94 protein-coding genes (1 of these 94 only partly in view) are annotated in these 112,967 nt (G+C 63.7%); 40 read left to right on the top strand and 54 right to left on the bottom strand.

The annotated features are described in order from the left end of the window. Positions 1-104 precede the first annotated feature (104 nt). The 10 genes from HNQ39_RS23305 to HNQ39_RS23260 all read right to left on the bottom strand — a co-directional run bounded on the left by HNQ39_RS23305 (position 105) and on the right by HNQ39_RS23260 (position 14,320). Positions 105-1,007, bottom strand: a complete 903-nt coding sequence (locus tag HNQ39_RS23305) for a carbohydrate kinase family protein (protein ID WP_184202603.1) — start codon at positions 1,005-1,007, stop codon at positions 105-107. A 27-nt stretch (positions 1,008-1,034) separates the two neighbouring features. Next, complete coding sequence (locus tag HNQ39_RS23300; RefSeq protein WP_184202601.1) at positions 1,035-1,406, bottom strand: endonuclease domain-containing protein; 372 nt, start codon at positions 1,404-1,406, stop codon at positions 1,035-1,037. A 264-nt stretch (positions 1,407-1,670) separates the two neighbouring features. Then, a complete protein-coding gene (locus HNQ39_RS23295; protein ID WP_184202599.1) occupies positions 1,671-2,282 on the bottom strand; it encodes a response regulator in 612 nt (203 codons plus the stop codon). Between the two features lie 20 nt (positions 2,283-2,302). Further along, positions 2,303-4,132: a sensor histidine kinase gene (locus HNQ39_RS23290; RefSeq protein ID WP_184202597.1), complete on the bottom strand. Its 1,830-nt coding sequence runs from the start codon at positions 4,130-4,132 to the stop codon at positions 2,303-2,305. A 3-nt stretch (positions 4,133-4,135) separates the two neighbouring features. After that, positions 4,136-5,023 (bottom strand): hypothetical protein, encoded by an 888-nt coding sequence (locus HNQ39_RS23285; protein ID WP_184202595.1) that lies wholly within the window; start codon positions 5,021-5,023, stop codon positions 4,136-4,138. A gap of 69 nt (positions 5,024-5,092) precedes the next feature. After that, the gene (gene recJ, locus HNQ39_RS23280; protein WP_184202593.1) at positions 5,093-6,826 is read right to left on the bottom strand and encodes a single-stranded-DNA-specific exonuclease RecJ; all 1,734 of its coding nucleotides are present in this window, start codon (positions 6,824-6,826) and stop codon (positions 5,093-5,095) included. 156 nt (positions 6,827-6,982) lie between these two features. Beyond that, on the bottom strand, positions 6,983-9,619 hold the full coding sequence (gene secD, locus HNQ39_RS23275; RefSeq protein WP_184202591.1) for a protein translocase subunit SecD: 2,637 nt from the start codon (positions 9,617-9,619) through the stop codon (positions 6,983-6,985). Positions 9,620-9,750: 131 nt separating this feature from the next. Further along, positions 9,751-10,188: a hypothetical protein gene (locus tag HNQ39_RS23270; RefSeq protein ID WP_184202589.1), complete on the bottom strand. Its 438-nt coding sequence runs from the start codon at positions 10,186-10,188 to the stop codon at positions 9,751-9,753. Between the two features lie 46 nt (positions 10,189-10,234). Then, a complete protein-coding gene (locus tag HNQ39_RS23265; RefSeq protein WP_184202587.1) occupies positions 10,235-11,404 on the bottom strand; it encodes a glycosyltransferase family 2 protein in 1,170 nt (389 codons plus the stop codon). A gap of 504 nt (positions 11,405-11,908) precedes the next feature. After that, positions 11,909-14,320 carry a GH116 family glycosyl-hydrolase gene (locus tag HNQ39_RS23260; protein ID WP_184202585.1) on the bottom strand — a complete coding sequence of 804 codons (2,412 nt, stop codon included), beginning with the start codon at positions 14,318-14,320 and terminating at the stop codon, positions 11,909-11,911. Between the two features lie 39 nt (positions 14,321-14,359). Between HNQ39_RS23260 and HNQ39_RS23255 the strand changes: the two genes are divergently transcribed. Together HNQ39_RS23255 and HNQ39_RS23250 are read left to right on the top strand one after the other, a co-directional pair. Next, positions 14,360-15,034: a response regulator transcription factor gene (locus HNQ39_RS23255; protein WP_184202583.1), complete on the top strand. Its 675-nt coding sequence runs from the start codon at positions 14,360-14,362 to the stop codon at positions 15,032-15,034. Continuing rightward, positions 15,027-16,487 carry a sensor histidine kinase gene (locus tag HNQ39_RS23250; RefSeq protein WP_184202581.1) on the top strand — a complete coding sequence of 487 codons (1,461 nt, stop codon included), beginning with the start codon at positions 15,027-15,029 and terminating at the stop codon, positions 16,485-16,487. Before HNQ39_RS23255 ends, HNQ39_RS23250 begins: the two co-directional genes overlap by 8 nt. On the opposite strand, the gene HNQ39_RS23245 is transcribed toward HNQ39_RS23250, so the two are convergent. The 4 genes from HNQ39_RS23245 to HNQ39_RS23230 form a co-directional block, all read right to left on the bottom strand. Continuing rightward, positions 16,462-16,893 (bottom strand): hypothetical protein, encoded by a 432-nt coding sequence (locus HNQ39_RS23245; RefSeq protein ID WP_184202579.1) that lies wholly within the window; start codon positions 16,891-16,893, stop codon positions 16,462-16,464. The genes HNQ39_RS23250 and HNQ39_RS23245 overlap by 26 nt on opposite strands. Next, complete coding sequence (locus tag HNQ39_RS23240; RefSeq protein ID WP_184202577.1) at positions 16,890-17,219, bottom strand: hypothetical protein; 330 nt, start codon at positions 17,217-17,219, stop codon at positions 16,890-16,892. The genes HNQ39_RS23245 and HNQ39_RS23240 overlap by 4 nt, the downstream gene beginning before the upstream one ends. Next, positions 17,209-17,784, bottom strand: coding sequence for a sigma-70 family RNA polymerase sigma factor (locus tag HNQ39_RS23235; RefSeq protein ID WP_184202575.1), 576 nt, complete (start codon positions 17,782-17,784; stop codon positions 17,209-17,211). Before HNQ39_RS23235 ends, HNQ39_RS23240 begins: the two co-directional genes overlap by 11 nt. 108 nt (positions 17,785-17,892) lie before the next feature. Continuing rightward, positions 17,893-21,222, bottom strand: coding sequence for a glycosyltransferase (locus tag HNQ39_RS23230; protein ID WP_184202573.1), 3,330 nt, complete (start codon positions 21,220-21,222; stop codon positions 17,893-17,895). A gap of 74 nt (positions 21,223-21,296) precedes the next feature. On the opposite strand from HNQ39_RS23230, the gene HNQ39_RS23225 reads away from it, so the two are divergent. Continuing rightward, positions 21,297-21,875: a DUF4337 domain-containing protein gene (locus HNQ39_RS23225; RefSeq protein ID WP_184202571.1), complete on the top strand. Its 579-nt coding sequence runs from the start codon at positions 21,297-21,299 to the stop codon at positions 21,873-21,875. A 2-nt stretch (positions 21,876-21,877) separates the two neighbouring features. On the opposite strand, the gene HNQ39_RS23220 is transcribed toward HNQ39_RS23225, so the two are convergent. Then, the gene (locus HNQ39_RS23220) at positions 21,878-22,492 is read right to left on the bottom strand and encodes a transporter family protein (RefSeq protein WP_184202570.1); all 615 of its coding nucleotides are present in this window, start codon (positions 22,490-22,492) and stop codon (positions 21,878-21,880) included. Between the two features lie 160 nt (positions 22,493-22,652). Here HNQ39_RS23220 and HNQ39_RS23215 point away from each other — a divergent pair, with 160 nt between their 5' ends. The 4 genes from HNQ39_RS23215 to HNQ39_RS23200 all read left to right on the top strand — a co-directional run bounded on the left by HNQ39_RS23215 (position 22,653) and on the right by HNQ39_RS23200 (position 29,728). Continuing rightward, the gene (locus tag HNQ39_RS23215; protein WP_184202568.1) at positions 22,653-23,567 is read left to right on the top strand and encodes an alpha/beta hydrolase; all 915 of its coding nucleotides are present in this window, start codon (positions 22,653-22,655) and stop codon (positions 23,565-23,567) included. Next, positions 23,567-26,245, top strand: a complete 2,679-nt coding sequence (locus HNQ39_RS23210; RefSeq protein WP_221290252.1) for a phosphatidylglycerol lysyltransferase domain-containing protein — start codon at positions 23,567-23,569, stop codon at positions 26,243-26,245. Before HNQ39_RS23215 ends, HNQ39_RS23210 begins: the two co-directional genes overlap by 1 nt. 29 nt (positions 26,246-26,274) lie before the next feature. After that, positions 26,275-26,532, top strand: coding sequence for a hypothetical protein (locus HNQ39_RS23205; protein WP_184202566.1), 258 nt, complete (start codon positions 26,275-26,277; stop codon positions 26,530-26,532). Positions 26,533-27,037: 505 nt separating this feature from the next. Next, positions 27,038-29,728 (top strand): valine--tRNA ligase, encoded by a 2,691-nt coding sequence (locus tag HNQ39_RS23200; protein WP_184202564.1) that lies wholly within the window; start codon positions 27,038-27,040, stop codon positions 29,726-29,728. 99 nt (positions 29,729-29,827) lie between these two features. Here the strand turns inward: HNQ39_RS23200 and HNQ39_RS23195 are convergent, their stop codons facing one another. Then, positions 29,828-31,033: a glutamate ligase domain-containing protein gene (locus tag HNQ39_RS23195; RefSeq protein ID WP_184202562.1), complete on the bottom strand. Its 1,206-nt coding sequence runs from the start codon at positions 31,031-31,033 to the stop codon at positions 29,828-29,830. Between the two features lie 62 nt (positions 31,034-31,095). Between HNQ39_RS23195 and HNQ39_RS23190 the strand changes: the two genes are divergently transcribed. Together HNQ39_RS23190 and HNQ39_RS23185 are read left to right on the top strand one after the other, a co-directional pair. After that, positions 31,096-31,488 (top strand): competence type IV pilus major pilin ComGC, encoded by a 393-nt coding sequence (locus HNQ39_RS23190; RefSeq protein WP_184202560.1) that lies wholly within the window; start codon positions 31,096-31,098, stop codon positions 31,486-31,488. A gap of 36 nt (positions 31,489-31,524) precedes the next feature. After that, positions 31,525-31,908 (top strand): competence type IV pilus major pilin ComGC, encoded by a 384-nt coding sequence (locus HNQ39_RS23185; protein WP_184202558.1) that lies wholly within the window; start codon positions 31,525-31,527, stop codon positions 31,906-31,908. Between the two features lie 7 nt (positions 31,909-31,915). Here HNQ39_RS23185 and HNQ39_RS23180 read toward each other — a convergent pair whose 3' ends face one another. From HNQ39_RS23180 to HNQ39_RS23160, 5 genes are all read right to left on the bottom strand, one after another. After that, entirely contained in the window at positions 31,916-32,689 is a 774-nt protein-coding gene (locus HNQ39_RS23180) for an alpha/beta fold hydrolase (protein WP_184202556.1), read from the bottom strand. Further along, on the bottom strand, positions 32,686-34,119 hold the full coding sequence (locus HNQ39_RS23175; protein ID WP_184202554.1) for a M14 family metallopeptidase: 1,434 nt from the start codon (positions 34,117-34,119) through the stop codon (positions 32,686-32,688). Before HNQ39_RS23175 ends, HNQ39_RS23180 begins: the two co-directional genes overlap by 4 nt. Before the next feature lie 211 nt (positions 34,120-34,330). Next, entirely contained in the window at positions 34,331-35,491 is a 1,161-nt protein-coding gene (dnaN, locus tag HNQ39_RS23170; protein WP_184202552.1) for a DNA polymerase III subunit beta, read from the bottom strand. Between the two features lie 45 nt (positions 35,492-35,536). Continuing rightward, positions 35,537-35,830 (bottom strand): anti-sigma factor family protein, encoded by a 294-nt coding sequence (locus HNQ39_RS23165; protein ID WP_184202550.1) that lies wholly within the window; start codon positions 35,828-35,830, stop codon positions 35,537-35,539. Between the two features lie 164 nt (positions 35,831-35,994). Continuing rightward, positions 35,995-36,546, bottom strand: coding sequence for a sigma-70 family RNA polymerase sigma factor (locus tag HNQ39_RS23160; protein WP_184202548.1), 552 nt, complete (start codon positions 36,544-36,546; stop codon positions 35,995-35,997). 34 nt (positions 36,547-36,580) lie between these two features. Here HNQ39_RS23160 and HNQ39_RS23155 point away from each other — a divergent pair, with 34 nt between their 5' ends. From HNQ39_RS23155 to HNQ39_RS23145, 3 genes are read left to right on the top strand one after another with little or no spacing between them, the layout of a single operon-like run. Continuing rightward, positions 36,581-37,468: a cytidylate kinase family protein gene (locus HNQ39_RS23155; RefSeq protein WP_184202546.1), complete on the top strand. Its 888-nt coding sequence runs from the start codon at positions 36,581-36,583 to the stop codon at positions 37,466-37,468. A 29-nt stretch (positions 37,469-37,497) separates the two neighbouring features. Beyond that, positions 37,498-37,743 carry a hypothetical protein gene (locus HNQ39_RS23150; RefSeq protein WP_184202544.1) on the top strand — a complete coding sequence of 82 codons (246 nt, stop codon included), beginning with the start codon at positions 37,498-37,500 and terminating at the stop codon, positions 37,741-37,743. A gap of 1 nt (position 37,744) precedes the next feature. After that, positions 37,745-38,533 carry an alpha/beta hydrolase gene (locus HNQ39_RS23145; RefSeq protein ID WP_184202541.1) on the top strand — a complete coding sequence of 263 codons (789 nt, stop codon included), beginning with the start codon at positions 37,745-37,747 and terminating at the stop codon, positions 38,531-38,533. A gap of 172 nt (positions 38,534-38,705) precedes the next feature. On the opposite strand, the gene HNQ39_RS23140 is transcribed toward HNQ39_RS23145, so the two are convergent. From HNQ39_RS23140 to HNQ39_RS23120, 5 genes are all read right to left on the bottom strand, one after another. Beyond that, entirely contained in the window at positions 38,706-39,566 is an 861-nt protein-coding gene (locus HNQ39_RS23140; protein WP_184202538.1) for an RnfABCDGE type electron transport complex subunit D, read from the bottom strand. 4 nt (positions 39,567-39,570) lie between these two features. Further along, positions 39,571-41,385 carry a CRTAC1 family protein gene (locus HNQ39_RS23135; protein WP_184202536.1) on the bottom strand — a complete coding sequence of 605 codons (1,815 nt, stop codon included), beginning with the start codon at positions 41,383-41,385 and terminating at the stop codon, positions 39,571-39,573. 27 nt (positions 41,386-41,412) lie between these two features. After that, positions 41,413-42,321, bottom strand: coding sequence for a dihydrodipicolinate synthase family protein (locus HNQ39_RS23130; protein ID WP_184202534.1), 909 nt, complete (start codon positions 42,319-42,321; stop codon positions 41,413-41,415). A gap of 154 nt (positions 42,322-42,475) precedes the next feature. Beyond that, positions 42,476-43,342 carry a phytanoyl-CoA dioxygenase family protein gene (locus HNQ39_RS23125; RefSeq protein WP_184202532.1) on the bottom strand — a complete coding sequence of 289 codons (867 nt, stop codon included), beginning with the start codon at positions 43,340-43,342 and terminating at the stop codon, positions 42,476-42,478. Between the two features lie 174 nt (positions 43,343-43,516). Next, positions 43,517-44,734, bottom strand: coding sequence for an enolase C-terminal domain-like protein (locus tag HNQ39_RS23120; RefSeq protein ID WP_184202530.1), 1,218 nt, complete (start codon positions 44,732-44,734; stop codon positions 43,517-43,519). Positions 44,735-44,757: 23 nt separating this feature from the next. Here HNQ39_RS23120 and HNQ39_RS23115 point away from each other — a divergent pair, with 23 nt between their 5' ends. Further along, on the top strand, positions 44,758-45,936 hold the full coding sequence (locus tag HNQ39_RS23115; RefSeq protein ID WP_184202528.1) for a chloride channel protein: 1,179 nt from the start codon (positions 44,758-44,760) through the stop codon (positions 45,934-45,936). A 4-nt stretch (positions 45,937-45,940) separates the two neighbouring features. Here the strand turns inward: HNQ39_RS23115 and HNQ39_RS23110 are convergent, their stop codons facing one another. From HNQ39_RS23110 to HNQ39_RS23090, 5 genes are read right to left on the bottom strand one after another with little or no spacing between them, the layout of a single operon-like run. Next, on the bottom strand, positions 45,941-47,989 hold the full coding sequence (locus HNQ39_RS23110; protein WP_184202525.1) for an adenylate/guanylate cyclase domain-containing protein: 2,049 nt from the start codon (positions 47,987-47,989) through the stop codon (positions 45,941-45,943). Positions 47,990-47,993: 4 nt separating this feature from the next. Then, a complete protein-coding gene (locus HNQ39_RS23105) occupies positions 47,994-48,932 on the bottom strand; it encodes a phytanoyl-CoA dioxygenase family protein (protein ID WP_221290249.1) in 939 nt (312 codons plus the stop codon). 24 nt (positions 48,933-48,956) lie between these two features. Next, positions 48,957-49,589 (bottom strand): VTT domain-containing protein, encoded by a 633-nt coding sequence (locus HNQ39_RS23100; RefSeq protein WP_184202523.1) that lies wholly within the window; start codon positions 49,587-49,589, stop codon positions 48,957-48,959. A 20-nt stretch (positions 49,590-49,609) separates the two neighbouring features. Next, the gene (locus HNQ39_RS23095; RefSeq protein ID WP_184202521.1) at positions 49,610-50,656 is read right to left on the bottom strand and encodes an RpnC/YadD family protein; all 1,047 of its coding nucleotides are present in this window, start codon (positions 50,654-50,656) and stop codon (positions 49,610-49,612) included. Between the two features lie 4 nt (positions 50,657-50,660). Next, complete coding sequence (locus tag HNQ39_RS23090; RefSeq protein WP_184202519.1) at positions 50,661-52,589, bottom strand: RecQ family ATP-dependent DNA helicase; 1,929 nt, start codon at positions 52,587-52,589, stop codon at positions 50,661-50,663. 170 nt (positions 52,590-52,759) lie between these two features. Here HNQ39_RS23090 and HNQ39_RS23085 point away from each other — a divergent pair, with 170 nt between their 5' ends. Beyond that, positions 52,760-55,969 (top strand): hypothetical protein, encoded by a 3,210-nt coding sequence (locus HNQ39_RS23085; RefSeq protein ID WP_184202517.1) that lies wholly within the window; start codon positions 52,760-52,762, stop codon positions 55,967-55,969. Between the two features lie 141 nt (positions 55,970-56,110). Here HNQ39_RS23085 and HNQ39_RS23080 read toward each other — a convergent pair whose 3' ends face one another. Together HNQ39_RS23080 and HNQ39_RS23075 are read right to left on the bottom strand one after the other, a co-directional pair. Next, positions 56,111-56,824: a hypothetical protein gene (locus tag HNQ39_RS23080; protein ID WP_184202515.1), complete on the bottom strand. Its 714-nt coding sequence runs from the start codon at positions 56,822-56,824 to the stop codon at positions 56,111-56,113. Further along, on the bottom strand, positions 56,824-57,312 hold the full coding sequence (locus tag HNQ39_RS23075) for a hypothetical protein (RefSeq protein ID WP_184202513.1): 489 nt from the start codon (positions 57,310-57,312) through the stop codon (positions 56,824-56,826). The genes HNQ39_RS23080 and HNQ39_RS23075 overlap by 1 nt, the downstream gene beginning before the upstream one ends. Positions 57,313-57,333: 21 nt before the next feature. Here HNQ39_RS23075 and HNQ39_RS23070 point away from each other — a divergent pair, with 21 nt between their 5' ends. After that, the gene (locus HNQ39_RS23070) at positions 57,334-59,058 is read left to right on the top strand and encodes a sodium:solute symporter (protein WP_184202511.1); all 1,725 of its coding nucleotides are present in this window, start codon (positions 57,334-57,336) and stop codon (positions 59,056-59,058) included. 6 nt (positions 59,059-59,064) lie between these two features. Beyond that, the gene (locus HNQ39_RS23065) at positions 59,065-60,297 is read left to right on the top strand and encodes an MFS transporter (protein ID WP_184202508.1); all 1,233 of its coding nucleotides are present in this window, start codon (positions 59,065-59,067) and stop codon (positions 60,295-60,297) included. On the opposite strand, the gene HNQ39_RS23060 is transcribed toward HNQ39_RS23065, so the two are convergent. After that, positions 60,289-61,452, bottom strand: coding sequence for a hypothetical protein (locus tag HNQ39_RS23060; protein WP_184202506.1), 1,164 nt, complete (start codon positions 61,450-61,452; stop codon positions 60,289-60,291). The two genes, HNQ39_RS23065 and HNQ39_RS23060, sit on opposite strands and share 9 nt — an antisense overlap. A gap of 54 nt (positions 61,453-61,506) precedes the next feature. Between HNQ39_RS23060 and HNQ39_RS23055 the strand changes: the two genes are divergently transcribed. Both HNQ39_RS23055 and HNQ39_RS23050 read left to right on the top strand, forming a co-directional pair. After that, the gene (locus HNQ39_RS23055; protein ID WP_184202504.1) at positions 61,507-62,679 is read left to right on the top strand and encodes a M20 metallopeptidase family protein; all 1,173 of its coding nucleotides are present in this window, start codon (positions 61,507-61,509) and stop codon (positions 62,677-62,679) included. A gap of 132 nt (positions 62,680-62,811) precedes the next feature. Further along, positions 62,812-64,281, top strand: coding sequence for an aspartyl protease family protein (locus HNQ39_RS23050; protein ID WP_184202502.1), 1,470 nt, complete (start codon positions 62,812-62,814; stop codon positions 64,279-64,281). Here HNQ39_RS23050 and HNQ39_RS23045 read toward each other — a convergent pair. The 6 genes from HNQ39_RS23045 to hscA all read right to left on the bottom strand — a co-directional run bounded on the left by HNQ39_RS23045 (position 64,262) and on the right by hscA (position 70,584). Continuing rightward, a complete protein-coding gene (locus tag HNQ39_RS23045; protein ID WP_184202500.1) occupies positions 64,262-65,173 on the bottom strand; it encodes an aldo/keto reductase in 912 nt (303 codons plus the stop codon). The genes HNQ39_RS23050 and HNQ39_RS23045 overlap by 20 nt on opposite strands. Beyond that, positions 65,170-65,682 carry a peptidylprolyl isomerase gene (locus tag HNQ39_RS23040; RefSeq protein WP_184202498.1) on the bottom strand — a complete coding sequence of 171 codons (513 nt, stop codon included), beginning with the start codon at positions 65,680-65,682 and terminating at the stop codon, positions 65,170-65,172. The genes HNQ39_RS23045 and HNQ39_RS23040 overlap by 4 nt, the downstream gene beginning before the upstream one ends. Next, positions 65,682-66,728 carry a DUF3500 domain-containing protein gene (locus HNQ39_RS23035; protein WP_184202496.1) on the bottom strand — a complete coding sequence of 349 codons (1,047 nt, stop codon included), beginning with the start codon at positions 66,726-66,728 and terminating at the stop codon, positions 65,682-65,684. Before HNQ39_RS23035 ends, HNQ39_RS23040 begins: the two co-directional genes overlap by 1 nt. Before the next feature lie 80 nt (positions 66,729-66,808). After that, positions 66,809-68,338, bottom strand: a complete 1,530-nt coding sequence (locus tag HNQ39_RS23030) for an Rqc2 family fibronectin-binding protein (protein WP_184202494.1) — start codon at positions 68,336-68,338, stop codon at positions 66,809-66,811. After that, entirely contained in the window at positions 68,335-68,805 is a 471-nt protein-coding gene (locus tag HNQ39_RS23025) for a DinB family protein (protein WP_184202492.1), read from the bottom strand. The genes HNQ39_RS23030 and HNQ39_RS23025 overlap by 4 nt, the downstream gene beginning before the upstream one ends. A gap of 3 nt (positions 68,806-68,808) precedes the next feature. Further along, positions 68,809-70,584 carry a Fe-S protein assembly chaperone HscA gene (gene hscA / locus HNQ39_RS23020; RefSeq protein WP_184202490.1) on the bottom strand — a complete coding sequence of 592 codons (1,776 nt, stop codon included), beginning with the start codon at positions 70,582-70,584 and terminating at the stop codon, positions 68,809-68,811. Between the two features lie 250 nt (positions 70,585-70,834). Between hscA and HNQ39_RS23015 the strand changes: the two genes are divergently transcribed. The 6 genes from HNQ39_RS23015 to HNQ39_RS22995 all read left to right on the top strand — a co-directional run bounded on the left by HNQ39_RS23015 (position 70,835) and on the right by HNQ39_RS22995 (position 74,831). Then, on the top strand, positions 70,835-72,340 hold the full coding sequence (locus HNQ39_RS23015) for a proteasome accessory factor PafA2 family protein (RefSeq protein WP_184202488.1): 1,506 nt from the start codon (positions 70,835-70,837) through the stop codon (positions 72,338-72,340). 15 nt (positions 72,341-72,355) lie between these two features. After that, the gene (locus HNQ39_RS23010; RefSeq protein WP_184202486.1) at positions 72,356-72,547 is read left to right on the top strand and encodes a ubiquitin-like protein UBact; all 192 of its coding nucleotides are present in this window, start codon (positions 72,356-72,358) and stop codon (positions 72,545-72,547) included. Next, positions 72,510-72,695, top strand: coding sequence for a UBact family ubiquitin protein (locus HNQ39_RS30870; RefSeq protein WP_425503591.1), 186 nt, complete (start codon positions 72,510-72,512; stop codon positions 72,693-72,695). The genes HNQ39_RS23010 and HNQ39_RS30870 overlap by 38 nt, the downstream gene beginning before the upstream one ends. Positions 72,696-72,761: 66 nt before the next feature. Beyond that, positions 72,762-73,529, top strand: a complete 768-nt coding sequence (locus HNQ39_RS23005; protein WP_184202484.1) for a proteasome subunit alpha — start codon at positions 72,762-72,764, stop codon at positions 73,527-73,529. A gap of 3 nt (positions 73,530-73,532) precedes the next feature. Continuing rightward, positions 73,533-74,309 (top strand): hypothetical protein, encoded by a 777-nt coding sequence (locus tag HNQ39_RS23000; RefSeq protein ID WP_184202482.1) that lies wholly within the window; start codon positions 73,533-73,535, stop codon positions 74,307-74,309. Positions 74,310-74,480: 171 nt separating this feature from the next. Then, positions 74,481-74,831, top strand: a complete 351-nt coding sequence (locus tag HNQ39_RS22995; protein WP_184202479.1) for a hypothetical protein — start codon at positions 74,481-74,483, stop codon at positions 74,829-74,831. On the opposite strand, the gene HNQ39_RS22990 is transcribed toward HNQ39_RS22995, so the two are convergent. Then, positions 74,828-75,274, bottom strand: a complete 447-nt coding sequence (locus tag HNQ39_RS22990) for a hypothetical protein (RefSeq protein WP_184202477.1) — start codon at positions 75,272-75,274, stop codon at positions 74,828-74,830. The genes HNQ39_RS22995 and HNQ39_RS22990 overlap by 4 nt on opposite strands. A gap of 48 nt (positions 75,275-75,322) precedes the next feature. On the opposite strand from HNQ39_RS22990, the gene ruvA reads away from it, so the two are divergent. The 5 genes from ruvA (at position 75,323) to HNQ39_RS22965 (ending at position 81,650) form a co-directional block, all read left to right on the top strand. Next, entirely contained in the window at positions 75,323-75,955 is a 633-nt protein-coding gene (ruvA, locus tag HNQ39_RS22985) for a Holliday junction branch migration protein RuvA (RefSeq protein WP_184202475.1), read from the top strand. A 108-nt stretch (positions 75,956-76,063) separates the two neighbouring features. Next, positions 76,064-77,152 (top strand): Holliday junction branch migration DNA helicase RuvB, encoded by a 1,089-nt coding sequence (ruvB, locus tag HNQ39_RS22980; protein WP_184202474.1) that lies wholly within the window; start codon positions 76,064-76,066, stop codon positions 77,150-77,152. Positions 77,153-77,167: 15 nt separating this feature from the next. Then, positions 77,168-78,580, top strand: coding sequence for a tetratricopeptide repeat protein (locus HNQ39_RS22975; RefSeq protein ID WP_184202472.1), 1,413 nt, complete (start codon positions 77,168-77,170; stop codon positions 78,578-78,580). Between the two features lie 20 nt (positions 78,581-78,600). After that, positions 78,601-80,286, top strand: coding sequence for a tetratricopeptide repeat protein (locus tag HNQ39_RS22970; RefSeq protein WP_184202470.1), 1,686 nt, complete (start codon positions 78,601-78,603; stop codon positions 80,284-80,286). Between the two features lie 50 nt (positions 80,287-80,336). Continuing rightward, positions 80,337-81,650 (top strand): ABC transporter permease, encoded by a 1,314-nt coding sequence (locus HNQ39_RS22965; protein WP_184202468.1) that lies wholly within the window; start codon positions 80,337-80,339, stop codon positions 81,648-81,650. Positions 81,651-81,684: 34 nt separating this feature from the next. Here HNQ39_RS22965 and HNQ39_RS22960 read toward each other — a convergent pair whose 3' ends face one another. The 5 genes from HNQ39_RS22960 to HNQ39_RS22940 form a co-directional block, all read right to left on the bottom strand. Then, complete coding sequence (locus tag HNQ39_RS22960) at positions 81,685-82,923, bottom strand: C2 domain-containing protein (RefSeq protein ID WP_184202467.1); 1,239 nt, start codon at positions 82,921-82,923, stop codon at positions 81,685-81,687. 92 nt (positions 82,924-83,015) lie between these two features. Continuing rightward, entirely contained in the window at positions 83,016-83,630 is a 615-nt protein-coding gene (locus tag HNQ39_RS22955) for a glycoside hydrolase family protein (RefSeq protein WP_184202465.1), read from the bottom strand. Beyond that, entirely contained in the window at positions 83,620-84,024 is a 405-nt protein-coding gene (locus HNQ39_RS22950; RefSeq protein WP_184202463.1) for a hypothetical protein, read from the bottom strand. Before HNQ39_RS22950 ends, HNQ39_RS22955 begins: the two co-directional genes overlap by 11 nt. Beyond that, positions 84,021-84,377 carry a DUF2237 family protein gene (locus tag HNQ39_RS22945; protein ID WP_184202461.1) on the bottom strand — a complete coding sequence of 119 codons (357 nt, stop codon included), beginning with the start codon at positions 84,375-84,377 and terminating at the stop codon, positions 84,021-84,023. Before HNQ39_RS22945 ends, HNQ39_RS22950 begins: the two co-directional genes overlap by 4 nt. 51 nt (positions 84,378-84,428) lie before the next feature. Beyond that, positions 84,429-84,980 (bottom strand): cysteine dioxygenase, encoded by a 552-nt coding sequence (locus HNQ39_RS22940; protein WP_184202459.1) that lies wholly within the window; start codon positions 84,978-84,980, stop codon positions 84,429-84,431. 174 nt (positions 84,981-85,154) lie between these two features. On the opposite strand from HNQ39_RS22940, the gene HNQ39_RS22935 reads away from it, so the two are divergent. The 4 genes from HNQ39_RS22935 (at position 85,155) to HNQ39_RS22920 (ending at position 91,251) form a co-directional block, all read left to right on the top strand. Continuing rightward, positions 85,155-85,985 carry a phytanoyl-CoA dioxygenase family protein gene (locus tag HNQ39_RS22935; protein ID WP_184202458.1) on the top strand — a complete coding sequence of 277 codons (831 nt, stop codon included), beginning with the start codon at positions 85,155-85,157 and terminating at the stop codon, positions 85,983-85,985. A 6-nt stretch (positions 85,986-85,991) separates the two neighbouring features. Then, a complete protein-coding gene (locus HNQ39_RS22930) occupies positions 85,992-86,897 on the top strand; it encodes a phytanoyl-CoA dioxygenase family protein (protein WP_184202456.1) in 906 nt (301 codons plus the stop codon). Positions 86,898-87,011: 114 nt separating this feature from the next. Next, positions 87,012-88,442, top strand: coding sequence for a DUF1501 domain-containing protein (locus tag HNQ39_RS22925; protein WP_184202454.1), 1,431 nt, complete (start codon positions 87,012-87,014; stop codon positions 88,440-88,442). 217 nt (positions 88,443-88,659) lie between these two features. Beyond that, positions 88,660-91,251 carry a bifunctional YncE family protein/alkaline phosphatase family protein gene (locus HNQ39_RS22920; protein ID WP_184202452.1) on the top strand — a complete coding sequence of 864 codons (2,592 nt, stop codon included), beginning with the start codon at positions 88,660-88,662 and terminating at the stop codon, positions 91,249-91,251. A 96-nt stretch (positions 91,252-91,347) separates the two neighbouring features. Here the strand turns inward: HNQ39_RS22920 and HNQ39_RS22915 are convergent, their stop codons facing one another. Genes HNQ39_RS22915 through HNQ39_RS22900 form a run of 4 tightly spaced genes read right to left on the bottom strand, consistent with a single transcriptional unit; the run spans position 91,348 to position 94,361 of the window. Then, positions 91,348-91,782: a hypothetical protein gene (locus HNQ39_RS22915; protein WP_184202450.1), complete on the bottom strand. Its 435-nt coding sequence runs from the start codon at positions 91,780-91,782 to the stop codon at positions 91,348-91,350. 9 nt (positions 91,783-91,791) lie between these two features. After that, the gene (locus tag HNQ39_RS30395) at positions 91,792-92,418 is read right to left on the bottom strand and encodes a HEAT repeat domain-containing protein (protein WP_184202448.1); all 627 of its coding nucleotides are present in this window, start codon (positions 92,416-92,418) and stop codon (positions 91,792-91,794) included. Further along, positions 92,411-92,884: a hypothetical protein gene (locus tag HNQ39_RS22905; protein WP_184202446.1), complete on the bottom strand. Its 474-nt coding sequence runs from the start codon at positions 92,882-92,884 to the stop codon at positions 92,411-92,413. Before HNQ39_RS22905 ends, HNQ39_RS30395 begins: the two co-directional genes overlap by 8 nt. A 55-nt stretch (positions 92,885-92,939) precedes the next feature. Beyond that, entirely contained in the window at positions 92,940-94,361 is a 1,422-nt protein-coding gene (locus HNQ39_RS22900; protein WP_184202444.1) for a CRTAC1 family protein, read from the bottom strand. 246 nt (positions 94,362-94,607) lie between these two features. On the opposite strand from HNQ39_RS22900, the gene HNQ39_RS22895 reads away from it, so the two are divergent. The 3 genes from HNQ39_RS22895 (at position 94,608) to HNQ39_RS22885 (ending at position 100,673) form a co-directional block, all read left to right on the top strand. After that, entirely contained in the window at positions 94,608-98,531 is a 3,924-nt protein-coding gene (locus HNQ39_RS22895; RefSeq protein ID WP_184202441.1) for a fibronectin type III domain-containing protein, read from the top strand. A gap of 61 nt (positions 98,532-98,592) precedes the next feature. Further along, positions 98,593-99,750, top strand: coding sequence for a GntR family transcriptional regulator (locus tag HNQ39_RS22890; protein ID WP_343075985.1), 1,158 nt, complete (start codon positions 98,593-98,595; stop codon positions 99,748-99,750). Between the two features lie 17 nt (positions 99,751-99,767). Further along, positions 99,768-100,673 carry a type II secretion system protein gene (locus HNQ39_RS22885; protein ID WP_184202437.1) on the top strand — a complete coding sequence of 302 codons (906 nt, stop codon included), beginning with the start codon at positions 99,768-99,770 and terminating at the stop codon, positions 100,671-100,673. A gap of 55 nt (positions 100,674-100,728) precedes the next feature. Here the strand turns inward: HNQ39_RS22885 and HNQ39_RS22880 are convergent, their stop codons facing one another. Then, a complete protein-coding gene (locus tag HNQ39_RS22880) occupies positions 100,729-101,388 on the bottom strand; it encodes a hypothetical protein (protein ID WP_184202435.1) in 660 nt (219 codons plus the stop codon). Positions 101,389-101,395: 7 nt separating this feature from the next. Continuing rightward, a complete protein-coding gene (locus HNQ39_RS22875) occupies positions 101,396-105,073 on the bottom strand; it encodes a ThuA domain-containing protein (RefSeq protein WP_184202433.1) in 3,678 nt (1,225 codons plus the stop codon). A gap of 293 nt (positions 105,074-105,366) precedes the next feature. On the opposite strand from HNQ39_RS22875, the gene HNQ39_RS22870 reads away from it, so the two are divergent. From HNQ39_RS22870 to HNQ39_RS22855, 4 genes are read left to right on the top strand one after another with little or no spacing between them, the layout of a single operon-like run. Beyond that, entirely contained in the window at positions 105,367-107,199 is a 1,833-nt protein-coding gene (locus HNQ39_RS22870) for a redoxin family protein (protein WP_184202431.1), read from the top strand. Between the two features lie 12 nt (positions 107,200-107,211). Further along, a complete protein-coding gene (locus HNQ39_RS22865; RefSeq protein ID WP_184202429.1) occupies positions 107,212-108,399 on the top strand; it encodes a glycosyltransferase family protein in 1,188 nt (395 codons plus the stop codon). Further along, positions 108,396-108,938, top strand: a complete 543-nt coding sequence (locus HNQ39_RS30390) for an acyltransferase (protein ID WP_184202427.1) — start codon at positions 108,396-108,398, stop codon at positions 108,936-108,938. Before HNQ39_RS22865 ends, HNQ39_RS30390 begins: the two co-directional genes overlap by 4 nt. 25 nt (positions 108,939-108,963) lie before the next feature. Then, positions 108,964-109,947: an acyltransferase family protein gene (locus HNQ39_RS22855; protein WP_184202425.1), complete on the top strand. Its 984-nt coding sequence runs from the start codon at positions 108,964-108,966 to the stop codon at positions 109,945-109,947. 33 nt (positions 109,948-109,980) lie between these two features. Here the strand turns inward: HNQ39_RS22855 and HNQ39_RS22850 are convergent, their stop codons facing one another. Beyond that, positions 109,981-111,327 (bottom strand): DUF1552 domain-containing protein, encoded by a 1,347-nt coding sequence (locus tag HNQ39_RS22850; RefSeq protein WP_221290246.1) that lies wholly within the window; start codon positions 111,325-111,327, stop codon positions 109,981-109,983. Positions 111,328-111,331: 4 nt separating this feature from the next. Next, on the bottom strand, positions 111,332-112,967 hold the 3' portion of the coding sequence (locus HNQ39_RS22845; RefSeq protein WP_184202422.1) for a DUF1592 domain-containing protein. 1,487 nt of this gene lie beyond the right edge of the window; the window shows 1,636 of its 3,123 coding nt (coding positions 1,488-3,123); the start codon falls outside the window, past its right edge — the gene reads right to left on this strand; it ends in the stop codon at positions 111,332-111,334.

Raw genomic sequence — 112,967 nt, 5'->3', positions numbered from 1 at the left:
ACGCGGAACCAGAGGGAGAGGGGGTCGGCCAGAGCGAGGAACGAGCGGAGGCCGGGGGGAGTGCCCGGGGGGGAGTGCCAAATATGCGGGGGGAGTGCCCGCTCCTACCTACTGCTCAGAAACGCCTCGACAGCCTCTCGTGTGGGGATGCCGGCGCGGTTGCCGTACTGCTGAATCCGTAGCGCGACCGTGGCCTGGGCGAAGTTAGCGGCTTGGTGGGCGGGCATTCCCGTGGTATGTGCCCAGCAGAAGGCTCCATGAAACACATCGCCCGCACCACACGTGTCGACGACTCTCTCGATCGGGAACGCGGGCAGGAAGACCGGCTCGGGCTGCTCCTGGGTGGCGATCATCACGCCTTTCTCCGCGAGCGTCACACCGGCGACTTTGACGCCTGCATCGAGGAACCCACGCACCTGCGCCGCGGGATCGTCGGCGTGCTGGGGGAAGGCACCAGCACCCCCGCCCTTGCTCGCAAGGACAATCTCGCAGAGGGGGAAGAGGGCTTCGCGGCCAGGGCGCATGGTTCCCAGATCGAGGGAGACGGCTCCTCCTGCGGCCTTGACGAGCGAAGCGGCGTGGAGTGCCCCCGCGAGGTCACGGCCATCGATATGGAGCAGGCTGACCTGGCTGAGGAGCTCAGCGTGGGCGTCGGTGAAGGAGAGGGCGGGGAGCTCTTCGGCGTAGTTTGCCAGCGTGCGCGAGCCATCACGGGAATCGAGAAGGACCAGGGAGCGGCTGGTGAGCACACCGGGGGCACGAAAGAGGTCTGGGGAGACCCCTTGCTCGTCTAGGTAGCGCCCTAGGTCGTCGGCATCGCGGTCGTCACCTACCACGCCGAGATGGACACAGGAGAGCCCTCCCAGCTTCGCCACGACCGTGAGTGCCACCGGAACCGGGCCCCCGACTTGCTCAAAATAGTGGGTCGCCCGCACTTTGGTGTCGTGTTCCCAGGAAGGAACAACTGCAATAAAGTCTTTGTTGATGAGTCCGAAGCCAGCGATCATAAGGAAATTGTACCCGGCTTGTCGCGCTCACGGTGGCGTCAGGGTGCCTGAGATACGTCGCAGTACCGCCTCCGGCTGGAAGAGGATATCGTCGCTTCGGATCCGGAGAAGGCGGATATCATGCGCCTCCAGCCAGAACTGGCGCTCGCTCTCCACGGCGACCTGCTCGGGGGTATCGTCCTCCACTTCGATGGCGAGGCGGTGCTCGGGGCACCAAAAATCGAGGATAAAGCTCCCCACAGAGTGCTGACGGCGGAACTTTGCCCCACAGACCTGGCGTCCCCGGAGCGCTTGCCAGAGAGCGGACTCTGCGGGGCTGGGGGACTTTCGCCGCGATCTTGCTTGGGTGACGGGCTCGGGAGCGAGCTTTCGGAGCCGGGGGGAGCGGTGGGCGTACATGCAGTGCATCCTTTCGCCCCTATAACGGCTCCGCACCCCCGAATCTGATAAAACGGCCGGAATTTTTTTTGATGGAAATCGCGTGATTACCCTCGACGGTAAACCTCGGGGCTTTGGGGCGCTTCGCGCCGCCTCGCTCCGCTCGGAATAATCTAATACCGACGAGGTACGAGGAGGCGGCGCGTAGCGCCCATAGCCGGACGATCTCCGTCCTGGCGGTTTCGTCACACCGATCTCCGACAGAAGGATGAAAAACGGAGCGGATCAGGCGGCGAGGGCAAGCTCTGGGGGGGAGGCAATGCGCTGGCGTGCCATGGTAATGAAGGCCTTGGTTAGGCTGGGGGCCACACCGGGAGGGGCTTCCTGGGGGAGCGCGACCAGCGCCTCTTCCACACTGAGCTGGCGGTCCTGCACGAGGCTGAGATAGCACTCGGTGAGCTCTAGAAGCTGCTCAAGCTGGCGTGTCTCGGGGAGCGCGGTGCTGAGGCGTGCGTTCTCTTCCTTGAGCCGGCGCGCCTCCAGTGCCTTGGCGACAATACGGCTGAGCATACGGATGTCCTCAAGCGGCTTGAGGAGGTAGTCGGCGACATTGCCGTTCTTAAACGCCTCCACCGCGCCCTCCAGGCTCCCATGGCCCGTGAGGACCACGAAGTCGATGGGCAGGTGCCGCTCCTGCGCCTCTCGGAGCAGGCCCATGCCATCGAGCCGGGGCATCTTCATGTCCGAGATGACCAGATCAAAGGGCTCCCGTAGGAGCGCCTCCAGTGCGGCTTGGCCGTCTTGGGCGGTATGGACCGTGTAGCCCGAGCGGGTGAGCTGGCGCTCCAGGAGCATCCGGAGTCCGTCTTCGTCTTCTGCAATCAAAATCTTACTCATAAACTGTCAGGTTCCTTGGGCTAGGCGGCGAGGGGGAGCGAAACCTCAGTAGAGGTTGGATGGGCTCGGGGGATGGTGAGGACAAAGACAGCACCCTCCTCCGAGTGGGCGGTGAGGCTACCGCCATTTTTCTTGGCGAGGTTCTCGCTGATAGAGAGACCTAGCCCCATGCCCTTGCCCACTTCTTTGGTTGTGAAGAAGGGCTCAAAGAGATGGAGGAGGGCATCGGGGGCGATCCCAGGGCCATTGTCGGCGCACTGCAAGACAACAAAATCCTGGGTGCAGGAGATTGTCAAGCGCAGCTCCGGGTTGGGAGTGTTCTCAAGAGCATCGCGGGCATTGGTGACTAGGTTCAGGAGAATCTGCTCGATCTCATTGGCATTGGCATAGACCTCCATGGGCTCGGGGGGAGCGGTAATAGTCACGGCCACACCCCGCGCCTTGAGCTGGGCACCGATCAAGATCATGCAGTTGTCGATCAGAGTGCTCAGAGAGCTGGTACTGGTGTCGTGGCCCTCGGTGCGGCAGAAGGTCCGCAGGTGGGTGATGATGCGCATCATGCGCCCAGTCTGCTTCTCGATCTGCTGGAGGTCCTCCAGCACGAACGTCGAGAGATCTGGCTCGTCCTGAAGCTGCTGGGAGATTCCGCGAACAATGGCGATAGGCTGATTGAGCTCGTGGGCAACCCCGGCGGAGAGAGTACCGAGAGAGGCCATCTTCGCGGAGTGGACAAGCTCGGCTTGGGTCGCGCGGAGCTCCGCATTGAGGCTCTTGAGGGAGTGGGCATCTTCTTGGGTCTTGCGCACGAGCTGCCAGTTGTCCTGGAGCGCGATAAACTGCCGCAGCAGAATCAGCCCCACCAGCAGGGCCCCACTGATACACATCCCGATCATCTCGATGGTCTGGTCTTGGTGCTCCAGGAGCGACGTGAAGAAAAAGATGCCGGAGAAGGGGACGAGCAGGTAGGGGATGGCGGTGCGCCCGGGCGTGCTGAGTGCGCTTTCGTCTTGGAGGCTGTCCGGGGGGTGGAGGCGATTCGATGCCATGTGTAGCGCCAGGCCACGACCACCCAGCCCCAAACACAGGCAGCAGAGCGGCCAGAGCAAGTCTAGCACCGTCCCACTCTGGTACGTCCCCTGGAGGGTCATGTACAGAAAGAACGAGTCCACCACCAGGAGGGAGGCGATTCCCAGACAGATGTAGGTAAGGCCTGCCCCTTTGAGGGTCTTGCCCGCACGGATCATGAGGATCATCAGGCAGGACGCCAACAGTAGATCCCCGATGGGATAGGCGATCCCCACCGCCTTCGAGGCCAGCCCAATCTTGCTCTCATCGAGGAGGGTGGGGCTGATTAAGAAGCGCCAGCTGAAGGTAAAGAGCGCGGTGAGGCCGACCAGTCCATCGAGCAGAATGCGAATCCGCTGCGACGAGGGCAGGCGGTGGGCGGGGAGCAGGAGAACCGAGATCAGGACGAGCGGAATGAGCCCCAGAGAGAAGAAGTCTGCCACGGATGGGAACGGATCGAGGTCGTGCCACTCCATCCAGCCCCAGAGACTATCGGCGATTCCCAGGGAGGCACAGGCCGCCGCGAGGGTGACACTCGCCCACGGGAGCCGTCCCCGGCCACGGCGGAGCTGCTTGCGGATGGTCCAGAGCCCAGAGAGGGACAGGAGTGCTCCTAGGAAGTCGCCCGCGCCTGTGGTGATGTTGTTCCGTAGCTGGATAACCTTGTCTTCGTCGCCAGGAAAGCCGGGTAAGAGCAGCCAGGTCGCGACAAAGTAGGCGAGCGCGAGAAAGAGCGCCCACCCCATTCGGCGTAGTGGCTTGAAGGTCTTACGCAGGGCTTTCATAGCTTAGTGCTCCCAGGTGAAGTGCAGCTGGAGCCAGGAGTTTTGGCGGGAGCCTGCCTTGGTGGTGGCCACCTCCGCGCTCAGGCCCGTTGTGAGGGGGAAGCCTACTCCGCCGATCAGGGCGCTATAGTTCCCAAAGGCGGCGGTGCTGGTGCGGTCTTGCCAGGTGTAGTAGCTGGCAAAGGGGCGGATGTCACCGTGCAGGCCTTGGTAGGTGGCCGTGGCCATGCCAAACTGGAAGCGCTGGCGCTGCGGCGTGGTAAAGTGGTCCCACTCGGAGCGGAGGAGCCAAGGGCCACGGGTGAGGGTCGCGTCGACTCCCACACCTTGCTCCAGGTCGGTGCCATAGGAGAAGCCCTTGCCGGCTCCCAGGGAGAGACCTATCTGTGTGGTCTCCTGAGGAGCATGGACAAGGCGGACATAGCCATTTCCTCGGTGTGTCGTTGGGTCTTTCTGGAGGGCGGCGGTGAGGGCGAGCGGCCCCAAGGGCTGCTCCCACTGGAGTCCTTCCTTGGCCTCGTACTGCCACTCTTGCTGGCCGAAGGGAGTGAAGAAGCGCCCGACAGTGAGGCTTCCGCCCCCTCCTTTTTGTTTCACCCAGAGCTCGATAGGCTGCTTATAGAGCGCATTGCTCCCACGGGCCGCATCTCCCACACCCACCGCGACACGCGCACTGGTGCTCTGGCCGCTCTCCCAGCGCAGGTAGGCCACCGACGGCGTGAAGATCTGGTTGCCGGCCCAGAGCTGGTCGGCGAACCGGCGCAGGCCGGGGACATTGGAGAGGCCGCCGTAGAGGTCGAGGCCCGCAAAGAGCCCCGCATCGGGCTTTGTCTGGCTATAGCTAGTCTGTGGGAGGGCGAGGACAAACAACAGTAAGGACAAACGCTTCATAGACACCTCTGTCTTGGTGTCGGTCTTTTGGAAACGATGCTTTAGCTGATTTTGTTACCGGGAAGCAATTTAGGGCAAGGAAGGGCGCAGATCATGGAGGGTGAGCTCGACACTGACCTTGCCATTCCAGGCATTGAGCTTGGGGGTATAGACCACATCGACCCGCTCGCCGGGCTGCACCCGCTCGGTCCAGTCCCCGGACTTGAAGCGCACGGACTTGGTGGGCCACTGCTTGCCCGGGAGCTTGAGGTGGATGATTGCGGTATTGTTGTCTTTCCCCACGCGCCGGGTCTCGGTGACCACGGCGTTGCAGGTCAGAAAGACGGGATCGGGGTTGTCACGGCCGAAGGGGGCTAGTGCTTGGAGCGACTCCACCAGCTCCTGCGTGAGCAAGCGGGTGTCGGCGAGCTCCGCATCGATCTCCAGCGTGATGGGCTCGGGCTCGTCGGTGACCAGCCCCTCTGCGGCCTCGTGGATGCGCTGGCGAAATGCCTCTAGGTTGCGGGCGGGGAGATTGACTCCCGCGCTCGCGGAGTGCCCGCCGTAGCGTCCCAGCAGGTCCGCGCAGGCGTGCAGGGCATCGAGCAGGCTGAAGCTGCCGTAGGTGCGCCCCGAGCCGCCGTAGCTGTCGGTGGTCTCGTCGTAGCTGAGAATCAGGGTCGGGCGGCGCAGGAGCTCGGCGATACGCCCCGCGACAATCCCGACCAGCCCCTTGCCCCAGCGTGCCCGCGCCAGCACGAGGACGCGTCGGTCTTCCTGGGTGAGCGCCTCGGCCAGCGCCTCTTGGACCACCCGCTCGGTCTCGCTCCGCCGCAGGTCATTGAGCGACTCGATCTGGGCCACCAGCTGCTCGGCCTCGTCGGCATCCCGGGTGATCAGCAACCGGTAGGCCAGGTCGGCGTCCTCCATGCGCCCCGCCGCATTCAGGCGCGGCCCGAGCTGGAAGCCGATACTCTCCGCCGTGAGCTCCTTGCCCTCCAGCCCCGCCACGGACAGCAGCGCCTTGAGACCGGTCTTTCTGCCCAGGGCGAGCATCTCCAGCCCATGGTAGACCAAGATTCGGTTCTCTCCGGAGAGCGTGCTGGCATCGGAGACCGTCCCGAGCGCGACCAGGTCCACAAAGTTGCGGCGGAAGGCGCTCTGGTACTCGGGCTTGAGGCGCGCCGTGAGGGCATCGAGCACCTTAAAGGCAACGCCCGCCCCACAGAGATCACGAAACGCCACTTGGGCATCGTCGCGGTAGGGATTCACGACTGCGTGGGCTGCCGGGAGGGTCGGGCCGGGGCGGTGGTGGTCGGTGACAATGACATCCATTCCTAGGGCGTTGGCACGCGCGACTGCTTCAAGAGCACAGACCCCACAGTCTGCGGTCATGATGAGGCCAGCCCCCAGCTCCTTTGCCTTCTCCGCGCCGTAGGGCTGGAAGTCGTAGCCATCGGTGCGGCGGGGGACAAAGCCGACCACGTTGGCCCCCAGCCCAGAGAGCGCTCGCAGGCACAGCGCCGCGCTGGTGACCCCATCGGCATCGTAGTCGCCGTGCACAAAGATCAGCTCGCCGCTGGTGATTGCCTGCGCCAGCCGCTCGACTGCCTTCTCGACATCGGGGAGGGTAGTGGGATCGTCGAGATCGTCCAGCCGAGGCGCAAGATAGCGCTCTGCCACCCCCGGCTCGGTGATACCGCGGTTGATCAGCAGGCGAGCGACCAGTGGCTCTAGGCGAAGCTCTGCCGCGAGGCGCTGGACCTGCGACTCATTGGGGGTTGCCAGCCGCCAGTGGGCTTCAAGGAGGGTGGGCGATGTCATTAGAGTTCGTACTCCGGACGCGGTGCACAGGGCGGAAAGCCAGAAAACAAATTTCCTAGCTCCGCAAAAAGAGCGCCCCGAGGACGCGGAGAACACGACGGCTCCGCGCGTCCACGGGACGCTCCCAACGTTATGCCGGGGATTTTATCCCCCGAGCTACTTGCGCTTAGGACGAGGGCCCTGCGCCCAGGTACCGGAGCGCTCGGGCTTGTCCTCAGCACTGGCTGCAGAGGGCGCTTGGGAAGCGGAGGGCGCAGGGCCATCGCTATCCTTACCGTCTTTACCGTCCTTAACCTCGGCGAGACCCTGGCCGTGCTTGCCGAACTTGCGCTGCCAGTCAAAGACCATCGGGGCGGCGTTGAAGATCGACGAGTAGGTGCCCGAGAGGATTCCCACCAGGAGCGCGGCGTTCAGCGGGCGGATCACCGAGCCCCCAAAGATCAGAAGCGCCAGGAGAGTGAGCACGACCGTGCCGCTGGTAAAGAGCGAGCGGGCAAAGGTCTCGTTGATCGAGTCGTCGATCAGGTTGCCCAGGTTGGCCTTCTCCCCACGGTGCTGGAGGTTCTCCCGGATGCGGTCGAAGATGATGATCGTGTCGTGGACCGAGAAGCCGACAACGGTGAGCGCCGCGGTTAAGAACAGCGAGTCGATCTTCCAGTTGAGCAGCCAGCCCAGGAAGCAGAAGACTCCAATCAGGACCGCGATATCGTGGAGCATCGCGATAATCGCGGAGACACCGAACTTGAGACCGTTCTTGAAGCCGCCAATTGCAAAGCGGAACGCAAGATACAGGACGATAAACGCCGATGAGAGCGTGATCGACGAGAGCGCGTTGCGGGTGAGCTCCTTGGAGATCGAGGCCCCGATTCGCTCAAAGCCGCCCTTGGTGACACCGGGGAAGGTGGTCTTGAGCTTCTCGACCAGGGCATCGGCCTCGTTGGCGTTCATCTCCTGCTTGCCCGCCTCGGTGGGGAGGCGCAGCAGGACGGTGTTGTCGCCGGCGATCTGGGCCGCGGCCTCTTTAAAGCCGGCCGCGTTGGCAGCGCTCTCGACCTCGGCGCGGGTGACGGACTTGGCAAACTTCAGGGTGAGCTCGGAGCCGCCCGTGAACTCAATGCCTTGCTTGAAGCCACCCAGCACGGCAAAGGCGATGCCAGGGACGATAATGGCGAGCGAGAGGAAGTACCACTTGAAGCGGTTGGCGATCACGCGGTAGTGCGGACGCCAGAGGTTGTTGACCCCCCAAGCCTCCATATTGACGGTCTTGTTGTCGCCGACCAGCAGGAGCAGGAAGGAGCGGGTGACCGTGATGGCGGTGAACATCGAGAGCGCCACCCCGATCATCAGGGTAAGCGCAAACCCACGGACACTACCGTTGCCCAGCTGGTAGAGCAGGAGGCTGGTAACCGCGGTACACATGTTGGAGTCGAAGATGGCGGAGAAGGCGCGCTGGAAGCCCGCGGTGATCGCCAGCTTGAGGTTCTTGCCCGCCTTGAGCTCCTCTTTGGTGCGCTCGAAGATCAGGATATTGGCATCGACCGCCATTCCCACGGAGAGGATAAAGCCCGCGATTCCGGGGAGGGTGAAGGTCACCGGGATCAGGACGAAGACCGCGTAGGTGAAGAGGGTGTAGAGCAGGAGCGCACAGACCGCCACAAAGCCCGGGAGGCGGTAGATGGCGATCATAAAGACGCCCACAAGAAGGAGCGCGACAACGCCTGCGGTCAGGCCGCTCTTGACTGCATCTTTGCCCAGGGTCGCCTCAAGGCTCTGCTGCTGGACAATCTTCAGGGAGACAGGGAGCGCACCACCATTGAGGTAGTCGGAGAGCTCCTTGGCCACTTTAAGGGTGGGGAAGGGGGAGATCTGCGCCCGCCCGTCGGTGATGGGGTCGTTGATTCGAGGGGCGCTGAGGATGCGGCCATCGAGGAAGATCATCAGGATCTCATCGGTGTGTGCCTTGGTGAAGTTGGCGAACTTCTCCTGCCCCACACTATTGAACTCCAGCTCGACAATGGCGTTGGTGCCGTTTCCAAAGCTCGCACGGGCGCGTCCTGGAACCAGATCGGAGCCCGCGAGCTCTTTTCGTGCGGCCGCCAGGAAGGCATTGAACTGGCCCAGCTCATCGGCGAGAGCGGACATGGCCGCCTTGTCGCTCTCCTGAACCTTGACAGTCTCTAGGCCCGAAAAAGAGCCCAGGCTATTGAGCGGTGCGGGCAGCGCAACGGGGGCGGCATTGGCACGCTCTCCGGCGTCGACCAGCTGGCGGAGCGCGCCCAAGATGTGGAAGGGATCGCGGAAGGTCTTGTTGGTGGTGTTGTCGTGGATCTCGAAGCTCTCGCGCGAGCCATCCTCCGCGGTCTTGAAGGCATAGCGCCCGAGCTTGTTCTTCTCGGCGGAGTACCAGTCGGGGCTGTAGTAGAACTCAAGCTGTGCGGTTCTCTGGAGCTGGTCGACGATGTCTTTCTCGTTCTTTACCGCGGGGATCTCGACCACGAACTGTGCCTCGCCCTTGGGGGTGATCACGGGCTCGGCGACCCCATTGGCATTGACACGGTTGTCGAGTGTCCGCAGAACCGAGGCACGAGTGTCCTCGTCCCATTTCTGTCCCTTGGGCAAGGTCGTGAGATCTGCCTCCAAGACAACACGGGCACCGCCCTGGATATCAAGGCCCAGCTTGGGGGACACTTTCTTTCCAAAGGCGCTATTGGGAGCCACGAGCGGCGCTAGCGTCACAGCTGCGGCCAGCAGGGCGAGTACGAAGACGAGAAGAGCTAATTGTCTGGGTTTCAACGCGTTCTACCTTGTACCTGAATTGGCAGGCACCAAAGGCGCATTATATCAGACGACACTCCTCAGGACGAGGGAATGGGCCTCAGGCCCGGAGATTACGGGCATGACCGGGGAAAAACACTCCGACTGCGCTACACCTTATCGAGGTTGTGCCGCATGTCCCAGACAATCTCAGACAGGATAAGGTCGTTCTCTCGGTAGGATTTCTCGACGATATTGGTGTTCCCAAACAAGGTCGCGAGGTTGATCAGGTTGCTGACTTCGAGGTGCTCGTTCGGGTTGGTTGAGAGCTCTGCGACAATGAGCGCTTGGCGTAGCCCATGAAAGAGCATGACCTGTGAGCCCTGTGCCGTTACATCGTGGGGATCGCGACACTTTTTCAAGGAGGCCGTTTTCCTAGGACTCGCACCGCTCTCTTGCCCCGACTGGTAGAATGCCCAAGTCAGTAAGCACCATGCGAGCTGTAGGCGATTGGCGGTATCGTCCGGCTCTACCTCGATCCGTTGCTGGCAGGCGGCGACAATGGCTCTTGCCTTGTTTTCATCAAAGGTAGTAGCGATAGTTTTCATGAAGGCATGCTCTTTTCTTGATTCGCTTTTGCTCTAATATCGGTGACTATGGGGCCTTATCCCAAGTGACTTTTTGGGTTCCTCGTACATGTCGTGAAAATCCGCAGAGGATGGCATAGTTCATGATGTAAAAATAGCTAATTGGTTTGGTCCACTTAGGCAATCGTCGTGGGTTTCTAGTTCTATAAGAATAGAGAGAAATAGCTACGCCAGATAGTTGTAGCAATAGTAAGGCTACATAAAATGGTTGCTGTAGAAGAAGGATATTGGCAAGGACAGCGATCAAGAAAAAGAACGGGACAAACCAGCGCAGCACTTTATGGCCCCAATAGGCAAAGGAGCGAAGCCCGTAGCGTGGCGACAAGAGCTTGGGGATCACTGTGAGGGCCTGGAAGTTTCCTGCACCAATTCGGATCTTACGAATCATCTCCGCTTTGGAGGTCGCACAAGGGGGCTCGACACCTCGTGCTTCCGGCTCGAACTCGACACGCCAGCCTTTTTCTAGGATCTTCATTGTCATGACAAAGTCTTCAATGATGATGGACGAGGGAAGTGGCTCGTACAGCTCTCGTCGTAGAGCGAAGATGCCACCGTTACAGCCAATGAGGAAGCCTAGTTTTCCTTCGTTACGCTTGATCCAGCCTTCGTATTTCCAATAAAGGCCTTCCCCGGAAACCCCTCCTTCTTGCTCTAGGCTAATCTCGCCACTGACACAGCCTACTTTTGGGTTTTGGAAATGACGTACTAGCTTCTTAATCGCGTCTTTTGCAAACATTGTGTTTGCATCGGACATGATGATGATCTCCGCATCGATCTCCGTGCCGATATTTCCGATAATCTCATTGAGGACAGATATTTTCCCTCGGCGTGTGGTGAAGATAAACGCGTGGAGCCGTGGATCGTGGCAGGCCTTAAGAATTGTTGCGGTTGCATCCGCAGAGCCATCGGAGCCTACCACGAGAGAAAAGCGATCCGCAGGGTAGTCGAGAGCCCAGGTGTTTCTGAGCTTTTCGGTGAGGACGGCCTCTTCATTGTAGGCGGCGACCACCATGGCCACTTTGGGAAAGTTGTCGGGGAGCGGTTCCGTGGTCAAGGGGGAAGGCTCTGCGGGCGAGCTCCCGAAGCGGTTTGCAATGGCGGCAAGAATTATAGGAAACAGTACATAGGAATAGACAATCATTCCCCAGGCAGCCCAGAACAAAATAACGGCTATCATGAGGGGGACACTCTCCGCTTCGCGAAGCTATCGTAGTCCGATAAGCTTAGTCCACTCTGCCGGTTCATAACCGAAGAGGTGGTATAGAGTTGATTGGAAGAGGCAAAAAAACTCGGAGGCAATTGGAAATATCTACACCAAAAAAAGGTATCAACAAGCTCCTTGTAATGGAGGGAAAGTAAATGTAACTTGCCCGTTTTATTACCTGTGTGTTCTTGATAGAGATTGGCAAGGGAGCTCATGATTTACGGAGTGTCAGACTAGGGAACACAATCTATAATGGTGCCTGTTTTTATGAGTTTCGTTGATTCTGACAGATTTAGAGTGGGCTGATCTTAAGGTTTTGGCTAGACATGGTCTATAACTATGAGATTCTATGAAACTCTCAGAGTCGATGTATGCATGGGGTTTGCCAATACCCAGTTTTTGAATGTTTCAATCAGCTTGTAACCAACAAGTGCTTCTTTGCCCCCTGCTGTGCAAAAAATGACTTTTGACGAAGGGCTAGTGCGCTGTATTGTCAGGGATACTGTAGCTTGTACCAGGGGTCAAGAGGAGAGGAGGGGAGAAGGTTGTGCGGTGACCACGAACCGTGAGGGCCGTCAGGCGAAGCCGGCCCCAGCGGAGCGAGAGCGTGGACACGCCCGCCTTGCTCTCAAGCGTTCCCCAGCCTTCGGCACTGGTGAAAGGAACGCGGAAATCACCTGGGAGCCTCGGATCAAGGCTTAGCGTGCCATCGGGGCCGTGGTAGGCAAACCCACAGAGCGCGATAAAGGAGCCGTAGCTGGCCATCGCCCGTGCGTAGTGATCGCTGCACTCGACCTCGTTGTAGGGGTTGCGGCGCTTTGCGTGGTAGCGCTCGTGGATGGCGCGGGTGACCGTCAGCCCCTCGGTGACCAGGCCCTCCGCGATCATGTGGCTGGCCGCTTGGTGCTCAAAGCCCGACATGCACTCGTTGAAGTAGCCGTACTGCCAGTCGCTCACATTGCCAAAGGCACCGTCGACGTTTCCCGGGTTGGTCGCCATGATCAGCCCCGCCTCCCCCGGTAGGGCGTAGGGACGCCCCGCACGGTTGCGCTGCCGAAAGGGGCCGATATCGGGTGCGAAGTTGTACTTGTAGAGAGCCCGGAGCGCCGTGACGGTCTTCTCCCGATCCAGGACACGGCCCAGCCCGACCTGCCACGCCCACGACTGGCCGTGTACTTGGTCGATGTGGCAGGTGGAGTAGGTGCCCAGCGCCCCCTCACGGCCCGGCTCGGGCTTCTGGATAAAGTACTCCCCGTTGAAGAGCTCGCCCTCCAGCGCTGCCTGGGTCTGGGCGGCACGGGCGGCGCAGAGCGCGGCAAAGTCGGGCTCGCCCTGCTCGGTTGCCAGGGCCTCTCCCGCACGGAGCGCGGCGGCGTAGAGTGAGCTGAGCCAGGCGATCTTGCCGTACCAAGCTGCATCAAGCGTGTTCTCCTGGGCCCCGTCGAGCAGGCCATCCTGGTCGGTGTCGTGGGCCATGAGGTACTCAAGCGCCCGCCTCACTCGTGGCCACAGCCGCGTTAAGAAGGCACTGTCCGGCGACATCTGGTGCTCCCGAAGTACTCCCAGAATCCGCCCACACTGGCCGTCGATTGCCGGAGCACTTCCCTCCGCGCGGTGCCGCACCATCCCGGTCTCGGGGTCGAAGCCCACCCCAAAGTCTACCTGCTCCCGTAGCTCCCGCTCCAGCTCGGGGAAGAGGCGGCCCGGTGCTTGGGCGTAGTGCCAGACATGGGTGCAGGTTCCCGGGCAACAGCCAATTCCCTCCCAGGCCCAGAAGCGACCGGTGCCGAGCCGAAACAGGGTGGTCGTGGCGAGCGTGCTGGCACTGGCAAGGGCGCGGTCGAGGAACCAGTAGGGGAGGGTGGAGTCGTACCAGGTATCCCGCCAGAGGAGCGTGTCGTGGCTCAGACGCTCCAGGTTCTCTTTGACATAGCCCACGACCGCAGCGGCATCGGCGAAGCGTGTGGCGTAGTGGTTGCCGGTCTTGGCATCGGGGACGGGTAGGTGGAGGTTGTTGGGGAAGTGCCAGGCCAGTATAAATGTCACGGTCTCCGACGAGCCCGGAGCCAGTGTCAGGGTCCGCTCCAGGGCACCCACGGGCCGCGTGGCACCCGGGGTATCGACCTGCGCGGTCGCACGGGTCGCACCCAGGCAGGCGAGTGCCAGGGTCCCGATATCGTGGGCCGTGGGATCGGTCGGGCTCTCGAGGCGGCAGACCAGTAGCTCCCCCTCCGCGGTGTTGCGCCGTCTGCCCGCTGGGGCGGTGTAGTGCCCCACGGCGTTCTCCAAGAAGCCGACAAGAGTCGCCTCCACCGAAGCCGCGCTGGTGTTGGTGAGCGTGAAGCGCAAGACGGTCGCCGGGAGGCTGGAGTCATCAAGGTTGAGCGGGATAAACGGGGAGAAGGCCTCTAGCTGAACCTGCACCGGGCAGGCTGGGTCGGTGTAGCGCACGGTGCCGACCGGGTACTGGCCTTGAAAGCTCACGTCGCTCCAGCCATGCTGGTCAAGAGACCGCTCAACGCCGTCTACTACCCTTAGCACAAAGCCCTGCTGGAGCGGCGATTCCTGGGCATAGGGCACGACATAGCCGCCACCATCGCGTGCCTGGAACGTGCTGCTCCCCAGCCAGACCGCCATGGGGACCTCCACGGAGCGCGGGATAACCCCCTCCTTGGGCAGGTTAAAGATATCCCAGAGCCAGAGCTTGCCATCGCCGCCCAGATAAAGCAGCCCGCAGGCGATCCCCCCGACCGGCATCCCGATGTAGCGGAGCTCGCCTTTTGACTTGTCGTAGACAGTCGGCTCGCCCCGCGCGGTGAGGCTCTGGAGCCAGACGGGGCTGAGGTTCTTCTCGGCGGGAATGGGGTGGGGTAGCGGGGTGTCGGTCATGGTTTTTGGGGAGAGTGTACCACGGGGTATCCTAAGAGTATGAAGCTGCTGGTGGTAGAAGACGAAGTGCGAGGGGCGGCCTTTCTCCAGCGTGGGCTCGTGGAGGAGGGCTACGCGGTGGATATCGCGCGGGATGCCCGCTCCGCAGAGGAGGCGGTTGCCCTCCAGAGCTACGATCTGATCGTCCTGGATGTCATGCTTCCCGGTAAAGACGGCTTCACGCTCTGCCAGCAGTGGCGCCGTGCGGGGGTGACAAGCCCGATTCTCTTTCTGACTGCACGGGACGCCACCGCTGACCTGGTAGCCGGGCTGGACCAGGGGGGCGATGACTACTTGGTCAAGCCCTTTGCCTTCGAGGTGCTACTCGCCCGGATTCGTGCGCTCCTGCGGCGGACTCTCAGTGCGCGCACGCCGCCCGTCCTGGTCTTTGAGGAGCTCGAGATCGACACCAATACCCGTGCTGTTCAGCGCGCGGGAGTGCCCGTGACCCTGACCACTCGTGAGTACCAGCTCCTGGAGTACCTGGCCTTCCAGCCCGAGCGGACCATCAGCCGCACCCAGCTCTGGGAGCATGTCTGGGAGACGGGAAGTGAGCCGGACTCCAATGTGGTCGATGTCTATATCGGCTATCTGCGCCAGAAGCTGGGGCGGGAGCGTATCGAGACGGTCCGTGGGCAGGGCTATCGCCTGAAGCGGGAGGTGCTCCATGGCTGAGCCCACGACCTTTCGGGACCGCCTGGCGCTCCAGACAACCCTGCTCTGCTTGCTGGTGCTGACCGCGGGCGGGACCGCGGTCTTCTTTGGGGCGCGGGCGGCGCTCCTCGCCAACCTCGATGGTGCCCTGCTGGGAATCGCCCGGGCGGAGCTGGCGTCGGCGCTGGATGGGCCAGGCGGGAAGGTCCATCTCCACGAGGAGAACCAGCTGGTCCTGCACGGGGCGGCGGGCTATGAAAAGTACGCGCTGATCCGCAATGCCCAGGGCGACCCAGCGGCCTACACGGCGAACCTGAAGCTGGACCAGCTGGCGGTGCTGGACACGCCCCCCGTGCCCACGGCCCACGCCGGCGCGGCGACCTACAGCGATATCGTCCTACGGGGGCAGCGGCTCCGGGCGATCCACTACCCGTTTCAGGACCAGAAGGGAACGGCCTATCTCGCCACCTGTGCGGTTCCCTACGCCCCTTTGGAGCAGGCGCTTCAGCTCTTGGGCGCGATCTTGATGCTCGCCTTGACGGTCTGCGGGGTGGGGACGCTCTGGGGGGCGCAGCGGCTCGCGCGGCGTCTCACCGACCCCCTGGCGGAGCTGGCGCGACAGGCGCGGCACATTGGGGAGGACAGCCTGGATGCCCGGATCCCGCGCCTCTCGTCCGACCAGGAGCTGGAGAGCGTCCGCGAGGGGCTCAATGCGATGCTGGCCCGGCTGGAGACCGCTTTCTCCGAGCGAGAGCGGGTGCTGGAGGCCCAGCGGCAGTTCCTCCTGGACGCGTCCCATGAGCTGCGCACCCCGGTCTCCAACCTGCGGGGGACACTCGAGGTCGCGCTCCGTCGCCCGCGAAGTGCCGACGACTACCACGAGACCCTGGAGCAGTGCCTCCCGGAGGCGGAGCGGCTCTCGGTGCTCGTTCAGGACTTGCTCGCCCTCGCCCGCGCCGACTCCCAAGCCGAGCACCCTGAGCACCAACCGATCCCACTCCTCGCGCTGGTCGAGCAGGCGCTCCAAGCACACCGTGCCCGTGCGACCGAGAAGTCTGTCCAGCTCTGCCAGGCTGCTGAGAGCGAGCTAAGCACACTGCGGGTCTGGGGCGACCCGGTGCGGCTCCGGCAGGTGCTGGACAACCTTCTGGACAATGCCCTGCGCTTCTCCCCACCCGAAACGACGATCACGGTCACGGTGACAAAGACCGCCGAGGCGGCGGTCGTGACGGTCCAAGACCAAGGGCCGGGGATCGCCCCCGACGACCTCCCCTTTATCTTTGAGCGCTTCTGGCGCACGGACCTGTCGCGGGCACGGGCCACGGGCGGTCTTGGGCTCGGGCTGGCGATCGCCCGCTCCCTGGTCGAGGCCCAAGGTGGGACACTTCACGCGCTGTCAAGAACTGAGCCGGGGGCGTGCTTTGAGCTACGCTTTCCCCACGCCACGGCTAGCGAAGTTGCTGAGCAAGGCTGACGAGCTCCGCTTCGGTGAGCTTGCCCATGATCAAGCGGCGCTGGGTCTGGTGCTTAAAAACAAGCGCAGTGCGCTCGGGGTTACGGGAGTCCTGGTGCTCAAAGGCGCTCTGGCCCTTTCCCAGCACGATAGTCTTCCAGCCTTTTTGGGGCTGAAGGGGGCGCGTGTTGCCGGTCTCGGTCAGGAAGAGGGAGAAGGTCCGCTTGTCGGCGGCATAGAGAAAGTGCCCATGCACCCCCGGGACATGGCGCACGAGGACCCAGCTCCCTACTTTTGTGGGGATACCGGCGCGCTGCGCCTCGGGAACCATGGCACTTCCGGTCTGGATAGCTACCTTTGTCTGTGACCAGCTCCCCAGAGGTGTCCCTAGGGCAAGGCAGAGGGCAAGGGAAAGGGAAGCTCTCATGGTCGCTGGCCCACCTCAAGCAGGTGAAAGTGCTCCGCATGGTGCACCTCGTGCTGGTCGTAGAACTTCTGCATCTGCGCCTCGGTAGGGAGGGGGTCGGCCTCGGCGCTTGGCTCGGGCCAGACGAGAAAGAGCGTGATCGCGACCACACTCGCCAGTGCCGTCGCTCCAATCGGCCGCCAGAGGATCCGTCGGGGGAGGGATGTCCCGACGGGATACGTGTGCCGCACGCGGCCCATCATCCGCTCACGTGCGGTCTCTAGCCCCCCGATGGGCTCCGGGACGGGAGCAGCACGTAGGCTCTGCTCGGGCGAGTCAGTTTTCATGGCGTTCCTCTGCGCATGGTGTCGTGCTCTGGCTAAGGGCGAGGCGGAGCTTCTCGCGGCCTCGGAAGATGCGTGAGCGGACGGTGCCGATGGGGATGTGGAGCATCTGGGCGATCTCGACATAGTCGTAGCCCTCGACATCGGCCAAGAGAATCGCGACCCGGTTCTCCAAGGGGAGCGCATCGAGTGCCTTTTGGACGGGCTCGGAGTAGAGAGGGTTTAGTAGGCGGAGCTCAGGGTTCTCTCGGTTGTCGGCAATGTCTTTTCCCTCGGTCTCGGAGAAGACCGTATCCAGGCTCTCGGCCTGGCGGCGTCTTGCCTTACGTGCCATGTCGATCCGGTTGGTGGTGAGCATCCTGAAGAACCAGCTTGCAAATTTCTCGCCACGGTAGCGGTCGAAGGCGCTGAAGGCATCGATCAGGGTCTCGGAGAGCAGGTCCTCTGCCAGGTCCCGGTCGCTGGTCAGACGGTACGCGAAGCGCCAGAAACGCTCCCAGTCCTTTGCGACCAGCGCGTCGAACTCCGCATGTCTCTGCGTGGTTGTCGAGGAACGGGTTCGCCACATTCCCTTACTTATATCCGCATTTGTCCAGGTTATCCCGAGAGGGCTCATAGTAGTGGTGCGACAGTCACGCGCCCAAAAGTTCCCACATTCGTGAATTTGTCCGAGGGATCACTTTCCTCGCTGGATTCGGGCACTGCCCCGGCGCTCCAGTTTCCCCCAGCCTGCTCGCATTCCGGAGAGAGCGGCCCGGAGGGTCTTGAGGAGCACGACAAAGAGCAAGTAGCGGTAGGCAACCCGCTGGATCGGCAGCTCCCAGAGGAGCGAGTACTGGCTCCCGCCGTCGAGCTGGAGTGCCAGTGTCGCTGCGGAGAGCTCCAGCAAGAAGAAAAAGACCATGTAGCCGCCTGCTGCCTGGAGGTTGCCGGTGATCGCGGAGAGCACCACCCCCAGATCGGCGGCGGGAGCGAGCGCGGGCAGGAGAAACTGGAAGACCCAGAGCAGGGGAATCACCACCATACCAAAGGCCCCGTACTGCCTGTTGAAGCAGGCACGGCGGTTCTTCCAGAGTACCTGGAGCGTCCCAAAGGTCCAGCGGAAGCGCTGCTTGAGGAGCTCGCTCACCTTCTCCGGGGCCTCGGTGAAGGCGCGGGCATCGTTGTCGCAGAGGAGGCGCCAGCCTGCCATGCGCACCCGCCAGGTCAGGTCCGAGTCCTCGGCGAGGGTATCGGTCTGGTAGAGGCCGGCTTGACGAACCGCCTCGGTGCGCCAGGCACCCACACAGCCCGGGACGACCGGAATCGCATTGAGCTGGGCGTAGGCGCGGCGGTCGAAGTTCTGGCTGGTGGTGTACTCCAGCGCCTGCCAGCGTGCGAGGCGATTGACGATATTACCGACCTGGATATTGCCCGCCACGGCCCCGACTGTGGGATCGGAGAAGTGCCGCACGAGCTTGCTGACCGTGTCGGTGGCAAAGAGCGTGTCGGCATCTAGCCCAATCAATATCTCGCCCTTGGCAGACTCAATGCCGAGGTTGAGCGCACTTGCCTTGCCACCGTTCTCCTTGACGATCAGTCGGACACGGGGCTCCGCGCCAAACGTGCTCTGGACGAGCTCGGCGGTCTTGTCCTTGCTACCATCATCGACAATTAAGACCTCGAGGTTTGGGTAGTCGCTGGCAAGGAGGGCCTGGACCGTGCGGACAATCACTTTCTCCTCGTTGTAGGCGGCGATCACCACGGACGTGAGGGGATGGAAGTCTGGGGCCGTGACCGCGGCGGGCTGGGAGGCGTGGCGTAGGGCGAGGAGCGCGGTGAGGAGCAGGCGAAGCGCCCCCGCAATCAGGGAGAAGAGGAAGATCGCGCTGAGGATTCGGCCTAGCCCCGATGAGGTCGCAAAGATGGCGCGGTCCACGATCGAGAGCCAGCGCTGGCGGCCCTGGACCGGGGGGAAGGCGGCATCGCGGCGCTGCCCCAGGAGCTGGGAGACGGTCACAAAGCGGTAGCCCTTGGCCTTGAGGCGCCGGACGAGCTCTGGGAGCGCCGCGACTGTTGCGGAGCGGTCGCCGCCACTATCGTGGAGGAGGACGATGCTACCGGCACCCGCCTCGGCATCGCGCTCGATACTCTCGACGAGCTGCGCTGCGGTGCGCTTGCGGCTGCCCTTCTCCCAGTCGCGTGGGTCGATCCCCTCCGCGACCGTGACATAGCCCAGCCTCTCGGCGGCGGCGATTGGCATCACCTCCTCGCTAGTCGAGGGCTGGGAGTCTACCCCGTACGGCGGGCGAAAGAGCGTGGTCGAGCGCCCCGTGATCGCCTGGATCGCCCGCTGGGTCGCATCGAGCTCCAGCCGGGTTCGGGTCTCGCCCACCAGCGCGAGGTTGGGGTGGTAGAAGCTATGGTTGCCAATATCGTGGCCTTCGTCCCAGGCCCGCCGCACAAGCTCGGGGTAGAGCTGGGCATTGACCCCGGTGATAAAGAAGGTCGCGGGGACACCGGCGGTCTTGAGAGCATCGAGCACCTCCGGGGTCCAGCGCGGGTCCGGGCCATCGTCGAAGGTTAGCGCAATAGTCTTTGCCGCCTTGCCAGAGCGCCGGAGGACGCAGGAGGTTGGGTAGCTCAGGAAGCGCTCATCGGTGATCGTGCCCTTGGCATCGGTTGTGATCGTCCGCTCGCCGGTCTGGGGGAGGGTGGCCACATCGAGCACCTCGCCCTCGCCCTCAAAATCCAGCTCGAAGCCATAGCGCACGGTGCGGAGCGCCTGGGCATTTTCGGGTTTCTTGCCCCGGCCAAAACAGCTCCAGAGGGTAGGGTCTTCAGAGCCAACATACCAGAGTGCACGGCCCGTGACTCCCTTGCTCCGAGCGAAGCTCAGGAAGTTGTAGGACGTGGCCGCATCCAGGAGCCAGACCTCGTGCCGGCTGCCGTCCTCTTCGTAGCTAAAGTGGGGATTGCCTTGCTCCCTATCCCAGGTCACCACGCCATCGGTGCCCTCATGAGACTCTTGGGCCGTTACCATCGCCTCGCCAAAGGTCAGGGTCTTGGCACCTGGCTTGCTGGCCACCCAGTCGTAGGCGTAGTTGCCAATCGCCAGGACGGTCTTGTTGGCGGGGACGGCCTTGAGAAACTGCGCGAGCTCGTGCTCCGCCCAGGGCTCGGGGGCGATGGGGCCTGCGGTGCCGCTGGCATAGTGCTGGTCGTAGATCATCGGGATGACAAAGTCGCAAGGCCGTGCGATAGTTGCCGCCTCCTCGGGCTCCCCGACCTGGGTGCAGGCGCTGACCTGGAGGGCCTGGGCATGGAAGCGTGCCGCCACTTCTTGGGCAAAGACCGCCAGCCCCTCGCGGTCGTCTTCCCGCTCGGTCTCCAGGTCCAGGTTGATCCCGGCGTAGTGGTGCTCGCTGACATACTTGAGGAGCGCCTCCGCGACCTTGGCACGCTTGCTGGGACTCTTGAGCAGCTGGTGCAGGCGCCCCTCCTCAAAGTCGTTGACATTGGCGGAGAAGTTATTGACCAGAGGAAAGACCGCGAGGTGGTACTTCTGAGCCAAGGCACGGGCTTCATCGTCGGCGGGGTCGTGGTCGGTGATGCGCAGGCCATCGCCGGTATCGTTCAGATGGAGCCAGCCGGGGAAAAGGTGGGTGAGCTCGCTGGCATGGAGCCGTAGCGAGGCGATACTGACCTCGTCCCAGTCCACATAGAAGCCTCCGACCACGCCCTCGCCCTTGCCGGGGGCCTCGCCGCCGACCGGCAGGGCGAGCGGGAGGCGCGTGTGCTCGGGCAGGGGGGCGTGGTCGCTCTCGGCGGCGCGGCGCGGGTTGTCGGGGAGGAACTTGGGGACGGGCAGGCGGACCCGGTGGGAGATCGGGACACTCAGGATACTGGCAAAGAAGATCGCCAGCGCCGTGGCCCCGAGCACCCCTCCCAGTAAGAGCAGGCGCTGGAGAAGAACCCCACGGCGCTGGGTGGGGTCGTAGAAGATCGGGCGGTTTGGCTCACTCATGGCAGAGGCAGTGCGCCCGGCTTGCCCAAAAGGTTCCAGGGAACCATTCCGGGTACAATTCACGCATACCCATAATGAGTGATATTCAGGATACGATACAAGAAGTGATCGAGACCGCTCCCGCCGCTCCCGGCAAGGAGGACCGGCTGAACTCGGCGATTGCGATCTTTGTGGCCCTCTCGGCGACCTTTATGGCGATCTGCAACATCAAAGATGGCAACATTGTCCAGGCGATGGCGCAGGCGCAGGCGCATAGTGTGAGTAAGTACAGCCAGTACCAGTCCAAGAGCACCAAGCAGAACCTCGCGGAGACCACCCTGGCGCTCGCAGAGATGCAGAAGGCCCCCGAGGCAACCCTGACACACTACCGAGACGAAGTCGCGCGCTACGAGAAAGAGAAGGGGGAGATCCTCGCCGAGGCAAAGGGCCTGGAGGAGGAGTACAACCAGCTCAATATCCACGACGACCAGTTCGATATGTCCGAGGCCTGCCTCTCGGTGGGGCTGGCGCTCTTTGGGATCACCGCCCTCACCCGCAAGCGCTGGCTCTTAGTCTTCGCCTGCTGTCTTGCGGGTATCGGGGTCTTTCTTGGGCTCGGCGGTTTCCTCGGCTGGTCCTTCCACCCGGACTGGCTCGCCAAGCTCCTGGGCTAGGCTCAGCGCAGGCGCCAGGAGTAGCCGACACTGACAAAGTGATCGCCGCCGCTAAGGTCCACCTGCTGATCGGGCGTGAGCTGGTAGGTCAGGCCACCGTCGCCGTGCCAGCTCCCGGTTCGGTACGCCTCGACAAACATCCCCAGGCGCTCCGTGAGCGAGCGGCCTAGGTTAAAGCCACTGGCCCAGCGGGAGTCGCGGACCGCGTCCACTTGCAGGGTCCAGTCCTTGGTCACCGCAAACTCCGCCTCCAGCGCCGCCTGGGTCTGGGTGGGGCGCTCGGCGCTGGTCTGGACAATCAGCCCCAAGTTTGGGCAGAGGGTCGTCTTGACACCGTAGCTGCCGGTGGAGAACTTGGTAGCTTTTTGCCAGCTCGGGATGCCCAGCCGTAGCTCGGTCTGCGCGGAGAGGCCATAGCGTAAGATCCCACCGTCGCCCAAGGTATTTGTCCCTGCGCTACGGGTGATGCCCTCTTCCAGCTGGAGCACTTTCTTCCCGACAGTCGCGGCACCGTTGGTAAAGCCGGGGCGCTCCGGGTTGATGGGCTCGTCGGCATGGGCGAGCGTGGGGGAGAGGAGCGCAAGGGCTCCTGCGAGACGTAAGAAGACACGTTGCATGCCTCTCTAAGCGAGGTGACCCACCCGAGAAGTTCCCCGCCCCTACCAGCCACTACCGACGAGGTACGAGGAGGCGGCCGCAGGCCCAACAGCCGGACGTTAACCGTGCGTGGAATTTTAATCAGGGAACCAATGGAGCCACGAAAACGCAAAGGCTCCCATGAAACGCTTTGTCTTACCGGCCCTCGTTGCCCTGACTGTGATGCACGTCGCCCCTGTCCGTGCCGATATTTTTCATGCCTTTCACGAGCGCCAGGTCATGGGGCATAAGCTCAGTGGGAAGCTGGAGAAGGCCCAGTACTACTCCGCGGCGCTGGGGGAGAAGCGGGCGCTCTATGTCTACACGCCCCCTGCCTTTGCCCTGAACCCCACCCAGCGCTACCCCGTGCTGGTCCTGCTCCACGGTGCGCCCGGCGAGCCGCTCGACTGGCTCTACGAGGGCAATGCCCACCGCGCGATCGACCAGGCCATTGCCTCGGGCGCGCTTCCTCCCTGCCTCGTGGTCCTCCCCGATGGCCATGGCCCCTTCTACAAAGGCGGCTCGGAGTGGGCCGATGCCAAGGGCGGCACGTGCAACATGGAGACCGCGGTGGTGCGGGACCTGACCCAGTACATGGAGAAGACCTACCGCGCCAGCACCAACCCCGCTCTCTGGGCGATTGGCGGGCTCTCGGAGGGCGGCTACGGCGCGGCCAACCTGGCGGTGCGCCACCCGGACCGCTTCCAGAGCGCCCTGGTCTTCTCCGGCGACCTGCGGGTCAAGGACGACTGGGGGGACGATACCGATGTCTTTGGGACCGATCCGGCGGTGCGCAGTGCCAACTCGCCGATCGAGCAGATCCGCCGTGTTCCCGCCGAGCTCCGCAAGAAGCTGCACTTCTACGTGGCGGTGGGCGCCGACGATGACCAGGAGCTAGTGAGCGATGCGGTGGGCTTCACCAGTGTCGCGCGCTCCGAGGGAGCGACCGTTCGTCTGGACCGAGACCCGGGTGCGCATAAGTGGGGCTTCTGGAGTGCACACTTCCAGAGTGCCCTGCCGCTCCTGGGACAGTGGTGGAAGCAGGTGATAGCCTAATGCGACCTGGGTGGATAACGGTACTCCTCTTGGGGGCGGTTGCGGTCGCGATTGCCTTCCAGCGCCAGGAGCTTCTCGCGCTGATTGTCGCGCTGGAGCAGGCACGGCTCGTCCCCGTTCTGGGCGCGATAGGCTGCCAGCTGGGCTTCTTTGTGCTCATGATCGCGCTCCATGCCACGGCGTTTGCCGCGGTCGGTGCGCCGGTGCGTGCCCGTGTCCTTGCCCCCGTTTGGTTTACATCGCTGTTTCTCAACCTGACGGTCCCCGGCACCGGGGCGACCGCCTTTGTCGCCGATGCGACCCGCCGCGGGGTCGCCCCTGCCCGTGCGACCGCCGCGCTCCTCGTGGTGCGGGTCTGTGATCTGGCGACCTTCGGCGTGGTCCTGCTCGCCGGCTTGGTGACCCTCTGGCTCCATGGCGCGCTCCGTCCCGCGGAGCTCCTCGCGGCGCTGGGGCTCCTGGTGCTGATCGGTCTCTGGGGCGGGGGGCTCGTGCTGGCCCACCGGGAGCTTGCCCGGCTGGAGCGGCTCCTCGCGGGTATGGAGCGCTTGGCGCGGGGGCGGCTCCCTGCCGGCTGGGGAGCAGAGCAGGCCCGCCATGCCAGTGAGAGCGCAGGCGAGCTCTTTGCGCAGCCACGGCGACTCCTGGCTCCGCTCTGTCTGGCGCTCGCCGCGCACGTGGCCGATCTCTTCTGCCTCGCCTTTCTCTCTCGTGCGTTTGGGCTCCACCTCGCACCGGGCACCGTTCTGGCCGCGTTCTCGGTCGGGCTCCTCTTCTGGATTGTTGCTGTCACCCCCGATGGCCTGGGCGCGGTCGAGGGGATGATGACTGTGACCTTTGTCTCGCTGGGAGTGCCCGTGGTCAAGGCCGCCGCCGTAACCCTGGCCTTTCGGGGGCTGGCGCTCTGGCTTCCCCTGGCGGTGGGGGCGGTGCTCCACCTGAGCCGGCTGCGCCTGCACCCGCGGAGCGACCTCGGTGTCCGGGTGCTTAGCGGTCTGACCGCGCTCATGGGCCTGACCAACCTCATCAGCGCCACTCTCCCCGCGCTGGGGCTGCGCCTCTCGTTCCTGCGCAACCACCTGCCGCTGGAGGTGCGCTACGGATCCCGCCTAGCGACTGTTCTCGCAGCGTTCGCGCTCTTTCTGCTGGCCCAGGGGCTCCTGCGGCGTAAGAAGCTCGCGCACCGGCTGGCGATAGTCGCGGTCGTGCTCTCCGTGGTGGCGCACCTCTCCAAGGGCCTCGACTGGGAAGAGGCGGTGCTGGGGCTGGGGCTCCTGACCATGCTCTGGTCGCAGCGCACCAAGTTTATCGCCCGCTCCGACGGCCCGACCATCCACCAAGGCGTCCGTGTGCTGGTCGGGGCGCTGGGCTTTACCTTGGTCTATGGCATCCTGGGATTCTGGCTCCTGGACCGCCACTTCGCCTACGACTTTGGTTTCCGTGCCGCTCTGGAGCAGACCCTGGCGATGTTCTTCTCGTTCAGCGACCCGGGGCCGCTCCCGGTGACACGCTTTGGGCGCTGGTTCACGGAGTCGATCTACACGGTGGGGGCGACCACGCTGGGCTACGCCCTCTTTACGCTCCTCCAGCCCGTGCTCCTGCGCCAGCGCGCCACTCCCACCGAGCAGCTCCGCGCCAAGACAATTGTCGAGGCCCACGGGTGCTCGTCGCTGGCACGCTTTGTTCTCTTCTCGGACAAGCTCTACTGGTTCAGTGCGGGGGGCTCGGTGGTGGGCTACGCCTTGGTGGGACGCTCGGCGGTCGCGCTGGGGGACCCGATCGGACCCACCGACGATATCGCCGCCGCGATCACGGGCTTTGTGGCCTTCTGCACCGAGAATGACTGGGAGCCCGCCTTCTACCAGACCCTCCCGGACCACCTCGATGCCTACCAGGCGGCGGGGCTCCAGGCCCTGGGGATCGGCAGTGAGGCGGTGGTCGATGTCGCGAGCTTCACCCTGGCCGGGCGCGCGGTGAAGAGCCTGCGGGGGGGAGTGGGGCGGCTCCGGAAGGCGGGCTACACGGCGGAGGTGCTCTCGCCCCCGTACTCGCCCGAGCTCCTGCGCCAGCTAAAAGCGGTCAGCGATGACTGGCTCCACCAGCAGCACGGTGGGGAGAAGCGCTTCTCGCTGGGCTGGTTCGACGAGGCCTACCTCAACGATGGCCCTCTGGCGGTGGTGCACGATGCCGACGGAACTCTGGTTGCCTTTGCCAATGTGATCCCCGAGTACCAGAAGTCCGAGAGTACGATCGACCTCATGCGCCGCCGCCGGGATGCGGAGTCCGGGGTGATGGACCTGGTCTTTGTGACGCTCTTTGAGTGGGCGCGGGAGCAGGGGTTTGCGACCTTTAACCTCGGGCTGGCTCCGCTCTCTGGGGTGGGACAGGACGCCGACGATCCCTTGGTGGAGCGGGTTCTGAACCTTGTTTTTCGGAGCGGGGGACGCTTCTATTCCTTTGAGGGGCTCCATGCCTACAAGAAAAAATTCCTCCCCACGTGGGAGCCGCGCTACCTGATCTACCGGAGCTCGCTGGCACTTCCCCAGGCCGCCGCCGCCGTGGTTCGCGCCGACAACCCCGGTCATTCCCTCAGGTTTTTCACGATTGCAAAAAAAATTAAGCCCGTGGGAACAAATTCACCCTCGGGTGACGCATTGCTCTCTGGAAATCCCCCTTAGGGGTAAAAACCACAAAACTAGAGGTAACTATGAAGACCATGTTCCGCACCCTTGTGATGCTCTCCGCACTGTCGCTGCTCAGTGTCGCTTCCTTCGCGCAGAAGCCCGCCGCCAAGGCCGATGCCAAGGCACCTGCGGCCAAGCCTGCTGCTAAGGCCGATGCCAAGAAGCCCGCGGCCAAGCCTGCCGCTAAGGCCGATGCCAAGAAGCCCGCGGCTAAGCCTGCCGCCAAGGCCGACACCAAGGCTCCTGCCTCCAAGATGGCTCCTGCCGCGAAGAAGAAGTAGCTCTCTCCTTCCCGAGAAGGCCGCTTCCCTGCGTCGTTGGGGGGGCGGCCTTTTTGCTGGAAATCTCACGAAGCGTGGGCTATACTGAGGCACACGTCGAGTGTGCCACGCCGACGAAGGAAGAGTAGGTTGGTCTCTCCCACCAGAGAGTCGCAGTCACCGGCTGAGAGCTGCGATAGGAAAGAGCCTTCCGAAGGTCGCCTTCTGAGTGGACCGGGTTGCGCCCGAGATAGCGCATGAAAGTGCGTCGGCCCTGCGCCGACGAACCGGGGTGGTACCGCGCGAGCGGCTCTAAAACTTTCTGGAGCCTCGCGTCCCTGGGCATAGTCGCCTGGGGACGCGAGGCTTTTTGTTCGCTGATTGGAAATCGGCGTCTGCAATGGCTTCGTCCCTCAGCCGCAAAGCTCGTGCCGGGATGGGGGAACAAGCTCTCCAGCCCGGCACGGGCTTCGCAGCCGCAGGCTACTGCAGACGCCGATTTCCAATCGGCGGAGGAAAAAGGTATATGGAACTCTCAACACGCTACGAGCCACAGGAAGCGGAGGCGGCGATCTACGCCCAGTGGTTGGAAAATCACGCTTTTAAGGCCACGCCGGATAGCCGGACGCCGTATTGTATTACGATCCCCCCGCCCAATGTCACCGGGGCCTTGCACATGGGCCACGCGCTGAATCATACCGTGATGGACACCCTGGGGCGCTGGAAGCGTATGCTCGGCTTCAACGTGCTCATCCTCCCCGGAACCGACCACGCCGGAATCGCGACCCAGGCCGTGGTCGAGAAGAAGATCCGCGCCGAGCAGCGACAGACCCGCTATGATCTAGGCCGCGAGGCGTTTATCGGGAAGGTGTGGGAGTGGAAAGAGGAGTACGGCAATAAGATTGTGAGCCAGATGCAGCGCCTCGGGTGCGGCTACGACTGGGACCGCCTGCGCTTCACCATGGACGAGAGCTATGTGGAGGCGATCCTCACGGTCTTTGAGCAGCTCTACGCCGACGGCTATATCTACATCGGGGAGCGCATGGTGAACTGGTCGCCGGGCTTCCAGAGCGTGATCTCCGATATCGAGATCGACAACCGGGAGGAGGACGGCTCCCTCTGGCACCTGCGCTACCCCTACACCGACGGCAGTGGCTATATTGTCGTGGCGACCAGCCGTCCCGAGACCCTGCTGGGCGACACGGCGGTGGCGGTGAGCCCCAAGGACGAGCGCTACAAGGCCGTGCTGGGCAAGACCATCACGCTCCCGCTCGTGGGGCGCGAGATTCCCGTGCTCGCCGATGACTTTGTGGACGCGGCGTTTGGAACGGGCGCGGTGAAGATCACCCCCTTCCACGATCCCAACGACTACGAGATGGGGAATCGGCATGGCCTAGAGCGGATCGAGGTGATCGGCCCCGATGCGAAGATGACCGCCAACGCGGGTGCCTACGCCGGCCTGGACCGCTTCGAGGCGCGCAAGCGCATTGTCGCCGACCTGGAGGAGCTGGGGCTCCTAGAGAAGATCGAGCCCTATCGCCATACCGTACCCTACTGCGATCGCTCCGGTGCCGTGATCGAGCCGCGCCCGTCGAGCCAGTGGTTCTGCAAGATGGGTGGCACGGAGCTGGTAGACAAGGCGATCGGTGCGGCACGCGACGGCTCGATCCGTTTCCTGCCGGAGCGCTACCGCGAGCTCTACCTGCGCTGGATGGAGAATATCCGCGACTGGCCGATCTCGCGCCAGCTCTGGTGGGGGCATCGGCTTCCCGTCTGGCGCAAGACCGACTCCAACCCGGAGGAGGCCAGCAGCTGGGTCTTTGCCCGCACCCAGGCCGAAGCAGAGGCGAAGCTAGGGAGCACCGAAATTCTCCAGTCCGACGATGTGCTCGACACGTGGTTTAGCTCCGCGCTCTGGCCCTTCGCGACCCTGGGCTGGCCGCAGGAGAGCTCTGATCTCGACTACTACTACCCAACCAGCCTGCTCAGCACGGCCCAGGAGATTCTCTATCTCTGGGTGGCGCGCATGATCATGACCGGCGAGCGCTTTATCGGCAAGAAGCCCTTCGACGATGTGTATATCCACGCGACGGTTCTGGACGAGCACGGTCGCCGGATGAGCAAGTCGAAGGGCAATGGAATCGATCCCGTGGAGCTGATCGACCTCTACGGTGCCGATGCCCTGCGCTTCGCCCTCGCCCGTGAGGCCGGCCAGCGCCAGGACATCCGCTTCAAGCCCGTGAAGGCCGGCAAGCAGGAGCAAGTGGAGCAGGCCCGCAACTTCGCCAATAAGATCTGGAACGCATCGCGCTTCGTGATGATGAACCTGGAGGCCCCCCCCGCCCCCACAAGCGGGGGAGCTGCATTTGAACCCAAGCCCGAGGCGCTCGTGGATCGCTGGATTCTCTCGCGGCTCGCGGCGACCGTGGAGCTGGTCAACGAGGGTTTCGCGACCTACAACCTCGACGATGCCACGCGGGCGCTCTACGAGTTCTTCTGGAGCGACTTCTGCGACTGGTACGTGGAGGCCGCAAAGCCCCGCCTCGCGGCCCCCCCCGCCCCCGCAAGCGGGGGAGCCAGCGAGACCAAGGATGTCCTCTGGTTCACCTTGGAGCGTGCCCTGCGCCTGCTCCACCCGATCCTACCGCACCTGACCGAGACTCTCTGGCAGGCGCTTCCTGGTGCAAAAGAGGCCGCCGGTTGCGACTTTCTCATGCAGGCAGCCTATCCCACCGAGCTGGCGCACTACCGAGATGAGGCAGCGGAAGCGGAGTGGGAGGCGGTGCAGGAGATCACGGCGGCGATTCGCAACCTCCAAGCCGTCAACAACCTCAAAAAAGGCGGCGAGGCGTTTGTGGAGACCGCCCACCCCGACGTGCTAGCGGCCAACCGCTCGATTATCGAGTTCCTAACGCGCTTTACGCTCGTGCTGGGGGCCGGCCCCTCCGATGGCTACCTCCAACCCACGCGCTTTGGCGATGTCCGCCTGCCCCGCCCCGAGGCGACCCCCGAGGAGCTGGCGGCGGAGAAGGGGAGAATCGAGGGCGAGCTGCTCAAGATAGAGAAGGACCTGGAAGGGCTCAACAAGCGCCTGAGCGATCCCAGCTTCGCCGAGCGCGCGCCCGAGGCCGTTGTGACCAAGACCCGCACCCAGCAGGCCGAGCTCCTCGACAAGCAAGCCAAGCTCACCGAGCGCCTGGCACAGCTAGGCGGCTAGTATCTCTCCTGGCTGCGAAGGCAGCCGTCGCCCTCTCAAGCCCGGACACTCGTTGTCCGGGCTTGCTTGTTGTCCGGGCTTTCGCGTTATCTGGTCTTACTATCGAGCTAAGTAGCGCACCGGGGTCTCGCCCACGACATAGAACGAGCCCGTGACCACGACGCGCTCGGTGCGCTGGAGAGCTGCCTCGATAGCCGCCGCGACCGGCACCTGGTGGGTTACGGGCAGCCCAAGGCGCTGCGCGGCGGCCACGACCTCACGGGCGGGTGTGGGCTTGAAGCTTGGCTCGGTCGCGATCACGGCCGCGGCCAGGGGGGCGAGCTCGGCGAGGAAGGGAGCGGGGGAGTGGGTCTGCTTGGAGCCGATCACAAAGACAAACTTCTCGCCGGGGAACTCCTCGGTGAGGGCGGCAACGAGTGTCTGTGCACCGTCTTCGTTGTGTGCTCCATCCAGGATCAGCCGCCCACCCAAACAGAGCTGGAAGCGCCCGGGGAGAGTCGCGGACTCTAAGCCCGCCCGGATCGCGCTCTCGGGAAGCTCCAGAGTCCGTGCGAGAAGGGTGGCCGTGCTCGCATTGACCCGCTGGTGCGGCCCTCGCAGCGCCAGCGTGATGCCGCCCGGGAGCTCGTCGCCACGCACCAGGGTGAGGGGAACCCCCTCGGAGGTGGCCTTCTGCTGGATCGCGGCCAGCGCCTCAGGATCGGTGACCGGGGTGATACAGGCGCGGGTGCCGTGCTTGAGAATCCCTGCCTTCTGCGCGGCGATCTCACCGAGCGTGTTTCCCAGAAGCGCCATGTGGTCGAAGCCGATACTCGTGATCGCGGCCGCGAGGGGCGGCGGGATGATATTGGTCGAGTCGTAGGTGCCCCCGATCCCCACCTCGATCACCGCAAAGTCCACCCCGACCTCGGCAAAGTGCTTGAAGGCGATCGCGGTCTTAAGCTCAAACTCTGTGATCGCACCCAGCTCCCCGGCGCTGATCCGCTCCACAAAGGGAGCAAGCTCAGTGACATGCCGGGCGAGGGCTTCTTCGGAGAGCGGGAGCCCATTGACCTGCCAGCGCTCCCCGAGGGAGAAGACATAGGGAGAGAGATAGGCCCCCACCGTATAGCCCGCCGCCTGGAGAATTGCGGCGGTCATGGTCGTGACGGAGCCCTTGCCATTGGTGCCGGCAATATGGACACAGGGAAGCCGGTCCTGGGGAGAGCCGACTTCGGCGAGGAGTGCGCGGAGGCGGGCAGGGTCTTTGCGAGGAGAAAAAGTGATGCGATTGGCAAGATAGCCAACCGCTTGGTCAAAAGTCACAGTGCCTATTTTACCGTGTTTGCCCTGAGCAATAATGTAGCAAGACCGATAATGCTACTATAATGCATGACTCGAAAAAATCACCCAAGAAACGAGGTGCCTTCACCTTAATCGAGATCATGGTGGCGCTGATGATCCTCACCACCCTGTTCTCTATTGCAGTGCCACAGTTTCTCCGTGCGCGCGAGGTCTCACGCGCACGCGGCTGTGTGAAGAACCTCAAGGTGATTGAGATGGCAAAAGAGCAGTACGGGATGGACAACCACCTCTCCGCCGGGGCAACCCTGCCTGCGCTCTCTGCGCTCTGTGGCAACGGAACCACGACCTATATCAAAGGCCCAGGCCCCATCTGTGAGTCGGGGGGGACCTATACGGTTGGGGTTCTCTCCGCGGATCCTACCTGCTCGATCGGGACTTCGATTGGCGCAGCTCCCCTTTCTCACACTCTCCCTTAAGATTCCTGGCAAATCTACTGATACTCTCTACTGAGGATGACGAGGATGGTTCAAAAACAGTTTCGCCGACGTGGGTTTACCCTTGTGGAAGTGATGATGGTGGTGTGTATCGTGAGCGTGGTCTTTGCGATTGCAGCCCCGAATTTACGTCGTACCAGAGAGAATGCCAGAGCTCGTGGCTGTCTGCGCAACCTGCGGGTGATCGACTCCGCCAAGGAGCAGTATGCCATGGACAACAAGCTCGCTCAGGGCTCGACCATGCCTGCGCTCTCCGTGCTCTGTGGCAACGGTACCACCACCTACATCAAGGGAGGTACTCCCTTCTGCCAGGCCGGCGGCACCTACACCCCCAACAACTTGGGAACCGACCCCTCTTGCTCTGTGGGGACAAATGCCATGATCGCTCATATTCTTCCCTAGCGAGCGACTACTCCAGAAACTCCAGAGCTAGGCGCTTGAACTCGCTTGAGAGCGCCAGGCTCAGGTGATCGGTCCCCGGGACCGTCACAAACTCCGCCCCCGGTAGCGCTTCCCGCAGACGCTCCGTCTCAGGCATGAAGGTATCGGTCTCGGCGAGGATCACCCGTGTGGGGACGCTGAGCTCGCGGTGCTCGTCTACCCGACCCGGCCAGCCCGGCCCGCGCATCAGCGCCGCCAGCGCCTTGAGATCGTTGTTGGTCTTGGCCGCAAAGCTACGGAACTGCTTCCCAATCGGCGACTCGATGCTCTCCACACTCTCGGCCTCTAGCGCCTGGGCAATCGTGCTGGGCAGCATGGGGATACTCTTGGTCCGTAGCACCTTATCCCCGATTCCCGCGAGCACCAACCGCCGCACCCGCTCCGGGTAGAGCATCGCAAACTGAAGCGCGAGCCCGCCGCCCATCGAGAATCCCAGAAAGTCTGCCGGTGCCGCGCCCGCTGCATCCTGCACGGCGAGAATATCCCGGCAGAGCTTGGCGGGCCAGTAGGCATCGTAGGTGTGGAACTTGCTGCTGCGCCCATGCCCCCGCAGGTCCGGCCCGATCACGCGCCGCCCCGCCTCAACAAAGGCCTGTGTCCAGCCCACCCCGTGCCAGTTGCGCCGAAACGAGCTCGAGAAGCCATGGAGCAAGATCACGGGAGGGACGCCCTCGCCGTGCACCTCGTAGTGGATCGTCGCCCCTTCGTTCTCGACTGTCTGGTTGGAAAACTCCCAGCTCATTTTTGTGGCACCCGGATGAGTGGTAGCGGGGCCTCAAAGCCGGGAGGGTTTTCAAAAAGGCCCCAAGCGGCGGCACTATCGAGGTTCTCCGGCTCCAGAAGTTGAAAGATCAGAGCCTGAAGGGGCTGGTCTGTCGGGACAAACCAGCCAAAGGTGACGAGCGCCTCCTTCTCGATCCAGCTTCCCTCAAACTGAATCAGCCGATGCCCCTGAAACGGTGTGCGACTAACTTGCTTCTGGCTCACGACGAACGTCTCGATACTTCCTTTGTGCGAGTAGTCTTGGCCTTGGATGCCATGGCTCTTGAGAAGCTCAATGACCTTCCCGTGGGTGACAAAATAACCCTTCGGAACTTTGTTCGAGCGGGTGGTTTTGAAGCGATCCCAGACAGGGAGAGTTACTTGCTCCAGCTCTTTGGGGGCTTTTCGATGGTCTGTCTCGGCATCGGGGCCGGGCTTTTCCAGCGGGACGGACTCTGGCGTGGCGCGAGCGGCCATCTCAAAGCGCACCCCAAGCTCAGTACGACGGCGCTTGTCGGCGTCTCTGACCAGCTGCTGGATCTTTTCGCTGTCCTTGGCGGCCTCTTCCAGGATCGCCAAGACAAAGTCATAGGTCACCTTGACACGTGTCTCAAAGGGCAGGAAGCTCACGGCCTCGGAGAGGATGGAGAGGCGGCCCCGTAGCCCGGCGTAGTTGGTGACGTAGCGTGGCTCGTCGCCAAAGGTCGCCCAGACACGCTCCATGCCGCGCCGCTCGACATTGCCGTAGTCAAAGAGCTTCCAGGACTTCTCTTTTTCGAGGCGCTTGCGGACAATCGGGAGCAGGGAGTCGCGGACATAGGCGAGCACGGCGGGGTCGGAGTTGGGGTTGAGGGGCGGGGAGTAGGTGAGATGATACCCGTGGCGTGTCCCGTTGGTCGTGTGCAGATCCAGCACGAGCGCGGGATCGTGTTTTCTGTAGATGTGCTCCAAGACCCCGCGCATCTCCGGCGATTCCGCCTTCATGCAGTCTCGGTTGAGATCGAGCCCCGCCCCATTGGCCCGCTCCCCAATCACCTCGGGGCCGTCTTGGGAGCCCCGGTTGCGCTTGCCCTCGCCCCATTTCTCGTTGCCATCGCAGTTGTAGATCGGGCAGACAACCAGCGTGAGCTTCTCTAGGAGCTTGGGGTGGGACTTGGGCAGGTCGCGCAGGAGCATCAGCGCGGCCTCCTTACCCTCCACCTCGCCCCCGTGGATATTGGCCTGGATGTAGACCTTGAGCTTGCCCTTCCCAAGGGTTACCAGCGGGACTTTTCGCCCTTGGTCGCTGGTCGCCAGCACGGTAATGGGGAGCTTGAGCGCCTCCAGAAATGCAATCACATCGTCGTAGTGGCTTGTCTCGGCGTAGCCCGTGCGCTCGGCGCGGGTCTGGGGTGGGGTTTGCAACGGCATGGGAGAAGTGTACCTGACATACAAGCATCCCTCCCCGGGGATACATCCCTCCCCCAGCCCCTCCCTTCGCTCTGTTTCCCGCTTCGCGGGGACGAAGGGAGGGGAGACGAGGAACGAGTGGGGGTGGGTTTGGTAGATTCACCCCCTCCCTTCCCCCCGACGAAGTCGGGTTTCAGGGGAAGGGAGGGGGCCGGGGGGAGGGATGTCCCCCCTAGATCACCTGCATGGGCATCAGGACGCAGAGATAGTCGGCGGCGTTGTCCCCGATGGGGCGGAGGATGCCGGGGCGCAGGGGCTCGGTGAGCTCCAGGACGACTCCCTCGGTCTCGATCGCGGCGAGCACATCCCCGAGGTACTTGGCATTGAACGCGATCTGGATATCGTCGCCCTCCCGTGCCACCTCGATCTCATCGCGGGCGGAGCCAATGGTCCCCGATTCCGCGGACATCGCCAGCTGCGCGCCCTCGGTCTCTAGGACAATCCGGTTGGCGTTCTCACGGGCGACAATGGCCACACGCTTGACGGCTTTCTGGAACTCGGCGGTCTCCAGAGTCAGCTTGCGCTCGTGGCCGGCGGGGATGACACGCTCGTAGTTGGGGAACTGGCCCTCGATCAGGCGGGTGATGAGGGTCGTGGTCGCAACTGTGTCGCCGTTGGAGTTCTTCTTATTCACCTCAAAGCGTGCCTGACCCTGCGCCAGCGCGATCACCACTTCGTCTTCGTCACCAGCCAAGCGGCTGATCTCGTTCATGGCACGGGCAGGAAGGACCGCTTGGCCCTGGCCCTCGCCCGAAGACGCGATCCCGCCACGCACCGCGAGGCGGTGGGTGTCGGTGGCGACCATCTTGATCTGCTGGCCATTGAAGATAAAGAGCACGCCCGTCAGGATCACACGGGTCTCGTCGGTGGAGACCGCGAAGGCGACCTGCTTGATCATCGCCTTGAGCACGGCACCGTTCATCGTGATGGTCGCGGTGGGCTCGACATCGGGGAGGGCGGGGAACTCCTCGGCGGGCAGCCCAAGCAGGCTGTAGTCCGAGCGACCACAGCGCAGCTGGGTCTTGTTGCCACCATCGGGGCGGTCGAGGATCACATCGGCCTCGGGGAGCGCGCCGAGGATCTCGGTGAAGTAGCGCGACGGCACCGTGAAGCCACCGGCCTCCTCCATGTCGCCCAGGCTCGCCTGGATACGCGCGGTGAGCGAGCACTCCACCCACATCTCCAGGTCGGTCGCGGTGAGCTTCAGGTTCGAGCCGCCCTGCGGGGTGACTAGGATATGGGAGAGAATCGGGAGGGTCGAGCGCCCGGAGACGGCGCGTCCGACGGTCTGTACTGCCTCGTAGAGGTCTTTTCGTGCGGTGATTGCTTGCATAGTTTTTGCCCTTTAGCTCCCACGTCTTGGGGAGCTCTGTGGTGTTTAGAGCTTGATGGGCAAGGTGAACTGCCCGGCTTCTTTGTTTTCGGTGTCTTCGTTCTGAAGATGTGGATTGTCGGTGTAAAGCGCACGCAGGGTGCGGGCTCGGAACGCATCCGAGGCGACGACCTCGCCGGCATCGGTGCGGAGCCGCTCCCGGGTGATCTTGAGGGTCTGCACCTCCCATGCCAGCGCGGGTGAGGCTAGGATCGCCTCCTCCACACGCCGCTTTGCCTCAGTCGGCAGGTCGTCGTCGAGGTACGGCCCGATCAGCTCACGGATGGTTTCGTCGTTCATTCACAAACAAAGACGTAGGTTGAAATCAAAAAGCGTCGCGGGGTTGGGGATTTTTTTCGCCGGGGATTGGAAATCCCCGTCTGGTGTTGGGGAGCGTCCCGGGGACGCGATAAACGACGCGGTTTACGCGTCCTTGGGACGCTCTTGACTGCTGCCGGGGATTTTTAACCCCCGGCGACCAGCGCATCCCGCAACGCCCGGCGGGCGCGGTAGAGCAGGGATTTCGTGGCGGCGACCGAGCGGCCCAGCACCTCGGCGGCCTCGGCGTGGGGGATGTCCTCCAGATCGCAGAGGGTCAGCACGAGCTTGTGCTCCTCGGGGAGGGACTCGAGAGCGTCCAGAAGCGCCTTGCGCTCCGCACGGGCCAGGGCCTCGTCCTCGGTGCGGACCCGGCTGACCAGCGCTGCACCCGCGGGAGTCTCTAGCGAGAGCGTGGGGAGCCGGAGCTGGCGGCGCTTATCGGCGGCAATCGAGCGCACAATGGCAAAGAGCCAGGGACCAAAGCGCTTTGTGTGGCCGCCCGTGAGCTGGCGCGCACTGCGAAACGCCCGCACAAACGCCTCTTGGGCCACTTCCTCGGCATCTTCCCGCGTCTCCGTCAGCCGCATCGCCAGCCCCAGCGCCCGGTCCGCATAGAGCTCAAAGAGTGTCTCCATCGCGCGGGCATCGCCTTGCCGAAATCGCTCTACCAGCCGCGCCTCAAAAACATCGTGCACTCAGGCATTGTACCGCTACGATAGAATAGACGAAATGTCCATTAAGATTACAATTACCGGCGAGCCGGGCTGTGGGAAGACAACGGTTGCAAAGCTACTACAGGAGAGCCTACAGATTGAGTACTACTCCACGGGGGCAATGCAGCGCCAGATCGCCGCATCGAAGAACTTGACGACTCTGGAGTACAACAAGCTTGCGGAGAGTGATCGCTCCATCGACGATGAGATCGACTCACTCACCCAGCGCATTGGGCAAGAGAAAGAGCGCTTTATCTTTGACTCGCGGCTGGCGTGGCACTTCATGCCCTACTCGCTCAAGGTTTTTGTGACTTGTCTGCCTGCGGTGGCGGCAGCGCGCGTCTATGGCCAGGAGCGCATTGGCGAGAGCTTTGTCTCCAAAGAAAACGCGATGAACCTGCTGCGCGAGCGCTATTTTAGCGAGAACAATCGGTTCTTGAAGTACTACAATGCGTCGCTAAACAACCTGAGCAACTACGACTTAGTGGTGGACTCGTCCGTGCTCGATGCAAAAAGTATTGCGGCTCTCATTGTGAACGAGCTCACGACAGACGGCTGCTTGCTCCACCCCATCAGCCTCGTCTCGCCCCGGTCGCTTCAGCCCTCACAGGAGATTCGCTCGGTCTCGGAGGAGGCGCTGGAGAGCTTGACAAGACACCCGGAGTATCAGGAAATCCCCGTGACGGTCTGCCGTGTCGATGGCAACTGGACAATTCTCGATGGTCACAAGCGCTGCGCTCTGGCTCTGAAACAGGGCAAGACCCACCTGCGCTGCCGGCTTGCAGGGCAAGAGGACGAGATCTATCGTAGTGGCATGACCTTCCGCTCGTTCGTCCGCGGTGCCGTCACCAAAGCCCGGATCTACGACTGGGAAGATGCCTTCGGGTTTCGGTTTCAGGGCTAGCTCTCTCTAGGAATACGGTACACTAGCCCATGCCTAAGTTTCGGATTTGTTACCATACCACCGGGGGGAGCTTCCGCCGGGAACTCGATGCCGTTGATTCAGCAGCGGCGGAGGCGGCGGCCTGGGCGACCTTGGCTGTGGACCCGATTCGCTACGAGAGCGAGAAGAATACCATCCTGATCCGCCCTGCCTATGTCGCCGCGATCTCCGTGGAGGGCGAGGCACTGCCCGAGAGCGGGGAGAGTCGCAAGGCGGGGCTGCTGGGCAGTCGCTGAGATGAGGCAGGAGCTGCCCGAGCGGCACACGCGCACAGGGCTCTTTCGGCTCCACACGGACTTTGCTTCGTCGCACCTCAAGCCACGCCGGACGGTCTTGGTCTACCTGCCGCCGGGGTACTACGATAGCCCCGACCGGCGCTACCCCGTGCTCTACCTCCACGATGGGCAGAACCTCTTCGATGGCGCGACCTCGTTTATCTACGGCCAGGAGTGGCGCGTGGACGAGACCGCGGAGCGGCTGATCAAAGAGGGCAAGATCGAGCCGCTGATTATCGTGGGCATCTACAACACCGGCGCGACTCGCCTGGAAGAGTACACCCCGACCCGGGACAAGCGCGGTCGTGGGGGCAAGGGCGAGCTCTACAGCAAGCTCCTCACCGACGACCTCAAGCCCTTTATCGACCGTAGCTACCGCACCAAGCCCGATGCCGCGAGTACCGCGCTGGGGGGCTCGTCGTTGGGGGGACTGATCTCCCTCTGGGTAGGGCTCCAGCGCCCCGACGTGTTTGGCAAGCTCGCGGTGCTGTCACCGTCGGTTTGGTGGGACGAGAAGGCGATCTTGAAGGCCGTTACACGCAAGCTCCCTCTGAAGCTCTGGGTGGATATCGGGAGCGCGGAGGGCGACACGGCCCTCCCCGATGCCCGCCTGCTACGGGACGCGCTCAAGGACAAAGGCTGGAAAGAGGGGACGGACCTCGCCTACCAGGAGTTCGACGGTGCCCAGCACAACGAGGCATCGTGGGCGGATCGCTTCGACAAGGTGCTCCTCTTTTTATTTGGCCGTTGAGACGCTTCGGGCCATCTCCCTGCCGCTGAGACGGCTTCCCTCTTCCCCTTTTGCTCCTTCGTCGCGGGAAGAGGGACGAGCCTGCCACGATAGGTACGCCTCTCTTCCCGCGAGCTTGCGAGCAATAGGGGAAGAGAGGTGGAGAGCCCTAGCGAGCCGGAGAGATGGCAACCTACGCGCTGGCTGCTTTCTTGGCCTGGCGTGCCTTGTAGATCTCGATCAGGTTGGCTGCCGGGCCCATCAGGGTTAGGGCGAAGTAGGGCGCGTGGCTGGCGATATGGATGTTCCAGTTCTTGCCCCACTGACGCAGGACAAACTCCGCCGCGGCGACCAGGAACGCTACCAGCATCTGCCCCTTCTTGGAGTGCACCGTGGTCTTGGGGTCGGTGATCATGAAGAAGACAAAGAGCTGGTACATCGCGCTGGTCAGCGGCGCGAACTCAAAGCTCAGTGCAGGAAGAAACGCCATGTCGGTGTGCAGGGCGGCTCGGAGCAGGGCAAAGAGTGCGAAGCTGGCGATGTAGGTGAAGCAGATATGGAAGCGCTTGAGCCGGTAGACAATCACCGAGCCCAGGATCCAGATCACGATTCCGGCCCAGACATGGTTGCCAAACTGGAACGAGAGCGTGTACATCGACTGAGGGGCCACGAGCAGCAGCAACACGATGGCAAGGTTCGACGGGTTCCAGATATGGCGGCCGTCGACGCGGATCACGTACTTGCTGATGATTGAGAGGGCGGGGGCGACAATAAAGGGCCACCACTCCACCGAGCGCACCAGAATCCCACAGGAGATCCCCGAGACATAGGCGCTCGCTAAGTGCGGCAGCTTCTTGAGAGTTAAGTAGCCAAAGATGGCCTCGGTGAGGATGCTGACAATAATACAGACCGCGGTCTTGCGCCAGTCGGCGAGCATGCCGGTGGTGAAGTGGCCTAAGAGGAGAATACAGCTGATGAGGAGAGGGGCGACATACTTGCTGTCGATCTGAAAGCCCCGCTTGGCAGGGGCATTGTAGGAGAGTGCCGGTGTCATGGCTTTAGGAATTGCTTTCTTTAACGGTAAGAATTTGGTCTGCTTTCGGTGCAGGGATTGTGGATAGTTTACCGCTCGGCCAGCGGATTTCAACCTTCTCGATGGCAGGATCTGTGCCCAGCCCAAAGTGGAGCCGGCGGTCGTTCTGGGCGCAGAAGCCCATCCCACCGGTCACGACCTGGCGCTGCTTGTGGCCCTTCCAGTAGACCGTCACATCGGCCCCGACTACACTGCCCTTTGCCTCCAACGAGAGCGTCAGCCAGTGGTTCTTGGAGTCGGCTTGGTTCTTGTAGACCAGCAGCGGGCCGCGCTGGTTGGCGACCAGCACATCGAGCGTGCCGTTGTTGTCGATATCGGCGAGGGCGACCCCGCGTCCATCGTAGAGATCGGTGGCACCCACGGCCTGTGCCACCTCGGTGAAGCGTCCCGCGCCATCGTTGAGCCAGACCCGCTTCTGCTGGTAGCCTGACAGGCTGCGCCCTTTCATGGGAACCCAGTTGACGACATCGCGGACAATCTCGGCGTTGGCGGGGGTGATGGTGGAGTAATCGTACCAGTAGCTCTGGGTCTTGTCGGCGGAGATGTAGCCATTGGTGAGGTAGAGGTCCTGGAAGCCATCGTTGTTGAGGTCGCCAAACTGCGCCCCAAAGCTCCAGCCGCCCTTCTCCACGCCCATGGCATCGGCGAGGTTCTCGTACTCCAGCTTGCCCTTGGGGAGGTTCTCCTTGGGCACCCAGAGGTTGTTGCCCTGCATTACTTGGCCGTCTTCCCAGATATTGGAGATATAGACCGAGAGGCGCCCATCGTTGAAGATATCCCCCAGCGAGGCGTTCATGCCGCTCTTGGCCTGCTTGCGGACCCCCGCCTCCTCCCCGATCTGGGTGAAGCTCTTGCCGGCGTTGTTGCGCCAGATCTCGGGCTTGCCGTAGTCCGAGGCCAGAAAGAGATCGGGGTAGCCACTGCCCACAAGATCCGCCGCGACCGCAGCGAGGAGCCAAGAGCGCATGGTCATGCCCATCTCCTGGGTCGTGTCGCGGAAGGTGAAATTGCCCTCGTTGTGGAGAAGATGCTTGGGCGCGCCGTTGGTGGCAAAGTTGAGGGCATCGGGCATGATCTTGGTGGTCTTCAGGTGCCACAGGTCGTGCTCCTCGTCGAAGTACCCACAGAGCAGGATGTCCAGCTTGCCGTCTTTGTCGTAGTCCACCAGGGTGGCGGTGTTGGCGTTCATCCACTTGGGGAGGTTTGCGGTCTCGGTCATCTGGGTGAAGCCCTTGCCCGCGTCGTTCTTAAAGAGCTCCGCGCGGCCCCACTTGTAGACCAGCAGGTCCTCCCAGCCGTCGCCGTCGAAGTCCCCCCAGAGCGCGCCCTGGCTGGTCCCGGTACCGTCTTTGTTGATATCCGCGACTCCGAGCTTCTCGCCCACCTCCTCGAAGGTGCCATCGCCCTTGTTGTGGTAGAGCGCGTTCTTGCTGTTCTCCCCCGAGCGGGTGACATAGAGATCGGGCCAGCCGTCCTTGTCGTAGTCACAGACCGCGACACCGGCACCCATGTCGGCGATTCGGGGAAGGATCGGCTCAAGCTTGGGGTCGAGCTTGGGGGCGGTGTGGGTGAAGTCGATCCCCAGTTTCTTGGCACTCTCGGTGAGGGTGAAGCCGTAGCGTTGGAGAGCATCGGGCGCGGCAGGGGTGAGGGGACCGCCGCTGACAGTGCCCGTCTCCGGCGCGACATTTTTCTTATTCAGCCACCAGGACCCGCCCAGCAGCCCGACGAAAGCAAGGAGCGCCACTACCTTGGGCGCACCGCCATTGTTCTGTGCCATGTTGTTATTCTATCGCCCGGTGGGCTCCTAGCGCTCTGAACGCCAGAGCGGGGCCATTTGTTCCACCTCGGTGAGCTCGGCGGGGCGCAGGTCGGCGAGGGGCGGGCGCACGGGACCGCCGACAAGCCCGATCTGGTCCATCAGGCGCTTCATCACCGAGACCTCGTAGCCCTTGCGCCGTGCCCGGAAGGCGTAGAGGGGCAGGACATAGCGCTTCATCGTGGCAGCAAGGGCGGCGCTGTCGCCTGTGCTGGCGTAGACATGGAGGAGCTGGGAGATCTCAGGATCGAGGTTGGCGATACTCGACGTGTAGGTCCGAATCCCGATACTGTAGTAGCTGGGCACGGCGTCATCGCCCGCGCCGCCGATCCAGAGCAGGCGCTCCCCGACCTTGTCCATGATCTGCTGCAAGCGCCGCGTGTCGCCTTGGCCGTCTTTGAGGGCGATCAGATTGGGGATGGCGTCGGCGAGGCGCTGCACCAGGGCGGGCGAGGGATTAAAGCTATCGCGGGAGTAGATCAGCACCCCGAGCGGTGTCGCCGCCGCCAGGGTCTTGTAGTACTCCAGCAGGGCATCGTCGTCGGTGGTGGGGTAGTAGGCCGGAAAGAGAAGCAGGCCATCCACGCCCGCCGCCACTGCCTGCTGTGCAAGCTGCACCCCCAGCGCGGTGCTGATCCCCGCCGCTGCCAGCACGGGGACGATCCCCCCCAGCTCCGCAACCGTCACCTCGATCACCTGGCGCAGCTCATCGGGCGAGAGCGTGTGGAACTCCCCGGTTCCCGCCCCGGCGACCACCGCGCAGATCGGAGCCTCCTTTAGGGCTTGTAGGTTGTGGCGCAGGCCGTCGAGGTTGAGCGAGAGATCGTCGTGAAAGGGTGTCACCGGAAAGGCGATCACCCCGGAGAGCTGGGCGCGGAGCGCATCGGGCGTGGTCATGAATTGATTTTACCCAATTGACCCGAGGAACGAGTCCTCGGGCTTAAAAGGGCGACGGGCACCTTCGTGCCCAACGGAATCTCTTGGCTGCGAAGGCAGCCGTAGCCCTCTCAAGCCCAAAGACTTGTTCTTAGGGCACTCTTGTTGTCCGTGTCTACCAGCGCTCCAGCCCGAGGAGCTTTTTGCCTAGCTCTGTCAGCGTGGCGGGCTCGGGGTGCTGCTGGCGCTCGCGGCCTTTGTAGGGCTCGGGGATATCGCGCTCCCAGGATGGCGGGGCGGTGCGCTCCCCCCAGCACGCCACTCGCTCCGCGGCCTGTGCGGGATCGTCACTGGCGGGGTAGTGTGTCACGTACTGACAGAGTCGGGGGGCAGTTCCATGGTTGGCGCCGTTGCCGTGGGCCAGGGTGACATCCCAGATCACCAGATCGCCCGCCTCGGCGGGAATGGGGGTGACTTTCATGCCCTCCGGGAGGCGTGTCAGATCGGGCTGGAACCTATGGCGGCCCTCGGGTTGCTCGGCGATCCAGCGGACGAGGTTCTTGCGGTGGAAGCCGGGGATGCAGCAGAAGCCGCCCATCTCCTCGGTGGTGTCGGTGAGGCAGAGGACGGCTTGCACAAAGAACGGCCAGGTCTCGGGCGGGGTGCTGGTGTCCATGTCCCAGTGCACGAATCCTTGGTCGTTGTGGTGCGGGTGCCTCTCCGAGAGGGGCGGCTTGAAGCAGGCGCGGTCCAGGCTGGTCCAGAGCTTCTCCGTGCCATAGAGATCGGCGAAGGTCTGGTAGAGGCGGGGATTCTGCCGGTTGTCCCAGAGCGACTGGGTCTGGTGGATGTGCGCCAGCGACCCGCGCCGCCTGACCGGATACCACGTCTCGGGATCGTCGGGGCGCATCTCAAGGAAGCGATAGATATCGTCGATTACCGCGTCGCAGCTTTCTTTGGGCACAACTTTCTTGACCACGAGATAGCCCCACTGATCGAAAAACGCCCGATCCTCGGCGGTGAGCACAGGTTCCATTTCCATGGGGCTTGCTTCGCCAGAGTGGGGACGATTTCCTGCAACTCCCCTCGATTGGAACGAGGGGACGGGAGAGCCTACGGCTGCGAAGGGCGTGCCGCCCATACCGAACCGAATGATGGCCGAAGGCCTTTGTGTCCGAGGCACGAGGACAGCAAGACGCCCCCGTTTATGGGGGCGCTACCAGCGGCGGCGCTGCCAGTGGGGATCGACGTGCTGGTGCATCTCGGCGACATCGTCGCGGGCACGGATGGGGCTGGCTTCGTAGCGCTCTTTGAGGCGTGCGAGGGTGTCGTAGTTGAGGGTCACCCCGAGACCGGGGGCATCGGAGACACGCACATTGCCGCCGACAATCGGGATGCGGCCCTCGGCGACAATCTCCTCATCGGCGCTCTGCCAGGGGTAGTGGGTGTCGCAGGCGTAGCTCAGCTGCGGCGTGGCGGCGGCGACATGGGCCATGGCCATCAGCGAGACCCCGAGGTGGCTGTTGGAGTGCATCGAGAGCCCGACCCCCAGGGTCTCACAGACCCGGCCCAGTGCGGCGACCGCACGCAGACCGCCCCAGTAGTGGTGGTCCCCGAGCACGACTTGGCAGGCATCGGTCTTGTGCGCCTCCGCAAGAGTCTCGAAGGAGACGACCGCCATGTTGCTGGCGAGGGGCATGTCGATTCCCTCCGCGAGGAGCCCGGCGCGCACCGCGGCCATGTCGGCCATGCCCTCGGCGGGGTCCTCGAGGTAGCCGCCGTCGCTGAGCTCCGCTTGGAGCGCCTTGCCCACCCGCACCGATGTCGCTACGCTCCAGACACAGTTGGGGTCGATCCGTAGCGGCACGGTCGGCCCCAGGGTCTGTCGTAGCAGGCGAATCGTCTCGATCTCCTGATCGGGCTCCAGCACTCCCGCCTTCAGCTTCACCGAGCCAAAGCCATAGTCGGCGATGAGCTCCTGCACTTGAGTCACCAGCCCCTCGGGGGTGAGCGCCTCGCCGTACTTGGACTCGCCCCAGGCGTGCTTGTAGAAGGCATAGGCCGAGAACGGAACCTCCTCACGCACCTTTCCTCCGAGGAGCGCGTGCACCGGCAACCCGACTGTCTTGCCAACCAGATCGAGCGCGGCGACCTCCAGCGCCGAGAGCGCCGTGCGGTACTTGCTCTGGCTTCGGAGCGCCGTGAGCGACGCCATGAGCTGGGAGGCATCCTGCCCGATCACCTGGGGACGCAGGCTCTCCAGGGTCTCCGCGGGGCCAGAGCCGCCGTGGGTCTCGGCGATCCCGATCACACCGTCGGCGCTCTCCAGCTCGATCACGGTACGGAGCGCCAGCGGGGCATGGAGGCCAAACGACGAGCGAAGGGGGGGATCAGAGATCGCAAACGAGTGGATGCGAAAGTGACGGATTTGCATGCCTGTAGTGTACAGTAGGAGAGATGCGGACGCGACTAAAAGGGCTAGGGAAGTGGGGCCTGCTTGCGGCATGGGTCGGGGGGCTTGCGGGAGTGGCATCGGCGGTCTTTCTCAAGGCACTCTACGCCGCCACGGATTTTCGTGTCGCGCACCCCGCTCTCTTATTCGGGCTTCCCTTGGCGGGGGCACTGGTCGCGCTTCTCTACCAGCGTCTCGGCAACGGCACGGAGGCGGGGACTAAGCTCCTCTTGGCGCGCATTCAGGAGCCCGACGAGCCCGTGGCCTTTCGGATGGCACCGCTCATTCTCCTCTCGACGGTTGTTACGCATCTCTTTGGTGGGTCGGCGGGCCGAGAGGGGACGGCGCTCCAGCTTGGGGGGGCGGTGGCAAGCGCCTCGCAGCGGCTCTTTCGGCTCCCTCCAGACGACCAGAGCCTGCTCTTGCTCTGCGGCCTGAGTGGGGGCTTTGGCTCGGTCTTTGGGACACCATGGGCGGGGACGATCTTTGCCCTAGAGGTGACACGCACGGGTAGGCCGCGCGTCGAGGCGCTGTTGCCCTGCGGGATCGCTGCCTTTGTGGGTGATTTTGTCTGCCGGAGGCTGGGGATTCACCACCATGTCTACGCCAGTGCGACGCCCTTTCCGACACTCACGCTGCCGCTCCTGCTCTGGGTTGTCCTCGCCGGCGGTATCTTTGGTGGGGTAAGTCGGCTCTTCACGGAAGGGCTACACGGGGTTCAGGCGCTCGTGCGGCGGCTTCCCATTTTCTGGCTCCGCCCGGCGCTGGGCGGGCTGCTGGTGATCGGGCTGACCTACGCCACGGGGACACGCGACTATCTCGGGCTGGGGTTGCCGCTCTTGACGCGCAGCTTCTCTCCGGGGGGCGTGGTGCTCGGGGCCTTTGCGCTGAAGCTTCTCTTCACGGTCGTGACCCTGGGGACGGGCTTCAAGGGCGGTGAGGTGACCCCGCTCTTTTGCATCGGGGCGACGCTTGGCGCTGCGTTTGCCACGGTTACGGGCCAGCCGACCGGGTTCTTTGCCGCGCTGGGCTTTGTCGCAGTCTTTGCGGGAGCCGCGCGTGCGCCGCTCGCCTGCGCGGTGTTGGGGCTGGAGCTCTTTGGAGTGGCCTACGCCCTGCCACTGGCGCTGGCGTGCTCGCTCAGTGCCTTGGTCGCCAGCAAGCGCAGCATCTACGCGCAGTAGGGGGCTACTTTTCCGTGGCGCGCCAGACCCCATCCCAGTCGGGTGGCGGGGGAGACTGTGTGAAGGCATCGGCGCGTGCGCGGAGAACGGTCGCGGGGCCATCGCTAGGAAATTCAGCAAGTAGCGAGTCGCAGAGGGCACGAGCTTGGGCAAAGTCGCGACGCTGGTAGGCAGTGAGTGCCTGCTCGGTCTGCTCGGCAAGGGCGCGCTGCAGGGGCGTGGCGTCCTCGGCGGTGTCCAGTAGCTCAAAGACCCGGAGTGCCTGCGACTTACCGACCACGGTGAGGATGTCCACGGGGCGTGTGAGAAAGCCACCCGCGATCTGCTGGTTCGTGGCGTCACTGAGCAGGATCGGGGTTTTGTAGACCTTGTTCTGGCCCTCCAGGCGCTTGCCGGCGTTGACCGTGTCGCCGAGGACGGTGTAGTTGTAGCGCACGGCACTGCCGATCACCCCAAGGATGGCCTCGCCCGTGTGGAGCCCGATACGCATGGTGAGGCCGGGGTTGGCGCGGCGCTCTCGGAGGCGGGCCATCGCGGCTTGGGCGCGGAGGGCAGCGTCGCAGGCGCGCTTTGCGTGGTCTTGTCCATGGAAAAAGGCCATTACCTCATCGCCGTTGTACTTATCGACAACTCCCTCGGCGCGTGCGATCTCCTGGCTGACCAGCTCCAGAAACGCGCTCAGGATCGCGACCGCCTCCTCGGGCGCGTGGGACTCCGCGATTGTCGTGAAGCCCGTCAGGTCGGCGAAGAAGACCGTCAGCTCCGTGCGGACCCCGCCGGGCTCCGCCTCCTTGCCGCTGATCATCAGCTGGCGGACATACTCGGTGGGGACAAAGCGCTCAAAGCTCCGCAGGCTCGCCTTCAGGCGCTCCAGGCCCTCCCCGAGCTGGTTGACCTCCACGATGCGCCCCTTGCCAAGGCCGGGCTCGGGCTCAAGCTGGAGCTGGCGGGCCTTGTCCATCTCCCGGGTGATCTTGCGGAGGCGGCGTGCGATTCCCTGCGCCAGCCAGAGGCTTCCCACGATACCAAGAATGCCGCCCAGCCCGACCCAGTAGAGTGTCGTTCGTAGGCTCGCATCGACACGGCCCATCAGCTCTTTTTGGGGAGTGAGCGTGCAGACCACCCAGCGCGGGGCATCGGGCTCGGCAAGCCGCCGCCAGCTCACCAGGTAGTCCGCGCCTTTGACGCGAATCTGCGCGGTCTGTAGCGCCGCTCCGGGCGCCTGGCGGGTGATCCGCGCGAGTGCGGCCCTGAGCACATCGGGGGCCTCGCTGCCGCTCGCGATCACCTGGGAGCCGCTGGCTTTTTCCTCGACCACAAAGCCAAAGCCCGTCTCGCCAAGCCGGACACTGCGCAGAAAGCGGGTGATGTCCTCCAGGGTGAAGTCCACGGAGACGACGCAGCGGAGGCGGTGCTGGCTGTCGTAGCGCGGGGTTGCGTAGGTGACACCGACAATGTCGCCGCGGTCGGGATCGACAAAGGTGTAGGTCTCGGTCCAGGTGGCTCTTCCTGCCTTTACCGCCGCTTGGTAGTAGGGCCGCAGGCGCGGATCGTACTTCCAGTGGGGATCGTCGGCGAGGAGCTGGAGGGTGCCGTCGGGGCGCTTGAGCCACTCTCGCCGGTGGGTGAGCGCCTGCGAATTGGGGGGCGTGCAGAGCTGGATGGGCAGCCGTCCATCGGCGCGGCGCTGCACCTGGCAGTAGGCCCCGGTGTTCTGGATGCCCAGCGTGAGATAGGAGATATCGGGGAGGGCGGTGCAGACAGCGTGAAAGTCATTGCCGATAGGCGCCAAGTCCGCGAAGTCCAGCCCCGTGGCCTCGTGGCGTGCGACAAAGGTCTGGGCGAGGGTGCTGGCGGTCTGTGCGGTGGCGAGGAGTCGCCCCATGCGCCGCTCGATCACCTGCGACGTTCGCTTGATGACCTGTGCGGAGAGGTCCGTGGAGGTCACTCGCCACTGGTGGTAGGTACTGCCCAGCACGACAATCAGGGTCGCCGCGAGTGTGGTCAGGGTTGCCGTGAGGATTGTCGTGCGGAGCGTTGCTCGGAGCGCCATTGCCCTACTCAGACGGTTCGTCGGTGCGTTTTAGTTCCTCGGTGGCTTTGCACGTTCTTAGCCAGACATTACTGGGGGGATTGTCGTAGCCCTTCCAGGCGTAGGGATCGGCCCCGGCCACAGGGATCACATTGCGCCGATCCGCCGTCGCCACCGACTCGCCGTCCTTGACACTCCAGGGAAGCAGGCTCCAGGCGTTCATGTAGTGGCTCACCAGAACCCGCCGGTAGACCTCGCTCCGGTTCTTAAGAGATTTATGCAGGAGATACCCATTGAAGAACACGACACTTCCCACCGGCACCTCCACCGGCACGGCCAGGCTCTCGTCGAAGCCGTAGCTCTGGGGCGCGAAGTCGTACTCCTCGGCCTCATCGTGCTTGCGCTGGGGATAGAGATAGCCCGCCTTGTGCGAGCCCGGAATCACCCAGAGGCAGCCGTTCTCGATAGTCGCATCGTCCAGTGCGATCCACGCCCCGATCAGCGAGCGGTCTCGCGTGGGGATGTAGATCTCGTCTTGGTGCCACGCCTGCCCTTGAAACGTGGGGGGCTTGACAAAGAGCATCGACTGCATGCACTTGACCGAGCCATCCCAGAACGGGAGATGCGCCGCCGTGATCTGGCTCAGAGCGCCGCAGATTTTCTCGTGCTTGACATACTTCTCGATCACCGGGCTGATAAAGTGCGGCTGATGGATGCAGAGAATCCGCCGAAGCGCTTCGTCATCAGTGAGCTCCGCGGGGAGCGGCTGCAAGTTCTCGCAAGGATAGCCGCCGCGCGCCAAGTGCGCCGTGTCTCGTCGCAGCTCCTCGACCTCGGTGTCCGTGACCAGACGCTCCAGAACCAGGTAGCCGTTCTCTACAAAAAACGCCACTTGCTCGTCGCTTAAAATGCGCGGGACCGTCCGCCGGTTCTCCAGCGTCGGGGCCGTCTCCATCGTGCTCATGGCGCTATTGTAGCCCAAACCAGGCTAGTGCGGCGCTTCGTTTTTTGCCTGCTTGCGGTGCTGAAGGAACTCAAACACCATCGGGAGCACGGAGACCAGGATAATCCCGACCAGCACCAGCTCGAAGTTCTTCTTGACCACCTCCATATTGCCAAAGAAGAAGCCTGCTGTGATGCAGAGTCCCACCCAGAGCACCGCGCCGGCGAGCGAGAAGGCCAGAAAGCGCCCGTAGGTCATCGCGCCCATGCCCGCGACAAACGGCATGAAGGTGCGCACAATCGGCACAAAGCGCGCCATGATGATTGCCTTGGGCCCGTGCTTGGCAAAGAACGCCTCGGTCTTGGTAAGGTTCTCGCGCTTGAAGATCTTCGAGTTAGGGCTGTTAAAGAGCCCTCGCCCGAACTTCTTCCCGAGGAAGTAGTTACAGTTATCTCCGAGCAGGGCGGCGGCCATCAGGAGTGGATAGAGCACTCCGAGCACGAACGCCGGCTTCTCGCCCGCGGCAAGCGCCCCCACTGTGAAGAGCAGTGAGTCGCCAGGGAGAAACGGCATCACAACAACGCCCGTCTCGATAAAGATAATGAGAAACAGCCCACCGTACGCCAGCGGCCCCAGCGACTGGAGCCACGCGATGATCATATTGAGAATCTTAGCCATGCCGCGTCAGTATACCCGCATCAGGACTCAGGTAGCGTGAGCAGGTCGGACCAAGACTGTGCGTGAAAGAGTCGGCGAGCCCAAGCGCGCAGCTGTGGCTCTTGCGCCTTCTCCAGTGCCTCATTGAAAGAGGCATCCGGTGGGCCAAAGCGATCCGTGCCAAGGAGGAGAAGTAGCTCGCGTTCCCCTTGCGCCACTCCTTGCGCCATCCCTTGCGCCACTCCTTGCGCCATCCCTTGCGCTAGTCCAATAGCGCGTCCCTCAGCGATGCCTTCTTGGCGGCCATCTGCGAGGATTTTCTGATAGGTCATGGATTCTTTCATCTGTGCTACCGCTTTCTCTATTGATCTTTTGGGAATGTCGTAAACCGTCCATTGGCAGCCCCCTAGGTGGGACGACTGCTTCTCGCTGAGGTAGTGCCGTCGAGTGAGTTTACAACATTCACGCAAGATCAATAATAGTTTACCGGCAATCTCGGGGGCGTACCGTATACCTGCGAGGAGGTAGGTGGATGCCCAGAGCTTTCGGCGATTCTCAATAACGACTTCGCTCTGAATCCGGGCTTCCAGACTCTCTACGACACGCTCTGGGCTGGTTTCGGAAAGGTCGCAGAGGAGAGCTAACGGGAGGGTGGAGACCCCGCCACTGAGGATATGAGAAACGGGGACTTGCCAGAGCCGTAGGACTTCGTACTCAAAGTATAGGTACTGTCGGCCACTAGGCCGCAGGCGCACCACACTTCCCGTGAGGGTGGGGCTATCTGCTTCGGGGCGGAGGAGAATCACGTAGCTCAGGACGACATGTTCCGTTTGTTCTGCGGCAAGGACGTTGTAGCGTAGCATTCGTCCTGGAACTCTATGACCATCGTGGCCCGCCTGAAACTCGATATGGACCAGATACGGCTCTTGTGTCAGGACGCGGATCAGGCGATCCGCCTCCGTTGAGACGGTTGCGAGATCGGCGTCCACCAGTTCACAGGAAGCAGGAGGAAGTCCCAGGAGCTCCAGCCAGTCTTCCGGGTGGAGGCGCACTAGCTCTTTCGTGGTGGCATCAAAGGGGGTGGCCATGAGACTACAGCTCCGTGCTAAGCCACCCCAGCACTGCTCCAAACGGGTGGTCTTCGAGGATGCCGAAGCACTTGTGGCGGCCGATTCGGGCCTTGGAGACAGCGGGGCTGGAGATGCCACAGAGGAAGCGGGCGAGCTGGCGGTCTTCGCGGAGGGCATCGGGGTGCGCGTCGCGGAGGGCGGTGAGCTCGTCGCGGAGGCTGGCAGGAATCGGGTGGGGCGGGGTGGACTCGGGGAGGCGCTGGGCCTCGCCCGTCAGGCAGAAGGAGCAGTGGCCGCAGGGTGTTGTGCGCCGCTCGCCGAAGTAGCCAGTAAGGGCGTTGGTCTGGCAGCTCCCCAGCCCGATGAGCTTCACGACCTTGGCGAGGCGCGCAAGCTCGTTTTTCTCCCGCAGGGCAAAGCGACTATCCAGCTCGTCGGTGAGGGCCTCGGTATCGTCGCTGGGGTTGAGCCGGTAGAAGCGCTGGCGCACATCGGCGGTGCGGAGCTCGATATGGCCGCGCTCTTCGAGGACTTCCAGCACGCGGACTATCCTCCCACGCTCGACGGCGAGTGCCAGAGAGGCGTCTTCCGGGTTGAGCTTGTACCAGAGCCGGCCCTTGGTCGCCGCCTCGAAGATGTTCTCCACCAGCGTGCGGTGCGCCTCGGGGAAGGCGGCGGCGATGCTCTTGGCGGTCTGGCCGGGCAGGGGGCGGAACTCGTAGGCAGCGTAGAACGGCGTCCCCTGGCGCAGGATGCCATTGAGCTCTAGGTACGTCAGGATAGTCTTGAGCACGAGCTGGCGGATATCGTGGCGGACACTGAGGTCGTAGAGGGCGATATCGAACTCGAGGCCGCGGCTGAGCAGATCACTGAGGAGTGAGTGGAGTGCGCTACGTGTGGGGGTGTCGCCAAAGACAAAGTTCTCCAGAGTTGGGACATCGTCGAGGCAGGCGAGGATATGGCACACCGACGGCTGCCCGTCCCGCCCGGCGCGCCCGATCTCCTGGCTGTAGCTCTCCAGCGACTTGGGCAGGTTGTAGTGGTAAACATAGCGGACATTGCTCTTGTCGATCCCCATGCCAAAGGCGATTGTCGCCACCACGATTCCCTTGTCCGACGCCATCCAGCGCTCCTGCACCGCGCTGCGCGCCTCGTCCTCCATCCCGGCGTGGTAGGGCTCGGCGGGGAGGCCCGCTTCGCTAAGTAGCTCGGCGAGGCGCTCGGCGGTCTTTTGGAGCGTGACATAGACAATGGTCGGGCCGGGCGGGCGCTGCTTGAGGACGCGCAGGAGCACGGTGTCGCGCTCGGTGGCCGTGACCGGTGTCGTCACTAGCTCTAAGTTCGGGCGGTAGAACCCCGTCACGATCCCGTCGTCTGGCGTGATCCCAAAGGCCTCGTGGATGTCTTTCACGACTTGCGGAGTCGCCGTGGCTGTGAGCGCCAGCACCCGCTCCGCGCCGTAGCGCTTGGCGGCATCGGCGAGCTTGAGGTAGTCCGGGCGGAAGTTGTGCCCCCACTCCGAGATACAGTGGGCTTCGTCGATAGCAAACAGCGAGATCTTCGTGCGCTGGAGCTGCCCGAGAAAGCGCTCGTTGTTGAAGCGCTCCGGCGAGACATAGAGCAGCCTGAGCGAGCCATCGGCCAGCCCATCCCCGATACGCTTCACCTCATCGAGGCTCAGCGACGAGTCCAGGCGCGCGGCGGCGATTCCCCGCGCGGTGAGAAAGTCGATCTGGTCCTTCATCAGGGCGATCAGCGGCGAGACCACGATTGTCACGCCGTCGAAGCAGAGCGCCGGGAGCTGGTAGCACAGGGACTTGCCGCCCCCCGTGGGAAAGACCGCCAGCGCCGAGCGCCCCGCCAGCAGGGTCTCCACCACTTGTTCTTGGCCCGGGCGGAACGCGGAGAAGCCAAAGTATTTTTCGAGGAGCTGTGTAATGTTTGTGTTCATCTCGCCTGTAGTACGGCTCAGACTACCCGATTCTGACAAAACGCGGAAAATTTATTTTTGCCACGATGTCGCCCGGACGGTGAACGTCCGGCTAGAGGGCCTTCGGCCGCGTCTGCGGCGACCAATTTACCATCCGCCGTCTACGATTCGATACCGAGAATAAGAAAACCATGACACGAGAAACACTGCTTGCGGAGCTGGAGACCCTCACCCACGGAGCGCGCCTTCGGCGGCTCTACAACCTAGGACGGGAGTCCGTCACCAACCCCGAGACTCAGGCACTCTTAGAGACACTGAGCCAGGGGGAGACGGTCTACGAGCGGACGCTGGCGCTGAGCGCTTGCTGGGGAAGTGGAGACGCTCGGCTGGCTGAGAGAGCACGGACGGATCGCTCACGCGCTGTGCGGCGACTGGCGCTAGATGTCTTGGTGCGCTTTGGAAGTGACGAGGCAGTGCTCGCTGCGGTGCAGGCGCTCCCCCAGCGCAAGGTGCGGCTCCGGTATCTCCAGGTCCTGGCAAAGGCAAAGCGAACCGAAGTCATTGAGCGGATTCTCACGGAGTGGCAGGCAGCCGGAGACAGCGAGATCGCCCGGTTTCTTGCCTACACGTCCCCAGCCTTTGTTGAGAACCTGCTTCCCACGCTTGCGGAGCGCCTGACACCGGTTGAGAGTGCGCGGCTGGCCGCACGCCACCCTGAGCTACTCACGCGCACGCTCCTGAGCCGTATCGCGGCGACACCGGGGCGCGACTATCTCCTCCTCGGGCTCTGCCGTGCCGCACTAACCCCTCTGGCGCACTGTCGGCCCGAGCTCGCCCTGGCGCTGGTAACCGCACTCCGGGCGACCTTCCCGCTGGGGACGATCGGGCTTCCCAAGGCCCTGATCCACCGCTGTCCACAAGACATTGTCGCGCTGGCGCTGGCAACCGACGAGCCCCTCTCCTTCTCGTTTGTGGCGATTGCCGACTCGCTGGAGAGTGCGCAGCTGGTGGCGCTGGTGCAAAAGCACCCCCATACCCTTCCCCTCTGGTGCGGGCTGGGAGCCCTTGCCCCGGAAAAACGGCGGGCGCTCTATGCGGCTTGCGGCCTTGGCTGGCGTGGTGCAGGCGGTGAGCTGCCCTTGGCTCTTGTCCAAACACTCCCCGATGCCTCGCTTCGCCACGCCGAGGCGCGGCGCTGCTGGGGCCTTTCGAGCCTGGCGACCGTCCCCGAGCAACGGATTCCCTATGCGGGCGTTCTTCCTTGGGACGAAGCCCAAACCCTTCTGGAGCCGTTTCTCAACAACCCGGACGCCACGCTGCGCGGGCTGGCCTTGACGGCACTCTGTGGTGCGGCGGGCTACGACGAGGAGGCTCTCCCTGCCCTCCTCACGCTGTTCTCTGCGCGGGCGTTTGAGCAGGACCCGGTGCGCCAGGCGATGCTGGCGGGGCTTGCTAAGATCCCCCTGGGACGCTGGCAAGCAGGGCACCTTGAGGCACTCGCGCAGATACTTGCGCAGGCACGGAGCGCTTCTGATCTCTCTCTCGCCTCCGCGACTCACGCGGTTGCTCTGGTCACCAAGCTTCTAGCTCGCTTCCCGGAGTGGGCCGCACCCGAGCTGGCTATCTGGGTGAGGACACGGGGGCACCTAGATCTTGCGCCTCTCGTGGAGAGCCTCTCGGCAAAGGAGCTTGCTACCCTAGAGCCGCACCTGCTCCCGGTTCTGCGCTCCTGGAAGACACGGGAGAGTGAGCACTACCTGGTCCGGGCATCGGTGGGCTTGAGCACGCGCCTGCGACAGCTACCAGGGACTGTGGCGCTGCTTGAGGAGCTGCTCCACGACTCGGTGAATGGCTACACGGCGGCGCATCTCTTGACACTCTTGGGCCAGACTGTGCGGGAGCGCTTTCGGGTGCTGGTACCCGCGCTCCTGGAGCGTGACAAGAGCTGGATTACCCAAAGAAGTGTCTGGGAGTTTCTGCACCGCCAGCGTCAAGACCTGCTGACCGACGAGTTTCTGGGACGTCGGGCGTTCTCGGGGCGTTTCTCCACGGGGAAGACGCGCTTTGTGCTGCCGGTGCGCTCCCACTTTGGCCGCTGGACACCGCGCCAGCAAGGGCTCTTTGCCCAGACCCTCGCGGAGGTGCTGGTCGACAGCGAGCGCCCCAACCCCGAGGCCTTCCAAGCGGTCAAGCAGTACGCCGCTCTGGTGGACGTGGCATTGGCCCCCCTCGTGGAGCTGGCTCAGGAAAAGGCGCAGAATCTTGCCCTGCGGGACACGGCCCTGCGTGCACTGGCGCTTCTCGACAGCAGTCAGGGGACTGCGGAGCTGGTCGCGGCGCTCGACGATAGCCGGGCGCGGGTGGCGATCTATGCCCTGCGAAGTGTCGTGCTGGAGCTGCCTTTAACACGAAGCCTGGCGCTCTTGCGGGAGACACCGCGCCGTAAAATCACCGTTGCCAAGGAGGTCATCCGGCTCCTCGGTGATCTGTCCCAGAGTGCGGGCCTCGCGGATCTGTTGACCTGGGCGGCGGAGCCCAACCTCCACCGCGACCTGCGGGTTGCGCTGGTCCGCGCCCTCTGGGCACACCGAGAGCACGAGGCTACCTGGCTCGTCTTGCGGCAGGCACTGGAGTCGGGGGACGCTGCGCTGGCAACCATCGCCCTCCGCGCCCCCAACGACGGCCTGAGCGCAAGTGCGCTTCGTCGCCAGCTCGAGCTCCTGGTGCTCGGTCTCCGCCACCCCGATCCACTGGTGCGGCTCCAAGCGCTGGGGATCGCTCAGGGCATGCCCAATCTCGATGGCCTCTTGACGGAGCCGATCTTGGAGCGCCTCAACTCTTCCCTCTTTGGGGAGTACACGGTCGCCGCCTTTGCCCTGATTCGCGTGGTGGGTACGGAACATCCCGAGGCAGCCGCCATTGCGATTCGGCAAACTCTCCCGCAACGGCGGGTCTTACCGCATGTGGTGGAGAGCCTCTGTAGCGTCCTGCGCAGTGAGCATCCTCGCTACCAAGCAGCAGGGCGTGCGGCGCTGGAGGCCCTCCGCACCGATCCCCTCACGGGGAAGTTCCAGACCATGCTGGCACTCACGGCGCTGGAGGGTGAGGAGCTGGTCGCGTGGCTGGAGCGGAACGTGCCGGAAGGGGAGAACCTGGCGTGGAGTATTGCTCAGTTCGAGGTGCCGCCACGTCAGCCGGGGCGTGCGGAGCTGCGTGCGCTTCTGAGTGTCCACCCGCACCCGACCCTTCGGCGCTTGGGGCTCGCGGCTCTGATTGGCGAGACCCGGGGAAGCGCGGGCTGGACCGACGAGGCTCGTGCGGCTCTGGCGCGTTTCTGCCAGGACGAGCACTCGTTGGTGGCGGCAGCGGCGCAGTTTACCTTCCCGCCTGAGACGGGGTAGGTCGCCCGGACAACAAGTGTCCGGGCTTGAGAGGGCGATCCACCCGCAAGCGGGTACCCGGCCTTCGCAGCCACCGAATTTGTTGGGCACGAAGGTGCCCGTCGCCCTCTCAAGCCCAAGGACTTGTTCCTAGGGCTTTTGTTACTTTTTCTGTTGCTCCACAAAGACGACTATCCCTGAAAGCGCAAAGAGCCCCCCAAACACGGCGATCGCAACACCTATCCAAGAGCTCCCGGGAGTGCGTGCCCCTAGAACTCCCAGGACGAGCAAGAAGAGGCCACCGAGAGCCATTCCCAAGGCGCCCATGCCTCCCGTACGAAGCTCTCGGTGCTCGTCGTTTGGCGAGGTCTGAAAGGTCTCCAGCTGCTCGGCACTGTCGCCGTAGCGTCGCCGTCGCCACTCGCGCCAGGTCCACTTGCCCAGAAGCCCCGCCCCGATCAGCCCCAGCCCCACCAGGCTTGCTCCCTCCAGTGTCGCGAGGAAAGAGCGGTGAACGGGAGGTGTCACGAGAATATAGACGCTCGCGGCGGCGCACGCCAGAGCTCCCAGCCCGCCCAGAAAGACCCAGCCCCAGGAGGCGTTTTTGGGGTAGGTCATGACATCCCGGAGCTTCTCCCCGCGCCGCGCACGCAGGAAGCGGTTGATCGAGGCCATGAAGGTGCCAACCCCCATCAGAAAGGTCATCGGATTGGTGGGCATCTTCTGGAGCCGTAGCCAGTTGTCGAGGTACATCGTGGTACACACGAGGAGGAACATTCCCCAGAACACCATCCCCGCCAGCGCGTCTGCAGGCTGGAGAATGCGCTGCGGGCGAGTCGTTTGCGCTTCGCGAGTGCCGTCTTTTTGTTGTTGCATCACATGCCTTTAAGCTTTCGTCGCCAGTGTTGCCCTAAAAGGGTGCCCACAATGATATTTGCGCCAAACATACACAGAACCGAAAACTGCATCCAGGCTGAGAACCGCGCCGACTGTGCGACAATGATCATCATTGCGACAGATCCGATAAAAAACAGATGGATAAAAATGAAAAAGAACGTCTTCAGGAAGCGATCCGACAGGGCATCCAGAGCCACTAAGGGGTCACCGACTTTCTCACCACGCTGGACACGCCACCACGTGTGCAACGCAAAGATCAGGACGATGGGCGTCACAAAGTAGGTGATGCCTGGGAGCTGGTGGCGCAGGAGCCTATCTATGATCTTGCAGACGGCAAAGACAGTGTAAAGGCCTGCGGCCGTGAGCCAGGCAAGGGCTTCCTGTGGGCGGAGCAGGCGGCCCGGTTGGGGGGAGCTGTCTTGGGACGGTGGGAGCTGTTGGGACTGCACTGGAAATGCCTTCGACAAAGCACAGGTATAATCCTGCCCATGGGACTCTTCATTGACGGGACGATCATCCTGCTCTACTTTGTGGCGATCTCCGCGATTGGGCTCTACATGGGCCGCCGGGAGAAGAACCTCAAGGACTTTGCCCTCGGCGGGCGGCAGGTGCCTTGGTGGGCGGTGATGGCCTCGATCATTGCGGCGGAGACCAGCGCGGCGACCTTCCTGGGCGCACCCGGCGAGGGCTTTGAGAAGCGGAGCCTAGCCTATGTGCAGCTCACGCTCGGGGTGGTGATCGGGCGCTGGGTGGTGGCGACGGTCTTTCTGAAGCCCTACTACGCCTACCGCGTCTACACGGTCTACGATTACTTGGCGATCCGCTTTGGGCCGCGCACCAAGAGCTTTGTCTCGATGCTCTTTCTCATCATGCGCACCCTAGCCTCCGGGACCCGGCTGTTTATTCCGTCGCTGGTGATGGTCCTGGCCTGGAAGCTCTTCGCGGAGCACGGGGGGACGACGGTCGCGTTCCAGCAGGTGGACACGGTCGGGCCATACCTCGTGGCCATCATCACGCTGACCATCCTCACCGCGTTCTACACGGCCAAGGGCGGGATCAAGGCGGTGATCTGGACCGATGTCGTGCAGGCGTGCCTGATGTTCGGCTCCGCACTGATCGCAATCGCCACCCTGCTGAATCATATCGGGGGCTTCGATGCGCTGGTAAAGGCCGTCCCGGCGATGCAGTCCCACGAGGGGTACTTTGTCACCGGCTTCGAGCCCCACCTAGTCGCCGAGTGGCAGAGCGCCAACAAGCATGTCGGGCCGATGGGGTTTCTGGACTACATCAAGCTGATCTTCACCGGCGACTACACGATCTTTAGCGCGCTCTTCGGGGCGACCATGATGAATATCGCCATGTTCGGCACGGACCAGGACATGGTGCAGCGCATGCTCACCGCCGAGACCCACCAGAAAGCCAAGCGCAGCCTGCTCACCGCGGCGTTCATGGACATCCCGATCGCGGCGGTGTTCACGTTTATCGGCATCCTGCTCTATGTCTACTACCAGCAGGTGCCCGCCAACCAGCCCAAGGCCAACTCGGATATCTTTGGGGCCTACATCCTCAATGTGATGCCGGTGGGGATTCGCGGCCTCGTTCTGGCGGGGGTCTTTGCCACCGCGATGGGCTCGCTCTCGGCGGCGCTCAATGCCCTCGCCACCAGCGCCACCAACGACTGGTATGTCCCGGCGCTCGCGCGGCGTGGGAAGTACACCGACGAGGCCGCGATGCAGGGGGCGCGCGGCTTTACCGTGCTCTTTGCCGTGCTCATGGTGCTGGTAGCGAGCGTCTTTGCCTACATGAAGGTGAAGAACCCGGACATTCGTATCATCCCGGTGGTGCTGGGGATCGCGGGCTATATCGTGGGGCCGATGCTGGGGGTGTTCCTGCTGGGGATGTTCACCAAGGACCGGGGCTCGGACAAGGGCAACCTGCTGGCGATCTCGGTGGGGCTGCTCATGACGGGCTTTCTGGGCGACCTACACATCAAGGTGCTCGACCCGCTGGGCATCAAGATCGCGCACCCGGCCTGGCTCCCGACCATCTCCTTTACCTGGTTTGCGCTGATCGGCTCGCTGACGGTCTTCTTGGTCGGGGTGTGGTTCAAGACCCCGCCGGAGGTGCTCGCCGCTGCACAGCGCAAGGCCGACAACGCCGACGGCGACGACGACCACCTGCCGCCATCGCTGCGCACCGAGACCGAGGAGTAGGCCAAGATGACAGCGCCTCGCTACAAGTGGCTGGTCGTGGGGATGCTCTGGTTCATCTGCTTCTTCAACTACGCCGACCGGCTCGCGATCTTCTCGGTCTTCCCCCTGCTACAAAAAGAGCTGGGCTTCTCCAAGACCGAGCTGGGGCTGATCGGGGCGGCCTTCACCTGGGTCTACGCGCTGACCGCACCCTTTGCGGGGCACGTCGGGGATAAAATGCCCCGCAAGATGGTGATCCTGGCGGGGCTCTATGTCTGGAGCCTGGTGACCGGGCTGACGGCGCAGTGCACGCGGGTGATCCACTTTGTGCTGGTGCGTGGGGCCGAGGGGCTGGGGGAGACCTTTTATTTTCCCGCGTCGATGGCCCTCATCAGCGACTACCACAGCCCGCGGACCCGCTCCCGCGCGATCGGGTTCCACCAGACCAGCATCTACGCCGGGACGATCGCGGGCGGGGCACTGGCCGGCTGGATGGGGGAGCGCTACGGCTGGTACTCCCCGTTCTGGGTGCTGGCGGTCGCGGGAATTCTTCTGGGACTCGTGCTCCAGCGCTTTATCCACGAGCCACAGCGCAACCAGGCCGAGCGCGAGGAGGGGGAGCGTGCCGAGGAGGGCGAGCCAGTCGCCGTGCCGATGCGCCAGTTCCTGCGGGAGTTCGCCCAGACCAAGACCGCGGTCCTGCTGATTGTCGCCTACTTTGGCGCGAACCTGGTCGGGTTGGTCTTTCTGACCTGGATGCCGACTTTTCTCACCGAGAAGTTCCACCTCAAGCTCGCGGTGGCGGGGCTGGGAGCAACTCTCTTTATCCAGCTTGCCAGCATGGGCGGCTCGCTCTTAGGGGGCGTGGTCGCCGATAAATGGAGCCAGACCAATGCCGGGGGGCGGATTCTCGTGCAGGCGGTCGCGACCCTGGTCGGGGCCCCGTTTATCGTCCTCTGCGGCTGGACCCGCGACCCCTGGGTGCTGATTGTCGCGATGTCGTGCTACGGGCTCTGCAAGGGGATCTACGACTCCAACCTCACCGCCGCCTTCTACGATGTCATCCACCCGTCGCGGCGGAGCACCGCCACCGGCCTGATGAACTTCTTGGGCTGGCTCGGGGCGGGCCTGGGCTCGCTGGTGATCGGGGTCGCGGTCGATCATGGGGTGACCATGAGCGCCGCGATCTCCTCGACCGGGCTGATCTACCTCGGTGTCGCCGCGATTCTGTTTCGGGCCGCACGCACCCGGCTAGCGTAGAACTTCCTTCCAGTGCGCCGGGGTCGGTATCGGCTTGTAGCTGATATTCAGGTCCGGGGTCTCGAGCTTCACGCCGTTCTGGAAGTGGCTCTCGATCCCGTAGGCCAGGATTCCCGTGGTTAGGGTCGTGCGGGCGCTCGGGGCGGTGGGCCTGCCGGTGAGGTACATCTCCTCCAGCGCCCGGACGGTCGCGGAGAAGTGCTTGAGGCGCGGCACCTCATCCAGAAAATAGGAGGCCGCGACAATCTCTTTCTTGCCCCTCTCACGGTAGCCAAAGGCAAACTCCTGGGAGTACCCATTGGGCATCAGGACCGTCATCCGCTGGCCGTCGCGGTACTCGATATCGTAGGCGTAGACATCCTTGGTGTAGTCCTGCGGCTTGCCCGTGGGCTTCTTCAGCGACCCCAGCGCGGCATCGGCGATCTCCTTGGGCCAGCGCCCTTGGTGGTGCGCCTCCCAGACCGCCGCACCACTGAGCACCTGGACACTCTTGACCCCCGTCTCGCCGCCGGGCCGGTTCTCGACAATGCGCTGGCCGGTCTCGATAGAGTGAAAGCCATACGACTCCAGGCCGCCGTAGCCCACCGCAACCACGTGGTCCAGCTTGCCCTGCGGGAGCGGCACGAGCGGCTCGAACTTGGCAAAGGGGAGGCTACTGCCCGCCATCCAGGGAATCTTAAGCTCCTGAATCGTGCGCCACATGTACTTGGCCCAGGTCCAGTTCCACGAGAGGTGCTTGTCGTTGAAGACCGGCACGACCCGGCCGGACTGCCGGAAGACACTCACGACCTGGTCAAAGAGCTCCCGGCGGGGGTAGAGCTGCTGGCCCTTCTCATTGAGCGGGTAGGTGCCGTGCTCCCCGATAATCACCACGCCGTCCACGGCCAGGGTATCGCCGCCGCAGCAGAGCGCGGTCGCCACCGACGGGTAGAGCGGGACCCCGTGCTTCTTGGCGGTCGCCAGCCCGATATCGTTCGACGCCACCTCCATCAGGTGCATCGCCACCACCTCGCACTGCGGCGGCTCAAAGTGATCGTCGAACTGCTTGCCCTCGAGAAGCTTGGTGCAGTAGCAGATCCCATGGCTGGTGGCACCGTACTGGGTGAGCAGGACCGCGAGCCGTGGCTTCGGTGCCCGGAGAAGAGACGTGTTCATAGCGCCAGTTTCGCGCGGCCCTTGAGACATTCCTTCTCGGGTATAATTTCAGCCATGTCTACGCACACCGAGCTCCATAACCAAGTCGCGGCGATCCTGCCGCAGATTGTCGCGTTTCGTCACGATCTCCACGCCCATCCCGAGCTCTCGGGGAGCGAGGACAACACGGCGCGCAAGGTCTCGGAGGCGCTGACGGCGGCGGGGATCGCGCATGAGACCAAGCTTGGGGGGATGAACGGGATTGTCGCGACCATCCACGGTGGCAAGGGCACCGGGAAAACCATTGCCCTGCGCGGGGACATGGACGCGCTCCCGATCACCGAGGAGAACGAGGTTCCCTACAAGAGCCAGAATCCTGGGGTGATGCACGCGTGCGGCCACGACGGCCACACGGCGAACTTGCTGGGGACGGCGCTGGTCTTGAATGCTCTCAAAGACACCTTTGCCGGAACCGTGAAGCTCTTCTTTCAGCCCGCCGAGGAGACCGTCAGCGGCGCGGAGACCATGGTGAAGGCGGGGTGCATGAACGGCGTGGACGCCGTGCTCATGCTCCACGGTTGGCCGGACTTCGCCCCCGGCGTGCTCGGTCTGCGGGTCGGCCCCGCGATGGCATCGTCGGACTCGTGGAAGCTGACGATCCACGGCAAGGGCGGCCACGCGGCCTACCCGCACAAGACGGTCGATCCGGTCTTGATCGGGGCGCAGCTGGTCACGGCCCTCCAGAGCCTGGTGAGCCGCGAGCTCTCCCCGGTCGAGCCGGTGGTGGTGACGGTCGCGAGCTTCCACGCCGGAACCGCGCGCAATATTATCGCCGAGAAGGCCGAGCTGCTGGGAACGGTCCGCACGCTGAACAAAGCGATCCGAGACTCGATGCCCGAGCGCATGGAGCGCATCATCAAGGGCATCTGCGAGAGCTTCCGCGCCACCTACACCTTTGAGTTCACGCCCGGCACCCCGCCCGTCATCAACGACTCCAGCGTGATCGCGCTGGTCCGTGAGGTCGGGGAGGAGCTGTTTGGCACGTCGAATGTGGTCGAGCTCTCCGAGCCCACGATGGGCGCCGAGGACTTCTCGTTCTATCTGGAGCACGCCCCCGGCGCGATGGTCCGCCTCGGCACAGGCTGCCCGTACCTGCTCCACACCCCCAAGTACGACTTCGGCGATGCCCCCCTGGAGACCGGGATTCTCCTCATGACCGAGACCGCCCGCCGCTTCCTGGGAGCGTAGGCAGGCGGGGCCGCACCGAGTTTGTTCTCGCGGGCTCGGCCCGCTTCGCGCTTGCGCGGCCCAGAGGTGGACTTTCAGGCCACCGACCAGGTTACCTATTCGTGCCAATCGGTTTCTTGGTAGAATAGGGCAATGCCTCTGACGCCGTGGATCGCGGCCGCGACTCTCTCTCCGCTGACGCCGAATCTCCACTTCCAGGAGGGACGGTTCGCGCGTGCACAGGTGGCCTACCAAGCGCTGGCCAAGACACAGGCGCTGACGTGCTTGGGGTGGGAGAGACGGCTCCTCACGCTCCTACGGCTCGACCGCTGGTCCGAGGCTATTGCTCTCGGAGAGAAGTGCAAGCACGACGAGCCCGAGCTGATGGGGCTCCTGGCGCTGGCCTACCTTCGCGGAGGGCAGCCGGTGCGGGCGCAGGCGCTCGCGGTGGCCGCGTGGCAGCAGGAGCCGCGTGCGTTCTGGCCCTTGGTGGCACGGGGGACAGCCGCGCTGCGCTGGGACGCCGACAGCCATGCGGCCCGGGCCTTCCTGCAGCTAGCAACCCAACGACGCCCCGATGTTCCCGAGGCCTGGCTCACGCTCCTCGCCGCGGTGCAGGACCCCGACGAAGCACAGCGGGTCGAAGAAGAGCTCGCTCGTCTTGCGCCCCAGGGCTACCCGTTTACTTTCTGGAGCGCGCCCCTCCGGCAGCGGGCTACCACCGCCGCGCGCTACTCCGCCGCCTTTCCGAAGGGCCAGACCTTCTCCCTAACGAGTGCCCCGGTCGCGGTGCAGACCCTGGCGCTCAAGCGTGACCCGCGCGGGATGCTCTACCTAGAGGCGGAGCTCGACGGCCAGCGGTTTCGCCTGCTCTACGACACGGGCGGGGGGCGGCACTTCATCCTGACGCCTGCCGCGCTCACACGGCTCAAGCCGACATTTGTCGCTAGCACTGTGCTCATGGGGCTCCAGGGGCAGAGCAAGGGCGCGATCCACCGGGGCGAGCGCCTGCGCCTCGGGGAGCTAGAGCTTCAGGGGGTGCCGATTGAGTCCACTGCGGGGAACCTGGGGGGCTTCGATGGGCTGATCGGCTGGCGGGTCTTTGGGGAGCGGGTGCAGCGGCTGGACCTGGGGCGGGGGACACTGACCCTTTTGGAGAAGCCCAGCCCCCCCGAGGCGCGGGGCGTGAGCCAGCCCTTCCACCTGATCCAGGACCAGCCCGTGCTCCAGCTCCAGTGCGAGCGGGGCAAGGGGCGGCCCAATCTTCCGCTTCAGGCGATCCTCGACACCGGCTCGGTTGAGGACCTCTTCTCGCTCCGGATGGGGGAGCGCATCGCGGGCCGTACGGGGAGCCGGCGGACGATCCAGAACCCGCTGGGAATCGGCCAGACCCACGCACGGATTGAGCTACGCAGTCTCCCGGTCGGCTTCGACCTTCTCACCGAGCAAGGGGTGCGGCTCACGAGCTACACCCAGGGAAGTGCGGCCTCGTTTCTGGACCAGGTCTACAGCCCCGCCACGGGCTTCGAGCACGACCTACTGCTGGGGATGGACTTTGTGAGCCGCTTCTCCGTGATCGAGCTCGACCCCGTGGGCCGCCGCGTTAGACTTGTCCCTCAGTGAGGTTGAGCGCCTTCAGGTCCTCCCAGACAAAGTCCGGGATCGTCTCCTCGAGGGCGTCCAGGTTCTCTTGTAGCTCCGCCTTGTTCTTGGCACCGGTGAGCGTGCAGTGGATCAGCCCTTGTGCCAGGCAGCTCTGCAGGACAAGTGCCTTCTGGTTGAGCCTGCGGTCCTGGCACCAGTCGTAGAAGCGTGCGGCGGCCTTGGCATCCCGCTCGATCAGGTGGTGGGTCTGGAGCGTCCGCGGATCGACCCCCGTCAGGAGCCCGTGGCCCATGGGCGAGCCATTGAGCACCCCGACATTGTGCTCCGCCGCAATCTCCAGCAGGCCGCTCTTGAGCGCCGTCGTGCGGGTGACATGGTAGTCATTGAAGGTGAGGATCACATCGAAGCGCTCGCTCTGGATGGCTTGCCGGTGGAAGTCGTGGCGGCGCTGGCCCAGCCCGATATGCTTCACCACACCCTGCTCGCGGAGCCACTCTAGCGCCTCCAGGGCACCGCGCTTGGCAAAGACCGGCTCGATCTTCTCCGGGTCGTGGACCAAGAGGATGTCGAAGTAGTCCGCCCCGAGGAGCTTGAGGGAGTTCTCCACACTCCAGAGGGTTCCGTCCCACGAGTAGTCCTGCCAGCGGTCCCGGTGTGTCCCGGTCTTGGTGGAGAGGTAGTAGCTCTTGCGGTCCACGCCCCGCAGCGCGATCCCGAGCCGCCGCTCGCTCTCGCCGTAGAGCGGCGACGTATCGATAAAGTTGATCCCGCTCGTCAGGGCCAGCTCGACTGTCTCGACCGTATCGCGGTCCGCCACCGTGTTCTGGTAGATACCCCCGATCCCCGCGCCGCCCAGCCCCATCGCCGAGACCTCAAGCCCTGTTCGTCCTAGCTTCCGTCGCTCGATCATGGCTTTTGTACTACTTTCTTAATCGCGATCTTGGGGGTGAGCGCTTGGCCGTCGGCGTGGCTTTTATGGATCTTCTTGACCACCTCCATCCCCCGCACGACCTTGCCAAACGCCGCAAAGCCCTGGCCATCGGGGTTGCGCTTGCCGCCAAAGTCCAGCTCCGGCTGGTCCCCGACACAGATAAAGATCGCCTCGGTCGCGGAGTCGGGCGTGTCGCGCGCCATGGAGAGGACACCGTCTTTGTGCTTGAGGCCCGTCTTGCTGGTCCGCTCCAGCGCGATGGGTGGGAAGGCCTTGAAGCCTTCCCGCGCCCCGCCCTGGATCACATTGATCTTGATCGTCTTATCGGGCTGGTTGTCCGGCTCGGTCGTCACCGTGCGGTAGAACGTCCCGCCGTCGTAGGCCTTTGCCTTGACATAGCGCAGGAAGTTCTTCACGGTGGCGGGGGCGCGCTTGTCGTCTAGCTCGACCTCGATCTCGCCGAGCTCGGTGAGAAAGACAGCGCGCATCAGTGCTTCTCGCTCGCCAGGTGCTCTGCGATCAGGTTCTCGCCGAAGTCACCATCGAAGTCCCGCCAGACACTGTGGATGTGGTTGGCATTGTTCTGGGTGTTGTCGTACTCCACCAGGAAGGTCGGGCCTTGGATGCGGTAGTAGTGCCGCTTGCCGCGCTCGGTCTCCCCGGCCCAGGCAAAGAGGATCGCGTCTTTCCCCGCCTTCTTGAGCCGCTCGGTGCGTGCGCTGGCCAGCTCCGATGCCATGTTGCCGGTGTGCACCCCGATCAGTGCGTCGAGCAGCTTCTTCTGCTCCTTGGTGAGGGCTTTGTAGGCGATTCCCTTCGCTTCCAGCGCCGCCACTTTCACTTTATCGCCGGTCAGGATATCGTTGGGAGCGTCGGTGGCGTAGATCGCGGTCTTCTGCTGCTCGGGAGTGAGCGTGGTCAGAAGCGCCCGGGCCGCCTCTTCTTCGTCCTTGAGGGCGCGTGTCCCCTTCATCCCGCCGTCATCGACTCGAATCTCCGCCGGGTTGGTGCCGTAGAAGTTCGGGCTCGCCGCGATCTTCCCCCCGACCAGAGTGACATTGAGCGCGAAGTGGTGCCCCTCGAAGCGCCAGCCCCAGGGCTTGCTCGCCGAGAAGGGGGGTGTCCCAAAGAACGAGACAAAGTAGCGCTCCGTGTCGCGGATAGGGCCGGTACCCTTCTCGATGGCTTTGAGGACATTCTCCATCGCCATGATGGTCGTGGCCTTGGTGTAGCCCTTCTGCGAGAGCCCGGTCTTGAGGAGCGCCATCGCGGCGGCTTTCTGCTCCGGGGTCATCTCCTTGATCTGCACGCCCTTGCGGTCATCGCGTGGGACAAAGTGCCAGTTGGTGCGCTCGGGGTCGGTGAAGGCAAAGGTCGCCTTGGCCTTTTGCTCGGGCGTGAGCAGGGTCAGCAGGTTCTCGGCGGCCTTTGCCATGGTCTTGGCGGACTTTTCCTGCGCCTTGGACTGCGCCTCGGTGAGCGTGAACACCAGCGCGACCGTGGGCAGGAGGAGGAGGGGGAGATACGATTTCATGCGGGCATTATACAGCCCCCCGGCCCCCACACGTGGGGGAGACAAAAGGTATTTCCGATTATTTCCCCCACGTGTGGGGGTCAGGGGGTGGCCGGCTCCACGTCCATGGTCTTGGCCACCGTGTAGACCGCCTGCCCCGGCTTGGCCCCACGTGGTTTTCTCACGTAGCGGCGCTCGGTGTAGTCCACGGGAACCAGCCCCGCGTGCTTCTCCCCCGAGCGGGCCGCGACCAGCCCGGCGGCTCGGCGCAGGATGGGGTCCGGGACACGCTCCGGGTGGCCGTTGGTGCGTAGCACGCCGTGTGCGCCCGCAACTCCGCGGATGTGAAACCACAGGTCTTTTGGCCCCGCGACCTTGGTGAGCAGGTAGTCGTTGCTCGTGGCGTTCTCCCCGATATAGAGTGTCCACTCACCGTCGAGGGTGAGCGTGCGAATCTTGTGGCCATCGAACTTCTTGGCCCCCTGACCCCCATGCATGGGGGAACTTTGCGGAGTATTCCTTGAATTTCCCCCACTTGTGGGGGCTAGGGGGCCACTCTGTAGCGCTGCTTGCTCTGCTTCGAGCTCCGCCTTGCGGCGGGTGGCGTACTCGGCGGCGTCGCGGGCCTTGCGGGCGCGGTCGAACCAGCCTTGCGCGTTCTCGTGGGGGGACTTCTTGGGATCGAGCGTGATCGTGCGGGGAGCGCTGTCGTTGTAGAAGTCCTCGACAGTCGTGCTCTCCGCGCCGCGGGGAATCTGGGCGAGATGCGCCAGGAGCAGGTTTCCTGCCTCTTCGTGCTGGTCGGCGAGGGCGGCCTCGGCGAAGGTCTTCTCGAGCTCGGCGAGCTGCTTTTCCACACGGGCAAGGGCCTGGAGGCGGGCACGCTCCGCGGCGGCCTCGGCGCTGTCTTCGGCTCTCTCCGTGAGCTTGGTGGCCCAGAACGTGTCCAGCGCAACCGAGATGCTCTCGCGCGGAAAGCCGATCACGCTCTTGGTCTCAAACGCCCAGATCCCGAGCGTATGGCCATCATCGCCCTGGATCGAGTGCGGTGCAAACTCCCCAAGGGCTACCCGCTGGAGCAGCTCGCCTTCCGGTCGCAAGGCAGCCTCGGTCTCGGCGAACTTGGAGAGGAAGGGCGCGTCGGTGGAGATTCCGGGGGGGGATTTATAGACCGCACCGTGGTGCATCTCGCGCTCGCCGCCATGGCGCAAGACGCCGCGCACGGTGTTGGCACCGCTCACCAGCACGAGATTGGAGTTGCGGCCCATCAGCTCGCAGATCAGGGTGACGCGCTCGCCCTCGACGCTCCGGCAGACCAGGTGCAGAACGCGGTCTGGAAACGGTAGCTCCACGGCCTCGATCCAGGCGCCCTCTAGGTACTTGCGCGCGATCTGGCAGAACCCTGGCGGCTGGGTCGGGTTGTCGCGCTTGACCTGCGTGAAGTGCACCCGCGCCGCGTGGGGATCAACGGAGAGGAGCAAGCGCCGCCCGCCCGCCGCCTTGGAGAAAGTGGAGAGAATAACCTCATTGGCACTTGGCTGCTGCACCTTCTGCACCCGCCCCCCGACCAGCGCCGCCCGAAGCTCCGCCGCGACCGCCGCAAGGACAAAGAAATCAAAGGGGATGGTCATGGCTTTAGCAGCACGTAGTCGAGGTTGGGGGGCTCGACCCCAAAGCTCTGGAGGGCCGTGTAGAGCTGGGCGCGGTGCCACTGCTCGTGGCTGTAGATATGAAAAAAGATATCGTGCGCGGTGAGGTCGAGGCGCTTGCCGTCCGCGAGGGAGATTGTGATGGTTCGCGCCAGCTCGTCGGTGGCGAGCCGGGCGAGCGTCTCCGTGCGGAGCGCCTCAGCATCGGTGAGGAGCCTCTCTAGCTCACTCGGGGCGCGCTCCTCATACGACGGCGGAAAAGGCCGACCATCCAGCCGTGCGTGCCAGCGCTCCTCGGCGGCGGTGCTGTGCGCCAAGAGCTTGGCAATCGTGTTGAAGCGCGACGTGGTCACAAACTCCCGATGGAGCAGCTCGTGGTGGGCGCGAAGAACCGGAGCGAGGGCCGCGCGGCAGCTTGCGGCGTAGGCGAAGAGTTGCGGGAGTTCCATGGCTTAGGGCTGCTCCTTCTTGCGCTCCTCAAGGTACTCCGCGGCCTCGGCGAGGGTTTTTCCGGCGATGAGGCTGTTGGCGACCCCACTCATGGCGCTGGCGGCGAGGTTCTCCCCGATCTTGTCGAGGGCTTCGATCTTCTCCCGGATGAGATTGTGGTCTGTGCCGGATTCTTTGGCGGCGATCAGCTCGGCGAGGGCTGCCTCGATCGCGGGTTTATCGTCGCCTTCGTAGCCGGGCAGGAGCTTCTGTGCGCCGAGAATCGCAGACTGGGCCTCGGTGCGCATATCGGCGACCATCCGCGCGGCGAAGTCTTCGTCGGCGTGCAAAAACGAGTCGCGGACCCGCTGCTTGACCTGCGCTTGGTCGAGGCCGTAGGTGGGCTTGATCCGCACCTCCGTGGCGACTCCCGAGCGCAGCTCTTTTGCGCTCACTTGCAGGATTCCATTGGCGTCGAGCAGGAACTGCACCTCAATCTTGGGGACTCCCGCGGGCAGCGGCGGCACTCCCGTCAGCTCGATACGCGCCAGTGAGCGGTTGTCGGCGGCCAGCTCGCGCTCGCCCTGGACCACGTGGAGGAGGACTTTAGTCTGGCCGTCCACGCTCGTGGTGAACTCCTCCTTGGCCGTGCTGGGGATCTTGGAGTTGCGGAAGATCAGCTTCTCGACCGCCCCGCCCATGGTCTCGATCCCCAGCGAGAGCGGGGTGACATCGAGCAGGAGGAGGTCGTCGCGGTTGCCGGAGAGGATATCGGCCTGGAGTGCAGCCCCCAGCGCGACCACTTCGTCGGGGTTGAGGTGCGTGTGTGGTGTCCGCCCAAAGAGCTTCCCCACCGCAGCTTGCACGGCGGGGACACGAGTGGAGCCTCCGACCAGCACGACCTCGGCGATCTCGCTGGCGCTGAGGCCCGCATCGGTGAGGCACTGGCGGCAGGCGGCCAGTGTCCGCTCGATCAGGGGGGCGATTGCCTCCTCAAAGTCCTCGCGGGTGAGGGCGATCCCAAAGAAGTCGGTGACAGTCTTGGAGCTCAGCTCCCGCTTGGCCCGCTCCGCTGCCAGTCGAACCGTGGCGGGCTCGGTGTGCTGGAGGCTTGCGCGTCGCTTGAGCCACGCGACCAAGGCATCGTCGAAGTCATCGCCGCCCAGGCGGGTGTCGCCGCCCGTGGCTAAGACTTCAAACAGGCCATCTTCTAGGCGCAGGATCGAGATATCGAAGGTCCCGCCGCCCAGATCATAGACCGCGATAGTCGCCGTTTTGGTGTTCTGCAGGCCGTAGGCAAGGCTCGCCGCGGTGGGCTCGTTGACAATACGGATGACCTCTAGCCCCGCCAGCTCGCCGGCGTCCTTGGTGGCCTGGCGCTGGGAGTCGTTGAAGTAGGCGGGAACCGTGATCACGGTCTTGCTCACCGCCTCCCCAAGCGTGGCCTCGGCGCGCTGCTTGAGGGCGCGGAGCACCCAGGCCGCGACCTCGGGGGCGCTGACCAGCCGCTCGCCCAGCGCGATCTGGCAGTCGCCGGTGAGGAGATAGGGAAGCCCACCCCGGAGCGCATCGGCATCGCCGTGCCCCTTGCCCATGAGCCGCTTGGCCGAGTAGATCGTGCGGTTTGGGTGCGACGTCAGGTAGGGAAGCGCGTCGGTGCCCACGAGCGGCGTCGCGCCGTCTTCGGGGAAGTACACCACGGAGGGAACCAGCCCGCCCAGAACCTGCGGGACGCCGTCTTTAACCACCGCGACCAGCGAGTTGGTCGTGCCTAAGTCAATGCCAAGAATCGTAGCCATACCGCTAGAGTGTACCCGGTTTGGATCGCTCGGGAGATCGCCCCCGTTGGAGGGAGGCGTCAACGGGCGTTCCGCCGCAAAGGCCTTCGGCCATAGGACTCTCTGATGGGCGAAGCCCTTCCTAGCCGAGGCACGAGGCTCGTTGACGCCCCGCTCTAACCGGGGCGATCTAGATGGCAATCCACGGGCACTCCAAAACTCCCCGAACGGTCAGTGGCGTGCGAATCAACCCAAGGTACAATAGACCCACATGATCGGGATTGAGACGGAGTACGGCATCTATGTCGAGGGGAAGGGCGCACAGGACCTGGTGGACGAAGCCGGCTACCTGGTCAAGCTGGTTCCCTCACCCACCGTGGCGGGGCGCTGGGACTACAAGCAGGAGCACCCCCGGCGGGACATGCGCGGCTTCACGGTCGATCACCTCTCCATCGATCCCAACGATGCCCAGTTCGAGCAGACCGGGCGGCCCCACTCCACCGATATCGAGGTGCGCTCCGATAGAGTTTTGACCAACGGCGCACGCCTCTACAACGACCACGGGCACCCCGAGTACTCGACCCCGGAGTGCACCAGCCTGCGGGAAGTGATCGCCCACGACCGGGCCGGGGAGCGCTGGATGCAGCGCCTCGCTGAGCGCCGAATGAAACAGCTCGGCCCCGAGAGCCTGGTGGCGATGTACAAGAACAACACGGACTTCCACGGCGCCAGCTACGGCACTCATGAGAGCTATCTCATGCGCCGCGAGGTCCCGTTTGACCGTGTGCTAGAGGGTCTTCTTCCGTTCTTTGCGACGCGTCAGCTCTATGCCGGGGCGGGAAAAGTGGGGAGAGAGAACGCGGGGGCGAACCCGCAAGCGATCTTCCAGCTCTCCCAGCGCGCCGATTTCTTCACGACGATGGCGTCGGTGGACACGCTCTACAACCGCCCGATTGTCAACACCCGCGACGAGCCCCACGCCGATGCGCGCCGGTTCCGCCGGCTGCACGTGATCTGTGGCGATGCCAACTTCGCGGAGGTGGCGACCCTGCTGAAAGTGGGGACTACCCTCCTGGTGCTACGGCTGATCGAGAAGGGCTTGGCTCCCACCACTGTCGGCCTGCGCGATCCGGTGGCGGCGATCAAGCATGTCTCCGCGGACCAGAGCCTCAAGTGGCAGGTCGAGCGTCAGGGCGGGGGGACGATCGGTGCGGTCGATGTCCAGCGGGCGTATCTGGCGGCGGCCAAGGAGCACTTGACTGGGCTCTCGCCCGATACCGACACGGTTCTGGTAGAATGGGAGCAGGTGCTCAACACGCTGGAAACCGACCCGCTCTCGCTCTCGGACACGCTCGACTGGGCGGCCAAGCGCGCGCTTTTGGAGGGCTTCATGGACGCCGAGGGCATTGAGTCCTGGGGCGATCCCTACCTCCAGAGCCTCGACCTGGAGTACCACAACACCGACCCTGCGGCGGGGCTCTACTACGCGCTGGAGCAAGAAGAGAAGCTGCGGCGCGTGGTCACCGAGGAAGAGATTCTGGCCGCACTCGACACCCCGCCGGCCGGCTCGCCCCGTGCGATTGTCCGAGGCCTCGCGGTCCGCAAGTTCCCCGAGGCGATCCAGAAGATCAGCTGGGGCGGGTTCACGCTGGAGCACGACGGCCAGAGTGCAAACGTCCGAATGGCCGATATTCAAGAGAGAGAGCCGCAAGCGCTCGCTACTGCCCTGGACGCCGCCACAACTCCCGCAGAGTTTATTGCTGTTTTGACCCCTTAGAAAGATTGGATAACTATGGAAGAGTTTCGTGCAGATGACCGCCTCACCCGCCCTGTCACCCCGGTGGACCCGATCCGCCGCAACGGTGACGGCGACGGCCCCAAGGCTCCCGATGTCAAGCGCCCTGACTCGCGTGGCATCCTCGACCGAATGAAACGGGTGGACCCCAATGCCGCCAAACGCTACCGACAACGCAGCGGACAATAACGAACCGTTTCCGCCACCGCCGCCCGCGCCGCGCCCCACACAACCTGCGCGGCAAGGGGAGAGTCGCCTTCCGCCGCTCGTCCTTGAGCGCATGAAGCGCGTCGACCCAACCCTTGCGCGCCGCTACGAACAACGCAGCGGACAATAATCCCCTGCGCGCCTGCCCCCTGACCCCCGCCGGGTACCCTCTGGGTGGGGGGGATATAGATGGAAAATGACCGATTTATTGCAACCCCATAGCGGCAACTTTGCCGCGCTCACCGGATTTCAGCTCAATGGCCTCGCGGAGGGCCCGATCCATGGCACGACCGTGATCGCCGTGAAGTACAAAGACGGTGTCCTCACCGTGGGCGACCGCCGCGCCACGGGCGGGATGGCGATCATGTACGACAAGGCCGAGAAGGTGCTCTCGCTCGATGACTACACGCTGATCTCGATCTCGGGGAGCTTCTCCAAGGCGATCGAGCTGGTGCGCTACCTGCGCATGGCCTTCAAGTACTACGAGCGCTCCCAGCTCCAGCCCATGAGCCTCGATGGCAAGCTCAACGAGCTCGGGAAGCTGATCGCCGGCAACATGATGGCGGCGATGCAGGGAATCGGCCTCGTGATCCCGATCCTCACGACCTTCGACACCAAGAAAAACGAGGGACGTGTCTTCTTCTACGACGGCGGCGGGGCGCGCTTCGAGACCGCGGAGTACGCGGCGGCGGGCTCGGGCTCGACCCAGATTCGCGGCGCGTTTGAGTACATCGGGCGCACCAAGGGCCCGTTTCGCGAGATGGATCGTGACACGGCGCTCCGTGAGGTGCTGACCCTCCTGGAGATCGCGGCGGACCTGGATGCGGCGACCGGCGGGGCGGCCAAGTACCTCCCGCTCGCCAAGACCATCACCGCCGACGGTATCGCCGATGTGGAGGAAGAGACCCTCCGCGCGATCGTCAAGACCACCCTCGCGTCCGAGCCCGCACTGGTTCAGGGATAAGCTATGTCCTACAATTTCTATGATTTTAACAACGCGCTCCAGCAGCGCAACGAGTATGTCGAGGACCGTCTGCGCGACGGCTCCCCGGTGGTGGGGCTTAGCTACGACGGCGGCCTGCTGCTCCTGACCCTCCGGCACAGCCAGCGCAAGGTCTACGAGATCTACGACAAGATGATGATGGCGGCGCTGGGCAAGCAGAGCGATATCGAGAGCATCCGCCTCGCCGCGATCGACGCAACGCACCGCGAGGGCTTCCAGCGCTCCGAAGACGATGTCAGCGTCCAGCGGCTGGTCGGCTTTGGCCTCTCGCCTGCCGTCAAGCGCATCTACAACGACAACAACACGATCCCGCTCACGTTCAAGGGGGTCTTTGCGGAGCTCCACCCGGAGCCCGCCGACGATCTCTACTTCACGCTGGGCTACGACGGCGAGTTTCGCAACACCAAGCGCTTCGCCGTGGTCGCCGGGACGGTCTACGCGTCGGAGCAGGCCGAAGAGTCGCTCAAGGACGCCCACCTGGGCAACCTGGAAGACACCCTCAAGGCAGCGCTGAAGGCGTGGGGAATCGCCCGCACGCAGCTCGCGCCCCTGCCGGAGAAGCTCGACGAAGACGGCGAGGAAATTGTCCCCCCACCGACGCCTGAGGAGATCATCAAGACCGCCTTCGCCGATGGCCTGAGTGTCGAGGCCGCCATCCTAGAGCGCCACACCAAGCGCGAGAGCCGCTTCCGCCTCCTCACCGAAGCGCAGCTAGAGCCCGTCCTGGCGGACTACAGGTAGTTTAGACCGCCCCCGTTGGAGGGGGGCGTCTTGCTGTCGTCGCAGGCTCCGACACAAAGGGCTTCGCCCACCCCGAGTGAACTCGGGATTATGGCCTGAGGCCTTTGTGTCCGAGGCACGAGGACAGCAAGACGCTCCCGTTCATGGGAGCGATCTAAACGGGAGCCAAAAATGAGCGTCCGCTACCTCGTCGTCACCAACCCCCTCCGCGAGCCCTACTACGGCCTCGCCGTCCTCCACGCCGACTACCGTACCCGAACCATCGCCCCGGTGATCGTCGCCGATCCCGACGGCAAGACCGTCCCCTCGCGCCTCGTCAACGAAACCCTCGGGGAGCCCGAGGCCGATGGCAAGCGCCGCTGGTCTTTTGATCTAGAGTTCTTCTGCGACTGCGACCCGTTAGCGACAGTCGCCTACGCCGCCCGCTTCGGCGACGACCCCGCCTCCCAAGTCCCCGAGGACCAGTGGCGCTGGCGCCGCAAAGAAGGTGTGCTAATGGCGATTGAGCGTGAAAACCTCTAGAAGTTCTTCTGAACCCAGCAGTAGAGATGTCCGGTCTTCTTGTCGTAGTAGAGAATGTAGTACGTGCCATCCTCTCGCTTCGCCGGATCAAAAGTGGGGGTTATTGCAAAGCGACCAGGGCCGCCTGGCTTCCACCAAAAGGGAGGCTGGTGCCAAAAGAGCGGTGGAACCGCAGTGTTTGAGTTGTGCTCTGTGAGCTGGAGCTCCTTAACCAGAATGTCAAAGAGCTTGGGGTCTGCTTTGATTCGCCAGAGCTCTCTACTATCCACAACAAACGATGTCTCGTAGCAGTAGGCTTTACCGGCAAGGGAAGCGTGCGACTTCGCCCACTCAGGGAGAGGATCGGGGCGAGCAGGCCAGTCGCGTTCTCCCAGATAGCCCGTCACCAACAGAATGCCTAGAACCAGTCCGGTAATGAGTGCGATTTTGAGCATCTTTTTCATGGTGAACTTTCCGCCTGGCTAGCACGGGAGCGAGTATAATCCAGAGCAATGATAGCGCAACTGACGGGAAAAGTGGTGCGGGTGGCGACACCTGCGGTGGTCTTGGATGTAAACGGGGTCGGGTACAAGGTCTCGGTGCCGCTCTCGGTGATCGAGCAGCTGCCTGCCGATGGCTCGCCGGTGACCTTGGTGACACACATGATTGTCCGTGAGGACGACCTGAGCCTCTATGGGTTTCTGGAGGAGAGCGACCAGCAGGTCTTTGAGCTACTTCTCACGGTGAGCGGGGTCGGGCCAAAAGTGGCGCTGGGCCTACTCTCGGCGCTGGGCGGCGATGGAATTGCGCGGGTCGTGAGCTCGGAGGATGTTCGGGCGATCACCAAGACACCCGGGATCGGCCCCAAGCTGGCGCAGCGGCTCGTGCTGGAGCTCAAAGATAAGCTCATGGCCTATGGCTTTAGCCGAAAGGTGGAGCATCTCGCGGCCTCGGCCACGGTCAAGGTGCGCAGTGCCAACGACCAGCTCTTGGAAGATGTCAGCTCCGCGCTCACCAACCTGGGCTACAACAAGAACGACGCGCTCAAGGCCGCCGAGCTTGCCCTAACCGAGGCGCTCAAGACAGACAGCAGTCCCCAGTTTGCAACCGTGCTCCGCGCCGGGCTTAACCGGCTCTCGAGGTAGGATTCCCCCTAACCCCCGCCCGGCGGGGGGACAAAGAGGAACGATGTTTCTTCCTTTTCTCCCCCCCGCCCGGCGGGGGCAGGGGGGGGAGAGGAGAAGGTAAAGAAGATGCCAATTCAGTCTAGTGATATTCGAACGGCCAGCGGCGGCGGTGGCGGTGTGCCGCCCCCGGAGCGCTTGGTCGGCGGGGGCTTTCAGGGCGGGGGGAGCGGCGGCGACGACGAAGGCGAGCTCTCGCTGCGGCCTAAGCGGCTGGCGGAGTACATCGGGCAGCCCAAGATCAAGGAGCGCCTCGGGCTCTCGCTCACAGCGAGCAAGATGCTGGGGCAGGCGCTGGACCACGTGCTACTCAGTGGCCCTCCCGGACTGGGCAAGACCAGCCTCGCAAACGTGATTGCCAATGAAATTGGCGCAAATTTGAAGGCAACCAGCGGTCCAGCGATCGAAAAGCCTGGTGACCTTGTGGCGATCCTCTCGAACCTCGAAGAGGGCTCGGTTTTATTTATCGACGAGATCCATCGGCTCAATCGGCTGGCGGAGGAGTTTCTCTACCCGGCGATGGAGGACTACGAGATGGACATGATCATCGGGCAGGGGCCGTCGGCGCGGACCGTGAAGATCCAGCTCCCACGCTTTACCCTAATCGGGGCGACCACGCGGCCGGGGCTCTTGACCAACCCGCTGCGGGATCGCTTTGGCATTCACGAGGCCTTTGAGTTCTATGGAACCGGCGACCTCACCCAGATTGTCTCACGTTCAGCGGGGATTCTGGGAGCGGCGATCGATGAGAGCGGAGCAGAGCAGATCGCGAGCCGCTCGCGGGGGACGCCGCGAATCGCCAACCGGCTGCTGCGGCGGGCGCGGGACTACGCGTTGGTGAAGGGTGATGGGACGATCACAGCGGCGATGGCGGATGCCGCGCTGAAGATGTACGAGGTCGATGCGCTAGGCTTGGATGAGTTCGACCGGCGCTTCTTGCGGACGCTGATCGATAAATTTGACGGTGGCCCGGCGGGTCTGGAGACCTTGGCCGCGACACTGCGGGAAGAACGCGATACCATAGAGGACGTGGTGGAGCCCTACTTGATGATGCTGGGGTTTTTGAACCGAACCCCCCGCGGCCGCGTCGCAATGCGTGGAGCCTACGAGCATCTCAAGATTCCCTATGGCAAGGGGCCGGGGCTCTTTGATGGCTAGACGGAGATAATAACGATGAACTGTCCGGGATGTCGAGCACGCAATCCGATTGGCAATAAGTTCTGCCGTGAGTGTGGGCAGAAGATACCACTGGAAGAGAATACGCTTGCGCAGGAAGAAGCACTCAAGGCCGAGGCGGAGCGTGCGCGGGAGCGTGTGGCCCAGCTACTGACCCGCGCCTTCACGCTCTCCCAGCAGGGCAAGCCTGCCGAGGCCTTGCCACTAGCGGAGGAGGCTGCCGAGCTCCTGCCCTCCTCGACATCCGCGCTGACCCTCTGCTCTACCCTCTATGAGCGCCTGGGCAAGAACGACCAGGCGATCGCCATGATGGAGAAGGTGGTCGCGCTCAACCCGGAGTCGACGGTCGATGTGGACAAGCTGGACCGGCTGAAACGGGGGGTGCATCTCCTTCCCGCGCGTCCCACGATTGCTGCCGCGGAGGAGTCCGACGACGACGGGCGTCGGCGCTGGCTGCCCATTGCCTTCGCGGTGGGGGCCGGAGCGCTGGTGCTCACCTTGGGGGGGATCGCTCTCGTGAAGTCCCAAGACAAGAAGGATCCCGCGCCCCTGGCGGTTCAGGAAGTGGTGGCAACCCCGACACCTGCGCTCTTGCCCGGCGCACGTAGCACGATAGCCGGGGGAGTCGCCCAGGGAGGGGCTGGTCCGCTCTCTCCCCCCACGGTGGAGGCACGAAGCGATCCCTTCGCACCGATTGGCCGCGTTCCGATGGGAGCGACACCGGAGCCACAGCGCAATCCGATGCGGGCATCGGGGCCGCGTGCGGGGCGACCGGAGGGCGGCGTGGCCCTGCCCAACCCGCGTGAGGCCTTCTCGCGCGAGCCGCAGGGCCAGACGGTCCTAGGAGTGCCGCCTGTGAGCTTGCCGTCTGCGCCTGGAGGCACCGGGATTCGCAATCCCCAGCTCCCCGCACTCGGGGGCATCCAGCGCAACCCCGATGCGATCCCCGCCGGGCCACCGACCTCGCCCCAGGGCCAAGGAATCCCCGCGGGCCGTCCCACGGGAGCGGAGCCTCCTGCGGAGAGCGGTGGCTCGGGGGGGAGCTATATCCGCGTCCGAGAGCACCAGGGCGGCGGCGGTACCGGCAATACGGGCGGGAGTGGAGAGAACCAGACCTCGTCACGTAGCGGCGATCCCTTGCTTCGGGCACAGACCTTGCAGGTAGCAGGTCGGTACCGCGAGGCGATCACCACCTACCGGGAGGCGCTCTCTGCAGGAGCCCCAGCGGGCGATGTCCAGCAGGGAATTGCCCTCTGCCACCAGCGCCTTGGGGAGAAAGCCCCGGCGCGCTCTGCCTACCAGCAGGCAATCACGGCGTTTGAGGCACAGGTGCGCGCCGGACGCAGTATCGATCTCGCAAGCCGAGGGATCGCTGCTTGCCGCGCAGCACTGGATGTCCTCGGTAGCTGACTTTTGTTGTTAAGGATCTGATGAACCGACGAATCTTTTTACTCTCTTGTCTGGGACTGAGCGCCCTGCCCGTGCAGGCGTTTCAGGCACGGCCTAAGGTGCTGATCTTTCCGACGGCCATGGGGCGTGTGGCGGCGGTCACCGAGGAGAAAGCCGGCCCCGACGGGCTCACCGATGGCGACCGGATTAGCATGGCCGCTCGCGCGGTCCGGGAGCGCCTCGACGAAGAAAATGTCGTGACGACGCTGCTCTACGATGGCAGTGATAGCTACTTCCAGAAAGCGATTGTCGATTCAAAAGTCAAGCTCGCCCCCGGCACCGAGCCCGATGAAGCCGCGCGGATCAAGATTGGGGCCCAGCTCGGGGTTCACTATGTTGTCACAGTCTACTCCCGGCTCTCGATTGAGCAGCCTCTCAGCCAAAAGGCGGCCCCCAAGCCCGAGGAACTGAAGGGACGCCAGAAGCAGATCGCCGATGCCTTGGGGCAGAAGCCCATCGAGCAGGTCAACCAGCTCAATGCCATCGCTTCCTCCCAGCAGCCTCCTGTCTTGGAGATGGAGGCCATCGAGCTCCGTCCGGGAGGGAAGGTCGGGCAGCGCTGGCAGGATCGGATCGGAATGGCGGCAGTGCAGGGGGGGCGACGCCTTCCGGGCGCGATTCCGCCGGGTATGGAGAGTGCCGCTCGAACCCTGGTCTACCGGTTTCTCGGGGGGCCGCTCAAGGAGTTTACACGGACCGCCCTCGATCCCTCGCTGGTCCCGCCCAGCACGCCGCGGCCCGCTCCCGTGGAGGTCGTCCCCCTCGACTTCGACCAGGAAGCGGCCCGCCTGATCACCGAGGCACAAGAGCAGCTCCGTCGTGACCAAGCGCCGGGGGCCATTGCCCTGCTACGTCAGGCGGTTAACTACCAGCCACGCGCCGCCGCTTCTCGCATCCTACTGGCAGAGGCCTATCAGAAAGCCCACCGCCCCGCCGATGCCGCCAATGAGATTCGTCGGGCGCTCAAGCTCACCACCGATGCAACCCCAGGCCAGCGCGCCGAGCTGATTCGCCTTCTCGCACGAGCGCTCGTCGAGGACGGTGACCAAGACGGTGCGACACAGCTCTTCAACCAGCTCCTCGCAGACAACCCCCGCAACAGTGAGGCACGCCTTGGGCTCGCCGAGCTCTTGCTGGCACGCAACCAAGGGGAGGCGGCAGAGATCCAGTTCCGCCTGATCCGAGAGAGCGATAAAAACAATGTCGATGCCGGCCAAGGTCTGGCGAGCCTCTTGCTCTCACGGGGAGCCCTTGATGAGGCGATAAAAGAGGCACAGGCGAGCCCCCCGGCCGTCCGGCACGCCATGGCGACCCAGATCTTTATCGAGTCCGCCCAGTCGATCGCCGCGCGCATGCTCCAGAACCGGACGGCTTGGGAAGAGAACAAGCTCAGCCGCGAGATCTTCTACAAAGCCGCGACCTCCCAGTCCGACCGTGCCAAGCAGCTTGCGGAGCTACTGACGACAGCCCTACCGCCGGAGAATGCCCCCGAGGTACTCCGTATCTCCCACAACCGCCGTGTGCTGGCCGCCAGCCTCCTCTCGCAGTCGTTGGGGAGCCTCAAGGAGTTTCTGGAGACCGGGGACACGGCCACGGGGGTGCGCTCGCGAACCCTGCTCAATGAGTTCTACACCGAGATGAAAGACGCCCAAAACGCGAAGAAATAGGGGAGGCGGGGCGCTGTAACCTCTGCCCTGCTTTTCCTGTCTTTGCTGGTGTGCACTTTCTAGAATCCATACGCGTTGCGATCACCGCGCTGATCGCCAACAAGCTGCGCTCGCTCTTGACCATGCTCGGGGTCATCATTGGCGTGGGGGCGGTGATCATCATGATCTCCATCATCCAGGGCGCTCGCCAAAAAGTCGTCAAGGACTTCAATGAAAATGGCACCAACGTGGTCTTTGCCTTCTATGCCCCCAAGCGGGAGAAGCGCAACCTAGGCAAGTTCGAGGGCTTGACCATGGACGATGTCGAGGCGATCGAGCGCCGGGCAACCCTGATCGAGACCATTGTGCCCCGCCTAGAAGGCCCCGCCAAGGTCGTCCGTGGCAAGAAAGACTTCAATGCCAAGGCGGTTGGCGCGACGGGCGACTATCTCTCGGTGAACCCGGTGAAGGTGGAGCAGGGGCGCTTCTTCTTGGGGAGTGGCCTCAACCTGAAGGGCGCGCTCGATGCGGTCGCGGAGCAGCAGGCCAATGAGCTCAAGGTTGCCCATGGGCGTTTTTTAGGAATCGACGATCAACAAACCTGGGCGAAGGTCTGTGTGATCGGGGATAAGATCAAGAAGCAGCTGTTTGAGACCGACGAAGACCCGCTTGGGCAGGTGATCACGGTCTCGATTGGCCAGGCGCGGCTTCCCCTTACCGTGGTGGGGGTGCTGGAGTACAAGGGCAACAACAACTTTGGGGATACGTCGCCCGATGAGCAGATCCTGATTCCCTTCTCGACCATGCAGAAGCGCTTCAGCGGGAGCCGGGTCGTGGCGGCGCTCTCCGCGCGCTCCAAGGGGGACGGCACGGCGGAGGCGGCGGCGGACCAGATCTTTGCCATCCTCAAGGCACGCCACCCGGACCAAGCGCAAGACTTCATTATCGATACGCAAGAGGGGCTCCTCAAGCGCCTCGATCAGGTGCTGCTGGTCTTTCAAGTGGTGCTGGGCGGGGTGGGCTTTCTCTCGCTGCTGGTCGGGGGGATCGGGATCATGAACATCATGCTGGTCTCGGTCACCGAGCGCACCAAGGAGATTGGGATTCGCAAGGCAGTCGGGGCCAAGCGCAACGATATCCTGCTCCAGTTTGTCACCGAGAGCATGACGGTCTCGGGGCTGGGGGGGCTTCTAGGAGTGGCCTTTGGCTACGGTGTCTCCGCGGCGATTGGCTTTGCGATGAAAGACCGGCTCCCGACCTTTGTCCCGCTCTGGGCGGCGGGGCTGGGCTTTGGCTTTGCCGTGAGTGTCGGGATGTTCTTTGGTATCTACCCCGCGGTGCGCGCCTCCAAGCTCGACCCAATCAACGCCCTGCGCTACGAGTAGCACAGGGCGCTGTCGGCGCGCACCGTAATGGGGCTTATTGGATGGTAAAGCGGATCTCTGCGGTCTCGCCCGAGCCCTTGCCCTTCATCGTGATGGTCTGGCCCTTTGTCCCGATCTTCTTTCGCTCTCCGCTGATGGGATCGCGGTGGAAGATCTCCCCACTGACCCGGTTGTAGACCAGGGGCAGGTTGCTCAGAGGCACCGAGACCGGCCCGCTGCTCTTATTGGGGTTGATATCCACCACATCGTCCTTCAGGGTGTCGGACTCCATGAGTGTGATCACAATCGGCACCTCTTCGTCTTGGCCCACCGTGACCGTGTGTGTCCAGTTGGGCTCGATCATGGACTTGTCCTCGACAGTCCCGGTGCGCTTCTCATTTCCGGCGATACTGAGCTTGGCGTAGAAATCCGGCGACTCGCCAAAGTCCCCGACTGCGGAGACCTTGGTGACCTTGACCGTCACCTGACTGGGGAGCACTTCCTGGACGATGCGTACCTTGCCACGAATCGCGTACTCTCCATCGTCTTTGTTTTTAAAGTGCATGTTGATCGGGATGCCACCGGCGCCCGCCTGCTCCAGCTGCTCGTAGGTCCACGTGTCCGCATCCGCCCCCATGAGATCGTCGGGGTCCACGATACCCGCGAGGGTCAGGTTTTGTACCGTCGCAGAGATCGCTGCGTTCTTAACCTGGGTCGTGACCTTCTGACGGATCGCGTCGATATCGAACTTCTGCTGAAACATGGCGAGGGTGAGCTGGTCTTTGAGGGTGCTCACAATGGCATCACGGCTGGCGTTGGCGGCCTGCACCGTGCTTCCATCTTCCTCCACGACGGCGACAATCACCCCTGCCAGGGCGACTTTCTTGGAGAAGGGGCCAATGACATCCGGGGAGATGGGCTTCATCGTGTGCTTGAACTGGCCTGTCGAGGCGGGGATGGAGTACCAGGTACTTCCCTCCTTGCACCAGTCGTCTTCGTTCTTAATATTTTTCTGCGTTTTGTTGGCCTTGAGGACCGTCACCGTGGACGATGGCAAGGCGGCGAAACCGGCATTGCCACTCAGCGCTCCGACTTTAACCGTGCTCCCGTCGATAAAGAACGGGACCGCGATCAAATAGGGCTCGTCCTTAGTGAGCGAGTCGTTTTCGTCGATACACTTTATCTGGTCGATATCGACAACGACATTGATATCGGCGCGTGCGGCGGGACAGGCGAGCAGGCTAAGGGCAACAAGGCTTCCCCAGAGAGCTCGTGGGTGGGTAAAGAGAGACATTGTCTAATAGGTTCCTTTCAGTGCCTATTCTCTCAGGGAATAGTGGACAGAAAGGTGGACAATGCGGGTTTAAAACCGTGGACAGTGGTTTTTTATGCCTTGAGGGCGGTTCGGACAAGAGCCGCTTCCGCATCGCGCCGCCGGTTCATGCCCTCTGCAATCGTTGTCCCCACCCAGATACGCTTCATGGCCTCCAGCTGCTCGGCGATGGCGGCGTAGTCTTTCGTGGCGACCAGGTCCTTGATGGCGCGCATCTCTTTACGCCGCTCGCCCACCAGCGACGTCCCCCGGTTAAAGACCAGGGAGAGCAGGGCACCACGGACATTGGGAGGGAGGTTCTCCACGCCGGGAAAGGTGGCCTTGGTCTTGCGCCAGAAGGTCGCGATTGTCGTGTTCTTAAAGACCGCCAGAGCATCGTCCCAGTCCACGACGATATCTTTGACGCCCGCGATGGCCTTCTCGGCGTCCTTGCCCTTCTTGCCCGCGCAGGCCAGGAGGCGCTTGAGGTCCTTGGGGGTGAGGTAGGCTTCCCAGTCTGCCTGGATCGTCTCTTTCTCGTAGTAGCCCAGGTCGTAGCCCACCCCGATCGTGACACCGGAGGCCTCCCCGGGCCAGGTGGGGGACTTGAGCTTCTTTTCGTAGTAGGCCTGTCCGCCGCCCACCTCGAACTGCAAGATCAGCTTGAGCGACGCGCTACTAAGGGCCATCGTCGTGGGCTCCAAGCTCCTCAGGCTCCGCGAGGCTGTAGTCGTGCTCCTTGGCGCGCGAGCTCGTGTCGATGGTTCGCTGGATCAGCTCCTGGCGGATGCTCTCCTGGCTGGTCTGGGCCACGGTCGCCACCGATGCCTGGGTGCGCCAGTCCACAAAGCTCTGTCCGATCGTGTAGGCCCCAACAAGGCTCCCGAGAAACGTGACGACCATGGTCGAGAGGGAGACGATATGCGGCGCGATCTCCGGCTTTATCACACAGACCGTCACGCCCGTGCCGTAGGTGAGCATCACGCAGGCCAGCCCGATAATAGCCATGGTCCATTTTTTGCTCTGGAGTGCCGGCTTCTCCGAGCTCTCCCGCAGCTGCGCCAGGGCATCGTCTTCGTTCATGCCGCGTGCTCTTTTAGGGTTGCCAGATCGGCCCACTCCAGGGCCAGCTCATTGGTCGCCTCCAGCACGACCTTGGGCGCAAAGCCTGCCTGGTAGGCCTCGACCCAGCGCTCCATGCACAAGCACCAGCGGTCGCCGGGCTTGAGGCCGGGAAAGCCCCACTCCTCACGTGGCGTGCTCAGGTCGTTGCCTGCGCCCTTGGAGAAGGCGAGAAACTCCGCTGTCATCACCGCACAGACCAGGTGCAGGCCGCGGTCCTCACGTCCCGTGTTGCAGCAACCATCGCGATAAAACCCGGTGAGCGGCGCATGGGAGCAGGGAACCAAGGGATCGCCTAAAACATTTCGTGCCATGCTGACTAATTTACCCGGTTTTCCCTTGAGACACTACGTGGGGAGGCACTTCTAGTCAAACCAAAGAGTGCGTGGCAGGGAGCTGTAGCCGCCTTCCTCGTTGGGGACATAGATACGAAACTGTACTAATGGGGTTAGGTAGAGATGAAGTGTGACGGCCCAGGTCTCTGAGTTATTGCGCATGTCATGGCGCTGGAGGGCTTCGCCCGGATAGATCGGGCTCACCTGGCCGATACCCAGTGTCTCCGTCTCGCTGGCCTCCAGAAAGACGATATTTTTTTCGCTACCTTTCAGAGCAAACTTGGTCTCGCTCACCGTGCCTTGGAGTGCCGTGACTGCTCCCGTCACTTCATCGTGGTCATGGATAGGGGCGGCGCTCTGCGGGCCCCAGAACGCAGCAATCAGCTGAAAGTCTTCGTCGGGGGCCGTGAGTCGCTGTCGCACATAGAGCCCCTTGGAGATAGTGGGGAGAATCGCTGTGTCTAGGTCATGGTGCTGGGCAAATCGTGCCAAGGCAGGAGTCACGGCGTGGAGGAGCTGGGTAGGGTCGCTGTAGAAGGCTTTGCGTCCACGGATGTAGCGAATCAAGGTCTCTCGGTTCATGGCTAGGAACTCTCCAGTAAGGGAATAGAGACAGGATAGAGTGCTGCCGTAAGGCCAGCGTAAGAAAATCGTGAAAGAAAAAATAAACTAAAGTGCAGGTGTCGAGATCCAGAGTGCCGCTACCCGGTCCAATGCCTGTTGTCGCGTGGGAAGTCTTGGTATGATGGAGGCACGATGAAGAACCAACTCTCGGAGGCGCAGCTCGCTTCCTATCGGGAAAACGGCTTCCTGGTGATCGAGAACTTTCTCGACTCGGGGGAGCTGGCCCACTGGCAGAAGACGACCCAGGAGGCGGTGGACCAGCGCCTCGCGCTGACCGCGGCGGGGGTGAGCAGCACGGAGACCAACCGAATTCTCTCCAACCAGCACAACCCCGACAGCTACTACGCCCAGGTGTTCACCCAGTGCATCAAGCTGCTGGAGACCCACGATGGCATGAAGGAGCTGATGCTGGACCCGCGCCTCGGGGAGCTGGCCGCGACCTTGGCGGGAGTCGATGGCATCCGTATCTGGCACGACCAAGCGCTCTTCAAGCCGCCCTTTGGCAACCCCACCGGCTGGCACCTCGACAACCCGTACTGGAGTTTTTCTACCCGCGACACGCTCTCGCTCTGGGTGGCGCTCGACGATGCCACGCTGGGCAATGGCTGCATGTGGTACATCCCCGGCTCGCACAAGACTGCTACTTGGGAGAACGCGGGGATCGGGCAGAACATGTCGGATCTGTTCAAGCTCTATCCCCAGTGGCGCGAGATCGAGCCGGTGGCCTGTCCGTGTCCGGCGGGCTCGGCGGTCTTTCACAATGGGCTGACCGCGCACGGGGCGGGGGCGAACATGACCAACAAGCCCCGCCGCGCGATGACCTGCGGCTACATGCCCGATGGCGCGACCTTCAACGGCCAGCAGAACATCCTCCCCGACGATTATTTTCAGAGCCTGAAGATCGGCGATGTCCTCAACAACGACACGCTCAACCCGCTGGTCTGGAAAAAAGCCGCCCCCTAGCAGCCCATGCTTTTCACAGACTCCACGCCGATCCTCGACGATGGCGACGCACTGCGGGAGCGCGCCGCCACCGACGGCTACCTCTTCTTCCGAGGCCTGCTCCCCGCGGAGGCGATCCTGCCCGTCCGCGCGGACCTGCTTAATGTCGTCCGCCAGCACGGCTGGCTCACCGACGAAGCCACGGGGACGCTGGATGTCGCGGCGCTCGCCGCCGTGCCGGAGTCGCGTATGCGCACCGATATTGGGGTCTCGGCTGCGGCCTACGATGCGGTGCAGAAGCTCGAGAGTGTCCATGCCCTGCCGCACCACCCGAGGCTCTTGGCGCTCTACAATACGCTCTTCGCCGATGAGGTGCTCGTGCACGCGCGGCACATCATCCGCATGATCTCCCCGCACCCCGCGGTCTTCCCGACGCCGCCGCACCAGGACTTCCCGCTGATCCAGGGGACGCAAAACACCTGGACCTGCTGGTTCCCCATCGGAGACTGCCCGCGCAGCATGGGCTCACTGAAAGTCCTGCGTGGCTCGCACAAGCTGGGCTACCTGCCGCTGAAACCCGCCAAGGGCGCGGGAGCAATCGCCGTGCAGACCTGCCCCTGGGAAGAAAACGAAGACGACTGGATCGAGGGCGACTTTGCCCTCGGGGATGTGCTGACGTTTCCTGCCTTCACGGTCCACAAAGCCCTCCCCAGCCAGTTCGCCGACCGCATCCGCCTCTCGTTCGATGTGCGCTACCAGCCCCTCTCCGAGCCCGTGGAAGAAAAGTCGCTCCTCCCACACTGCGGCCTGACCTGGGAGCAGGTCTACGAAACCTGGCACACCGACGACCTGAAATACTACTGGCGCAAGCTCCCGCTGATCTACTCCGGCTGGAACCCCAAGCTCCTCCAGCCCGAACGGCGGATTTGCTGAGAAGGCCCCCACCGGCCCCCTGGCCCCCACACGTGGGGGAATCCAAGAGGAAATTCCTTGTATTTCCCCCGCTTGCGGGGGTCAGGGGGCTGGTGTTGGTGCTAGAATAGCCTTATGGACCCCAAATTGGAACGCGAGGCCGCGCTGATGGAGACGCGCCGCCAGCTTTTCTCGAACGCCGCCCGAACCGGCCTGGGCACCGCAGCGCTTGCGAGCCTTGAGAGCAAGGGAGCGCTCAAGGCGCTGCACCACCCGGCCAAGGTCAAGCGGGTGATCTATCTCTTCCAGAGCGGCGCGCCCAGCCACCTGGACCTGTTCGACCCCAAGCCCGGACTGGAGAAGCGCTTCGACGAAGACCTGCCCGACTCCATTCGCCAGGGGCAGCGCATCACGGGGATGACCAGTGGGCAGAAGCGCCTGCCCGTGGCACCGTCGATGTTTAAGTTCCAAAAGTACGGCAAGAGCGGGATGGAGCTCTCCGAGCTCCTGCCGCACACGTCCAAGATCGCCGATGAGCTTTGCCTGATCCGCTCGATGCACACCGATGCGATCAACCACGACCCGGCGATCACGTTTATTCAGACCGGAAGCCAGCAACCGGGCCGCCCGAGCATGGGCGCGTGGCTAAGCTACGGCCTCGGGTCGGAGAATAGCGAGCTACCCGCGTTCCTGGTGCTCCTCTCGCTGGCATCGAGCGGGGCCAATGACCAGCCGCTCTTTGGCCGGCTCTGGGGCAGTGGGTTTCTTCCGAGTATTCATCAAGGGGTCAAGCTACGCTCGGTGGGGGACCCGGTGCTCCACCTCAACGACCCCGCGGGCTTCTCGCGCGACGATAGACGGCGGATGCTGGACGGGCTGGAGAAGCTCAATGCCATGCAGTCCGCGCGTGTCCACGACCCGGAGATTGTCACCCGCATCGCGCAGTACGAGATGGCCTATAAGATGCAGGCATCGGTGCCGGACCTGATGGACCTGTCGAAAGAATCCCCCGCGACCTTTGAGCGCTACGGGCCGGAGAGCCGCAAGCCGGGGACCTTTGCCGCCAACTGCCTGCTCGCGCGGCGCCTGGCGGAGCGGGGCGTGCGCTTTATCCAACTCTACCACCGCGGCTGGGACCAGCACGGCGGCCTGCCTGGCGCGATTCGGAGCCAGTGCAAAGACACCGATCAGCCGTCGGCGGCGCTGGTGATGGACCTCAAGGAGCGCGGCCTGCTCGACGATACGCTCGTGATCTGGGGGGGAGAGTTTGGGCGCACGGTCTACTGCCAAGGCGAGCTCAAGCGCGACAACTACGGCCGCGACCACCACGGCCGCGCTTTCTCCCTCTGGATGACCGGCGGCGGCGTCAAGAAGGGGATTGTCCACGGCGCCACCGACGACTACGGCTACAACATCACCCAAGACCCCGTGCCCGTCCACGACTTCAACGCGACCATCCTGCACCTGCTCGGCATCGACCACACCCGCCTGACCTACCGCTACCAGGGCCGCGACTTCCGCCTGACGGATGTGGAAGGCACTGTCGTGAAGAAGATTCTGGCGTAGCCCCGCCGGTTGGAGCGGCGGGACGGGAGCTCCGGCCGATTGGAACGGCCGGACTGGAGAGCGCTACGCGCTACAAAGGCCGTTCCGGCCATACTGAATTATGGGCGGAGCCCTTTGTGTCCGAGGCACGAGGACAGCAAGACACCCCCCTTCAACGGGGGCGATCCAAAATTTAGAGTCTTAACATTTATTTTTTCGGTGCAGGTAAAATCGCTCCATGAAGAAAGCTCTCCTCGCCACCGTGCTTGGCCTTGCCACCGTTGGCTTCACGCTCCAGGCCACCCAGACCCGCAAGATGGGCAAGCAACCCGATGGCACGTTCCAGGTCTCGTCGGGGCAGGTGATCCAGGCGGGGACGATCGCTTTCGATGGGCGCCCGGTGGATATCGCGCTCCATCCCGATGGCAAGACCCTGGCGGTGCTGGGGCAGAACAAGGTCTTTCTGGCGATCGAGAGCGGGGGGATTCCCGGCACCGACGTGCCGCTTGGCGCGGGCGCGGGTGCCCATGGGCTGGTCTGGACACCTGATGGGACGCGGCTTTTTGCCAGTGTGAGCAATGGGATCGTGCAGGAGTGCCTCTTTGAAAACGGAAAGCTGACGGCGGGGCGGAAGCTGGAGTTTGCCGGCAAGGACAACCCGCGCCCGACCGGACTGTGCCTGACGCGTGACGGTAAGACGCTCTTTGTGGCCTTGATGGACCGCGACAGCATCGCCGAGGTCGAGGTTTTGAGTGGGAAGGTCGTCCGCACCCTCCCCACCCAGAAGCTCCCGTTTGCCGTCGCGCTCTCCACCGATGAAAAGACCGTGCTTGCGACCAACTGGGGCGGGCGGCCCGTCACCGACGAGGACGAGCTGGAGAACGGCGAGCGTGCCGAGTCCAACGGAGCCTGGCTCGTCAGCGACCCGCGCGGCTTTACCGCCACGGGCAGCGTGAGCATCCTCGCACGCGACGGCGCTAGCACTACTCACGTTCCCGTTGGCCTGCACCCGACCGCGCTCCTTCTCGATGGCAACCGCGCCTTTGTCGCCAACGCCGCCAGCGACAGCATCAGTGTGATTGACTTGGCGCAGAAGCGTGTCGCGGCCACGTGGCCGCTGACCTGGGGAAAGAATCGGCTACTCGGCGCGATGCCGGGGGCACTGGCGATGGTTAGACGTCCCATCTCCACTGAGCCATCTCCCCGCGCCTTAGAGCGCTTCCCCTCTTCCCCTGTTGCTCCTTCGTCGCGGGAAGAAGGGCATGAGACTGCCTCTCTTCCCGGCGAGGCACGAGCCATCAGGGGAAGAGAGGTGCCTGAGTTCCACGAAGGCGGAGAGATGGCACAAATCCTCCTGGTTGCCTGTGGCGGGGACAATGCGATTGCGGAGGTGGATGCGGCGACCGGTAAAGTGCTGGGCTACCGTCCCGCAGGCTACTACCCCATGGCGCTTGCTCCCGTGGGGGCGGGGAAGATTTTTGCCCTCAATACCAAGGGCAATGGCTCGGTGCGGCGCACGGTGCTGGGGCAGGCGGGCAATGCCCACGACTTTCAGGGGAGCATCTCGGTGATCGACCGGAGCACCGACCTGAAGGCGGCGACGGCGCGGGTGGCGCAGCTCAATAGCTGGGACGCGCCCCGCGCGACGCCCAAGCTCAAGGTCTTCAATGGCGAGATTAAGCACGTCCTCTACATCATCAAAGAGAACCGCACCTACGACGAAGTGTTCGGCGACATGAAGGAGGGGAATGGGGAGGTTTCACTCTGTGGGCTGGGCGAGGAGGTGACCCCCAACCACCACGCGCTCGCCCGGAGCTTCACCCTCTTTGACAATGGCTATGTCAGCGGCACCAACTCCGCCGATGGCCACCAGTGGACCGACACCGCGATGGCCAACGACTACTTAGAGCACATGTACACCGGCTACCGCACCTACCCCGATGACGGCGATGACCCCATGGGGATCTCGTCGGCGGGGGCGCTCTGGGACGCGGCGCTGAAGAAGAAGAAGTCGGTGCGTATCTATGGGGAGTTCTGCGACGATAGCAGCAATATTATCTCGCCCAAGCCCAAGGACTGGCTGGAGGTCTGGCAGGCGCGCGGGACAGACAAGTTCACATATAAGTCCGTGCCTAAGGTGCATAATGTCAAGAAGCTGGCGCACCCGAACTACCTCTACTGGCCGCTTCTCCAGAGCGATCAGGTCAAGGCGGATATCTTTATCGAGGAGTACCAAAAGTTCAGTAAGGCCGATACCGTGCCCAACCTGATGGTGATGTCGCTGCCCTCCGACCACACGGAAGGGCTCTCCGCCGAGTACCCCAAGCCCAAGAGCATGGTCGCCGATAACGACCTCGCGCTGGGGCGGATTGTGGAGGCCGTGAGCAAGTCGCCGCAGTGGAAGAACACCGCGATCTTTGTGATCGAGGACGATGCCCAGGCGGGGCCGGACCATGTCGATGGACACCGGACGGTCTTTGCGTGCTACTCGCCCTATGTCAAGCGCGGCTTTGTGGACTCGAACTTCTACACCACGGTGACCATGCTCTCCACCATCGAGAAGATGCTGGGGCTAGACCCAATGAACAAGTTCGATGCCAACACGCCGCCCATGGCTGCCTGCTTCACCGACACGCCCAACTTCTCGGCCTTTACCGCCGTCCCCAACCGCACCAAGCTGGGCGAGATGAACACGCCCCGCGCCGCGCTCTCCGCCTCCGAGAAGAAGTGGTACGATCTCTCCGCCTCGCTCGACTGGAGCCAGCCCGATGCCGCGGACTTTGCGACCCTCAACCGCATCCTCTGGCATAACCTGCATCCCGGGCATTGAAATACCCGGCAGCAAGGGAGGGAGCGTCCCGAGGACACGCAAATTTCAAAGACCCTCTGCGCCCCCGGGGCGCTCCCTTCCCTCCTGCCGGGTATTTCAATGCCCGGCAGCTTGGCAGACGGTCTTGAGCTTGCGCTCGCCCCGAAAGCCTGCCGCGGCGATTCGCCGAATCAGCCCTTGCTGCTCAGGGGTGTAGGTGGCAGGCGCTTGGAGCGTCTCGACAATCGCCTCGACAATGGCGGGGCGCTTGGCGGAGCTCACCCGGCTCGCGGCGTAGGCAAGGCCAAGGGGCACCAGAACAAAGGCGATTTGCTCGTACTGTGTCTCGCGGAACTGCACGAGCAGGACGACCAGACCGGCCATGGCGAGGGCGCTCTCTTTGAAGCGCTTCTGGTAGGCAGCGGTGTCGGCCTCGAGGGCCTGTGTCAGAAAGAGCAGGAGCCCGGTGGTGTCTTCTTTTTCCTGGCGCTCCCGAAACTCGGTGCGGAACGCCTCCTGAATCGCTTTGATCTCTTCGTCTTTGTCTCGCATGGCTCTATTCTATCGGCAGTTTCGGGGAAAGACGCGGCGGCCCTTGGCGCGCAAGTACTGTGTCCGCTGCTCCCACTCCGGGCTGAGGAGCACCGGGTCTTCCGGCCCTTCGACGCACCAGCTTGCACCACGGCAACAGAGAATCGCCCACCGGCACTCCTGCGCCAGTGTCCAGGGCAAGTCATGGGCCGGGGTGAAGTCGTGAATGCTCTCTCGTAGGATGGGGATGGCTCTCTGACCACCATGACAGGCCAAGGCATAGGCGATATAGACCCGCACTCTCGGTGGAGCGGTCTTCCAGGCGCTCATGAGGGCACGGATTGCAAACGGGCGGTGCTCCGATGCCATTCCCAGCACATGCGCCGCTTCGGCACGCAGCTCCCAGGGGGCGTCTTTGTCAAGAATCAGTGGTAGGAGATGATACGTTAGGCGCTGACGACCTCGGGAGTTTGCCAGGCTGCAAAGGGCAATATGACGAACCTCGATGGTCTCTGTCTGGTCGAAGGCAATCTGAAGCAATGTCCGGTGCGCCTGTGCTCGCAGCGCTTTTTTTGCGGCCGCCAGCTCATACATCGCCTTCCAGCGCTGGTCGGTGGGAGCGGTCTTGTCGAAGAGAACGGAAGGGGACTCAGGCACTGCGCTGGAGTACTTTCGTACATGTCTCCCGGAGCAGCGCCGCGGCGTCGGTCTCCGGGCCCGAGACTGCTTGCGCGATCTGGACAATGCGCTTCTTTTGCTCTGGGGTGTAGCTACGCGGGACAAGAAGGATGTTGGTGGCGGCTTTCAGAAGGAGCGGGTAACGCGGCGTGCTATTGGGGCGCGTGACCGTGTAGAGCCCGAGAGCGGGGATAAGCGCAAAGGCTATCGCTTGCTCAAGGCTGTCTTTAAATGAGAAGTCGCTAAACAGGGCGAAGAGAAGGGCTAAGCCAAGGAGGGCGAGTACTTTTGTCCAGAAACGTCGAAACTGCTCCGAGCGCTCCGCAGCAAGGGACGCGGCGAAGAACGTCAACAGAGCCGTGAGATCGTCGCGTTCGACATGCTTCTGGAGCTCTGCCGCGAAGGCACGCTCCACTGCCTGAGTCTTTTTGTCTGCGTTGCGCATGGCCGCAGTATACGCGTTTCCATTGGCCCGGACAACGAGTATCCGGGCTCCCTCGCTACCTGCGGTAGGTAACCCTCAGGCGCTGGTCGGGCTTGGCGCGCTTGATGGTCTGCACTTTTCCATCGGGCCAGAGGATCTCAAGCGTGACACGGGACGTCCCCGCGCCGAGGCCGAAATGAAGCGTGAGGTCGTTCTGGTTGCCCTCGCCGGTTCCTGCTTCCACTTGTCGGGTGAGGGTCTTGTCCTTGAGCGTGAGCCGCACCTGTGCCCCAATCGCCGAGGCGTTTACGCGCTTGCCATCGCCGACAAGCTGCACTTCTAGCCAGTGGGTGTTGGGGGAGCCTTGATAGACAAAGAGCTTGCCGCCGCAGACGAGGTCCAAGTCGCCGTCGTTGTCGATGTCTGCCCAGGCGGCTTGGTAGGTGGGGGGTAGGTTGCTCACGCCCGCCGCTGCGGTGGCATCGGTGAAGACAAAGTTGCCGCGGTTCTGGTAGAGCACGGGGAAGTTGGGGCGGCTGAACGAGGCGACCCCGTAGACCGTCGTGAAGATCAAGTCTAGGTTGCCGTCGTTGTTGAAGTCACCCGCCGCGGGGCTGGCATAGGACTCCTGGTAGAAGACCCCGCACTCGCCTTTGTCGTCGAAGTGGTAGCCGCCCGTGGGACCGAGATTGCGCAGAAAGCGGCTCTTGGGCTGGTCGCCGCGACTATCCACATGGGCGAAGTTGCCCGCAAAGAGATCGAAGTGACCGTCGTTGTCGAAGTCCCCCCAGCACGCCCCGATCGAGTGGCCGCCCTCGAAGCTTGGCGTGGTGGCGAGGGCCTGCACATCGGGGGCGATATCGGTGAAGTGTGCCGCGCCGTCGTTGCGCCAGAGCCGGTTGGGCTGGAGGCGGTAGTTGGAGACATAGATATCGAGCGACCCGCTGCGGTCGTAGTCGCAGGCCGTGACGCCACGCGCACGGTAGGTCGCGTCCTGCCAGGCGAGCGTGAAGCCCTTGCCCTTCTGGTTGAGCAGGAGCAGGCTGGGGTAGGTGATCCCCCGGTCCCAGTCCTCGTAGCCGCCGATAAAGAGATCCACGAAGCCATCGCCATTGAAGTCCCCCCAGCACGCGCCGCGGGAGACACACGCGGGTAGCGTGGGAAGGGGCGTCTCGGTGAAGCTCTTGCCGCCGTTGTTGTGCCAGAGCTTGAGCTGGCTCCAGGAGAAGAGATCGGCAAAGCCATCGTTGTCGAAGTCCGCCGCGACCACCAGCCCAACCCCCTCGGCGCGCTTGGTGAATCTCTGACCCTGCTCGTTGTGCCACACCGTCCCTGAGGCGCAGAGATCGGTGAAGCCATCGTTGTCGAGGTCCACCCAGCACGCCTGGTCGTTGCCCAGTGCGAGCCCGAGTGCCGCAGTCTTGTCTTGAAATGGCTGAGCGTGGGCGGCGAGCCCCAAGGTTGCCAACAGCACGAGCGAGGTGAGCCAAGATTTCATGGGGGCATTTTAACACGTTGGGCTGGAAGAGACGGTGGTATGGCCGGGGCCTGAAAGTCGGGGCCTGAAAGTCCCCGCCTGGGCCGCGCTCCGCGCGAAGCGGCCCGAGGCCGCACCGAATTCCTCGCGGGCTCGGCCCGCTTCGCCGAAGGCGGCTGAGATGGGGACTTTCAGGCCCCGGCAGATTTATGAAAATCGGTATATATTTAACCCGTAATTGGAATAGACCAATGGAGCCGTTCTAAGATGAGTTATCGAAAGACCTTTGTGCTGCACGACCCGCTGGAGCATCCGTTCTACTGGTGGCCGCGGACACTGCTGCACTACCCGCTTGTCTTGGACTCGCCCGCCGAGCTGCGCCACTTGGCGCTGGTGCGTGCCGAGACGGGAGAGCAGGTTCCTGCGCAGCTCTCCGATATCGTGAGAGACCGTGCGGGCGCGACTCGGGCGACCCTGAGCTTCTTCTCGGACCTGCCCAGCGGCGGACGGCGCGCGTTTGTACTGACGCCAACAAGTGCGCCCGTGGTGCATCCTGCGCAGGTGACCGAGCGGCGGGAGGGGCGGACGATTGTTCTGGACTCGGGGGCGGTGCGAGTGCGCATCCCGGCGAGCCAGGAGGTGCAGGGCGACGCGCCTGGCCCGATTCTCCAGGTATCGCGCGGGGGAAAGTGGTTTGGTACCTCGACCCTGCGTTTTGCCAACGACAAGGTGACACGTATCACCGCCAAGCGCGTCGCCGACGGGCCGCTGTTTCTTGCCTACGCGCTGACCTACGAGACCAAGGGCGGCAGTCGCTATGTCGCGCGGGTGCAGTGTGAGGGCGGGCTGGATTTTGTGCGCTTCCAGGAGGACATGGAGGGGCTGCGGCCGGGGGTGACGGGAAGCCTTGTCCTTGACTGGGCGGGCCTAGGCATCACGCACCGGCAGGCACCGAACCACCCGTTTCCCCTCACGGACGAGGTTCGCAACTACGATGACTACCCGTGGGAGCAGGTCGATGCGCCCTGGATCTTTGAGCCGCACAGCCTGCCCGAGGGGCGCCTGCCCTTTAGCCTGGGAGTCTACGAGCGGGCACCGGGGAACTTCAAGACGGGGACCTGGGCCAACTTCTGGAACCAGCGCTCGGGCGATGCCTTGGGGGTGTTTATCGACTGTGTGGAGGGCTGGCAAGACCACGAGTACGCCTACGAAGTCGAGGCCCCGACCCTGCAAGTGCGCTTCCACTACCAAGTGGGGAAGCTACTCTGGAAGTGGCCACTGGTGAAGGGGAGCCGCTCGACCTGCCTTGCCTTCTACGATCATGCCAAGGACAAGCAGGCGATGCACGCGCTGGAGAAGTGCTTTCAGAAAGTCCCGCACCCCGATGCGCTGACCTATGCCGTCCCGCTGACTTTCACGTCGCACACGCTCTTTTTGCAGAACCGCTACGGCAGCCTTGACCTGAATCGCGTGAAGGACTGGGTGCTGGAGTATCCCGAGACCGCGCGCCGTCCGCCGGTGATCTTGGCGAGTCCAACGCCCGCAGACCCCGCGGAGCTGGAGCGCCGTGTCCTGGCGTCACCGTTTGTCTGCACCCTGCCGGTCACGGGGACCCGGCAGATGGCGGGGCACGGGCCGATCCCCGGCCGGAGCATTGTCAATTTTAGCCCCGTCCCGACCCGCCAGGTGACCAGCTGGATCGAGGGATTCAACCAGTGTCGCGCTTCGATGAGCGTGCGCCAGCGCCGACGGCTTACTGCGATCTTTCTCTTGCTGGCCCATGTCCATGCCGCCGATGAGTTCATGCCGCTGGTCGGGATGCTCAGTGGTCACCCGAACTTCCTCGCCGATGTCAAGGCCGTGCCGCCGGGGATGGCGTTTCTCTTCCCCGAGCACCCGCTGGCCGCGACCTGGGCGGACCTGTGGGAGAAGTGTGTCGAGCTGAACACGCGGTTCAACACGCGGCCCGCGGTTACGGCCTGGGACGCAGCGGGGGGGCGCTGGACGGAGAACCTGGGGACGTATGTCTGGGCCTTTCTGCGCCCGTCGCTCCGCACCGAGTTTCTGCTGCGCCAGTACGATGGCCGTGAGCGCTTTCTCTCGCCCCAGCTCGCCGAGCTGGCCGACTGGCTGGTCAGCGCGCTCTCGGCTCCCTTCAACGGGGAGTCCGAGGCGGGCTACAAAAACCTGATGGTGGTCGATCAGGGACGCGAGTGGGGGGTGGTCGCTCCAGGCAAAGGCCCCCGGCGCGTCCACCCGCCGCAGGGAGCGCACGCGGAGCAGCGGATTCCGCCCCGCTCACTGTGGTACCTGGGAAAGTGCCTGGAGCGCTACGCCCCGCTCGCCGCGGAGCACGCCTTTTGGGCCGCCCGCCCCACCGATCCCGATGCGGAGAACGGCTCGGGGCGCAAAGAGGCCTGGGACGTGCTGTACGCTGTGCCGGACAACCGGGGCACCAATCCCCACCTGCGCAGCCGAAAGTTCACCGGCTACGGCATTGTCCTGCGCGCGGCTGTGGACACCCCCGACGAGCTCTCGGTGCACCTCCAGCAGCTCGACGAAGGCCCGAACTACCGCTGGGGGCGCTCTGGGGAGGGCGGCTGTGGTGCGCTGTATTTCTACGCGGGGGGCAAGTCCTTCAGCTACACCGCCCCCGAGGATGTGGGGGATCGCGACGATCAGGACACGGACTTCTGCACGAACTTTGGTGTCTACAAAGACGGCCAGTTTCGCACGATTGGGATGAATGTCCTCTCGCGGCCGTTCTATAACCTGGGCACGGGCCAGTTTGCCGAGCTCGTACCACGGGAAGGGCCGACTGCCTACGCCGCGCCTGAGTACCTCAGCCGGAGCGTGCTCTTGGCGGGCAGTGACTACTTTGTCCTCTACGACAGTGTGGCAAACCAGGCGCTGACGCACCGGCTGACGTGGTTCGTGCGCAAGGGCGATGCGCTCCCGACGATCTTGCTCCTGCGGGGGGCAGACGGCACGCGAGAGACCCAGCGCACCGACGTGAGTACGTCGTCGGTGACCGGCGCGTGGTTCGATGGCCTCGGCGACTCACTGGCCGTGGTCAGCCACCGCAAGGATATTCAGGCCGAGGCGACCTCCTTTGGCTGTCGCGTGTACCTGCCCGGCACTCAGGACCTAGTCTTCCGCAATCCCGCCCCCGTGCGCTTTGCCGAGAGCACTCTTGTTTTTGAGGGCACGGCAGGCCTGATTCGGACAACGCAGGACAAGACAGAGTTCGCGCTCTTTCACGGCACGCGCATCGGCGTGGCGGGGATCGTCCTCACCACCACCGACACGGAGCTGGGGATCAGTGGCACGGTGGTCGAGGGGCGGGCACTCTCTGGGGAGTTCTTCGCCCCGAAGGCCACGTCGATTCGCCTGACACTGCCAAACCTCACGGAGAAGCTGGTGTTCTATACCGACGGCGCAGTGGCGCGTTGCAAGCGCGAGTCTGGGGCGCTTATCGTGCGTCTCCCGCCCGGACGCCACCACTGGGAGCTGACAGAGACCTTGCCGGTTCCCGTCGCCCCACGTGTCTTGCGAACGGAGAACTTCGCGGGTGGCGGGCGGGTGTTTATCGAGCCCGTTGTCGCCGCGGCTCAGTACCGGCTGGAGCTCAGCAAAGATAGTGGCGCGACATGGACGCCGCTGCCGCCGCAGAGCGTGCCTGTCGGGGAGGTGCGTGGGCTAGGCGACGGCGAGAAAGTCCATGTGCGCGCCCGTGCTCTCAATGCCCAGCACGCCAGTGCCCCTGGCCCGGAGTACCCGCTCTATGTCACCAGCCAGCCTCCCACACCACCGGACGGCCTGCGGGTGGCGCTTGCCCGCGGTGCCGCGACTGTCACCTGGGGTGAGATTCTCGGTGTGACGGAGTACCGGCTCTATGCGCGCTCAAAAAACACCCCAGCGTTTCGGCTGCTCTACCGGGGAGCCGCCCGGTCGTATGTGGATAGGCGAGCGAGCATCGTGCCGTGCAACGCTCGTCCGGGGCAGGAAGTCCCGGTGAGCGACGCACACACGGTTGAATACTATGTCACGGCCTGCAATGGCAATGGAGAGAGCGCCCGCTCGCACCTCGCCAACACCGACCCGGCCTCGTGGCGAAACTGGGACCCCAAGCCCGGCGAGCCCTTTCGCCGCCCCACGACTGCGGAGCGGGGATGTTACTACCCGGAGTGAGCTTGCATCTTGGATAAATTGGTGTATACTCAGTCCGTAATTGGAATAGACCAATGGAGATATTCCCCTGAACGAGTCCGCGCCCCTATATCTAAAGATCTACAAAGAGCTTCGTACGGAGCTGGAGAGGGGGCTACTCGCGCCCCAGAGCCGAATTCCGACCGAGCGCGAGCTGGCGGTGCGCTTCTCCACGACCCGCATCACGGTCGCCAAGGCGCTGGCACGGCTCACCCAGGAAGGGTTTCTGGAGCGCCGGACGGGGGCGGGGACCTTTGTACGGGAGTGGCACATAGAACAGACTCCCCCCTCTACGTCGCTGGTTGAGCAGGTGGCGGTGCTGAGTGGCTACACGCGAAACCGGGACACGGCGCTACTGGTGAGCGGGATCGCGGAGGCGTTTGGCGACGATGGCAGTGGCCGCTTTGCCCTCTACGATAGCCGCGATGAGCTGGACCAGGAGGCAGAGTGCCTGCGCCGGATTCACACCCAGGTGCTGCAAGGGAAGATTCGGGGGCTGATCGCTCTGCCGGCCGGCCAGAATGAGAACCGGGATGCCTATGCGGCACTGGTTGCGGCGGGCTGCAAGCTTGTCTTTGTGGATCGGTACCTGACCGGGATTGCGTCGGATCGGGTGACCTCGGCCAACGAGAGCGCTACGGCGCAGGCTATCGCGGAGCTGGTCGCGCTGGGGCACCGGCGGATCGCGTTTCTCTGCTCCTACCCCTTGCCCAATGCCGTGATCCGTGACCGCCAGACAGGCTACGAGCGCGGCTTGCGCGAGGCTGGTCTAGAGATTCGCCCGGAGTGGATACGCCGTGCGGAGTGGGCACGCAAGAGTGGGCAGGAGCGCCCGGCGTGCCCCCTCGACGACTGCAACGCGATCCTCCAGAGCTGGCTCTCCGAGCCGGAGCCACCCACCGCGATCTTCTGCGCCAACGACCGTGCGCTCCAGTCTGCACTGCTGACCCTGCGGCAGCGTGGGGTGCGGGTCGGCCCCGATCTCGCGCTGGTAGGGTTTCTCAACCGCTCGGACTGGGTTGCCCATGTCCAGGAGCCGTTTCTGGGAATCCGCCAGTGGCACGAGGAGCTGGGCAAGCAAGCCGCACAGCTTCTCCATGAGCGCCTCGTGGCAAGCACCCCCTCGGCTCCGTCGCGGAGCATCACGATCGGGGTAGATTTTGTCTACCATCCCAGCGCCGACGGCTGGCGCACTCCCTAAGAAAGAGGAAACGTACTATGTTGTCACTATCGTCTACGACAAGACACCACAATCGGCGAGGCTTCACCCTCATCGAGCTTCTTGTTGTCATTGCTATTATCGCCATCTTGGCTGCTATTCTCTTCCCTGTCTTTGCGCAAGCACGCGACAAGGCACGCTCTGCCGCGTGTCTCTCCAATACCAAGCAGCTCTCCCTCGGGGTAATCATGTACTCCCAGGACTACGACGAGACCCTGCCCGTGATTGGCTACAACCAGATGTGCCGCGGGCGCTGGCAGTGGCAGATCTATCCCTATGTCAAGAACGAGAAGGTCTTTACCTGCCCCAACATCAACCAGCCCTGGCGCGCGACCCAGTTCGCCTATACGGGCGTGGCCAACAGTGGCTGCCCCGGCACGACCGTGATGGTGGGAGCCGACAACAACGGCGGCTACGGCTGGAGCTACGGGCTCTCCCATGCCTACGAGAACAACGGCGGAGGCCCCCCCAGCGCCTACACCGCACCGGGCCTCTCGCTCTCCCAGATCGCAAAGCCGGCGGAGACGCTCTGCATTGGGGAGACGGGCTATCCCAACCAGGACGGCACGCCCAACGGCACGGGCTGGGGAATGTGGGTTACCGACCCGCGCAGCACAATCCCCGCGGGCACGACCGCAGCCGGGCTCATCCCGCAGTTCCGCCACAACGCCACCCAGTTCCGCACCGACAACCCCGCGGGCCTGAGGATCGCCACCGAAGGACGCGCCAACTTTGCGTTCCTCGACGGTCACTCCAAGAACCTCAGTGTGGGCCAGGCGTTCCAGCTCGCCCCGGTGGTCAACGGGCAGTATGTCGAGGATGGGGAGGTTCTCCTAAACCCCGCCGGCTACTCGGGGAGCAACCCATCGCACCACGCCCCCTGGGTGCTCTGGAACACCTACTAGGACTCGGTTACTACAAGATTCCCCCTCACGGTGCCCGGCAACGGGCACCGTTTTTTTACGGCCTACCGAGTGCGCTCAAGTACTCTTGCGCCGCCTCGCGCAGGCGCTCGTCTTGGACTTTCCCCAAGATCTCGCGGGCTTCTCTCTCGACACCGGGCTGCCGGAGCGTGGCAAGCGAGAGCAGGAGAATAATCCCAAAGTCGATGCGGCGGTTGCTGGGCTCGGTGTAGGGGCGGAGAAAGAAGACCTCCCACCAGTCCCGGCGGAGTGTTGTGCGGGTGAGGAGGACCAGGGAGTGCTTTGATTGCGGCGAGAGGTGTCGTAGCTCATCGCTGGTGAGGCGGGGCAGGAGCTGGCGAAGGGCGGACTGACACCACTCTTGCGTGCGCCCGTCCTCGGGGAGCACGGGCTTGCAGGAGTGGTGCAGGCGCAGGATCCAGTCCACATCGTGGCGCTCGGGTGCGTCGGTGACGTAGGCCTGGAGCCGCCCGAGTAGGGTGAGCCGCGCCTCCCGGAAGTACAGGTAGTAGACCCCAAAGATGGCCAGAGACGCGATCCGGAATAGTACTGTGGGGAGCTCGTCGTGCTTGAGAACGAGCGTGACTCCGAGGAGGGCGATGCCCGCCAGGAAAAACAGCAGAGGCGCGGTGGTGCGACGCAGCCGCTGGTAGAGCTCTGTGGGCGTCTCTTCCTTCCGTGCCTCTTTCTGGACCATACGACGCCTAGAGGGCAAACGCGACGTAGCTATCGCCGGACTTGGTGCCCAGCTTGCCGCCGCCGCCTGCCGCGATCACAATAAACTGCTTCCCATTGACCGAGTAGGTGGCGGGGCAGGCATAGCCCCCTGCAGGCAGCTTGTGCTCCCAGAGGAGCTTGCCGGTGTCTTTGTCGAAAGCGCGCAGGTGCTCGTCGCGGGTGGAGGCGATAAAGACCAAGCCGCCCTCCGTGACAATCGAGCCGCCAAAGTTCTCCGTGCCCGTGGTTTTATCAGCGAGGTCGGGGTAGTGGCCCAGGGGGATGCGCCAGGCAAAAGTCCCTTTAGTGAGATCGACGGCGGTCAGGCTGCCCCACGGCGGCTTCACACCGGGGCGGCCGTCTTTGTCGCGGAGCCAGTTGTAGCCCATAAAATCATAGCCGCCGTTGCCGTTGGCCTTGAGCTGGACGACACTGGGGACATTGTTGGTATTGACAAAAAGATAGCCGGTGGCGGGGTCAAAGGAAGCGCCGCTCCAGTTCGCCCCGCCGTGGAAGCCCGGCGTACAGATCGTCCCCTCCAGGCTCGGGGGCAGCCGCCAGGTGCCGTAGCGCCGCCCGTTGGTGGGAACGGTGAGGTCGGCATCGGTGATGACCTGGGGCGTGAGCGGGGGCGGCGCGAGCGGCATGGGCTGGGTCGGCCAGGCTATCTCGCCGGGAATGTCCGAGGGTGGCACCGGCTTCTCGACAATCGGAAAGAGCGACTTGCCCGTCTTGCGCTCAAAGACATAGACAAAGCCCGTCTTGGTGGGCAGCGCGACACACTCCTTGCCCTTGACGGTGCAGAGGGTGGGGGGGCAGGGGTTGTCGTGGTCCCAGAGATCGTGGTGGACGGTCTGGAAGTGCCAGAGGCGCTTGCCGGTGCGGGCATCCAGTGCGATCAGGCAGTTGGCGAAGAGATTCTGCCCGTGCCGGTCCGCGCCGTAGAAATCCGACGCAGCGGAGCCCGTGGACGCAAAGACAATTGCGTTCTTGGTATCGACCGTGTAGCCCGACCAGGCGTTGGTGCCCGAGCGCTCGCGCCAGGAGTCCTTGGCCCAGGTGTCGTTGCCAAACTCGCCGGGCTCGGGGACGGTGTGGAAGCGCCAGACCTCCTTGCCGGTGCGGACATCGAAGGCGCGGATATCGCCGGGAGCACCGGGCTGTCCCTCGGAGTTGATGATGGGGACGATCACGGTGTTCTCAAAGAGCGCCAGCGCCGATGTGCACCCGTAGTTGAGCTTGGAGAGATCGCGCGTGTAGCCGTCGCGGAGCTGCACGATCCCGTTCTTGCCAAATGCGGGGTCCGGCATTCCGGTGCGTGCATCGAGTGAGAGGAGCTGGCCCGTCGGAAGCGCCGCCAAGATTCGTGCGACCTTACCATCGCTCCAGTAGGTCAGCCCCCGGTGCACCCCGCTGGACTTGGGATCGTAGACCCAGATCGGCTTGCCAGTCGCGGCCTCCAGCGCGACAATCCGCAGCTTGACGGTCGTCAGGTACATCACGCCCTCCACGACAATAGGCGTGCACTCGATGGTGGTCCCTGCCGCCGCATCGCCCGTCCGAAACTCCCAGGCAGGCTTGAGGCCCTTCACGGTCTTCTTGTTCACCTGCGTGAGCTTGGCGTGTCGCATTCGCCCGGCGTCGTTGCCCGACTCGCGCCAGTCCATGCTGGTCTTTTTCTCTACCTTGGGCCACTTGCCCGTCAGCTCCAGCTTCCAGGGAGCCGCATCGCTGGTATTGGTTCGTCCGTCCACTCTCTTCAAGCCCTCATTTCCTTTCAGCGTAAACCGCGCCAGCACCTTCCCCCGGCTGGCGATCTGAATGTCCTCAAGCTGGCCATCACAACCCAGCCCTTGCGGGGGGTAGCACCCGATCCAGAGCGGCCCCACCGCCGCCGTCACGTGCGCCATCCCCAGCGGCACCTCCACGACCCGCTTCTCGTCCACAAAGAGAGTCGCGCTCCCCGGCAGGTACTCAAAGCGCACCGCGTGCCACTTGCCGTCGCAGAGATCGGTGTCGGCCACCACATTGGTCGGGGCCGCGCCGGGCAGATAGACCGCGAGTTTTCCCGTCCCTGCCTCCGTGTAGAGCTCCCAGTGGCGCGGCGAGTCTTTGTGGCTGCTCGCGATCAAGATATTGAAGCCGCTCTTGGAGAAGAGCCGCGCCCGGCACGAGATCGTCAGCGGCGGCTCCTGCCACCGCGCATCGCCCTTGGCTTCGTAGGCCCCCCCTCGGCCCCCGTCCGACGGGGGAATGTCCCCCCGCCCGGCGGGTGCTAGGGGGGTGGCAAGCACCTCTCGCCCGCCCACCCACGCGACCGCGCGGCGGATCAGCTCGGCGTGGGCGGGCGTTCGGAGCGCTCCGGCATCGTGGCCAAGGAGGGTCTGGAAGATCCGGCCCTTACCCTCAGAATAGACATAGGCCAGTGGCTCGTCCTTGCCGGTCACCTTAGAGCGTGCGGTCAGGAGCGGCTCGACGGCAAGCTCACCGACCTGGGAGCAGTAGAGCTCATCGGTGGTGGGGAAGCTCGTGGGAAGGCCCGCAGTGAGCCGGTGCGTGGGCTGCGCGACAGTCACCGTGAAGGGGCCGTAGGCATCGTGGTTGGCCTTGCCATCCACCCAGACCCGACGGGCGAGGCCGCCAAAGTACTCGGGCCAGTCGCGCCAGGCACCGTTGGCAAAGTGGACGAGGACCAGCCCGCCGCCGCGACGGACAAACTCAAGAAGCTGGGTGCGCTTGGCCGGGCTCAGGCTGGGGCTCTCCCAGTTGCAGTAGTTGAGGACCAGCACATCGGTGCGGGCCAGCTCCAGCGCCTCCGGGTTCTCACAGACCGTGGTCTGGACACGCGTGTCGGTGCCGAGGATCTCTTGGAGCGCGGGGGTGGTCTGCTGCCAGTTGTGGGCGGGGTGGTGCTTGCCGGTGAGAATCTGCACGCGCAGCGGATCGTCGAGCGGGACAAAGGCGGGCGTCCCTTGTGCCTTGGCTGCCCACAGAATCCCTTGCGCGATCAGCCTTTGGTAGCCGGGGAGCGCCCAGTTCTGGTGCAAGTGCCCGCCCGTGCAAGCGAACCCACGGCCGCCGTCGGGGCGGCTCACGCACCAGGCAACTGTCTCCGGTTGCTTCTCCCCTGGCGGGGTGACCTGCACCAGCGGCTGGACGGTCTTGGGGTTGAGGCGCATCCGATAGTACCACTCCTCTTTGACCGTGAAGGGCACCACTCCCGCGGTGATGGGGTGCGCGATAAAGCTTGGCGTGGACTCGAAGTGCTGGATCGCCGAGGCCCAGTGGTTGGCCCCAGGGCCACTCTCGTAGTCGAAGTGACCGCCAACCCACGCGAGATATTTCTGGCTGTGCACGAGTGGGCAGAACGTCGCGTAGTGCAGGGTCACCAGGCCGCAGCCGCGCTTCATCTGCTGCTCGAGTACGGCCATGCGGTTGCCGATGAGGAGGGGATGGTCGCGCTCATTGTGATCGGAGCCATCGGCATAGAGCACGATACAGTCCGCGTCGCGGAGGGTTGTCTCGTCGTCCGGCCAGCCGTAGAGATGCACCTCGGTGTGGGCAAAGGGGGCCAGTGCCTTGGCAAAGAGCCGCATGCCCTTTTCGTACTCGTGGTCACCGGGGCCATGGCTCTTCGTGCCTGCCAGAAAGACGATCTTTGTCATGGAGTCTGGTTCGTGCTAGGGGGAGGAATCTCCTGCCCAGATAGAGCACGGTTATCTTTGTGAAAAATGGTACAATTTAGAAATTCGTTTTCGCTGGGGGTGAAAGTCCCCGTCTGTGGCCGCCTTCGGCGAAGCGGCCCGGGGCCGCGTGGACTCGGCTTCTCTGCGGGCTCGGCCCGCTTCGCGCGGAGCGCGGCCCAGAGGTGGACTTTCAGGCCACCGAAGGTAATTCAAGGAAAAACTGGAATCTAAACAGATCGTTTCACTGTCTTTAGAGGCGGAGGCTAGGTGTTATGGTACGGAACCGTTTTGTCTGGACGCTGGGGATGTCGGCGCTTCTTTTGGGGGGCGCGGTGCTGGCAAGTGCCACAAAGCCCGCACCACCTGCGGGGCTGGGCTCGTATCTCGCGAAGAAGGCGACCGCGATTGTCTTTGTCGGGGTGTCTTGCCCGATCGCCAACCGCCACGCTCCGGAGCTCGCCACACTGGCCAAGACCGCCAAGGCGCGGGGAGGGCGGCTCGTGCTGGTCTATAGCAACCCCGGCGACCAAGCGACCGCAAAGACCCACGCGGCAAGGTATGGCCTCAGCGAGGCTGTAGTTGTCTGTGACCCCGACCAGAAGCTCAAGAGTGCGCTCGGGGCGACCGTGACCCCCCAGGCCTTTGTGCTCAACGCCGATGGCAAGGTGCTCTACTCGGGGCGGGTGAGCGATGACAGTGTGGGGCAGGCCAAGTCCCGTGGCGCGGCGGCGCTCCACCACGAGCTGGCCGATGCCCTGACCGCGGCGCTGGCAGGCAAGCCCGTCAAGGTCGCCAAGACCGAGCCCGTGGGCTGCACCATCGAGCCAATTTCCCCCACGAGTGGGGGCCAGGGGGCTTCTCCGACCTACGCCGAGCATATCGCCCCGATCCTCAATGCCAACTGTGTCTCCTGCCACCGGGCGGGGGAGATCGGCCCGATGAAGCTCGACAGCTACGCCGGCGCGAAGGCGGTTGCGGCCAATATCGCTCAGGTGACCGAGAAGAAGCTCATGCCGCCCTGGAAGCCGGTCGAGGGCCACGGCGAGTTCACGGGAGTCCGCAAGCTCAGCGATGCCCAGATCCAGCTTATCTCCCTCTGGGCCAAGTCCGGCGCGCCCGCAGGTAATCTTGCCAAGGCACCCGCGCCGCCTAAGTTTGTGAAGGGCTGGACGCTCGGCGAGCCCGATCTGGTCCTCAAGATGCCCCAGAGCTACCAAGTGGCACCGTCGGGGGCCGATGTCTACCGCTGCTTTGTCCTCCCCACGGGCGTCACCGAGGACAAAGAGGTGGTCGCGGTGGAGTACCGGGCGGGCAACAAGGCGGTGGTCCACCACGTGATCGGCTACCTGGACACCCAGGGCCGGGCGCGCAAGATGGACGAGGCCGAGGCCGGGCCGGGCTACACCAGCTTCGGCGGCCCGGGCTTCTTCCCCGACGGCGAGCTCGACGGCTGGGCGCCGGGCAAGCTCCCGTACTTCCTCCCCGACGGGATCGCGCGGCCCTTGCCCAAGGGGAGCGACCTGGTGATGCAGGTCCACTACCACTCCAATGGCAAGCCTGAGGAGGACATCACCCAGGTCGGAATCTACTTCGCCAAGAAGCCCATCACCAAGCACCTGGGGATTCTCCCGCTGATCGCCCCGCTCAACATTCCCGCCGGTGAGGCCAGCTACAACACCGCCATGACCTTCCCCCTGCCCTTCGATGCCAAGGCGGTCTTTGTGATCCCGCACATGCACCTGCTGGGCCGCGAGATCGGGGTAGAGGCCAAGCTCCCCGATGGCACGAAGAAGCCCCTCATCCAGATCAACGACTGGGACTTCAACTGGCAGGACTCCTACAACTACAAGGACTTTGTCGCGCTGCCCAAGGGAACCCAGCTGACCCTCAAGGCACGCTACGACAACTCCGCAGCCAACCCGCGCCAGCCCAACAACCCGCCCAAGAGTGTCGCTTGGGGGGAGGCCACCACCGACGAGATGTGTATCGCCTTTATCGGCTATATCGCCGACAATGAGGACGATCCCATGGCGAAGCTCTTCAACAGTGTCCGCAAGAGTGGGCAGACCGAAAAAATCCTACGCCAGCTCACGGAAAAGCGCTAGAATTTGGGTACCATGCCGGGTGTGTATAAGCAGCTGCTCTTTATGAGCGACTACCCGCCCGGAACGGTTGCTGGAGCCCCCGTGATTGTTCGCCAGCTTCTCCGTCACTACGACATGGAGAAGCTGGATGTTTTTTGTTGTCGTACCTGGCATGAGAACCAGAAGCCCGTGGTGACCCAGAGCTTCTTGCCCTGCCCCCACACCACGTTTGAGAGTGTCAAGCGCTTCGACCTGCGGCCCCGGCGCTTCTTCAGCCCGATCCAGTCCAGCATTGATTGTGGCCGTATCAAGACCATTGTCGCCAAGGGCAAAGAGGTGATCGCCAAGCGGGGAGTGGAGGCGATTCTCACGGCTCCATACGGCTGCGAGTTCAGTATGGCGGCCTACTACCTGAGCAAGGAGCTCAATATCCCACTCTATGTCTTCATCACCGACGACTGGGATAAGGCCAACCCGTACCTGCTGCCTAACTGGATTATCGACCGGCACCACACGGACTTCCTCAAGCACGCCGAGCGCCTCTGGCTGATTAGCCCGTCGATGATCCGGGTCTACAAGGAGCGCTTCGGGGTGGACGGCGAGTTCATGCACCACTTCCTGGAGGCCGATGCCTGCAAGACCATCCGCCAGGAGCTTGCGCCCCCCGATGATAAGATCGCGCTGGTCTACACAGGGTCGATCAACAATATGTTTGAGTCCACGATGCAGTGGTTCTGCGACTGGCTCAACCAGGGGCTGGAGTTCGATGGCAAGCCGGTGGAGCTGACGATCTACACCCAGCAGGAGCCGACCAGCTATCTTGGGCCGGCGGTGAAGTGGGGAGGCTTTGTGGCGATGGAGGAGATCCCCCAGAAGCTGGCCCAAGCCCACCTCGCGACCATCCTGATCTCCTTCACGGACCACCCCGTGATCTCCAAGATGATCCGCACCAGTATCTACACCAAGACAATCGACTACCTCGCCACCGGAACCCCAACACTCGTCGTCTCGCCGCCCTACGCTGCGGAGGTGGAGTACTTCAAGGACGCGACCTCGGTGGTGACGGCCATGGACAAAGAGGCGGTCAAGGCCGCGCTGTTGCGGCTCCTAAAAGACGCGGAGTACACCAAGACACTCCAGCAAGCCGGCTTTGATCTGGTCGAGCAGCGCCATAGCCGCACAGCCCTGCAGCGCATCTTCCTGAGGCACTTCGAGAAATGAGCTTTGTCCGCCGCCTCGCCTACGAAGGCGTGCTCTACTGGGCCAACCGCGTGATCGCCAAGACACCGTCGCACGCCCTCCGCCTCGCCTTCTACCGCACTATCCTCGGAATCAAGATCGGCAAGGGGGCCTATATCCTAATGGACGCCTGGTTCGACACCAAGGGGGGGATCGAGATCGGGGCGCACTCGGTGATCAACCAGAAGTGCCGCTTGGATGGCCGCGGCGGAATCACGATGGGGAGCAATGTCTCCCTCTCCGCCGAGGTGACGATCCTCACGGCCGACCACGATATCCAGAGCCCGAGCTTCGCGGGCCGCGAGAAGCCCGTGGTGATCGGCGACCGGGTATTTGTGGGAACACGGGCCATGATCCTCCCCGGGGTCACGCTGGGCGAGGGGGCGGTGGTAGCCGCAGGGGCGCTGGTCACCAAAGATGTCGCCCCCTACACGATTGTCGCCGGGGTTCCCGCCAAGCCGATCGGGGAGCGCTCGCGGGACCTGACCTACACCCTGGACTACGGGCGCTTGCTCTGGTAGCCGGACTTGCAGGAGAGATTCAAGCATGAGTAAGGTTGCCGAGCGGCTCTACCGGATCGATACCCTGCGCTTCTTCCTGGCGCTCTGCGTGGTCTGCTTCCACCTTGCCCGCTCGGAGTTCTTTGCCCAGGTCGCGATGCCCCATGCGCTCCGCACGCTCCTGCTGGGGCTCTTCAACGGTCAGGCGGCCGTGGTGGCGTTCTTTCTTATCTCGGGGCTCTGTATCCACTTCCCGTTCCGCAAGAAAGATAAGCCGCTCGCGCTGGGAGCGTTCTACACCCGGCGCCTAGTGCGCATCAGCACGCCACTGCTCGTCGCGCTGGGGCTGAGCCTGCTGATCGGCTGCTACGCGGCGCTGAGCTCCGTGATGTGGAGCCTGTACTGCGAGATTGTCTACTACGCCCTCTACCCGCTCTTTCTCTGGGTGAGCCGGCGCACCTCCTGGACTCCCTTGCTGGCGGTCTTTGGCGGGCTCTCTGCGTTCCTGATCTACTCGGGGGCGCCGCGCGGCTACATGCACGAGTTTGGCCCGTTTCTCAACTGGCTAGTCTGGCTCCCGCTCTGGCTTTTGGGCTGCCGGCTTGCGGAGAACACGCGCTTTCCCAAGCTCAGTACTCTCCCGCTCTGGCTGGTGCGGGCGGCGATGGTTATTCTGGCGAGCCTGTGCCTTCTGGCGACCTGGAAATCATCGGTGGGGCTCCCGCGCACGGTCTTTCTGCTCGCGTTCCCTGCCTACTTCTGGATCGCGGCCGAGGTGGGCTCGTTTGTGAGCACGCCGCTGGCGCAGCGCCTGGAGAGCCTGGGAGCCTGGAGCTACTCGCTCTACTTGGTTCACCCGATGCTGCTCTGGGCGGGGGATCGGGTCTTTAAGGCGCAGGGGCAGGCGTTGCCGCTGGGAGTGGTTCCTGTGGCTCTCGGCGCGGCGCTGGGGATCGCCTATGGGTTCTACCTGCTGGTCGAGAAGCCGTCGGTGCGGCTCGCACGGGTGCTGGGGGAGAGGGTGAAGTAGGCCACCGGAGCGCTCCGGTGGCCTACCCTTAGACTAGAAGTTCGCCAGGCGGGTGCTGGCATCGCCGAAGTGGTCGAGCTGCACGCCCATCCGGTCCATTAGCGAGAGGTAGAGGCTACAGACACGGCGGTTCTCCTCGCCCTTATCGCGGTAGTTGAGCACGCGGCCGGTCTTGAGGGTCCCGCCCATGCCGCCCACGGTGAGGATGGGCAGGTGCGAGTTGTCGTGCTGGGAGCCGGAGAACATGTTGGAGAGCCAGAGAATCCCCGTGTTGTCCAGAACCGTGGTCCCATCGCCCTCGGGCATGGCGTCGAGCTTGCCCGCCAGGTAGGCCAGCTGCGTCACGTAGTGGTGGACAATGCGCTGGTAGCCCTCGGAGTTGTCGCTGTGCGAGGCGATATGGTGGCCGTCGTTGACATTCAGGAACGGGTAGAACAGCCCCGAGAGGTCGCGGCACATCAGCATCGACGCGATCCGGGTCTTGTCGGTCTGGATCGCGAGGGCAACAATATCGCACATCAGGCGCATGTGCTCGCGCAGGTCCTCCGGGAGGCCATCGTCGGGGCGCTTCATCGCCACCAGCGGCTTGCCCTTGCTCTTGGCGTTCTCCGCTGCCTTGAACATCTCGGCGCGGAGCTTCTGGGCACGCTTCTCCACCTCGCGGACACTATTGAGGTACTCATCGAGCTTCCCACGGTCCTCGCGGCTGATCTTGCGGCGCAGGCTCGCTGCCTCGGAGCCCACACGATCGAGCACGCTCTCCAGGCGCTGGTTGCCATTGTTGTCAAAGAGGCTATCGAAGGCTAGCGACGGATAGACCTCACTGGGGACGGGCGAGTCGGCGTCCTGCCAGGAGATGTAGGAGCTATAGGCCATGGAGAAGTTGGACTCGTGGTAGCCCGTGAGCGGCTTCTCGCAGGAGAGCACGAGGCTAGGCTGAACCGTGTCCTGCCCGAGCTTCTGGGCGAGCACCTGGTCCATGCTAATCCCGCCGTGGAGCACCGCGCCGCGTGTCAGGGGCGCACCGGAGAGAATGCCACCGGTCATGCCTGGGTGAATTCCCACGCCGGTCGAGGGCTTGTTGTAGAGGCCGCTGATCACATTGAGCTTGGTCTTGAGTGGCTCCAGCGGCGCGAGGCAGGAGCTGAGCTCCATCTGGGCGCCCTCGCCCTTGGCCCACCAGTTGTTGGGGCTGATTCCTGTCCCCATGAACTGGACCACAAAGCGCTTGGGCGGCGTGCTCGGAGTCGGTTTCCCGGTCAGAGGTGCCCCCCAGACCGCGGCGGACTCCAGCCAGGGCAGGGCCATCGCCACGCCGGTGCCGTGTAGGAAGAGACGCCGGGAGAGCGCTCGCTTTGTCGTTGCTTCTTCGTTTGACATGGTTCTATGCATCCTTTTTGGGAGTGACAGGTGCCACTCGGCGGTTACGGAACTGGGGGCTGGTGATAATGCCCTCGATCAGCGTGTTGAAACGGTAGTTGTTCGTGCTCAGGCGCTTGCTCAGCTCCGCGAGCAGGGGCTCGTCGGAGGGAAGCAGCGTACGTCCTAGTGCATAAGAGAGGAGCTTGCGGCTAAAGGTGCCAACAAAATCCTGCTGGCGCTTCTGGCGGATAAACGCTTGCAGCCCATCCACTCCTGCAAACTCCTTGCCACCAGGGAAGGGAGCACGGTTGTCGACAGTCTTCCCGCCGCCGTCTTTGGTGCGCCGCTCTCCGATCGGGCCAAAGTTCTCAAAGACCAGGCCGTAGGAGTCGAAGCGGGCGTGGCAGCCGCTACAGGCGGGGTTCTTGCGGTGGATCTCCAGCGCCTGCCGCAGGGTCTTCTCGCCCAGCTCGCTCTCGTCTTTGGGCAGCTCCGGGACCTTGGCAGGCGGGGGAGGGATCTGCTCGCCCAGCACGCGCCGCACGACCCAGTAGCCGCGCTTGACCGGGCTGGTGCGCAGCCCCGATGCGTTCTGGGTCAGGAAGAGCGCCATCGGGAGCAGCCCACCGCGGCCGTATTTATCCGCATCGGGGACCCGAACCCAGTCCTCAGCACCGAATCGCATTCCGGGAGGGAGCGTGAGGTTATCCATGCCGTAGTGCTTGGCGAGGGGGCCGTTGACAAAGGTATGCTTGCCGTAGAGCCAGTCCAAGATCGAGCCATTGTTCTGGAAGGTGTCGAGCATGAAGTGCAAGGGCTCCTCAAACATCGACTGGCGCAGGCTGTCGTTGAAGCTGGGGAAGCGGGTCTTGTCGACCGCGTTGTGCTCCTCGAAGCGCCGGAAGTCCAGCCAGTTGCCGCCAAACTCCGTGGCGAGGGCGCGTGCCTTGGGGCTCTTGAGCATGCGCTGTGCCTGAGCGACCAGCACCGCCGGCTTGCGTAGCTCGCCCTTGGCCGCCGCGGCGAGGAGCTCGTCATCGGGCAGCGACGACCACAAAAAGTAGCTCAGGCGGCTGGCGATGGCGTAGTCGGAGAGAGCCTGGGTCTTCTGCGTGGGTGCGGCGCCCTGCGTGGAAGAGAGGATCTTGCCCTTGGCCGGCTTCTCTGGCTGCGTGGGGAGCTCCTGATCGAGCCGGAAGATGAAGTAGGGCGACATCAGGATATTGACCACGATGTCTCGGATCGCACTCTCGTGCGAGAGGCCATCTTTCTGGCGAAGCTTGGTGTAGAGAGCGAGGTAGTCCGCTTTCTCCGTCTCCGTGAGCGGGCGTCGGAACGCCTTGCTCGCGAACTCAAGGACTGCCTTCTTATGGACCGGTTCCGCGGCGAGGCGGTCGCGCTCCTCCTGGCGGATATTGGCCGACGACCACTTGAAGTAGTCCTCGTAGGCCGCGAGGGTCTCGGGTGTCGCGCCCATGCGCTTGGCCTTGGCCAGGTACAGGTCGCAGTAGCGCTGCATCTTATCGGCGCTGGCCGTCGCCTTGTCCGTGTAGGGAGCGAAGTTGAACTCGGGGTCGCGCTCCGCGAGGATGGTCTGCGCCTCCAGTCCCTCGTAGAAGAGCCCCTGGAGGTAGGTCTCCCGGTTGTAGGCCGCGATA

It is taken from the genome of Armatimonas rosea (assembly GCF_014202505.1).
In the GTDB taxonomy this organism is placed as follows: Bacteria; Armatimonadota; Armatimonadia; order Armatimonadales; family Armatimonadaceae; genus Armatimonas; species Armatimonas rosea.
This window is presented reverse-complemented; position numbering and strand designations above follow the sequence as displayed.

Excerpts from the sequence above, each read along its gene's own strand:
- HNQ39_RS23305 (WP_184202603.1), bottom strand. The coding sequence starts at position 1,007 with ATGATCGCTGGCTTCGGACTCATCAACAAAGACTTTATTGCAGTTGTT.
- HNQ39_RS23300 (WP_184202601.1), bottom strand. The coding sequence starts at position 1,406 with ATGTACGCCCACCGCTCCCCCCGGCTCCGAAAGCTCGCTCCCGAGCCC.
- HNQ39_RS23295 (WP_184202599.1), bottom strand. The coding sequence starts at position 2,282 with ATGAGTAAGATTTTGATTGCAGAAGACGAAGACGGACTCCGGATGCTC.
- HNQ39_RS23290 (WP_184202597.1), bottom strand. The coding sequence starts at position 4,132 with ATGAAAGCCCTGCGTAAGACCTTCAAGCCACTACGCCGAATGGGGTGG.
- HNQ39_RS23285 (WP_184202595.1), bottom strand. The coding sequence starts at position 5,023 with ATGAAGCGTTTGTCCTTACTGTTGTTTGTCCTCGCCCTCCCACAGACT.
- recJ (WP_184202593.1), bottom strand. The coding sequence starts at position 6,826 with ATGACATCGCCCACCCTCCTTGAAGCCCACTGGCGGCTGGCAACCCCC.
- HNQ39_RS23270 (WP_184202589.1), bottom strand. The coding sequence starts at position 10,188 with ATGAAAACTATCGCTACTACCTTTGATGAAAACAAGGCAAGAGCCATT.
- HNQ39_RS23265 (WP_184202587.1), bottom strand. The coding sequence starts at position 11,404 with ATGATAGCCGTTATTTTGTTCTGGGCTGCCTGGGGAATGATTGTCTAT.
- HNQ39_RS23260 (WP_184202585.1), bottom strand. The coding sequence starts at position 14,320 with ATGACCGACACCCCGCTACCCCACCCCATTCCCGCCGAGAAGAACCTC.
- HNQ39_RS23255 (WP_184202583.1), top strand. The coding sequence starts at position 14,360 with ATGAAGCTGCTGGTGGTAGAAGACGAAGTGCGAGGGGCGGCCTTTCTC.
- HNQ39_RS23250 (WP_184202581.1), top strand. The coding sequence starts at position 15,027 with ATGGCTGAGCCCACGACCTTTCGGGACCGCCTGGCGCTCCAGACAACC.
- HNQ39_RS23245 (WP_184202579.1), bottom strand. The coding sequence starts at position 16,893 with ATGAGAGCTTCCCTTTCCCTTGCCCTCTGCCTTGCCCTAGGGACACCT.
- HNQ39_RS23240 (WP_184202577.1), bottom strand. The coding sequence starts at position 17,219 with ATGAAAACTGACTCGCCCGAGCAGAGCCTACGTGCTGCTCCCGTCCCG.
- HNQ39_RS23235 (WP_184202575.1), bottom strand. The coding sequence starts at position 17,784 with ATGTGGCGAACCCGTTCCTCGACAACCACGCAGAGACATGCGGAGTTC.
- HNQ39_RS23230 (WP_184202573.1), bottom strand. The coding sequence starts at position 21,222 with ATGAGTGAGCCAAACCGCCCGATCTTCTACGACCCCACCCAGCGCCGT.
- HNQ39_RS23225 (WP_184202571.1), top strand. The coding sequence starts at position 21,297 with ATGAGTGATATTCAGGATACGATACAAGAAGTGATCGAGACCGCTCCC.
- HNQ39_RS23220 (WP_184202570.1), bottom strand. The coding sequence starts at position 22,492 with ATGCAACGTGTCTTCTTACGTCTCGCAGGAGCCCTTGCGCTCCTCTCC.
- HNQ39_RS23215 (WP_184202568.1), top strand. The coding sequence starts at position 22,653 with ATGAAACGCTTTGTCTTACCGGCCCTCGTTGCCCTGACTGTGATGCAC.
- HNQ39_RS23210 (WP_221290252.1), top strand. The coding sequence starts at position 23,567 with ATGCGACCTGGGTGGATAACGGTACTCCTCTTGGGGGCGGTTGCGGTC.
- HNQ39_RS23205 (WP_184202566.1), top strand. The coding sequence starts at position 26,275 with ATGAAGACCATGTTCCGCACCCTTGTGATGCTCTCCGCACTGTCGCTG.
- HNQ39_RS23200 (WP_184202564.1), top strand. The coding sequence starts at position 27,038 with ATGGAACTCTCAACACGCTACGAGCCACAGGAAGCGGAGGCGGCGATC.
- HNQ39_RS23190 (WP_184202560.1), top strand. The coding sequence starts at position 31,096 with ATGCATGACTCGAAAAAATCACCCAAGAAACGAGGTGCCTTCACCTTA.
- HNQ39_RS23185 (WP_184202558.1), top strand. The coding sequence starts at position 31,525 with ATGACGAGGATGGTTCAAAAACAGTTTCGCCGACGTGGGTTTACCCTT.
- HNQ39_RS23180 (WP_184202556.1), bottom strand. The coding sequence starts at position 32,689 with ATGAGCTGGGAGTTTTCCAACCAGACAGTCGAGAACGAAGGGGCGACG.
- HNQ39_RS23175 (WP_184202554.1), bottom strand. The coding sequence starts at position 34,119 with ATGCCGTTGCAAACCCCACCCCAGACCCGCGCCGAGCGCACGGGCTAC.
- dnaN (WP_184202552.1), bottom strand. The coding sequence starts at position 35,491 with ATGCAAGCAATCACCGCACGAAAAGACCTCTACGAGGCAGTACAGACC.
- HNQ39_RS23165 (WP_184202550.1), bottom strand. The coding sequence starts at position 35,830 with ATGAACGACGAAACCATCCGTGAGCTGATCGGGCCGTACCTCGACGAC.
- HNQ39_RS23155 (WP_184202546.1), top strand. The coding sequence starts at position 36,581 with ATGTCCATTAAGATTACAATTACCGGCGAGCCGGGCTGTGGGAAGACA.
- HNQ39_RS23150 (WP_184202544.1), top strand. The coding sequence starts at position 37,498 with ATGCCTAAGTTTCGGATTTGTTACCATACCACCGGGGGGAGCTTCCGC.
- HNQ39_RS23145 (WP_184202541.1), top strand. The coding sequence starts at position 37,745 with ATGAGGCAGGAGCTGCCCGAGCGGCACACGCGCACAGGGCTCTTTCGG.
- HNQ39_RS23140 (WP_184202538.1), bottom strand. The coding sequence starts at position 39,566 with ATGACACCGGCACTCTCCTACAATGCCCCTGCCAAGCGGGGCTTTCAG.
- HNQ39_RS23135 (WP_184202536.1), bottom strand. The coding sequence starts at position 41,385 with ATGGCACAGAACAATGGCGGTGCGCCCAAGGTAGTGGCGCTCCTTGCT.
- HNQ39_RS23130 (WP_184202534.1), bottom strand. The coding sequence starts at position 42,321 with ATGACCACGCCCGATGCGCTCCGCGCCCAGCTCTCCGGGGTGATCGCC.
- HNQ39_RS23125 (WP_184202532.1), bottom strand. The coding sequence starts at position 43,342 with ATGGAAATGGAACCTGTGCTCACCGCCGAGGATCGGGCGTTTTTCGAT.
- HNQ39_RS23120 (WP_184202530.1), bottom strand. The coding sequence starts at position 44,734 with ATGCAAATCCGTCACTTTCGCATCCACTCGTTTGCGATCTCTGATCCC.
- HNQ39_RS23115 (WP_184202528.1), top strand. The coding sequence starts at position 44,758 with ATGCGGACGCGACTAAAAGGGCTAGGGAAGTGGGGCCTGCTTGCGGCA.
- HNQ39_RS23110 (WP_184202525.1), bottom strand. The coding sequence starts at position 47,989 with ATGGCGCTCCGAGCAACGCTCCGCACGACAATCCTCACGGCAACCCTG.
- HNQ39_RS23105 (WP_221290249.1), bottom strand. The coding sequence starts at position 48,932 with ATGAGCACGATGGAGACGGCCCCGACGCTGGAGAACCGGCGGACGGTC.
- HNQ39_RS23100 (WP_184202523.1), bottom strand. The coding sequence starts at position 49,589 with ATGGCTAAGATTCTCAATATGATCATCGCGTGGCTCCAGTCGCTGGGG.
- HNQ39_RS23095 (WP_184202521.1), bottom strand. The coding sequence starts at position 50,656 with ATGGCCACCCCCTTTGATGCCACCACGAAAGAGCTAGTGCGCCTCCAC.
- HNQ39_RS23090 (WP_184202519.1), bottom strand. The coding sequence starts at position 52,589 with ATGAACACAAACATTACACAGCTCCTCGAAAAATACTTTGGCTTCTCC.
- HNQ39_RS23085 (WP_184202517.1), top strand. The coding sequence starts at position 52,760 with ATGACACGAGAAACACTGCTTGCGGAGCTGGAGACCCTCACCCACGGA.
- HNQ39_RS23080 (WP_184202515.1), bottom strand. The coding sequence starts at position 56,824 with ATGCAACAACAAAAAGACGGCACTCGCGAAGCGCAAACGACTCGCCCG.
- HNQ39_RS23070 (WP_184202511.1), top strand. The coding sequence starts at position 57,334 with ATGGGACTCTTCATTGACGGGACGATCATCCTGCTCTACTTTGTGGCG.
- HNQ39_RS23065 (WP_184202508.1), top strand. The coding sequence starts at position 59,065 with ATGACAGCGCCTCGCTACAAGTGGCTGGTCGTGGGGATGCTCTGGTTC.
- HNQ39_RS23060 (WP_184202506.1), bottom strand. The coding sequence starts at position 61,452 with ATGAACACGTCTCTTCTCCGGGCACCGAAGCCACGGCTCGCGGTCCTG.
- HNQ39_RS23055 (WP_184202504.1), top strand. The coding sequence starts at position 61,507 with ATGTCTACGCACACCGAGCTCCATAACCAAGTCGCGGCGATCCTGCCG.
- HNQ39_RS23050 (WP_184202502.1), top strand. The coding sequence starts at position 62,812 with ATGCCTCTGACGCCGTGGATCGCGGCCGCGACTCTCTCTCCGCTGACG.
- HNQ39_RS23045 (WP_184202500.1), bottom strand. The coding sequence starts at position 65,173 with ATGATCGAGCGACGGAAGCTAGGACGAACAGGGCTTGAGGTCTCGGCG.
- HNQ39_RS23040 (WP_184202498.1), bottom strand. The coding sequence starts at position 65,682 with ATGCGCGCTGTCTTTCTCACCGAGCTCGGCGAGATCGAGGTCGAGCTA.
- HNQ39_RS23035 (WP_184202496.1), bottom strand. The coding sequence starts at position 66,728 with ATGAAATCGTATCTCCCCCTCCTCCTCCTGCCCACGGTCGCGCTGGTG.
- HNQ39_RS23030 (WP_184202494.1), bottom strand. The coding sequence starts at position 68,338 with ATGACCATCCCCTTTGATTTCTTTGTCCTTGCGGCGGTCGCGGCGGAG.
- HNQ39_RS23025 (WP_184202492.1), bottom strand. The coding sequence starts at position 68,805 with ATGGAACTCCCGCAACTCTTCGCCTACGCCGCAAGCTGCCGCGCGGCC.
- hscA (WP_184202490.1), bottom strand. The coding sequence starts at position 70,584 with ATGGCTACGATTCTTGGCATTGACTTAGGCACGACCAACTCGCTGGTC.
- HNQ39_RS23015 (WP_184202488.1), top strand. The coding sequence starts at position 70,835 with ATGATCGGGATTGAGACGGAGTACGGCATCTATGTCGAGGGGAAGGGC.
- HNQ39_RS23010 (WP_184202486.1), top strand. The coding sequence starts at position 72,356 with ATGGAAGAGTTTCGTGCAGATGACCGCCTCACCCGCCCTGTCACCCCG.
- HNQ39_RS30870 (WP_425503591.1), top strand. The coding sequence starts at position 72,510 with ATGCCGCCAAACGCTACCGACAACGCAGCGGACAATAACGAACCGTTT.
- HNQ39_RS23005 (WP_184202484.1), top strand. The coding sequence starts at position 72,762 with ATGACCGATTTATTGCAACCCCATAGCGGCAACTTTGCCGCGCTCACC.
- HNQ39_RS23000 (WP_184202482.1), top strand. The coding sequence starts at position 73,533 with ATGTCCTACAATTTCTATGATTTTAACAACGCGCTCCAGCAGCGCAAC.
- HNQ39_RS22995 (WP_184202479.1), top strand. The coding sequence starts at position 74,481 with ATGAGCGTCCGCTACCTCGTCGTCACCAACCCCCTCCGCGAGCCCTAC.
- HNQ39_RS22990 (WP_184202477.1), bottom strand. The coding sequence starts at position 75,274 with ATGAAAAAGATGCTCAAAATCGCACTCATTACCGGACTGGTTCTAGGC.
- ruvA (WP_184202475.1), top strand. The coding sequence starts at position 75,323 with ATGATAGCGCAACTGACGGGAAAAGTGGTGCGGGTGGCGACACCTGCG.
- ruvB (WP_184202474.1), top strand. The coding sequence starts at position 76,064 with ATGCCAATTCAGTCTAGTGATATTCGAACGGCCAGCGGCGGCGGTGGC.
- HNQ39_RS22975 (WP_184202472.1), top strand. The coding sequence starts at position 77,168 with ATGAACTGTCCGGGATGTCGAGCACGCAATCCGATTGGCAATAAGTTC.
- HNQ39_RS22970 (WP_184202470.1), top strand. The coding sequence starts at position 78,601 with ATGAACCGACGAATCTTTTTACTCTCTTGTCTGGGACTGAGCGCCCTG.
- HNQ39_RS22960 (WP_184202467.1), bottom strand. The coding sequence starts at position 82,923 with ATGTCTCTCTTTACCCACCCACGAGCTCTCTGGGGAAGCCTTGTTGCC.
- HNQ39_RS22955 (WP_184202465.1), bottom strand. The coding sequence starts at position 83,630 with ATGGCCCTTAGTAGCGCGTCGCTCAAGCTGATCTTGCAGTTCGAGGTG.
- HNQ39_RS22950 (WP_184202463.1), bottom strand. The coding sequence starts at position 84,024 with ATGAACGAAGACGATGCCCTGGCGCAGCTGCGGGAGAGCTCGGAGAAG.
- HNQ39_RS22945 (WP_184202461.1), bottom strand. The coding sequence starts at position 84,377 with ATGGCACGAAATGTTTTAGGCGATCCCTTGGTTCCCTGCTCCCATGCG.
- HNQ39_RS22940 (WP_184202459.1), bottom strand. The coding sequence starts at position 84,980 with ATGAACCGAGAGACCTTGATTCGCTACATCCGTGGACGCAAAGCCTTC.
- HNQ39_RS22935 (WP_184202458.1), top strand. The coding sequence starts at position 85,155 with ATGAAGAACCAACTCTCGGAGGCGCAGCTCGCTTCCTATCGGGAAAAC.
- HNQ39_RS22930 (WP_184202456.1), top strand. The coding sequence starts at position 85,992 with ATGCTTTTCACAGACTCCACGCCGATCCTCGACGATGGCGACGCACTG.
- HNQ39_RS22925 (WP_184202454.1), top strand. The coding sequence starts at position 87,012 with ATGGACCCCAAATTGGAACGCGAGGCCGCGCTGATGGAGACGCGCCGC.
- HNQ39_RS22920 (WP_184202452.1), top strand. The coding sequence starts at position 88,660 with ATGAAGAAAGCTCTCCTCGCCACCGTGCTTGGCCTTGCCACCGTTGGC.
- HNQ39_RS22915 (WP_184202450.1), bottom strand. The coding sequence starts at position 91,782 with ATGCGAGACAAAGACGAAGAGATCAAAGCGATTCAGGAGGCGTTCCGC.
- HNQ39_RS22905 (WP_184202446.1), bottom strand. The coding sequence starts at position 92,884 with ATGCGCAACGCAGACAAAAAGACTCAGGCAGTGGAGCGTGCCTTCGCG.
- HNQ39_RS22900 (WP_184202444.1), bottom strand. The coding sequence starts at position 94,361 with ATGAAATCTTGGCTCACCTCGCTCGTGCTGTTGGCAACCTTGGGGCTC.
- HNQ39_RS22895 (WP_184202441.1), top strand. The coding sequence starts at position 94,608 with ATGAGTTATCGAAAGACCTTTGTGCTGCACGACCCGCTGGAGCATCCG.
- HNQ39_RS22885 (WP_184202437.1), top strand. The coding sequence starts at position 99,768 with ATGTTGTCACTATCGTCTACGACAAGACACCACAATCGGCGAGGCTTC.
- HNQ39_RS22880 (WP_184202435.1), bottom strand. The coding sequence starts at position 101,388 with ATGGTCCAGAAAGAGGCACGGAAGGAAGAGACGCCCACAGAGCTCTAC.
- HNQ39_RS22875 (WP_184202433.1), bottom strand. The coding sequence starts at position 105,073 with ATGACAAAGATCGTCTTTCTGGCAGGCACGAAGAGCCATGGCCCCGGT.
- HNQ39_RS22870 (WP_184202431.1), top strand. The coding sequence starts at position 105,367 with ATGGTACGGAACCGTTTTGTCTGGACGCTGGGGATGTCGGCGCTTCTT.
- HNQ39_RS22865 (WP_184202429.1), top strand. The coding sequence starts at position 107,212 with ATGCCGGGTGTGTATAAGCAGCTGCTCTTTATGAGCGACTACCCGCCC.
- HNQ39_RS30390 (WP_184202427.1), top strand. The coding sequence starts at position 108,396 with ATGAGCTTTGTCCGCCGCCTCGCCTACGAAGGCGTGCTCTACTGGGCC.
- HNQ39_RS22855 (WP_184202425.1), top strand. The coding sequence starts at position 108,964 with ATGAGTAAGGTTGCCGAGCGGCTCTACCGGATCGATACCCTGCGCTTC.
- HNQ39_RS22850 (WP_221290246.1), bottom strand. The coding sequence starts at position 111,327 with ATGTCAAACGAAGAAGCAACGACAAAGCGAGCGCTCTCCCGGCGTCTC.